74 protein-coding genes are annotated in these 85,209 nt (G+C 65.5%); 44 read left to right on the top strand and 30 right to left on the bottom strand.

Annotated features, from left to right (window positions below; translation table 11 throughout):
• Positions 1–359 precede the first annotated feature (359 nt).
• Positions 360–1,388, bottom strand: a complete 1,029-nt coding sequence (locus B2527_RS14280; RefSeq protein ID WP_414717099.1) for a lipid A deacylase LpxR family protein — start codon at positions 1,386–1,388, stop codon at positions 360–362.
• 325 nt (positions 1,389–1,713) lie between these two features.
• Between B2527_RS14280 and B2527_RS14275 the strand changes: the two genes are divergently transcribed.
• From B2527_RS14275 to folK, 14 genes are all read left to right on the top strand, one after another.
• The gene (locus B2527_RS14275; protein WP_293714601.1) at positions 1,714–1,869 is read left to right on the top strand and encodes a hypothetical protein; all 156 of its coding nucleotides are present in this window, start codon (positions 1,714–1,716) and stop codon (positions 1,867–1,869) included.
• Positions 1,870–1,881: 12 nt separating this feature from the next.
• Complete coding sequence (locus B2527_RS14270) at positions 1,882–2,892, top strand: CsgG/HfaB family protein (RefSeq protein WP_293714600.1); 1,011 nt, start codon at positions 1,882–1,884, stop codon at positions 2,890–2,892.
• Between the two features lie 261 nt (positions 2,893–3,153).
• Entirely contained in the window at positions 3,154–4,131 is a 978-nt protein-coding gene (locus B2527_RS14265; protein WP_293714598.1) for a CsgG/HfaB family protein, read from the top strand.
• A 301-nt stretch (positions 4,132–4,432) separates the two neighbouring features.
• Positions 4,433–4,711 (top strand): DUF493 family protein, encoded by a 279-nt coding sequence (locus B2527_RS14260; RefSeq protein ID WP_293714596.1) that lies wholly within the window; start codon positions 4,433–4,435, stop codon positions 4,709–4,711.
• Positions 4,699–5,406, top strand: a complete 708-nt coding sequence (gene lipB, locus B2527_RS14255; RefSeq protein ID WP_293714594.1) for a lipoyl(octanoyl) transferase LipB — start codon at positions 4,699–4,701, stop codon at positions 5,404–5,406. The genes B2527_RS14260 and lipB overlap by 13 nt, the downstream gene beginning before the upstream one ends.
• A gap of 16 nt (positions 5,407–5,422) precedes the next feature.
• A complete protein-coding gene (gene lipA, locus B2527_RS14250) occupies positions 5,423–6,433 on the top strand; it encodes a lipoyl synthase (RefSeq protein WP_293714592.1) in 1,011 nt (336 codons plus the stop codon).
• A 207-nt stretch (positions 6,434–6,640) separates the two neighbouring features.
• Positions 6,641–8,815, top strand: a complete 2,175-nt coding sequence (locus tag B2527_RS14245; protein WP_293714590.1) for a carboxy terminal-processing peptidase — start codon at positions 6,641–6,643, stop codon at positions 8,813–8,815.
• Positions 8,816–8,910: 95 nt separating this feature from the next.
• Complete coding sequence (locus B2527_RS14240; RefSeq protein ID WP_293714588.1) at positions 8,911–9,462, top strand: DUF2242 domain-containing protein; 552 nt, start codon at positions 8,911–8,913, stop codon at positions 9,460–9,462.
• Positions 9,463–9,500: 38 nt separating this feature from the next.
• Positions 9,501–10,739 carry a hypothetical protein gene (locus B2527_RS14235; protein ID WP_293714586.1) on the top strand — a complete coding sequence of 413 codons (1,239 nt, stop codon included), beginning with the start codon at positions 9,501–9,503 and terminating at the stop codon, positions 10,737–10,739.
• Complete coding sequence (gene gnd / locus B2527_RS14230) at positions 10,730–11,641, top strand: phosphogluconate dehydrogenase (NAD(+)-dependent, decarboxylating) (protein WP_293714584.1); 912 nt, start codon at positions 10,730–10,732, stop codon at positions 11,639–11,641. Before B2527_RS14235 ends, gnd begins: the two co-directional genes overlap by 10 nt.
• Positions 11,642–11,811: 170 nt before the next feature.
• Positions 11,812–13,626 carry an ATP-binding protein gene (locus tag B2527_RS14225; RefSeq protein ID WP_293714582.1) on the top strand — a complete coding sequence of 605 codons (1,815 nt, stop codon included), beginning with the start codon at positions 11,812–11,814 and terminating at the stop codon, positions 13,624–13,626.
• Positions 13,623–14,063 carry a response regulator gene (locus B2527_RS14220; RefSeq protein WP_293714580.1) on the top strand — a complete coding sequence of 147 codons (441 nt, stop codon included), beginning with the start codon at positions 13,623–13,625 and terminating at the stop codon, positions 14,061–14,063. Before B2527_RS14225 ends, B2527_RS14220 begins: the two co-directional genes overlap by 4 nt.
• 4 nt (positions 14,064–14,067) lie before the next feature.
• Positions 14,068–15,588 carry a response regulator gene (locus B2527_RS14215; protein WP_293714579.1) on the top strand — a complete coding sequence of 507 codons (1,521 nt, stop codon included), beginning with the start codon at positions 14,068–14,070 and terminating at the stop codon, positions 15,586–15,588.
• 94 nt (positions 15,589–15,682) lie between these two features.
• Positions 15,683–16,171, top strand: a complete 489-nt coding sequence (gene folK / locus B2527_RS14210) for a 2-amino-4-hydroxy-6-hydroxymethyldihydropteridine diphosphokinase (protein WP_293714578.1) — start codon at positions 15,683–15,685, stop codon at positions 16,169–16,171.
• An 82-nt stretch (positions 16,172–16,253) separates the two neighbouring features.
• Here folK and B2527_RS14205 read toward each other — a convergent pair whose 3' ends face one another.
• Positions 16,254–16,991 carry a pteridine reductase gene (locus B2527_RS14205; protein ID WP_293714576.1) on the bottom strand — a complete coding sequence of 246 codons (738 nt, stop codon included), beginning with the start codon at positions 16,989–16,991 and terminating at the stop codon, positions 16,254–16,256.
• Between the two features lie 54 nt (positions 16,992–17,045).
• Between B2527_RS14205 and B2527_RS14200 the strand changes: the two genes are divergently transcribed.
• Positions 17,046–18,230, top strand: coding sequence for a class I SAM-dependent methyltransferase (locus B2527_RS14200; protein WP_293714574.1), 1,185 nt, complete (start codon positions 17,046–17,048; stop codon positions 18,228–18,230).
• Positions 18,218–18,613, top strand: coding sequence for a VanZ family protein (locus tag B2527_RS14195; protein ID WP_293714937.1), 396 nt, complete (start codon positions 18,218–18,220; stop codon positions 18,611–18,613). Before B2527_RS14200 ends, B2527_RS14195 begins: the two co-directional genes overlap by 13 nt.
• A 203-nt stretch (positions 18,614–18,816) precedes the next feature.
• On the opposite strand, the gene B2527_RS14190 is transcribed toward B2527_RS14195, so the two are convergent.
• The 3 genes from B2527_RS14190 to B2527_RS14180 all read right to left on the bottom strand — a co-directional run bounded on the left by B2527_RS14190 (position 18,817) and on the right by B2527_RS14180 (position 25,702).
• Complete coding sequence (locus B2527_RS14190) at positions 18,817–21,171, bottom strand: beta-N-acetylhexosaminidase (protein ID WP_414717095.1); 2,355 nt, start codon at positions 21,169–21,171, stop codon at positions 18,817–18,819.
• Complete coding sequence (locus B2527_RS14185) at positions 21,168–22,730, bottom strand: PQQ-binding-like beta-propeller repeat protein (protein ID WP_293714570.1); 1,563 nt, start codon at positions 22,728–22,730, stop codon at positions 21,168–21,170. The genes B2527_RS14190 and B2527_RS14185 overlap by 4 nt, the downstream gene beginning before the upstream one ends.
• 149 nt (positions 22,731–22,879) lie before the next feature.
• Positions 22,880–25,702, bottom strand: a complete 2,823-nt coding sequence (locus B2527_RS14180; protein WP_293714569.1) for a TonB-dependent receptor — start codon at positions 25,700–25,702, stop codon at positions 22,880–22,882.
• Between the two features lie 292 nt (positions 25,703–25,994).
• Between B2527_RS14180 and B2527_RS14175 the strand changes: the two genes are divergently transcribed.
• Positions 25,995–26,561, top strand: coding sequence for a hypothetical protein (locus B2527_RS14175; protein ID WP_293714567.1), 567 nt, complete (start codon positions 25,995–25,997; stop codon positions 26,559–26,561).
• Here the strand turns inward: B2527_RS14175 and B2527_RS14170 are convergent.
• The 5 genes from B2527_RS14170 to B2527_RS14150 all read right to left on the bottom strand — a co-directional run bounded on the left by B2527_RS14170 (position 26,558) and on the right by B2527_RS14150 (position 37,593).
• Entirely contained in the window at positions 26,558–29,359 is a 2,802-nt protein-coding gene (locus tag B2527_RS14170; RefSeq protein ID WP_293714565.1) for a TonB-dependent receptor, read from the bottom strand. The two genes, B2527_RS14175 and B2527_RS14170, sit on opposite strands and share 4 nt — an antisense overlap.
• 14 nt (positions 29,360–29,373) lie before the next feature.
• Positions 29,374–30,498 carry a glucokinase family protein gene (locus tag B2527_RS14165; protein ID WP_293714564.1) on the bottom strand — a complete coding sequence of 375 codons (1,125 nt, stop codon included), beginning with the start codon at positions 30,496–30,498 and terminating at the stop codon, positions 29,374–29,376.
• Positions 30,499–31,017: 519 nt separating this feature from the next.
• Positions 31,018–33,327 (bottom strand): beta-N-acetylhexosaminidase, encoded by a 2,310-nt coding sequence (locus B2527_RS14160; RefSeq protein WP_293714562.1) that lies wholly within the window; start codon positions 33,325–33,327, stop codon positions 31,018–31,020.
• A gap of 491 nt (positions 33,328–33,818) precedes the next feature.
• Positions 33,819–36,482 carry a TonB-dependent receptor gene (locus B2527_RS14155; protein WP_293714560.1) on the bottom strand — a complete coding sequence of 888 codons (2,664 nt, stop codon included), beginning with the start codon at positions 36,480–36,482 and terminating at the stop codon, positions 33,819–33,821.
• A 91-nt stretch (positions 36,483–36,573) separates the two neighbouring features.
• The gene (locus tag B2527_RS14150) at positions 36,574–37,593 is read right to left on the bottom strand and encodes a glucokinase family protein (RefSeq protein ID WP_293714558.1); all 1,020 of its coding nucleotides are present in this window, start codon (positions 37,591–37,593) and stop codon (positions 36,574–36,576) included.
• A gap of 366 nt (positions 37,594–37,959) precedes the next feature.
• On the opposite strand from B2527_RS14150, the gene B2527_RS14145 reads away from it, so the two are divergent.
• The 5 genes from B2527_RS14145 to B2527_RS14125 are packed head-to-tail and all read left to right on the top strand — an operon-like array spanning position 37,960 to position 43,624.
• Positions 37,960–39,249: a sugar MFS transporter gene (locus B2527_RS14145; RefSeq protein WP_293714557.1), complete on the top strand. Its 1,290-nt coding sequence runs from the start codon at positions 37,960–37,962 to the stop codon at positions 39,247–39,249.
• A gap of 43 nt (positions 39,250–39,292) precedes the next feature.
• A complete protein-coding gene (locus tag B2527_RS14140) occupies positions 39,293–40,369 on the top strand; it encodes a LacI family DNA-binding transcriptional regulator (protein WP_293714555.1) in 1,077 nt (358 codons plus the stop codon).
• Between the two features lie 6 nt (positions 40,370–40,375).
• A complete protein-coding gene (locus B2527_RS14135; protein WP_293714553.1) occupies positions 40,376–41,404 on the top strand; it encodes an SIS domain-containing protein in 1,029 nt (342 codons plus the stop codon).
• Positions 41,404–42,546 (top strand): N-acetylglucosamine-6-phosphate deacetylase, encoded by a 1,143-nt coding sequence (gene nagA, locus B2527_RS14130; RefSeq protein ID WP_293714551.1) that lies wholly within the window; start codon positions 41,404–41,406, stop codon positions 42,544–42,546. The genes B2527_RS14135 and nagA overlap by 1 nt, the downstream gene beginning before the upstream one ends.
• A gap of 10 nt (positions 42,547–42,556) precedes the next feature.
• The gene (locus tag B2527_RS14125; protein WP_293714549.1) at positions 42,557–43,624 is read left to right on the top strand and encodes an acyltransferase family protein; all 1,068 of its coding nucleotides are present in this window, start codon (positions 42,557–42,559) and stop codon (positions 43,622–43,624) included.
• A 158-nt stretch (positions 43,625–43,782) separates the two neighbouring features.
• On the opposite strand, the gene B2527_RS14120 is transcribed toward B2527_RS14125, so the two are convergent.
• A complete protein-coding gene (locus B2527_RS14120; RefSeq protein ID WP_293714547.1) occupies positions 43,783–45,003 on the bottom strand; it encodes a multifunctional CCA addition/repair protein in 1,221 nt (406 codons plus the stop codon).
• A gap of 202 nt (positions 45,004–45,205) precedes the next feature.
• Positions 45,206–47,152, bottom strand: a complete 1,947-nt coding sequence (locus B2527_RS14115; protein WP_293714545.1) for a transglycosylase SLT domain-containing protein — start codon at positions 47,150–47,152, stop codon at positions 45,206–45,208.
• 183 nt (positions 47,153–47,335) lie between these two features.
• Between B2527_RS14115 and B2527_RS14110 the strand changes: the two genes are divergently transcribed.
• A complete protein-coding gene (locus tag B2527_RS14110) occupies positions 47,336–47,746 on the top strand; it encodes an ExbD/TolR family protein (protein ID WP_293714543.1) in 411 nt (136 codons plus the stop codon).
• Between the two features lie 116 nt (positions 47,747–47,862).
• Positions 47,863–48,732 (top strand): EamA family transporter, encoded by an 870-nt coding sequence (locus B2527_RS14105; protein WP_293714541.1) that lies wholly within the window; start codon positions 47,863–47,865, stop codon positions 48,730–48,732.
• Between the two features lie 8 nt (positions 48,733–48,740).
• Here the strand turns inward: B2527_RS14105 and B2527_RS14100 are convergent, their stop codons facing one another.
• The 4 genes from B2527_RS14100 to B2527_RS14085 form a co-directional block, all read right to left on the bottom strand.
• Positions 48,741–49,478, bottom strand: a complete 738-nt coding sequence (locus tag B2527_RS14100; protein ID WP_293714934.1) for an endonuclease/exonuclease/phosphatase family protein — start codon at positions 49,476–49,478, stop codon at positions 48,741–48,743.
• 71 nt (positions 49,479–49,549) lie between these two features.
• On the bottom strand, positions 49,550–50,356 hold the full coding sequence (locus B2527_RS14095) for a thiol:disulfide interchange protein DsbA/DsbL (protein ID WP_293714539.1): 807 nt from the start codon (positions 50,354–50,356) through the stop codon (positions 49,550–49,552).
• Between the two features lie 116 nt (positions 50,357–50,472).
• Complete coding sequence (locus B2527_RS14090; RefSeq protein ID WP_293714537.1) at positions 50,473–51,117, bottom strand: thiol:disulfide interchange protein DsbA/DsbL; 645 nt, start codon at positions 51,115–51,117, stop codon at positions 50,473–50,475.
• Positions 51,118–51,210: 93 nt separating this feature from the next.
• On the bottom strand, positions 51,211–51,996 hold the full coding sequence (locus tag B2527_RS14085) for a c-type cytochrome (RefSeq protein WP_293714535.1): 786 nt from the start codon (positions 51,994–51,996) through the stop codon (positions 51,211–51,213).
• 162 nt (positions 51,997–52,158) lie between these two features.
• On the opposite strand from B2527_RS14085, the gene yihA reads away from it, so the two are divergent.
• Positions 52,159–52,809, top strand: a complete 651-nt coding sequence (gene yihA, locus B2527_RS14080; RefSeq protein ID WP_293714533.1) for a ribosome biogenesis GTP-binding protein YihA/YsxC — start codon at positions 52,159–52,161, stop codon at positions 52,807–52,809.
• A 264-nt stretch (positions 52,810–53,073) separates the two neighbouring features.
• On the opposite strand, the gene B2527_RS14075 is transcribed toward yihA, so the two are convergent.
• From B2527_RS14075 to B2527_RS14065, 3 genes are all read right to left on the bottom strand, one after another.
• A complete protein-coding gene (locus tag B2527_RS14075; protein WP_293714531.1) occupies positions 53,074–54,051 on the bottom strand; it encodes an MBL fold metallo-hydrolase in 978 nt (325 codons plus the stop codon).
• 102 nt (positions 54,052–54,153) lie between these two features.
• Positions 54,154–54,987 carry a helix-turn-helix domain-containing protein gene (locus B2527_RS14070; RefSeq protein ID WP_293714529.1) on the bottom strand — a complete coding sequence of 278 codons (834 nt, stop codon included), beginning with the start codon at positions 54,985–54,987 and terminating at the stop codon, positions 54,154–54,156.
• Between the two features lie 3 nt (positions 54,988–54,990).
• Entirely contained in the window at positions 54,991–55,689 is a 699-nt protein-coding gene (locus tag B2527_RS14065; protein WP_293714527.1) for a VIT1/CCC1 transporter family protein, read from the bottom strand.
• A 203-nt stretch (positions 55,690–55,892) separates the two neighbouring features.
• Here B2527_RS14065 and B2527_RS14060 point away from each other — a divergent pair, with 203 nt between their 5' ends.
• From B2527_RS14060 to B2527_RS14015, 10 genes are all read left to right on the top strand, one after another.
• Entirely contained in the window at positions 55,893–57,257 is a 1,365-nt protein-coding gene (locus tag B2527_RS14060) for a glutamate--cysteine ligase (protein WP_293714525.1), read from the top strand.
• 131 nt (positions 57,258–57,388) lie between these two features.
• Positions 57,389–58,027, top strand: a complete 639-nt coding sequence (locus B2527_RS14055) for a glutathione S-transferase family protein (protein ID WP_293714523.1) — start codon at positions 57,389–57,391, stop codon at positions 58,025–58,027.
• A gap of 11 nt (positions 58,028–58,038) precedes the next feature.
• Positions 58,039–58,491, top strand: coding sequence for a DUF6265 family protein (locus B2527_RS14050; RefSeq protein WP_293714521.1), 453 nt, complete (start codon positions 58,039–58,041; stop codon positions 58,489–58,491).
• 46 nt (positions 58,492–58,537) lie between these two features.
• Positions 58,538–60,133, top strand: coding sequence for an AAA family ATPase (locus tag B2527_RS14045; protein ID WP_293714519.1), 1,596 nt, complete (start codon positions 58,538–58,540; stop codon positions 60,131–60,133).
• A 1-nt stretch (position 60,134) separates the two neighbouring features.
• Positions 60,135–61,127 carry a hypothetical protein gene (locus tag B2527_RS14040; RefSeq protein WP_293714517.1) on the top strand — a complete coding sequence of 331 codons (993 nt, stop codon included), beginning with the start codon at positions 60,135–60,137 and terminating at the stop codon, positions 61,125–61,127.
• Positions 61,124–62,905 carry a hypothetical protein gene (locus B2527_RS14035; RefSeq protein WP_293714515.1) on the top strand — a complete coding sequence of 594 codons (1,782 nt, stop codon included), beginning with the start codon at positions 61,124–61,126 and terminating at the stop codon, positions 62,903–62,905. Before B2527_RS14040 ends, B2527_RS14035 begins: the two co-directional genes overlap by 4 nt.
• Before the next feature lie 22 nt (positions 62,906–62,927).
• The gene (locus tag B2527_RS14030) at positions 62,928–63,509 is read left to right on the top strand and encodes a hypothetical protein (protein WP_293714514.1); all 582 of its coding nucleotides are present in this window, start codon (positions 62,928–62,930) and stop codon (positions 63,507–63,509) included.
• Positions 63,510–63,529: 20 nt separating this feature from the next.
• Positions 63,530–64,879 (top strand): AMP-binding protein, encoded by a 1,350-nt coding sequence (locus B2527_RS14025; protein WP_293714512.1) that lies wholly within the window; start codon positions 63,530–63,532, stop codon positions 64,877–64,879.
• Positions 64,876–65,445 (top strand): nicotinamide riboside transporter PnuC, encoded by a 570-nt coding sequence (gene pnuC, locus B2527_RS14020; RefSeq protein ID WP_293714510.1) that lies wholly within the window; start codon positions 64,876–64,878, stop codon positions 65,443–65,445. The genes B2527_RS14025 and pnuC overlap by 4 nt, the downstream gene beginning before the upstream one ends.
• Positions 65,442–66,527, top strand: coding sequence for an AAA family ATPase (locus B2527_RS14015; protein WP_293714509.1), 1,086 nt, complete (start codon positions 65,442–65,444; stop codon positions 66,525–66,527). The genes pnuC and B2527_RS14015 overlap by 4 nt, the downstream gene beginning before the upstream one ends.
• Here B2527_RS14015 and B2527_RS14010 read toward each other — a convergent pair.
• Both B2527_RS14010 and B2527_RS14005 read right to left on the bottom strand, forming a co-directional pair.
• Positions 66,521–66,934 (bottom strand): tetratricopeptide repeat protein, encoded by a 414-nt coding sequence (locus B2527_RS14010; RefSeq protein ID WP_293714507.1) that lies wholly within the window; start codon positions 66,932–66,934, stop codon positions 66,521–66,523. The genes B2527_RS14015 and B2527_RS14010 overlap by 7 nt on opposite strands.
• 72 nt (positions 66,935–67,006) lie before the next feature.
• A complete protein-coding gene (locus tag B2527_RS14005) occupies positions 67,007–68,155 on the bottom strand; it encodes a hypothetical protein (protein ID WP_293714505.1) in 1,149 nt (382 codons plus the stop codon).
• Positions 68,156–68,505: 350 nt separating this feature from the next.
• Between B2527_RS14005 and bla the strand changes: the two genes are divergently transcribed.
• Both bla and B2527_RS13995 read left to right on the top strand, forming a co-directional pair.
• Entirely contained in the window at positions 68,506–69,384 is an 879-nt protein-coding gene (gene bla / locus B2527_RS14000; RefSeq protein ID WP_293714503.1) for a subclass B3 metallo-beta-lactamase, read from the top strand.
• Between the two features lie 97 nt (positions 69,385–69,481).
• Positions 69,482–70,483: an alpha/beta hydrolase gene (locus B2527_RS13995; protein ID WP_293714501.1), complete on the top strand. Its 1,002-nt coding sequence runs from the start codon at positions 69,482–69,484 to the stop codon at positions 70,481–70,483.
• A 39-nt stretch (positions 70,484–70,522) separates the two neighbouring features.
• Here B2527_RS13995 and B2527_RS13990 read toward each other — a convergent pair whose 3' ends face one another.
• Entirely contained in the window at positions 70,523–71,350 is an 828-nt protein-coding gene (locus B2527_RS13990; protein ID WP_293714499.1) for a hypothetical protein, read from the bottom strand.
• A 202-nt stretch (positions 71,351–71,552) separates the two neighbouring features.
• Here B2527_RS13990 and B2527_RS13985 point away from each other — a divergent pair, with 202 nt between their 5' ends.
• From B2527_RS13985 to B2527_RS13970, 4 genes are all read left to right on the top strand, one after another.
• Positions 71,553–71,828: a metal/formaldehyde-sensitive transcriptional repressor gene (locus tag B2527_RS13985; protein ID WP_282268719.1), complete on the top strand. Its 276-nt coding sequence runs from the start codon at positions 71,553–71,555 to the stop codon at positions 71,826–71,828.
• 51 nt (positions 71,829–71,879) lie between these two features.
• Positions 71,880–72,989, top strand: coding sequence for an S-(hydroxymethyl)glutathione dehydrogenase/class III alcohol dehydrogenase (locus tag B2527_RS13980; RefSeq protein ID WP_293714494.1), 1,110 nt, complete (start codon positions 71,880–71,882; stop codon positions 72,987–72,989).
• A gap of 77 nt (positions 72,990–73,066) precedes the next feature.
• Positions 73,067–73,894 (top strand): S-formylglutathione hydrolase, encoded by an 828-nt coding sequence (gene fghA / locus B2527_RS13975; RefSeq protein WP_293714492.1) that lies wholly within the window; start codon positions 73,067–73,069, stop codon positions 73,892–73,894.
• 199 nt (positions 73,895–74,093) lie between these two features.
• The gene (locus tag B2527_RS13970; RefSeq protein ID WP_293714490.1) at positions 74,094–75,545 is read left to right on the top strand and encodes a GGDEF domain-containing protein; all 1,452 of its coding nucleotides are present in this window, start codon (positions 74,094–74,096) and stop codon (positions 75,543–75,545) included.
• Between the two features lie 86 nt (positions 75,546–75,631).
• Here the strand turns inward: B2527_RS13970 and B2527_RS13965 are convergent, their stop codons facing one another.
• The 3 genes from B2527_RS13965 to B2527_RS13955 all read right to left on the bottom strand — a co-directional run bounded on the left by B2527_RS13965 (position 75,632) and on the right by B2527_RS13955 (position 77,673).
• Positions 75,632–76,318, bottom strand: coding sequence for an adenine nucleotide alpha hydrolase (locus tag B2527_RS13965; protein WP_293714488.1), 687 nt, complete (start codon positions 76,316–76,318; stop codon positions 75,632–75,634).
• A 3-nt stretch (positions 76,319–76,321) separates the two neighbouring features.
• Positions 76,322–76,660: a hypothetical protein gene (locus B2527_RS13960; RefSeq protein ID WP_293714486.1), complete on the bottom strand. Its 339-nt coding sequence runs from the start codon at positions 76,658–76,660 to the stop codon at positions 76,322–76,324.
• Positions 76,661–76,731: 71 nt separating this feature from the next.
• Positions 76,732–77,673, bottom strand: coding sequence for a DegV family protein (locus B2527_RS13955; RefSeq protein WP_293714484.1), 942 nt, complete (start codon positions 77,671–77,673; stop codon positions 76,732–76,734).
• A gap of 249 nt (positions 77,674–77,922) precedes the next feature.
• Between B2527_RS13955 and B2527_RS13950 the strand changes: the two genes are divergently transcribed.
• Positions 77,923–78,462: a DUF924 family protein gene (locus tag B2527_RS13950; protein ID WP_293714482.1), complete on the top strand. Its 540-nt coding sequence runs from the start codon at positions 77,923–77,925 to the stop codon at positions 78,460–78,462.
• Between the two features lie 314 nt (positions 78,463–78,776).
• On the opposite strand, the gene grxD is transcribed toward B2527_RS13950, so the two are convergent.
• Positions 78,777–79,703, bottom strand: coding sequence for a Grx4 family monothiol glutaredoxin (gene grxD / locus B2527_RS13945; RefSeq protein WP_293714481.1), 927 nt, complete (start codon positions 79,701–79,703; stop codon positions 78,777–78,779).
• A 61-nt stretch (positions 79,704–79,764) separates the two neighbouring features.
• Between grxD and B2527_RS13940 the strand changes: the two genes are divergently transcribed.
• Positions 79,765–80,544 (top strand): polysaccharide deacetylase family protein, encoded by a 780-nt coding sequence (locus tag B2527_RS13940; RefSeq protein WP_293714479.1) that lies wholly within the window; start codon positions 79,765–79,767, stop codon positions 80,542–80,544.
• 41 nt (positions 80,545–80,585) lie between these two features.
• Positions 80,586–81,848: a DEAD/DEAH box helicase gene (locus B2527_RS13935; RefSeq protein WP_293714477.1), complete on the top strand. Its 1,263-nt coding sequence runs from the start codon at positions 80,586–80,588 to the stop codon at positions 81,846–81,848.
• A gap of 134 nt (positions 81,849–81,982) precedes the next feature.
• Here the strand turns inward: B2527_RS13935 and B2527_RS13930 are convergent, their stop codons facing one another.
• The 4 genes from B2527_RS13930 to B2527_RS13915 form a co-directional block, all read right to left on the bottom strand.
• A complete protein-coding gene (locus tag B2527_RS13930) occupies positions 81,983–82,312 on the bottom strand; it encodes a DUF6172 family protein (protein WP_293714475.1) in 330 nt (109 codons plus the stop codon).
• Between the two features lie 79 nt (positions 82,313–82,391).
• Positions 82,392–83,063 (bottom strand): class I SAM-dependent methyltransferase, encoded by a 672-nt coding sequence (locus B2527_RS13925; protein ID WP_293714931.1) that lies wholly within the window; start codon positions 83,061–83,063, stop codon positions 82,392–82,394.
• Positions 83,064–83,086: 23 nt separating this feature from the next.
• Positions 83,087–83,728: an SGNH/GDSL hydrolase family protein gene (locus tag B2527_RS13920; protein WP_293714473.1), complete on the bottom strand. Its 642-nt coding sequence runs from the start codon at positions 83,726–83,728 to the stop codon at positions 83,087–83,089.
• Positions 83,729–83,737: 9 nt separating this feature from the next.
• The gene (locus B2527_RS13915) at positions 83,738–85,009 is read right to left on the bottom strand and encodes a pyridoxal phosphate-dependent aminotransferase (RefSeq protein ID WP_293714471.1); all 1,272 of its coding nucleotides are present in this window, start codon (positions 85,007–85,009) and stop codon (positions 83,738–83,740) included.
• Positions 85,010–85,209 lie beyond the last annotated feature (200 nt).

The raw sequence follows: 85,209 nt of genomic DNA, 5'->3' as shown, positions 1-85,209 counted from the left end.
AGCCAAAGCCGAAGCCGAAGCCGAAGCCGAAGCCGAAGCCGAAGCCAAAGCCGACGCCAAAGCCGACGCCGAAGCCGACGCCGAAGCCGAAGCCGAAGCCGAAGCCGTGGAGTAGAAGTGCTGTCCCCCCAACCCCTCTCCCGCACGCGGGAGAGGGGTTGGTTCGCTCGTGGTTGATACGTCTTGGCTGCCGTCCTGCATGCAGTTGCAGGATGTAGTGCCCTGGCAGGACCAGTGCACCGGCCGCCGACGCATTGCAAGCCCCTCTCCCGCCTGCGGGAGAGGGGTTGGGGTGAGGGCGCTCTTGCGCTTTTCTCTTTCTACAAGGCGTAGTAACTGGGCTGCGCCAGCAGCTGCAATCAAAGCGTACGGCTGACGGTGAAGCTGCCGAACACCGGGGTTTCCTTCTGTCCGTCGAACTCGCGCGTGCGGTGGTAGCGGGCAAGGGCGAATTTCCATTTGCCGCGCATCACCGCAACGCCATAACCGATGTCGCCGACCAGGGCGCGCTTGTCGACACTGTGGCTGTTGCGGAAGGTGTTGCCGTCCAGGGTGATGTCACGCAGCACCCAGCGGGCATCGCTGGTGACGAATACATGACTGGACCAGCCCTCGCTGCGGCCACGGCGCGTTGGCGCGGTGTTCTCGCCTGCTGGCCGCATCGGCGAGCTGCCGAAGTCGTCCGGCAGCTTCCAGCCGAAACGGACCTCGCCGCCGGCATTGGCATAGGTGGCCAGGTTGCCGATGGCACCGCCCCAATGACTGATCGCGTCCCAACCCCAGCCGCTGGCATTGCCCTCGGCGGGCCAGCGCTGCATGCGTTCGTGCAGCAGTTTGAAAACCGGTTCGTCGTGCAGCTGGTTGTTCCAGCCCATGAATTTCTCGTCACCCAGTACGCTATGCACCGCATCCTGTACCTGTTTGCCCTGGGCCGAGGGGCCGATCATGCCCAGCGCCAGCTGGGTGGTACGCAGACGGTTGTCATTGCGCGCGTTGTAACCGAAGTTGACCATCAACACCGCCGCATAGGGGCGGTCGTCCTCGATCAGGTCGCGGCGGGTGTTGTCGGTGGGCGTATACAGCCCCTGGCCGAAACTGAAGATCATGTTCTGCTGTTCGAACTCACCGGGGTGCAGGCGTTCCAGGTGACGATTGGTCCAGCGGGCCAGACGCGGCAGGCAGGGGTCGCCGGTGAAGTCGTGCAGGTTGGGCGAGACCAGGGTGAACATGGCGCCGTTGGTATAGCCCTGGTCCTGTTTGTGACCGCCCAACAGGTCATTGTCGACACGGAAGTTGATTGCCGGCGGGTGATCCTTCAACGCGCTCTGCGGGCACTGCTCCGTGGCAATGGCCGTCTGTGCGAGGACTGCGGTGCCGACCAGCAGCATGTACGCGCCCAACCGGGTTTTCATGTGCGCTCCTTCCTTATGCCATTCAAATGCTGCGCAAAGCTTAGAGGCAGCTCTGGCCGGGATATATCGCTACAAAGCGGACAGTTTGTTGTGGTGCGCGGGGTGGTTCTTCACCGCAGTTGGCTGGCAATGCAGTCATAAGAGTTGCAGGTTGATGAGTTTGTACGGCTGCGCGGCTGCAGGGCTGCAGATAACCTGCGTATTCATGGTAGTGATTATGGCGTGAAATAAGCGCCGTTTATTTCGTTCACCAACCAGGAACCAGATCGCTACCAGCACGGAAGCGTTACAGGGGGAAAACATGATCCATCCGAACTCACGGCCCGCGCTGTGGGCCGCGGCGGTATTGGCTGCTGCTGCATTGGCCTACGCCGGACCCAGCCACGCATTCATCAATCTGACCAATCTTCTTGGCAATAAATGCGGCAACAATGCCGGCTCGTTGCGCATCGTCTAGCCTGATGACGGTATGGGTGCGTGGGCCAGTTACGGTCTGCCGGCACCGACCCGCATGCTGGGAGTGATGGTCAATGAGTCCAGGTGTTTCACTGTGCTGGACCGGGGCGTGGGTTTCGCCGCTGCGCAGGCCGAGCGTGATCTTGCTCTCGATGGTCACCTGCAGGCAGGCCAGAACCTGGGCGGCGGGCAGATGTGGGGCGCCGACTATGTACTGATCCCGGACATTGTTTCGCAGAATGCCAATGCCGGTGGCATGAATATCGGTGGCGGCGCCTCTACACCGCAGAAGCGTGGCTTGATGGCTGGTGTCCTCAATGTCGCCACGCCGGGTGTGTCGGGCAAGTTGTCCACCCAGAAGCAGACCGCCGAAGTGGTGTTGACGCTGGTGGACGTGCGTACCCCCGAGCAGCTGATCAGCGTGGGTGGCGAAGCCAAGATCACCGACAAGGCCTGGGCTGCGGCGGTGGCGGCTTCCAACGTGCAGGGCAGTGCGCGGGTAAACGCAGGCAGTTGGGAGAACACCGAGATCGGTCAGGTGATCAAGGAGGCCTACGAAGAGGCGCTCTCCCGCATGGTCTCCCAGATCAATCGCAAACGTGGCGAAATCCAGACCCAGCCGGCGCCGCAGGCGGTGTTTGCCGGTGCTGCCCCGGTGCCGATGGCAGCGCCGCAGCCGGTGGTCCCGGCGGCTGTGCCTGCGGTGGCGCCGCTGGCCGTGGCAGCGCCGGTGGTAACGGAGGCCGATGCGTCGGCATACGAGCCGGCACCGATGCCTGCAGTGGCAGCGCCGCAGGCGCTGGCGGCAGCAGGTGCGGCGCAGCTTGCCCGCGCCGGCACCCTGGTGCTGCGGCGCATGGCGCGGCTGCTGACCGGTGCCAGCAACCAGTCCGAGGCCATCGCCGAGCTGAAGACCGGCATGTTGTTGTTCCCCACCGGCACCATCGAGGGCAGCATGCTTGAGGTGGAGGATGAAACGGGCAACAAGGGCTGGGTCCCCGCAGCCGCCGTCGAATCGGCATAAAAAGGGGGCGGATCGCCGTCTCAATGGGACGGCGATCTGGTTTTAAGGTTTCAGCTGAGGTCGTCGTAGGTATTCCCCGTATGTGACATAGGGATTTCCCTCACAAAAACCTGAAGATTCCTTGGGGCCATGTGCGGTAGCATGCACAGTGGACCGGCCCGCGCTTTGCCTGCTCGGTGTCATCGTGGACAGGATTGCCGCCAGGTCTCTAGCCAATGGAACGCACCTCGGAAGGTGCAGGTAATGGGGATAAACCTAGATATGCGCACTATCTTTTCGCCGCTGTCCGCAGCGGCTCTCACGGTGGCTATTGCCGCAATCACGGCCAGCGCGCCGGCGCACGCCGCGTTCAAGAACCGTGGCACCCAGGCACAGGAACAACGCAAGGAAGCTGCCGCGCAGATCCCGGTCTGCCAGCGTCCAATCGGCACTTTGTCGGTGATCGAGCCGGAAGACGCCACGCATTGGTGGACGGGCCAGCAGCTGCCGGCGCCGTCGCGGCTGATCAAGGCCTTCGTCAACCGCTCGCGCTGCTTCACTCTCGTTGACCGTGGCGCCGGCATGGCAGCAGGCCAGTTCGAGCGTGAACTGGCTGCCAGCGGCGACCTGCGTGGTCGCTCCAACGTTGGCAAGGGCCAGATCCGTGCCGCCGACTACGTGATGATCCCGGACCTTATTTCGCAGAACAGCAATGCCGGTGGCAATGCTCTGGGCGGGCTGCTGGGTGGCCTGATCGGCGGTCGCGCCGGTGCAGTGGTGGGTGGCCTGAACTTCACCAGCAAGACGGCCGACGTGGTGTTGACCGTCACCGACGTGCGCTCCTCCGAGCAGGTAGCCATTTCCGAAGGGTCGGCGCGCAAGAGCGACATGGGCTTCGGCGCCAGTGCCGGCCTGTTTGGCGGTAGCGGCCTGGGGGCTGCCGGTGTCGGCGGTTACGCCAATACCGAGATCGGCCAGGTGATCACCATGGCCTACCTGCAGGCCTACACCGACATCATCGCCCAGTTGGGTGGCCTGCCGGACAACGCTTCGGCCGCCAACGCCCAGCAGGCCGTGACTGTCACCCGTGCCGGCCGCCTGCTGGCCAATGCCCGCGGCACCGGTGCGCCCGTGCGCAGCCTGGACCCGGGCATGATGCTGTACCCCACCGGCACCAAGGAAGGCGTGATGTGGGAAGTGGAAGATGAACTGGGCAACCGTGGCTGGGTCTCCTCGACTCTGCTGGAACTGTCCAAGTAAGCCGGGATTCATCCCGCCGAAGGGCCGCGCAAGCGGCCCTTCTCGTTTGTAGCGTGGTGCCGGGCCGGGCCGGCGCGGCAGGGCTTGCCCGATTGCCAGATAGTGCCGAGCCGCGCTCGGCGGGGGGGGCTCGCCGGATTGCCAGGCAGTGCCAAGCCATGCTCGGCAGGGGCTTGCCCGGGATCCTTCTGCCGAGCATGGCTCGGCACTACCCGTGTCGAGAGCAGGGCCTGCGCTGATGGAAGGCTGTGGATCGGCCATGGCCTTGGGTTTGCGGGCTTCCGCCCCGATAATGGCGGGCATGGAAATCAAGTCCGACAACCCTGAACACGGCTTCCAGTTCCCCGGTACCTTTGAGCTCAGCGCCATGGGCGCGGCCAATATCGGGCTGGAACGCGAACTGCCGCAGCTGTTGCAGAGCGCCGGCGTGGAAGTGCTCAACGAGCGCATCGCCTGGAAGCATTCCTCCAATGGCAAATACGTCTCGGTGCGCATCGCCTTCAAGGCCGAAAACCGCGAGCAGTACGATGCCGCCCATGCGGCGCTGCGCGACCACCCGGAAGTGAAGTGGACGCTGTAAACAGCTGCGAGGCAAAGGCCGCGACCGCGCGCGCTACGCCGCGCCCGGCGCTGCTGCGTGACCTTGGCCGGCAGGGCTATGAGCCGGTATGGCACGCCATGCAGCAGTTCACCGATGCCCGCACCGATACCAGCACCGACGAGCTGTGGGTGGTCGAGCACGACCCGGTGTTCACCCTGGGCCAGGCCGGCAAGGACGAGCATGTGCTGGCGCCAGGCGACATCCCGGTGCTGCATGTGGACCGTGGCGGTCAGGTGACCTACCACGGCCCCGGCCAGATCGTGGTCTACCCGCTGCTGGACCTGCGCCGGCTCGGCATCGGCGTGCGCGACTACGTGTGTCGTATCGAACAGGCCATCATCGACACCCTGGACGAATGGAACATCGGGGCCGAACGCCTGGACGGCGCGCCCGGTGTCTATGTGGGCGGGGCCAAGATCGCCGCGCTCGGCATCCGCGTGCGCCGTGGCTGCAGTTTCCACGGGCTGGCGTTCAACGTGTCGCTGGACCTGGAGCCTTTCCACCGCATCAACCCCTGCGGCTACGCCGGGATGCAGGTGACCTCGGTGCTAGACTTGGGCGGTCCTTCGGGCATCGAAGCGGTCAAGTCGGTGCTGCTGTCCCATCTGGCCCAGCAGTTCGGCCTGGCCTTGCAGCCGACGCCCGAACTGCCCGATCTGACTACGCGGCTCTGAGACCGCTGATAACGCCATGACTGAATCCACCACGCGCTCCATTCCCCTGCAGGTCCTGCAGGGCGACGCCCCGTCCGCGCCGCTGCAGGCCGGTGTCAAACAGCTCGGCGGTGACAAGATCAACCGCTCGCCGGTGCAGTTCGCCGATGCGCCGGTGCTGCGCAAGCCCTCGTGGATCCGCGTGCGCATTCCCTCGGGCAATGCCGTGGCCAACCTCAAGGCCAAGCTGCGTGAGAACCGCCTGGTCACCGTGTGCGAGGAGGCCAGCTGCCCGAACATCCACGAATGCTTCGGCCATGGCACCGCCACCTTCATGATCCTGGGCGAGGTCTGCACCCGCCGCTGCTCGTTCTGCGACGTGGCCCACGGCCGGCCCAAGCCGCCGGACGCCAACGAGCCGGCCAGCCTGGGCCAGACCGTGGCCGACATGGGCCTGAAGTACGTGGTGGTGACCAGCGTCGACCGCGATGACCTGCGCGACGGCGGTGCCCAGCACTTCGTCGATTGCATCACCGCCATCCGCGAAAAGTCGCCGGGCACCCGCATCGAGGTGCTGACCCCGGACTTCCGCGGCAAGGGCCGCATGGAGCGCGCCCTGGAAATCCTGGCGCAGAACCCGCCAGACGTGTTCAACCACAACATCGAGACCGTGCCGGACCTGTACCGCAACGTACGCCCGGGCGCGGACTACCAGTGGTCGCTGACCCTGTTGAAGAACTTCAAGGCACAGCACCCGAACGTGCCGACCAAGTCCGGCATCATGCTCGGCCTGGGCGAAACCTTCGAGCAGGTGCAGGCCACCCTGCGTGACCTGCGCGCGCACGATGTGGAAATGGTGACCATTGGCCAGTACCTGCAGCCGACCGCCCATCACCACCCGGTGCTGCGTTACTGGACGCCGGAGGAATACAAGGCGTTCGAGGATTACGGCTACGAACTGGGCTTCACCCACGTTGCCTCCGGCCCGATGGTGCGTTCGTCCTACCATGCCGACCAGCAGGCGGCCGGTGCCGGCGTCGCTGTCTGACCCCGGCCTTTCATGCACGCCCCGGGCTTGCTCCGGTGGCGTGCCCGCGGCGGCGGCCGCAGCCCTGCATGGGCGATTCACACTCTGCTACAGCACTGCGGCTAGTCTGGCCGTGGGCCGGATGACAATTGCCGAAACTTTCGGCACTGTCGGCATGTCTGACCTGCCCGCAGTCTTCCCCCAACGTTCGGTGCCACGAGTACTTTGATGAACTACCGAGTTCCCGCTTTTCTGCTGGCCTTCGCGCTGACCGTGCCGACCGCGCTGCTGGCGCGTGCCGACGCCCCGACGCTGGGCTCCGGACCCACGGTTGACCAAGCCACGGCCTCCAAGCTGGTGTACGGGGTGCTGTCCGACAGCCGCTATGCCTACCGGCCGCGGCCGCTGGACGCGGCCACCTCGGCCGATGTCTTCAAGCGCTACCTGGAGTCGCTGGACGGCGGCAAGCAGTTCTTCACCAAGGCCGACGTCGACGGCTTCGCGCCGCTGGCCGCACGCACGGGCGATGCAATCCGCTCCGGTGAGCTGGATCCTGCCTTCCAGGTGTTCGCGGTGTACCGCCAGCGCGTGACCGAGCGCATCAACTACGCGCGCGGCCTGCTGCGCCAGGAGCCGGACTTCACCCGCGAAGAGCGTTTCGAGTACGACCGCAAGGACGTGCCGTGGGGTACCAATGCCGAGCTGGACGAACTGTGGCGCAAGTCGGTCAAGAACGATTGGCTGCGGCTGAAGCTGGCTGGCAAGTCGGCCGCCGACATCCGCAAGACCCTGGACAAGCGTTACGAGACCCAGCTCAAGGGCATCAACGAGTGGAAGAACGAGGACGTGTTCTCGATCTACCTCAATGCCTACACCCGGGCGGTGGATCCGCACACCGACTACTTCACCCCACGCACCGCGGAGAACTTCAACCAGGCCATGTCGCTGTCGCTGGAGGGCATTGGTGCCCAGCTGCAGCGCCAGGACGACGTGGTGGTGATCCGCGAAGTGGTGCCCGGTGGCCCGCTGGCGCTGGATGGCACGCTCAAGGCCGGTGACCGCATCGTCGGTGTCGGCCAGGGCCGCTCCGGCCCGGTCGAGGACGTGATCGGCTGGCGCATCGACGACGTAGTGGCCAAGATCCGCGGTGCCAAGGACACCCAGGTGCGCCTGGAATACATCCCGGCCGCCGAAGGTGTGGATGGCAAACACCGCATGGTGACCCTGACCCGGCAGAAGATCCGCCTGTCCGAGCAGGCTGCCAAGGGTGAGACGATGACCATCCCTGCGGCCGCCGGCGTGCCCGAGCGCCGTATCGGCGTGGTCAAGCTGCCGACCTTCTACCAGGATTTCGAAGGCCGCCGCCGCAATGCCGCCGACTATGCCTCGGCCACCCGCGACGTGGCCAAGCTGCTCGCCGGCTTCAAGGCCGACAAGCTCGACGGCGTGGTGCTGGACCTGCGCAACAACGGTGGCGGATCGCTGGACGAAGCCATTGAACTGACCGGCCTGTTCATCGAACAGGGCCCGGTGGTGCAGGTGCGCGAGTCCGGCGGCCGTGTCACCGTCAACAGTGACCGCAACCCGGCAGTGGCCTGGGATGGCCCGCTGGCGGTGCTGATCAACCGTGGTTCGGCCTCGGCCTCGGAAATTTTTGCCGGTGCCATCCAGGACTATGGTCGCGGCCTGGTGATCGGTGAAACCACCTTCGGCAAGGGCACCGTGCAGAACGTGGTGCCGCTGGACCGCTGGCCGGCCAGCGAGAAGGAGCGCTTTGGCCAGGTCAAGCTGACCATCGCCCAGTTCTTCCGTGTCAGTGGCTCCAGTACCCAGCACAAGGGCGTGGTGCCGGACCTGGCCTTCCCGGCCAGCGTCGATGCCAGCGAGTTCGGTGAAAGCACCTATGACAATGCCTTGCCGTGGACCCGTATCGCCGCTGTGCCGCATACCCAGTACGGCAACTTCGCGCCGATCGTGCCGCGCCTGGACGGCCTGCACAGCCAGCGCATCCGCAACGACCGCGAGTTCCAGTGGTGGGAGGAAGACGTGCAGCAGTTCCGCACCGAGGCCGCCAAGAAGTACGTGTCGCTCAACGAGGCCGAACGCCGCGCCGAGCGCGACAAGCAGGAAAACCAGCGCAAGCAGCGCCAGCAGATCCGCAAGGAGCTGGGCCTGCCGCTGGATCCGCTGGCCGAGGACAGCAGCGACGACGGCCTGACCGGCAACGAGCGCGACATCGTCAAGGATGCCGCACGCGAGAAGGCCGCCGAAAAGCGCCCGGACCCGCTGCTGCGTGAATCGGCCGCCATCCTGGCCGATGCGGTCAACCTGCTGGAAAAGGACCGTCCGCTGTCGGCACAGGTATTGCCGCAGTCCACCGCACCCGGACGCTGGGCTGACTGAGCCGCGGCCAAACACGCGGTGGCAGGGCCCGACGCCGTCAATGTCCCATGACGTTGGCGGCGTTATGCTGAGGGCCTTCTCCACTGGGAGTGCCCATGCGCAGTCTTCGCCCGCATGTGCCGGCCGCGCTGGCCCTGCTGATGCTGGCCGGTTGTGGCGGCAAGCCCGCCAACAGCACCTTGCTGCGTGAGTCCTTCGACTCCGGCGACACCTACACCCGCAATATCGACAGCACCCCGGCGCAGGCCTGCGAGGCCGCCCGTCGCGCGCTGCTGGGGCAGGGCTATGCCATTGCCCGCGCCGATGCCGGCAATGTGGAGGCCAACAAGAATTTCCAGCCCAAGGACGAGGTGCACGAGCAGTTGGTGCTGCGGGTTTCCTGTGCCCCCCGCGCCGACGGCAAGGCGCAGGTGTTTGTCAGTGCGGTGCAGGATCGCTATGCCTTGAAGAAGTCACCGACCTCGGCCAGTGTCGGGGTGGGTGCGCTGGGCTCGGTGTCGCTGCCGTTTGGCAGCAATGACGATTCATTGGTGCGGGTGGCCAGCAGTACGGTGCAGGATGCGCAGTTCTATCGCAACTTCTTCCAGCGCCTGCAGCAGTATGTGAGCGAACTAGCGCCAACCGCAGGCGTGGATGGCACGCAGTGAGGCAGCCGCGGCGCGTGCGGGCAACGGTAGGTCGCGGTATGTCCTGGTTGTGCGCGGTGCTTGGCCTGCAGGTGGGCAGTGCGGTTGCCGGCTGCAATGTCGAGTTGCTGCGTGAGCTGGGTTGGCAGGTGCAGGTGAGCGATGCCGCGCAGGCCGAGGTGAGCGCCGGTACGCCCTGCCAACGGGGCAGCCTGGCCCAGGCACACGCGCAGGGTGAGCTGCAGCTGTGGTTTTCCGCTGCCCAGGACGATGCACAGCGCGAGCAGCTGGCGGCCGGTTTGCTGCAGCAGCCTGCCAGCCGGTGCGCATTCGCCTTCAAGCTGGGGGCGGCGGCACGCCAGGCCAGCGCTCGATTGCAGGACAACCCCGGCTATCGCTTTTCCGCCTTGCAGTTGGGCTGGATCGGCTTTGGCGCGCGCGGCGCGAAGCACCAGGGCTGGCAGCGCTTTCGTAGTTTCGGCCGGGGCTATGTGCCGGTGGCAGGCAATGCACGGGCACTGGAAGCGTTCTACTCGGGGCGGGTGCGCAGTGAGTGTGGGGTGGGCAGGCAGGTAGCACAGCTGGCCACCTTGCGTGAGCTGTTTGGCGATGCTGCCTTCGATACCGCGTTCACTCCCGGCGAGCTGTCCATCGGCACCTTCCTCACCCTGCACGGCACCCAAAGCATCCTGCTGGGCAGCAGCGCCGGTGATCTCTTTGCCGATGGCAAGGCGGTGCGCACTGCGGCGATGGGCCGGCAGGCGTTCATGGGCGTGCCGGGTTTCATCGTGCATGTGTTCGACCGGAAGTACCTGGACGACATCAACAACCAGGCCGAGAACTTCATCATCACCGATATCAGCGATGCGGCCGCGCAGGCCCTGGCGCAGCACGGTGGGCTGGCCTGGTACGACGCGCAGAACCGAAGGATCTGGGAGCTGGCGCGGCAATTGCCAGCACAGGGCCGGCGGGGCTTCGAGCGGCTGCTGTTCGAGCATGATCCGAGCTTGCGCCAGGCATTGCCGGCGCCGCAACGCGCGTTGGTGGCGCAGATCGACAGCCTTTTGTCCGATCCGGTCTACCAGCAGGTGATGATCTATGTGCACCGCAAGGGGGTGAGGCCGCTGGGCTACCACGTGGTACGGCTGCTGGACCGCAATCCACGCACGCCGTTTGCCATTGACCTGGCCCTGCACAACCTGCACACCACCATTTACCAGCGCTGGCTTGGCAGTCGCCTGCAGGCCTGCGCGGCTGCTACCGCTTCCACCATCAAACGAGGTGAACCATGGAACTAGGGATGATCGGGCTGGGCCGCATGGGGGCCAACATGGCCCAACGGCTGCATCAAGGCGGGGTGGATGTCACCGGTTATGACCCGGGCGAGCAGGCGCGCGCGCAACTGCAGGCGCAGGGCATCGCTGCCGTGGCTGAGCTGGAGGCGCTGGTGCAGGCCCTGCCGGCGCCGCGCGTGCTGTGGCTGATGGTGCCGTCCAAGGTGGTCGATGCCAGCCTGGACAGCCTGTTGCCGCTGCTGTCGGCTGGCGACGTGGTGGTGGATGGCGGCAACTCCTGGTACCGGCAGTCGCAGCAACGCGCCGCGCGTTGCGCCGAGCAGGGCGTGGGTTTTGTTGATTGCGGCACCAGCGGTGGCGTATGGGGTCTGCAGGAAGGCTATTGCCTGATGATCGGTGGTGAGCAGGCCACCGTGCAGCGGCTGGCACCGTTGTTCCAGGCGCTGGCACCGGCGGCAGACCGCGGTTGGGCGCATGTGGGCCCGGTCGGCGCGGGGCACTTCAGCAAGATGGTCCACAACGGCATCGAGTACGGAATGATGCAGGCCTATGCCGAAGGCTTCGCGCTGATGGCAAAGAAGTCCGAGTTCGAACTGGACCTTGCACAGGTGGCCGAGGTGTGGCGGCACGGCAGCGTGGTGCGTTCGTGGCTGTTGGACCTCAGTGCCGATGCACTGCAGCGCAACCCGGCGCTGGACGGCATCGCACCGTACGTGGAGGACTCCGGCGAGGGCCGCTGGACCGTGGCCGAGGCCATCGAGCTGGATGTGCCGGCACCGGTGATCACCCTGTCGCTGCTCGAACGCCTGCGCTCGCGCGAGGACAACTCGTTCACCGACCGCATGTTGGCGGCCATGCGCAATGAATTCGGTGGGCATGCGATCAAGCGCAGCGAGGGCGGCTGAGATTGTCAGCGGGTTTCCCCGCGTAGTGCCACAGGCGTGGCATTGGCGACTGCATTCATGCAATCCTTGGCCGATGGGTCAGCACTGCTGACCATCCGCGCGGTGGCGTCAGGGTGTGCCGCCGCGGACCGGCCGGCCGCTGCGCTGGGCAAGCCTGTGAAGGGGAAACGATGACATCACGATTCAGCGATGAGGATTGGAGCCGCTGGCGCCTGATGGGACTGGGCCTGGCGGCGCTGCTGATCATCATCGTGCCGGCGATCATGCTGCGGCACCTGGCGCGTGAGAGCGTCAATGCCGCCAACTGGGTGGCACATACCCAGGCCGTGGGCGCGCGCCTGTACAACCTGCAGGCTGATATCCGTGACGTCGAGTCGGCGGCCCTCACCTTGTCCAAGGGCATCGATTCGCAGGCGCTGCAGCAGCGCCTGCGCCAGGCCGACCGGGTCTCGGTGAACCTGCATGAGCTGTCCAAGCTGGTCAACGACAGCCCCGAGCAGCTGGTACGCATCGGCAAGATGGAGTTGATGCTTGAGCGGCGCATGGCGCTGGCCAAGGAGATCGCCGCCAGCACGGATTCTCCGCGCCAGCGCGAGCTGATCGAGGAGATGACCTTCCAGTTCCCGATCCGCGAACTGGTGGGGGAACTGCAGCAGCACGAAGAGCAATTGCTGGTCGAGCGCGTGCTGCGCGCCAAGCGCCAGCAGCAGCAGGCCTCGGTGGTGACCTGGTCGGCGCTGGTGGTGCAGCTGCTGTTGCTGGCGCTGGTGCTGTGGTTGCTGCAACGGCAGATCGGCAGCCGCGCCGAGGCCGAGAAGCGCCTGAGCAAGGCCAGTGCCCGCGCCAACGCGGTGCTGCAGACGGTGCGTGAGCCGATCGTGCTGCTGGACGGCAAACTGCGCATCGTGCTGCACAACACTGCCTTTGCCGAGTTGTATGGGGCCGATGAGCAGGACAACAACCTGCGCCCGTTGCAGGACATCGGCGAGGGCGCCTGGGACGACCCGCTGATCGGGCAACGGCTTGCCGACGTCCTGCTGCGCGGCCGTGAGCTGTGGGACTTCGAGCACCAGCAGCGCGGCGTGGATGGCCTGGTACGGACCATGCTGATCAACGCCAGGCGCATGTCGCTGCCGGACGTGGATGACGAAGTGGTGCTGATGACGGTCAGCGACATCACTTTGCAGCGTGCGGTGCAGGTGCGGGTGGAGGAGCTCAACCGGCAGTTGGAAGGCAAGGTGGAGCAGATGGCAGACGTCAACCGTGAGCTGGAGGCATTCAGCTACTCGGTTTCGCATGACCTGCGCGCGCCGCTGCGGCATGTGGCCGGCTTCTCCGACAAGCTGAGCCGGCACCTGGGCGAGGCGGCTGACGACAAGACCAAGCACTACCTGCAGGTGATCAGCAGTTCGGCGCAGCGCATGGCCGCGCTGATCGATGACCTGCTGGTGTACTCTCGGTTGGGGCGCGGTGCCATGCGCCTGCAGCCGGTGGACATGCAGTCGATGGTGGCCGATACCCGCGCGCTGCTGGATTCCAACCTGAAGGCAGAAGCTGCCGACGGTGCCGTGCGCGAGGTGGAATGGCATATCGGCAACCTGCCAACCGTGGTTGCCGACGAGAACATGATGCGGCAGGTGTGGCTGAACCTGCTGGGCAATGCGGTCAAGTACACCGGCGGCCGCGACAAGGCGGTGATCGAGGTCAGCGCTCGCCAGTTGCCCGACGGCAGCCAGCAGTTCACCGTGGCCGACAACGGCGCCGGCTTTGACATGCAGTACGCCTCCAAATTGTTCGGTGTGTTCCAGCGCCTGCACAAGGCCTCGGAGTACGCCGGTACCGGCATCGGCCTGGCCAGCGTGCGGCGCGTGCTGACCCGCCACGGCGGCCGCATCTGGGCCGATGCCCAGATCGACAAGGGCGCCACTTTCAGCTTCATCATTCCCACTTCCACCGACGCGTCCTACAAGGAACCCCTGGCATGAGCCCCCTACGTACCATCCTGCTGGCCGAAGACAGCGCCGCCGACGCCGAAATGGCCATCGATGCCTTGCGGGACGCGCGCCTGGCCAACCCCATCGTGCATGTCGAGGACGGCGTGGAAGCACTGGATTTCCTGTTGCGCCGCGGCAGTTTCGCGCAGCGTGAGGAAGGTTTGCCGGCGGTGCTGCTGCTGGATATCAAGATGCCGCGCATGGACGGGCTGGAAGTGCTGCAGCGCATCCGTGCCGAGGAGGAGCTCAAGCGCCTGCCGGTGGTGATCCTGTCCTCCTCGCGCGAGGAAAGCGACCTGGCCCGCAGCTGGGACCTGGGGGTGAACGCCTATGTGGTCAAGCCGGTGGACATTGACCAGTTCTTCACGGCGGTCAAAACCATTGGTACCTTCTGGGCCGTGATCAACCAGGCTCCGGACGCCGAGTAAGCCAATGCCGAACAAGGGTGCACCTTTGGGCCCCGTGCGCATCCTGCTGGTGGAGGATTCGCCGGAAGACGCCGAACTGCTGAGTGACCAGCTGCTGGAGGCCGGCCTGCAGGCCGGCTTCGAGCGGGTGGACAGCGAGGTGGCGCTGCGCCGGGTGCTGGCCGACTGGACGCCGGACATCGTGCTGTCGGACCTGAGCATGCCCGGGTTTTCGGGCTATCAGGCGCTGCAGATCCTGCGCGAGCTGCACCCGCGGGTGCCTTTCATCTTCGTCTCCGGCACGATGGGTGAGGAGACGGCGGTGGAAGCCCTGCACAAGGGCGCCAACGACTACATCATCAAGCACCAGACGGTGCGCCTGCCGTCGGCAGTGGCGCGCGCCATCCGTGAATCGCGCAGCGAGGTCGAGCGGCAGCGGGTCGAGGATGAACTGATGCGCGCCCAGCGGCTGGAAAGCCTGGCTCTGCTGGCGGCCGGCCTCAGCCATGACCTGCGCAACATCCTGCAGCCGCTGCTGATCGTGCCGGACCTGATCCGCGACCGCAGCGACGACCCCAAGATCATCCGCCTGGCCGATGTCATCGCCGAGTGCGGGCGGCGCGGCCATGAGATGGTCGAGTCGATGCTGTCCTTCGTGCGTGGCTCGCGCCAGCCCAGTGAGCGCATCGTGCTGCAGCGCCTGTTCCAGGCGGTGGGCATGCTGCTCAAGAGCAGCCTGCCGCGCAATGTCGACCTGCAACTGGAAGTTGCCGATGACCGCATGGCGATCGAGGCCAACTACACCGAGCTGCAGCAGGTGCTGCTGAACCTGGCGCTCAATGCCATCCAGGCCATGCCCGATGGCGGCCGCCTGAGCCTGGTGGCCGACCGTGCCGGCAGCGAGTCGGGTGGGCAGGTCCGTATCCGTGTCAGCGACCAGGGCGTGGGCATGGACCAGGCAACCCTGGACCGCCTGTTCAGCCCGTTCTTCACCACCAAGGCCAATGGCACCGGTCTGGGCCTGGTGTCCTGCCACCGTATCGTCGACAGCATTGGTGGGCAGATCAAGGTGAGCAGCACGCTGGGCGAGGGCACCTGCTTCGACCTGCTGCTGCCGCTGCAGGATGCCGCCCTTGGTGAAGGCGAGGACGAGCAACCGCTGGTACGCCCGGGGCGGGGTGAACGCCTGCTGGTGGTCGATGACGAGGCCACGCGCCTGTCCCTGCTGGGCAATGCGCTGTCCAGCCAGGGCTACCGCATGCGCCTGGCCAGCGATGGTGCGGTGGCCATGCGCCACCTGCAGGAGGCCGGGCTGCCGGACGTGGTGCTGGTGGACAGTGGCATTCCGCTGTTGTCGGCGGGGCAGTTGCTGGCCGAGATGCAGGCCATGGGCTATCGCGGCCCGGCGATCGTGCTGGAGGACAGCCATGCCCCGGCCTTTGCCGATGGCCAGACGCCGGCAGGCATCAGTGTGCATGTGCTGCCCAAGCCACTGGAGATGCAGCGGGTGTTCCGCGCGGTGGCCGATGCACTGGGTGTGGACTGACCGGCCTGCCGGATTCATCATGTGCGCCCCCTCCCACGATGCAGCGTCCTGAACACCCCGTGGGGTGGGCGCGGCCTGCGGACAAGCCGATCCCATGACCACCGTGCTTCTGAGCCTGGGCAGCAACCTTGAACCCCGGCGTTACCTGCAGGCGGCCGTCGCCGTGCTGCGCCAGCGTTTTGGTGAGATCCGCGTATCGCCCGCCTACCTGACCCCGGCCGTGGGGTTCGAAGGCCCGGACTTCCTCAACAATGCGGTGCAGCTGGAAACCGACATGCCGTTGCTGGAGCTCAACGACTGGCTGCACGCTGTGGAAGACGCGCATGGCCGCGACCGTTCCGGCCCGCGTTTCAGCGACCGTACCCTGGATATCGACGTGGTCTATTACGGCGACCTGGTGATGGAAGGGCCCAAGCACCTGCGTATTCCGCGCCCCGAGCTCAAGCATGCCTTCGTGCTCAAGCCGCTGGCCGATATCGCCCCGGCGTTCATCGACCCGGTGCAGCAGCGCAGCCTGGCACAGCTGTGGCGGGATCACCCGCAGTACGGCCAGGCCTTCGAAACCGTCGACCTCGCCCCGTAGGCGCGGCGCGAGCGCCACGCCATGGGTATCCGGGCGGGCAGCAAACCCGGAGGATGATTGCCGCCGCGCCTGCGGCGGCGGATCAGGTCAGGGTGCGGCCGCCGTCCAGGCGCAGCACCTGGCCGGTGAGATACCCGGCATCGTCCAGCAGCCAGCGCACCGCCGCGGCGATCTCGTGCGGGGTGCCCAGGCGTGCCATCGGCGTGCGTTCCATCAGCTTCTGCTTGGCCGCCTCGCTCTTGCCCTGCTCCGGCCACAGGATGGCGCCGGGCGCCACCGCGTTGACCCGCACATGCGGGGCCATCTCCAGCGCCAGCGAGCGGGTCACCATCTCCAGCGCGGCCTTGGCCGAGCTGTACACCGGGTGCTCGCGCAGCGGCTGGGTGGCATGCAGGTCGGTCAGGTTGACGATGGCACCACGCTGACGCACCAGATGCGGGGCCGCAGCCTGGGCCAGGAACAGTGGCGCACGCGCATTCACCGCGAACAGATCGTCCCATTGTTCGGGGGTGATCTGGCCCAGCGGGGTGGGGTAGAAGTTGGAGGCGTTGTTCACCAGCGCGTCCAGGCGGCCGAAATGGCTGACCACCTGTTCCACCATGTCGGGCAGCTCGGACAGGTCGCGCAGGTCGGCCTGTACCGCCAGCACGCTGCCGGCGCGCTCGCTTTCCAGGTCGAAAGCCAGCGACTGCAGCTCTTCCAGCGACTGGTTGGCATGCACGGCGACGCGGTAGCCATGGGCATGCAGGTGGCGGGCAATGCCGGCGCCGATGCGGCGCGCGCTGCCGGTGACCAAGGCCACCTTTTGGGTTTCTGTCATCTGCGGTTTCCTCACTCGGCTATCCTGTGCATTGTCCCTGCAAAACGCCGTGCCATGCATTCCGATCTGCCCACCCCCGATACCGACGCGCTGGCCCACAGCGATCAACTGGCCGCCCACCTGCGTGCGGACATCTGTGCCCAGGGCGGTGCGGTGCCGTTCTCGCGCTTCATGGAGCTGGCGCTGTATGCACCGGGCTGGGGCTATTACAGCGCCGGTGCCAGCAAGTTCGGCGCCGCCGGTGACTTCGTCACCGCGCCGGAGATGGGGCCGCTGTTTGCCGCAACCACCGCCAACGTGGTGGCACCGGTACTGCAGCAGCTGGGCCCGCAGGCGCGCATGCTGGAACTGGGCGGCGGCAGCGGTGCCTTCGCCGAGATCCTGCTCAAGCGCCTGCTGGAGCTGGATGCCCTGCCGGAACGCTACGCCATCCTCGAGCCCAGCGCCGACCTGCGTGAGCGCCAACGCGAACGCCTGCAGCAGGCCTTGATCCCGCCGGTGTTCGCGCTGGTGGAATGGCTGGACCGGCCGTTCGATGACGATTGGGACGGGGTGCTGTTTGCCAACGAAGTGATCGACGCGCTGCCGACGCCGCGCTTTGTCTGCGACGAGGGCGAGATCTACGAGGAAACCGTGGAGCTGGATGGCGAGGGCCGCTTCGTGCGCGGTGCGCAGCCGGCCGACCCGCTGTTGATGGGCGCGGTGCGCCACCTGGAGCGCTACCTGGAGCGCCCGTTCGCGCACGGTTACCGCTCCGAGGTGCTGCCGCAGCTGCCGTACTGGATCCAGGCGGTGGCCGGTGGCATGAAGCGCGGCGCGATGCTGTTCATCGACTACGGCTACCCGCGCGCCGAGTTCTACCAGCATGAGCGCGATGACGGCACCCTGCGAGCCTTCTACCGCCACCACGTGCACAACGACGTCTTCCTGTGGCCGGGCCTGCAGGACATCACCGCCTCGGTGGATTTCACCGCGCTGGCCGAAGCCGGCACCAATGCCGGCTTCGATCTGGCCGGTTACTGCAACCAGACCAACTACCTGCTCGGCAACGGCATCACCCAGTTGCTGGAAGCGGCCGAGGAGCGTACCGACGAGGTCGGGCGTATGCGTTTGCGCAACCAGCTCAAGCAACTGACCTTGCCGACCGAAATGGGCGAGCGCTTCCAGGTGATGGCATTCAGCCGTGATGTCGACATGTCGGCCTCGTTCCTGCTGGGCGACCTGACCTGGCGGCTGTGAGCGCGCTGCTCAAACCGTTGCGGCGGGCGCGGTTCTGGCTGGCGCTGTGGTGCGCGGCGGTGTTGGCGGTGATCGTGGTCTGCCTGATCCCGCCGCCGCCGCTGGCACTGCCGCAGAACAGCGACAAGGTTGAACACTTCCTGGCCTACTTTCTGCTGGCCGGCAGCGCGGTGCAGTTGTTCGCGCAACGTCGCGCGCTGTGGCTGGCGGGAGCGGGGCTGGTGCTGATGGGCATCGGCATCGAGTGGGCGCAGGGTGCATTGACCGCAACCCGCATGGCCGATCCGATGGATGCGCTGGCCAATACCACCGGCGTGCTGGCCGGGTTGCTGCTGGTGTTCACGCCGCTGCGCGATCTGTTGCTGCGCTTGCAGCCGCGCTGAATGCGCGGCGCTTTCCATTGCAACCGTTTAGTTTCAAAAGTGCCTTGTTTCAAGGCATGAACGGCACTTCCATCGGCTGGAATTGACTGCTACGTTCTGCACCACTGCAAGGTCGTGGACACCTGGCAGGTTTGCAAAAAAGGAGGCGCGGTGCGGGCCGGGGGGTGGAGAGGACCCCACGTACCGCACCGCGCCTTCCTGTACTACTTCTTCGGTTGCAGCTGCACCTGGTTCAGTACCCACATCTGCGGCCGTGTATCACCACTGAAGGTCATGCACAGGTCGCTGATCTGTTCCGGCCCGGCACGCAGAGGTGCTTCCAGTTCGATGAAGCCATCGGCCCCGGCCTGCGCCGGCAACGGCACGCTGGCCAGCACGCGACCCTCGCAGCCGGCGCGCACTTCGAATTCGCCATGGCGCGCCACTGGCTTGCGGTAGCCACGCTTGGCTTCTTCTTCGCGCAACAGGCCGAAGTTGTAGGGGATGCGACCGGCGCGCACCTTGATCGAGGCGATGTCCTGCAGCTGCGCGTCTTCCCACAGCCAGCAGGGATTGAAGATGGTCACGTCGAAGTTCTCGCGCGGCCCTTCAAGCGGGTTGTCATCGATCAGGCGCAGCAGCAGGCGGCCACCGGTCGGGCACTGCGCCAGGGTCTTGTCATTGCGGCTGAGCAGCGATGCCGCATCGAAGTTCCACTGGCTGGGCTTGTCGGCCAGCGGCTTGCCGTTGAAGAAGGCCTGCGCCTTCAACGTGGTCGGCACCGGCAGGGTCAATGCACCCGGATAGGCCGGTGACTGTGCGGTGGGCGTGCTGCCATCGGTGGTGTAACGGATGTCGCGGTAGCTCAGCGGATTGGACAACTCCACCGTGACCTTGTTGCCGGCACGGTCATCCTGGCGCTTCATCGCCACCGACAGCGCGGTCTGGCCATAGGCGATGCCCAGCGCCTTGTAGCGCTGCAGCTGCGCCGGCAGACGGGCCAGGAAGTCGTCGTAGCTCTTGTTCCGCAGCGGCGTCCAGGCGATTTCCGACAGTGCGGCCAGGCGCGGGAACACGTTGTGCTTGAGGTGCTCCTCGCTGCGGGTGTGCTCGGTCCACATATTGGCCTGCACGCCGATCACGTGCTTGCGCTGCGCGGCGGTCAGCTCGCTGGGCACCGGATCGAAAGCGTAGACGCGCTGCATCGAGGTGAACTTGGGACGACCAGGCGGCTCATCCGGCAGGTTGGTCTGCAGGAAATCCAGGTACAGGGTATTGCCCGGTGCCATCACCACGTCGTGGCCGTGGGTGGCGGCCTCGATGCCACCCTGGATGCCGCGCCAGGACATCACCGTGGCCTGCGGCGGCAAGCCGCCTTCGATGATCTCGTCCCAGCCGATCAGTTTGCGGCCGTGGTCTTCCAGGTATTTTTCCAGGCGCTTGAGCATGTGCGACTGCAGTGCTTCTTCATCCTTCAGGCCCAGTTCGCGGATGTAGGCCTGTACCTGCGGCGATGCTTCCCACTGGTATTTGACTGCCTCGTCGCCGCCGATATGGATGTACTGGCCGGGGAACATCTCCAGTACTTCGGCCAGGATGTTCTCCAGGAACTGCAGGGTTTCATCGCGCGGGTTGAACAGGTAGGGGTTCACGCCCCAGTTGGCCGAGGGCAGGGTGGGGCCATCAACCACGCCGTGTTCGGGGTAGGCGGCGACAGCGGCCTGCGCGTGGCCGGGCACGTCCACCTCCGGCACCACGGTGATGTGGCGCGCGGCGGCATAGGCCACCACATCGCGGATCTGCTCCTGGGTGTAATAGCCGCAGTACAGGTGCGGCTTGCCGTCCGCGCCAACCCCGGCTTCACCGGCAGCGGCGCGGCAGGCGCCTACTTCAGTGAGCTTGGGATAGCGCTTGATCTCCATGCGCCAGCCCTGGTCGTCGGTGAGGTGCCAGTGGAAGGTGTTGAGCTTGTGCGTGGCCATCGCATCGAGGATCAGCTTGATGTCATCGATGTTCTGGAAGTGCCGCGCCGAGTCGAGCATGAAGCCGCGCCAGGCAAACCGCGGTGCATCCTGCACCTGCATGGCTGGCAGGGTGGCGCTGGCTGCCGGCGTGGCCGACAGCAGCTGCCACAGTGACATCGCGCCGTAGAACAGGCCGCGCGTATCGGCGGCCTCGACCACGACGCCATTGCCATCGATGCGCAACGCATAGGCTTCGGACGCATCGGTGCTGGCATTCCGGTTGAGGCGGAACTGGATCGCGCCCTTGCTGGTGCCGGCGGGGCTGACCTGCAGCTGCAGCGGGGTGGTGCGTGCCAGCAACTGGGTGAACTGCGCGGCGACCTCCTCGCTGCCATCGGCGGCAATCACCCGCGTGCCTGCATCCACCACGAAATGGCCGTTGCCCGGCTGCACCGATACCGGGCGCGGGATGATGCTGGCGCCGGTCACTTCGACAGGCAGCAACTGGACGCTGGCATCGCTGCTGGCGGCAGCTGCCTGGCCGCTGGCGATGCCCAAGGCAAGCAGCAGGGCCGCGGACAGTGCATGGGTGGTGAGTCGGTGTCGGCGCATCATGGATCCTCGTTGTTGACGGCGGGCTCTGTGCCCGTCGCTGTTGCGTTTACGGTTGATGTTGCGAGTGCTGCAATCCGCACGGGAGGGGGAGGCGGAACATCGGGTGTAGCGCTGTGTGCTGTGCCGGCCTGGATCATTGCATCAAGTGCGAAGCCCATCAGCACGCCTTCGATATCTGCAGCAACAAGCACATCCGCATTGTGTGCAAGGCTGCCGGCGATGCCCCATTGGAAGCCGCGGCCGGCCGGTAATGCATAGGCGGAAAGCAGGCGGCCATCGCGGCGATCCAGCACGCCGATACCTGCACCGTGTTCGAGAAAGTAGGGGTAACCTGCCGCCATGCCGACCAGCAGCTGATCACCGGCGATCAGTGGCGTGCCCCAGCTCCAGCCGCCAACGTCGGTACGCCACAGCACGCGGCCGCTGATGATGTCGATGGCGCTGACCTTGCGCAGGTCCGAGGAGCCGATGTACAGCGTATTGCCGTCGAACGAGGGCTCCGATTCGATCCACGAGGTCCAGAACTGGGTCTGCCACAGCGCCTGGCCATTGCGTGCACTGACCGCGTGCAGCTGTCCGCTGCGGTCGTTGCAGAATACCCGGCCACGGTGGACCACCGGTGCGGCGCCAGGGCGCGTGGTCATGCGGTACTGCCATGCCGGGTTGCCTGTGCGCGCATTGAGTGCCTGCAGCAGGCCGCTTTCGGTGACCAGATAGACGTGTTGGTCGTCGCCTGTGGGGCCGTGCTGGATGCGCCCAGGCAGCTGCCGCTTCCAGCGGCTTGCGCCACTGCGCATATCCAGTGCGTGTACGCTGCCGTCGTTGCCACCGATGTACAGCACACCATTGGCAAGCAGCGGACGTGGGCCCTGCCATTCCCACGCAGAGGAATTCGGTTGTGGCGCTTCGCGGCTGCTGCGTGCGTCCTGGATGGAAGAGCGCCATTGCTCGCGGCCGGTGTCGCGGTCGAGCCGATGCAGGTAGCCGCCATCGCTGCTGACGAAGATGGCATCGTCGGTCACCAGCGCGGTGGCATGGATGGGATAGCCGAGCGCGCTGCCCCAGCGCACGCGGCCATCGGCAAGGTCAACAGCGTACAGGCTGCCGCTGGTGGTGCCGATGTAGGCGATGTCGTTGTCGACAACAGGGGATGCGTAGATCTGTCCGCCCAGCCTGGTTGTCCAGCGGGGCCCCGGCAAGGTGGACAGCGGCGTGGCAGCTGCGGTGTTGGCAGGTAACTGGGCGCGGACGCCGCGCTGCAGGCGCAGGCGTTCGCCGCTGCCCAGCAGGGTGCCGACCAGTTGCTGATCCTGCAGCCGTGCTGCCATGTGCAGGGCGCGGTGGGTCAGTGCGCCGCTGGCATCCTGGTCGGCCTTGCCATGCAGGGGCAGGGCGCGCAGGTGGGCGATCGGCAGGTCCAGTTGCATGTCGTAGCGGCCATTGGCATCGGCCTGCAGGTTCAGTCCAATGCTGACCTTCTCGCGGGCGCTGCCAATCTCGCCCAGCCAGTAGCCGGAAAGATCGGTGGTGGCATGGGCAGGGCCGATCAACCATGGCAACAGGCACGCCACCATGACCAGAAGCGGGACAGCGCGGGGAAGCAGATTGGCTGATGCATGTTTCATGCGCGGATGACCATTGCGTGCTGGATGGCTGGCGGAACCTGGCGGGGCGTTGGGCGCCCCGCCAGGTGGTGTTGCGTTACCGCTTAGAAAGCAAAGCGCAGCGACGCCATGTAGCGGCGGCCGCTCTTGTAGGCACCATTGAGCAGCTTTTCGTTGCCGAAGTAGCTGTGGTACTGCTCATCGAGCAGATTCATGCCCTCAAGGCCCACGCTCAGGTAGTCGTTGACCTTGTAGGTCACCGATGCGTCCAGGGAGTGGTAGTCCATCGTCCACAGATCCTGGCTGCCGCTGACACGGGTGAAGTACTTGTCGCGCCAGTTGTAGGTGATGCGTGCAGCCAGACGGTCATTCTCGAAGTACGGGCTGATGTTGAACTGGCTCTTCGAGTTGAACGGAAGCGGGCGGCCACCGCTGGCTTCGCCATCGGAGTAGGTGTAGTTGGCGATGATGCCGAAGCCTGCCCCGAAGTTCTGCTGCCATGCCAGCGACAGCCCCTTGATCCTGGCGTCGCCGCCATTGATCGGACGGTCCACGCGATACACCGCATCGTCGCGCTGGTTGTCGTTCCAGTGGGTTTCATCCTGTGCCACGTTGACGATGTAGTCGGCGACATCACGGTAGAACAGCGAGCCCGCCAGGATCGCATCGGGCGAGAAGTACCATTCGGCCGAGAAGTCCAGGTTGGTAGAGCGGTACGGCTTCAGGCCGGGATTGCCCGCTGCACCGGTCAGGGTCTGGTCGGACAGCCACATGTAGCTGGACAGGTCCGAATAGCCCGGGCGTGCCATGGTCTTGGCCGCGGACAGGCGCAGTACCAGGTCATCGCTGGCCTCGTAGACGAGGTTGAGGTTGGGCAGGACGCTGTTGTACTTGTTCCTGCGGGTGACGTACTCGAACGATGCGGCGATGCGTTCCGGGCTCCACTCGCGCTCGGTGCAGCTCTTCAGGCCGGTATTGCACTCATAGGCACTGGAGGCCGACTCGGTGCGGACGTAGCGTACGCCGATGTTGCCGCGCAGGCGGTCGAAACTGAAGTCGGCCTGCACGTAGGCGGCCTTGATGTCCTCCTCGATGGTCCAGGTGTTGCGGACGAACTCCAGGTTGCCCAGCGTGGTGGATACCGGCTTGCTCTGCCAGGGCGCAAGCCAGTCGCTGCCGTTGATGTAGTCAGCCAGCTTCCAGCCATCGATGGTGAAGCGGTTGCCAAGGTCGCCATAGCCGCTGAAGCCATCGAGGTAGTTGCCAGGCAGCTTGCGCGGATCGAACATGTCGGCGGTGGCATCGCCATAGCCGGTGATGGAGTCAAGCACGACGCCGCGCTGGATCTGGCCGGTTTCATGTGAGCGCTGCTTGTAGCCGGCGCGTACCAGGTAGATCGGCGAATCCAGCTTGAAGCCGAAGTCGACCTGGCCGTAGGTTTCCTTGTCCAGGGTCGGCTTTTCGATGAGATTGCCGCCCCAACCACTGCGCCAGTTGGTCTGCGACGGCGGGTCGGTATGCCAGGGGCTGGCATATCCCCCATCCATGCGGAACAGGCTTGGGTCGGTGAACGGGTTCTGGCCGATGATCTTCAGGGTTGCCGGCGTACCCGGACCATTGGCGATGGACCACTCGTAGTCTGCCGGTGCCAGGAAGCTGGCATAGACCTGCTCGGGCCCGCCTTCAGCCTTGGTGTGGCCGACATGGGTCGAGGCGAACCAGCGCTCGCCGTTCCAGTCAACCTTGAGGTCGTAGGTTTCCGATTCGATCTTGGCGCGACGGTTCTGCAGGTCGAACACCATGCGGCCCCCCTTGTGTTTGCCGCCGGTGATGATGCCGTCCTCGATGGTGACATCGGTCAGCGTCATCAGGCTGCCGTAGGTATTGCCCGGCCAGGCGAACATCGACTGCGCCATGTGATCGAAGTTGGCGTCGATCTTCAGGCCGTTGAGCTCGATGTTCAGCTGCTCGACCGGCTTGAACTGCAGCGACGCCGAGTAGGTGTTGCGCTTGCGCTCCTGCTCGAAGAAGTGCGCGCTTATGCTGCTTGGGCCGATGGCTTCGGGGTTGGCATTGAGTGCCTGTTCGCAGGCGCCCTGGCAGGTGCCCGGCTTCTGCGGCTGGGAGCCATCGGGCAGTGCCGGCACCGACCAGTCGTCGCCGGTGTTGTTGACCGAGCCGGCCGCGCCATCCAGGCCGTCGCGGTAGTTCTTGGCACGCACCGTGTTGTACGACTCGATGCCGTCACGACGGATGCTCTCGTTGCTGGACTGCGCGGAGAGGATGAAGCCGAAGGTGTCTGCGGCATTCTTCCAGCCAAACGCAGCCGAGGCGCTGGGGTCGGTCTTCTCGACGCGGTCGTTGCGTGCATAGCTGAGCCGGCCGGTGATGCTCACCTGCTCGGGCATGTCCAGCGGCTTGCGCGTGGACACGTTCACCGTGCCACCGATGGAGCCTTCGTCCATGCGTGCTTCCGGCGACTTGAACACCTCCACCTTGCCGACCAGCTCCGGTGCCAGCAGCGAGTAGTTGAAGGTGCGTGTTGGGAAGTCGGACATGTTCCAGTCGCCGGAGGCGATGGACTGGCCGTTGAGCAGGGTGCGGTTCAGTGCCGGGTCCACACCCAGGATGCTGACCCGCTCGCCCTGGCCGTAGGCGCGGTCGATGGTGACGCCGGGAATGATGGTCATCGCTTCGGCCACGTTGGTGGCGGGGAATTTGCCCACGTCCTCGGCGGTGATCACGTCGACGATGCTGTCGGCATTGCGCTTGGATTCCAGCGACTGCTGCAGGCTGGCGCGGATGCCGGTGACGACGACACGATCAAGCTCGGTTGCCTCCGGTGGTGCGTCCTGTGCCTGGGCGCTGAAGCTGATTGCCAGGCAGCTGATGATGGCGGCGGTTAACGGCGACTTGCGGTGGTTCAAAGGTCTCTCTCCCTTTGCTGAAGGATGGCCGGCAGGTGCTGCCAGCCAGTGGTTCCCGCATCCCGTCGGGCGTGCGGAGAATCGTCGCGGTCACCGTGGTGGCCAACCGCGGGCAACGCGGTCAGTCGGACGTGGTGGTGGGGTAGGCCTGCCTGACGCGGCTGGGCTGCGCTTGCAGCACGGCGGCGTTGTATTTGTTGCGGGTGTGATGCGGGCCTTGCTTGTCCACGTCTTGCCTCCATGCGGCGGGTGGGTGCGTGACTACCGGCGTTCAGCTCGGGGTGGAGTGTGCGTGCATTTGTTTTTATTTTGCAAAAATAATTTTCACGAAAAACGGAACTTCATTTTATTGATTTTCACGCGAATTTGGCTTGTTTGGCGGGACATTCTTCATGAAAAAGAATATCCGTTCATTTCAATTGAAACCCATTGGAAATGTGAATGCGCATATATGAAAATTATGTTCATTGCATATTCATTGGTAATTGAAGTTTCAGTTGTTGCAGTGCAAGGGCAGCGCTTGCTGCCGATATGCATCACTGTTTCTGTTCGCTTTCGGCCTGTGTTCTGTCATGCGCGTCCGCAGCCAGCAAAGGTGGTGCGGATACGTGCCCTGCAGGGGCGTGCCGCATGCCGGCACACGTGGCTGGCAGGCGGCTGCGCCATGCCCGTGGTCGGCGAGCGACGGCTTGCTGCGGTGCCTGGCGGCGATGCGTTGGTAGGCGCCTCCTGCCACGTGCCTGCCGGCTGCCTTGGCCTGGCCACCGCGGCAGGCAAAAAAAAGCGGACCTGGAAAACCCAGGTCCGCTGGAGGAGAAAAAACAACGGTGAAACGGTGGTGCTGGCGTTGCCCGCTTAGAAGGCGAAGCGCAGCGAAGCGTTGTAACGACGGCCACTCAGGTAGGCGCCGCGAGTCAGCTGTTCGACACCAGAGTAGGAGTGGTACTTCTCGTCAAGAAGGTTCATTGCATCCAGGCCGACGGAGAGGTTGTCGGTGATCTTGAATGCAAGCGAGGCGTCCAGCGAGGCGTAGTCCATGGTCCACAGTTCACGGCCGGCGCTTACCTGGGTGAAGTACTTGTCGCGCCAGCCGTAGGTGACGCGGGCAGTCCAGGTGTCATTCTCAAAGAACGGGCTGATGTTGAACTGGTTCTTCGAGTTGAACGGCAGCGGGCGACCGTTGGTGGCTTCGCCGTCGGAGTAGGTGTAGTTGGCGATGATGCCAAAGCCCATGCCGAAGTTCTGCTGCCACGCCAGCGATATACCCTTGATCTTCGCATCGCCGGCGTTGCGCGGACGATCAACGAGATAAGTGTCGTTCTTGTTCTGGCTCTGGTTCCAATGCGACTCGGAGTTCGACTCGGTGAGAATGTAGTCGGCTACGTCGCGGTAGAAGATCGAGCCCGCAGCGATGGCGTTCTCGGCGAAGTACCACTCCGCCGAGAAGTCCAGGTTGGTGGACTTGTACGGCGTCAGGTTCGGGTTGCCGCCGCCGCCCGTGAGTGCCGTATCGGACAGCCACAGGTAGGAGGACACGTCCGTGTAGTTCGGGCGTGCGATAGTCTTGGCCGCCGAGAAACGCAGCACCAGCGAGTCGGTGGCGTCGTAGACCAGGTTCAGGTTGGGCAGGACATTGCTGTACTTGTTCTTGTTGACCACCGGGTCGTAGGAGGCGGCCAGTCGTTCTGCGCTCCAGCCCGCTTGGGTGCAGCCCGACAGGCCGGTGTTGCAGGCATAGCTGCCTGATTCCAGGTCGGTACGGACGTAGCGCACGCCGATGTTGCCGCGCAGGCGATCAAAGCTGAAGTCGGCCTGCACGTAGGCGGCACCAATATCCTCATTGATCGACCAGTTGTTGCGGGCGAATTCTTCGGCACTGAAGGGCGAGACCACCGGCATGGTCTGCCACGGTGCCAGCCAGCTGCCGCTGCTGATGTAGTCAGCCAGCTTCCAGCCATCAATGGTGAAACGGTCGCCCAGATCGCCGTAGCCGCTGAGCCCGTTCAGGTAGTTGCCTGGCAGCTTGCGCGGGTCGAAATCCGATGCCTGTGCATCGCCGTAGCCTGCAACGGAAGCCAGGCCGATGCCCTGCTGGATCTGGCTGGTTTCATGCTTGCGCTGCTTGTAACCGGCACGGATCAGGTAGACGGGGGAATCAAGCTTGATGCCAAAGTCCACCTGGCCGTAGGTTTCCTTGTCGAGCGTCGGCTTCTCGACGAGATTGCCGCCCCAGCCGGTATTCCAGGTGGATTGGTTCGGGTCCGAGCCCCAGCCGCCATCCATCTGGAACTGGTCCGGATTGAGGAACGGATTCTCACCGGTGAAGGTCACCTTGCCTGGCTTGCCCGGCGCGTCTTCGATCGACCAAGTGTAATCGGTGCGGGCCAGGAACTCGCCGAATACCTGCTTCGGGCCGCCTTCGGCCTTGGTGCGGCCCAGGTGGGTGGAGGCGAACCAGCGTTCGTCATTCCAATCCAGCTTGACGTCGTAGGTCTCTGAATCGACCTGAGCGCGGCGGTTCTGCATGTCGAACACGACCAGGCCATTCTTGTGACTGGCGCTGGTGATCAGGCCGTCCTTGACGGTGAGGTCGCTCAGGGTCTTGAGGCTGTTCCAGGTATTGCCCTGGTGGGTGAACATGGCTTGCGACATGTGATCGAAATTCGCGTCGATCTTCAATGCGTTCAGCTCAATGTTCATCTGCTCCACCGGCTTGAACTGCAATGCCAGCGAATAGGTCTTGCGCTCGCGCTTCTGCTCGAAGAAGTGGGCGCTGGTGGAGTTGGGGCCGACGGCATCGGGGTTGGCGTATACCGTCTCGGCGCAGCTGCCTGTACAGGTCGGCGGCGAGGTCGGCTGCGAGCCGTCCGGGTTGGGGGCTACCGACCAGTCAGTGGGCAGGTTCGTGATCGAGCCGTTCGAGCCGCCCACGCCACCGATGTAGTCCTTGGCCTTGACGATGCCATAGGACTCGATGCCATCGCGGCGGATGCTTTCGTTCGAGGCCTGTGCCGACACGATGACGCCGAAGTTCTCGGCTTCGTTCTTCCAGGCAAATGCGCCCGAGGCACTGGGATCGGTCTTGCCGACGCGGTCATTGCGGCCATAGCTGACACGCCCCGAGACGCTGACCTTTTCCGGCATATCCAGCGGCTTGCGGGTGGAGACGATCACGGTGCCGCCGATCGAGCCTTCGTCGATGCGGGCTTCCGGCGACTTGAATACCTCCACCTTGCCGACCAGTTCCGGCGCCAGCAGCGAATAGTTGAACGTACGGGTGGGGAAGTCGGACATGTTCCAGTCGCCGGAGGCGATGGCCTGGCCATTGAGCAGGGTGCGGTTCAGTGCCGGGTCGGTGCCCAGAATGGATACCTTCTCACCCTGGCCATATGCGCGGTCGATGGTGACGCCCGGAATGATGGTCATCGCTTCGGCCACGTTGGTGGCCGGGAACTTGCCTACGTCCTCGGCAGTGATCACGTCGACGATGGCATCGGCGTTGCGCTTGGTTTCCAGCGACTGCTGCAGGCTGGCGCGGATGCCGGTGACGACCACGCGGTCAAGGTCGACTGCATTCTTGTCTGCTTCCTGCGCGTGCGCCGAGAAGCTCAGGCAGGTGACGATTGCGGCGGATAGTACGGACTTGCGGTACCTCATGATGTCTCTCCTCATCATTGATGGATGCCGGCCGACTGGCCGGTGGTTGCTTGACTTGAACCCGCGCAGGGGAGGTGGTGCCCCGGCACCTGCGTTACTGCCGGTTGCGACGCGACGGATTCGGTTTCCCTGCGTCCCAGATACCAACTGGCGGCGCCGATGACGCCCAGTTGCCCGTGCTCTACCAGCTTCACGGGGATGCCTTGCAGCGCTTTGCGCATGGGCCCCTTGTTGAGGAAGCGCTCCACAAAACTGCTGTTCAGAAGGAACTGGCTGAGCTTGGGCAGGATGCCGCCAGCCAGGTAGATGCCGCCCTGCACGCCGTAGAGCAGGGCCATGTCGCCGATGGTGGAGCCGAGGATGCCGCAGAACAGCTCCAGGGTTTCCTCGGCCGTTGCGTCGCCGCCACTGCAGGCAGCGGCGGTGACCGCATCGGGCGTGGCGTGGGGTGCGGCAACGCCGCGCACCACGCACAGCGCGTTGTAAAGATTGAGCAGGCCGGGGCCTGACAGTGCGTGCTCGATGGTGACGTGGCTGCGCTCGCGCAGCATCTGCTGCAGCACTGCGATTTCCAGCGCATTGTTGGCCGCCAGCGACGCTTGCCCGGCCTCGGTGGCCAGTACCACGGCGTTCCGTCCCTGCGGGATCCACACCGCAGCGCCCAGTCCGGTACCGGGGCCGACGATGAGGATGGGGCCGGTGGCCGCCTGCTCGGGGCCGGTGATCTGCAGCACCTTGCTGGCTTCCATGTGGGCAGCAGCGTGAGCGACGGCTTCGAAATCGTTGACCAGGTGCACCGCATCCAGCCCCAGCTGGTCACGGATCTGCGCGCATGACAGCGGCCAGCGCAGGTTGGCGGAGATGACGGTGCCGTCGGCGAGCGCATAGCCGGCGCTGGCGATGGTGCATTCGCGCACAGGGCGGCGATCGGCAAGGAAGGTGGCCAGGATGCTGCCGAGGTCCGGATAGTCCGCGCAGCGGTATTGCTGGTAGTCGAGCATTTCCAGTGCCGCCGACGGGCCGTGACCGGCCTGGACCAGGCCGACACGCACATGCGTGCCACCCACGTCTGCGGCCAGCAGCGGTGAAGCCGGTGCGGCGGAACTCAGCTTGGCAGCTGCTGGCGAACTGACGACCACGTACATCCCCTGGAAGTGGGCGCAAGGCCTGTTGGCGTTGCGGCAAGCGGAGTGTCCGTGGTTCGTGACAACGATGTCAAGGTCGATTGCAAAAAATTTTCAAAGCGGTGCAGGACTCTCAATCGCTTGTATCACGATGATTTTAATTGAAATGTTTGCCTTTATTGGTTTTGTTTTCACGTTACGCCCTCTTTTTGGTTGAAAAAAAATTGTCCCGTGAAATTTTTTGGCACGGCTCGGATGGCGGCGTGCCATTGTCGCGGCCAGCGGGTGAGGGTGTGGGCGACGGCGTGGTTGGGGGCGTTCTTCGGCTTCATCCGCCCGCGCAACCGGCGCGCAGTGCCGTCACGGCCACCCGCAGCGGACTACACCGTGATCGGGGACGCTGCGCGGTTCATCCCAAGCGGCCCGCGCTCGGGGAGCAAAGAAATTGCCTGGGCGGCTGCCCCGCGCCTCTCGGCTCAGGTGGAAAAAAGGCCATCGCGTGCGATGGCCTTTGGGAGGGTACCTGTAGCGGGATCAGTTGCCGGGCTGCAGCTTGATCCAGTCCAGCGTCCACATGTTGGGGCGGGTGTCGCCGGTGAAACGCACGCACAGGTCGCCACGGTTGGCCGGCGCGCTGATCGGGGCATCCAGTTCCAGGAAGCCGTCGGCGCCCGGTTCGGCCGGCAACGGGATCGAGGCCAGCGGCTTGCCTTCGCAGTTGGCCAGGATCTCCATTTCACCGTGGGCGGTACGCGCCGGCGCAAACTTGCGCGAGGGCTCGTCGTGGGCCAGCTGGAAGTTGTAGGGGATGCGACCGGCACGCACCTTGATGCTGGTGATACCGGACAGGTCGACGTCACTCCACAACCAGCAGGGGTTGAAGATATTGACGTTGAAGATTTCGCGCTCGCCTTCGGCCGGGCCGTCATCTTCAAGGCGTAGCAGCAGCTTGCCACCGTTCGGGCACAGGCCGAGCTGGGTGTCCTCACGGACCAGCAGCGAGGCCGCATCCAGCTGGAAGCGGCTGGCCGCGGCCAACGGCTTGCCATCAAAGAAGGCCGCGGCCTGTACCCGCACCGGCACCTTCAGCTGCAGCGGCTGTGCGTACAGCGGCGAGCTGGCGGTAACGGCACTGCCGTCAACGGTGTAGTGCACCGGGTAGCCCAGCGGATTGTTGAGGCTCACCTGCACCGCACCGGTGCGGTGCTCGCCCTTGTCCTGCATGTCCACCTGGAACGGCGTCTTTGCATAGGCGATGTTCATTGCCTGGTAGCGCTGCAGCTGGCGCGGCAGGCGCTGCAGGAAGTTGCTGAAGCTGCGCTTGTCCTGCGGGCTCCAGCCGGTCTCGGCGACCGCAGCCAGGCGCGGGAACAGGTTGTGCTCCAGGTTCTGGTTGTTGCGGGTGTGCTCGTTGAACATGTTGGCCTGCAGGCCAAGGATGTGCGAACGCTTGTCCGCGGCAAGGTCGGCCGGTACCGGCTCGAACTCATAGGCCTTCTGCAGGGGGATCGTGGTCGGTCGGCCCGGCGGCTCGTTCGGCGACTCGGTCTGCAGGTAGTCCATGTACATGTGCGTGACCGGCGACATCACCACGTCGTGGCCTTCGCTGGCGACCTTGAGCCCACCTTCGGTGCCGCGCCAGGACATCACCGTGGCCTCCGGCGGCAGGCCACCTTCGAGGATCTCGTCCCAGCCGATCAGGCGGCGGTCGTGCTGCTCCAGGAACTTCTCCAGGCGCTTGATGATATGGCTCTGCATTTCCATTTCATCCTTCGCGCCGAGTTCACGCATGCGTTCCTGCACGCGCTTGGAGGCGATCCATTGGTCCTTGACCGCTTCGTCGCCACCGACGTGCACGTATTTGGACGGGAACATTTCAATCACTTCTTCCAGCACGTTTTCCAGGAACTGGAAGGTGCTTTCCTCGGTGTTGAACAGGTTGGGGAACACGCCCCACTGGTTGTCGATGACCAGCTTCTGGTCAGTGGTGCCCAGTTCCGGGTAGGCGACGATGGCGGCGGTGGCGTGGCCGGGCACGTCGATTTCCGGGATGACCTGGATGTGGCGTTCGGCCGCGTAGGCGATGATTTCGCGGATCTGTTCCTGGGTGTAGTAACCGCAGTACTGGCGGGCTTCGCCGGTGGCGGCATTGCGGCCGGCATCACCCAGCGGCACGCGACAGCTGCCGACTTCGGTCAGTTTCGGGTAGCGCTTGATCTCCATGCGCCAGCCCTGGTCATCGGTCAGGTGCCAGTGGAAAGTGTTGAGCTTGTGCTGCGCCATCGCATCGAGCAGCTTCTTGATCTCGTCCATGCTCTGGAAGTGGCGCGCCGAATCGAGCATGAAGCCACGCCACGGGAAGCGCGGGGTGTCGTTGATGGTGGCGGCGGCGACGTGGCCGGGCGTGTTGCCGGTCAGCAGCTGGGCGGCGGTGACCGCGCCGTAGAACAGGCCGACATCATCACCTGCGCTGATGTCGATGCCGGTGTTGGATACCTTCAGCGAGTAGCCTTCAGCGGTGTTGGTGGCCGAGGGGTCCAGGCGGAAGCGGATCTGCGCCTTGCTGGCGCTGTCGGCGATGGCCAGGGTTGGGCCGCCGTTCTGCTTGAGCAGGGTTACAAACTGCGCGGCGGCGCGGCGTGCGGCCTCGTCGTTGCCGCCGACGCGTGCGGAATTCTGCAGTACGAAGTCCTTGCCGCCGTCGGCCTGGTAGCTGGCCGGCAGGGGGATGAGCGTAGGGGCGGAGGTGGAGTCGGCGGCCTGCACCTGCAGGGCGGACATGCCCAGCAATACGCAACTGCTGAGCCACGGCGCGCGGCTGCGCTTGTGGAAGGACTTCGTCATGGGCGGAGCTCCTGTCTGTTTTTGCATGGGCGGCAGTGTGTCCTGCCGCATGGATCTTGTGTAGTGCCGAGCCATGCCCGGCAAGGTGTTGCTGTTGCTTCTGTTGTTGTAGTGCCGAGCCATGCTCGGCAGGGTGTTGCTGTTGCTTCTGTTGTTGTAGTGCCGAGCCATGCTCGGCAGGGGCTTGGCTCGACAATGCGTGCGTTGCCGAGCATGGCTCGGCACTACATGAAGCAGGGCAATGCCGAGCATGGCTCGGCACTACATGAAGCAGGGCAATGCCGAGCATGGCTCGGCACTACATGAAGCGGGGCAATGCCGAGCATGGCTCGGCACTACATGAAGCAGGGCAATGCCGAGCATGGCCCGGCACTACATGAAGCGGGGCAATGCCGAGCATGAGCCGACACGACCTGCAAAAAAAAGCCGGGCCCGGAATGATCCAGGCCCGGCGGGTCACGCTAACCGGCAATGTTGCCTGCCGGCATGGATCAGAACTTGAAGCGCAGGTTGGCCATGTAGCGGCGGCCGGTGAAGTATTCCGCAGCCAGTGCCTCTTCCTGGGCAACGTACTGGCGGTACTTCTCGTTGAGCAGGTTCATCGCATCCAGCGACAGGCTCAGGTTGTCGGTGAAGTTCCAGCCCAGGCTTGCGCTCAGGTCGGCATACGCGGCGGTGGTGGCTGCCGGTGCACCGGCAACATAGCCAACGCCTTCGTACTTGCTGCGCCAGTTGTAGTTGACACGGGCGCTGAACTGCTCGTTCTCAAAGTACGGGCTGACGCTGACGGTGCTGCGCGACAGGTAGGGCATGTTGTTGCCGGCATCGGTATCGCCGGTTGCGTAGGTGTAGTTCGCGATCAAGCCCAGGCCGGTGTCGCCGAAGGCCTGCTGGTAGTTGACGTTGAAGCCGCGGACACTGGCACCACCGGCATTGCGCGGGCGGGTGACGCTGTAGTCGCAGAAGCCATCAGCGGTACAGCCGTGCGAACCCACCGTGGTCAACCAGGTGGTCGGGTTGCTGTCACGCATCGAGTTGTAACGGCGCTCCGTGCCCGGGGTCTGCAGCACGTAATTCTGGGTCTGCTTCAGGAACACCGAGCCTGCCAGCACCGACTGCGGAGCGAAGTACCACTCGGCCGAGAAGTTGAAGTTGTAGGCCTTGTACGGATCCAGGTCCGGGTTGCCGCCCGAGCCGGTCATCATGGTGTCGTTGAGGAACAGGTTGTTCGACATCAGGTTGTACGGAGCCCAGGCGATAACCTTGGCAGCCGAGGCACGCAGCACCACGTCGCCGCCATTGTCATAGACGAGGTTGACGGACGGCAGCATGTTGCTCTTCTTGCTCTTGCTGGTCTGCCACCACTCGGCCGGTGCCGGCAACACTGGCTGGTTGTCGCCGTACACATAGGCGCTGCTGTCGGTCTTGGTCTGGACCCAACGCAGGCCGACGTTGCCGCGCAGGGCGCCGGTGGAGAAGTTCAGCTGCGTATAGGCGGCCGTGGTCTTCTGCTCCAGCTCCCAGGTGTTGTTCAGCAGGCTGGAAGCATCGGAGCGCGAATAGTCCACCGGGCTGCCATGGACCCAATCGATCACGTTGCCCTGGCCGACCTGCGGATGCTGGCTGGTATTGCCGAAGATGCCGCCCAGGCTGCCGAGCAGGTTGGTGTTGCCGATGGTGCCAACGTCGGCGAGCGTGCCGGTACGAACGCCGCCATACACGCCCAGACCGTAGTTTTCGGTGTGCTCGGTGCGACGCACGCCGACCAGCAACTGGTTGAAGATGCTGTCGAAGTTCTTGCTGAAGTCCAGCTGCGCGTACTTGTCCTTGGCTTCGGAACTGAACACGCCGTTGTTGCCGAAGATGTTGCCCCAGTTGGCCGGATCGTAGTAATCCGCCTGGTCATCGGCCTGGAAGCCCTTGCGGTAGTCCCAGGTGTAGGCGCCGCTGTACACGGGTTCGATCAGGTACTGGCTGATGTTCGGGTTCTCGGACTTGCTGGTACCGAGCTTGCCGCCCAGCTTCCAGCCATCACCGCGGTACTGCAGGTCCAGGTCCACGCCCTTGGTGGTCACTTCCGAGAAGCGCACCTGGTTGTCGTAGATGATGCCGGTGCCGCTGCCGGGGTTGGCATTGGTGTGACCGCCGGTGACGAAGCCGCCCGGGCCGGTCGGGTTGAAGTAGTCGACGGCCTGCATGGACGAATTGTTCTGCGTCATGAAGTTGTACATCGACTGGTTGTAGCTGTCGAAGTTCTCCTTGATGTACAGGCCGCTCAAGGTGCCCTCGAACTGGTCGTTGGGCTTGAACTGCAGGTTCACCAGGGCGCTGTCACGCTTGCGCTCCTGCTGGAAGTAGGCAACGTTGATTTCCTGCGCAACGCGGTCGGTCGGGCGCAGCTCACCCTTGGCGATCTGTGCGGCGACGTTCGGGTTGACGGCGGCAAAGTCGGCAACGGTGCTGTAACCGAAGATCTCGATACCCTGGCGATCCACCTTTTCTTCATGGCGCTGGGCGGCGACGTTGACGCCCCAGGTGGAGTCGTCGTTCTTCCAGCTGTAGAGCACCGAGATGTTCGGGCTGCCCTTCTCGGCCTGGTCGTTGTAGCTGTAGCCGACCGAACCGCTGACCGAATTGGCGTCCATGTCCAGCGGCTTGCGCGAATGCATCATCACGGTGCCGCCGAGGCTGCCTTCCGGCAGGCGGGCTTCGGAGGACTTGATGATTTCCAGGCGGCCCAGCACTTCCGGGGCCAGCATGGTGTAGTCGAAGCCACGGTTCGGCGACTCGCCGTACAGCCAGATGGCCTGTGCAACCGGGTGGCCGTCGATGAAGCTCAGGTTGAGGCTGGGGTCGGTGCCGTCGATGCTGACGCGCTCACCCTGGCCGAAGCGACGGTCGATGGTGACACCCGGGATCAGCGCCATCGCTTCGGCGGCGTTGGTGTTCGGGAACTTGCCGATGTCTTCGGCAGTGATCGACTCGGATACCGTATCGTTGTTGCGCTTGGTGTCCAGTGACTTCTCAAGGCTGGCGCGTATGCCGGTCACAACCACGGTGTCCAGGTCGGTTGCGTTCGGGGTTGCTTCCTGCGCGTGTGCACTGAAAGCAAGGCAGCTGACGATGGCTGCAGAAAGCAGGGTCTTGCGATGCATGTTGTCTCTCCTCAACATCTTGATGGTTGGCACGAGGTGCCGCGTAACTACGGGTCCTGCTGGTACATCTGTTGCTTATGCTGCTGAAGGCTTACGTGGCCGACTTTTCCAGATACCAACTGGCGGCGCCGATGACGCCCAGTTGCCCGTGCTCTACCAGCTTCACGGGGATGCTTTGCAGCGCCTTGCCCATCGGCCCCTTGTTGAGGAACCGTTCGACAAAGCTGCTGTTCAAAAGAAATTGACTGATCTTCGGCAGGATGCCGCCCGCCAGATAGATGCCGCCCTGCGTGCCGTACAGCAGGGCCATGTCGCCGATGGTGGAGCCGAGGATGCCGCAGAACAGCTGCAGGGTTTCCACGGCCAGCGGGTCGCTGCCATCGCAGGCGGCGGCACTGACGGCGTCCGGGGTGGTGTGCACCGGCGTGGCGCCGCGCACCGCGCACAGCGCGTTGTACAGGTTGAGCAGGCCCGGGCCGGACAGGGCCTGTTCAATGGATACATGCGGGCGGTCGCGCTGCATCTGCTGCAGTACCGCCATTTCCAGCTCGGTGGTCGCTGCCAGTGACGCCTGGCCGGCTTCGGTGGCCAGTACCACGGAGCGATCCGCCAGCGGGATCCACACCGCAGCGCCCAGACCGGTGCCCGGGCCCACCACCAGGGTGGGGCCGCGTTCGACGGTGGCCGGGCCGGTCAGTTGCAGTACCTGGCTGGCGTTGATGTGGGCTGCGGCGTGGGCAACCGCTTCGAAGTCGTTGACCAGATGCACGGCTTCGAAGCCGAGGTCCTCGCGGATGCGGGTGGACGAAAGCGGCCAGGGCAGGTTGGCGGAAATGACGGTGCCATCGGGCAGTGCATAGCCGGCGGTGGCAATCACGCATTCGCTCACCGGCGGTTGGCTGGCGGCAAAGTCGGCCAGGATCGCGTCCAGGCCCGGGTAGTCGGCATTGCGGTACTTGCGGTAGGACTGCACTTCGATGGCCGGGCCAGTACCGCTGCCGGCCTGGATCAAGCCGACGCGGACATGGGTGCCGCCCACATCCGCAGCAAAGAACGGCCGGGGGGCGGGGTGCTGGCGGGTGGTCTGCAGTGGGGGGACGACAGCGGTCACTCGGGTTCCCTATGGCGGTGGGGGAGCGCCCTTGAGGACGCCATTCGGGGGCCGAGTCTGTAATCGTTCTGACAACGATGTCAACGAATAATTGCAGCTTTCGATGTTGCGCTGCAGCGCAGTTGCGCGAACCCGCTGTCCGTTGCCTTCGCGGCAGCTGTCGTCGATAGCAAGGAAATTCCTAGGGGTTTGTCCTACAAAGCGTTCAGATGCCTACGTTGCAGGCACTTGGTTGCTGTTGCGACCATTGCTTATGTGCTTACGCATTGTTGACAAACCTGTCCGATGCAAACAGAGAATGTGACAACGTTGTTCCCACGTTCTCGCCAGGCGGCCACGCCCGTCTTCCGCATCGCAGGAGCCCTCATGTCTGCTGTCCCCGTCTCCACGCCGCGCACCAGCATGGCGTCTTCCATCGCCATCGTCGGCGTTCTGTTTTTCATCCTCGGCTTCTTCACCTGGCTCAACGGTCCGTTGATCACCTTCGTGCAGTTGGCCTTCCAGGTAACCGAGATCTCGGCCTTCCTCGTGCTGATGGTGTTCTACCTGTCCTATTTCTTCCTTGCGATCCCGGCATCCTGGATCCTGCGCCGCACAGGCATGAAGAAGGGTTTGGCGTTGAGCCTGGCGGTGATGGCCATCGGCGCGGCGGCCTTTGGCCAGTTCGCCACCTGGCGCATTTTCCCGGGCGCACTTGCAAGCCTGTTCGTGCTTGGAGGCGGCATGGCGCTGTTGCAGACTTCGGTCAATCCCTATATTTCAATCCTTGGCCCGATTGAAACCGCGGCGCGTCGCATTGCGCTGATGGGCATCTGCAACAAGATCGCGGGCATCCTTGCACCGTTGCTGCTTGGGTCGCTGGTACTGCAAGGCGTGGGCGATCTCGCGGCCGAGGTAGCCAAGGCCGACCCGGTTACGCGCGAGGCACTGCTTTCCGGATTTGCCGGTGGCATCCGTGGCTTCTATCTGGTGATGTTCGGCATTCTGGTTGTCGCGGCGGTTGCGGTGTTGATGTCGCCGTTGCCGGAGATCAGCGCCGAAAGCGCCAACTCGGCGCCGGGCGCAGCCAGCGATGACCGCAAGAGCATTTTCCAGTTTCCGCACCTGTGGCTGGGCGTCATCTGCCTGTTTCTGTACGTTGGCGTGGAGGTGATGGCAGGTGACGCCATTGGTACCTACGGCCACGCCTTTGGTCTGCCGCTGGACCAGACCAAGTTTTTCACTTCCTTCACCCTGTTCGCGATGCTGGTGGGCTATGTGATTGGCTTGCTGCTGATTCCGCGCTTCATCTCCCAGGAGAAGTACCTGGCGGTGTCGGCGGTACTGGGCGTGGTCTTCACCTTGGGTGCGTTCTTCACCAAGGGCTACGTTTCGGTGGGCTTTGTCGCCGCACTGGGTTTTGCCAACGCCATGATGTGGCCGGCGATCTTCCCGCTGGCGATCCGCGGCCTGGGGCGCTTCACCCAGACCGGTTCGGCCCTGCTGGTGATGGGTATCGCAGGCGGCGCGATCGTGCCGCAGGCCTTTGCCCTGTTCAAACATGCCTACCCGGAACACTTCCAGCTGGGTTTTGCCGCACTGATGGTTCCCTGCTACCTGTACATCCTGTACTTCGGCACGGTTGGCCATAACGCGGGCAAGGCACGTGGCGCCTGAATCAAGCATCATGGCGTCAATCGAGCCAACGCGGGAACCGGTAATGCGTAGACCCACCATCAAGGATGTCGCCGAGCGGGCCAAGGTCTCTTTGAAGACCGTCTCGCGGGTGATCAACAACGAGCCATCGGTGATGCAGGCCACCCGCGCCCGCGTGCTGCGGGCGGTGGCCGAGCTGGACTACGAGCCGGATCCGTCCGCCCGCAACCTGCGCAGCAACACCACCTTCGTGATCGGGCTGGTCTACGACAACCCCAATCCGTACCACATCATCGGGGTACAGAACGGCGTGCTGTCGGCCTGCCGCGAAACCGGCTTCGGCCTGCAGATCCATCCCTGCGACTCGACCTCGCCGATGCTGGCCGAGGAACTGGCCGATTGGGTACAGCGCTCGCGCCTGGCCGGGCTGGTGCTGACCGCGCCGATGTCCGAGCGCCCGGAGCTGGTGGCTGCACTGAATGCACGCGGCATCAAGACCGTGCGCATCATCGCCGCCACCGAAGACCCGGGGGATGGCGCCTGCGTGTTCGTCGATGACCGTGACGCCGCCTATGAAATCACCGAGCACCTGATCCAGCTGGGCCACCAGCGCATCGGCTTCCTGTGGGGCGGTACCTCGCACCGCTCCAGTGGCGAGCGTTATGCCGGCTACGAGGCGGCCTTGAAGGATTACGGGATCAACCTGGACAAGCACCTGGTGATTCCGGGTGACTACACCTTCGACGATGGCTTCCGTGGTGCGCGCCGCCTGCTGGCGCTGCGTGAGCCGCCAACCGCGATCTTCGGCTCCAACGACGAAATCGCCGCCGGCGTGCTGGCGGCGGCCAATTCGGCCGGCTTGAACGTGCCGTATGACCTGTCCATTGCCGGCTTCGAGGACAGCCCGTTCTCGCGCCAGTCGTGGCCGGCACTGACCACCGCCAAGCAGGCCACCGGCGATATCGCCCGCCATGCCGCGCGGCTGCTGATCAGCCAGCTGCGTACCGACGCCTACGAAGACAGCCCGGCCCAATTGCAGAACCAGGGCTTCGTACCGCAGCTGGTGGTACGTGGCTCCACCGCGCCGCTGCGCCAGCAGGCGTCGCGACCTCCCTCATCTCCCCCCGACCTTTCCGAGTAATGATCCATGGCACTGCCCAGTGAAACCGAAACCCTGATGTTCAACGAGGCGGCACAAAGCGCCTCTGTCATCGCCGCCCAGTTCGCACGCAACCGCGACGTGGTGCAGGCCCTGGCCGCAGACCTGCGCCAGAACCCGCCACCGTTCGTTGTCACCTGCGCACGCGGCAGTTCCGATCACGCGGCAACCTATGCCAAGTATCTGTTCGAGACCCAGCTCGGCCTGGTGACCGCTTCGGCGTCGCCGTCGGTGGGCTCGGTCTATGAAGCGCCGCTGCAGTTGCGCGGCGCGCTGTACATCGTCATCTCGCAGTCGGGCAAGAGCCCGGACCTGCTGCGCAATGCCGAAGCTGCCAAGGCTGCCGGCGCGCGCGTGGTGGCGCTGGTCAACGTCGAGGATTCGCCGCTGGCCCTGCTGGCCGAAACCGTGATCCCGCTGGGCGCCGGTGCCGAGCGCAGCGTCGCCGCGACCAAGAGCTACCTGGCCTCGCTGGCGGCCATCCTGCAGCTGGGTGCCTACTGGAAGAATGATGCGACCCTGATCGCCGCCCTGGACGCATTGCCGGCGGCGATGAGCAAGGCCTGGGAGTGCGACTGGAGCGCAGTCACCAACGGCCTGGTCGATGCCCACAACCTGTTCGTGCTCGGCCGTGGCCCGGGCCTGGCGGCAGCGCAGGAAGCGGCGCTGAAGTTCAAGGAAACCTGCGGCCTGCATGCCGAAGGCTACAGCTCGGCCGAAGTGAAGCATGGCCCGATGGCGCTGGTCGGCAAGGACTTCCCGGTGCTGGCCTTTGCCCAACCTGATGAAACCGGCGCCGGCACCCGTGCCGTGGCCGAGGAGTTCGCCGCCCGCGGCGCGCAGGTGTGGCTGACCGGCGCGGGTGGCAACCTGCCGACCGCCGAGACACCGCACCCGCTGTGCGCACCGCTGTTGACCATCCAGAGCTTCTACCGCGCGATCAACGCGCTGGCGCTGCGCCGTGGCAACAACCCGGACCTGCCGCCGCACCTCAACAAGGTGACGGAAACCGTCTGATGAAAACCGCGCTGCGCAATGGCCGGGTACTTGCCGGCGAGAACTTCCGTGACGATGTCGCGGTACTGATCGAGGACGGCCGCATCAGCGCGGTCGTCGCCAGCGATGACCCGGCGGTTGCCGCGGCCGACGCGCAGGTGGACCTGGGCGGCGGCTGGCTGCTGCCCGGCTTCATCGATGCCCAGGTCAACGGTGGCGGCGGCGCGCTGTTCAACAACCAGACCGACGTTGACGCCCTGCGCACGATGGTGGCCGGGCATCGCCGCTACGGCACCACCGGCATGCTGCCGACCCTGATCAGCGACGATGCCGAGGTGATGGCGCGCGCGGTGCAGGCCACCCGCGAGGCGATTGCCGCCAAGGTGCCGGGCGTGCTCGGCATCCACCTGGAAGGCCCGTACATCGCGCCGGCACGCAAGGGCACGCACGATGCGGGCAAGTTCCGCGTGCCGGATGCCGACGAAGTACGCATGGCCACCGCGCTGGACAACGGCGTCACCCTGATCACGCTGGCGCCGGAGCGCGTACCGCGGGAAACCATCCAGCAGATGGTCGCCAACGGCGCCATCGTTGCTGCCGGTCATACCGCCGGTACCTACGACGAGATCCGTGTGGGTCTGGATGCGGGCATCACCGGTTTCACCCATCTGTACAACGCGATGTCGCCGTTGCAGGGACGTGATCCCGGCGCGGTGGGTGCGGCGCTGGAAGATGCCGACAGCTGGTGCGGCGTCATCGTCGATGGCGTGCACGTGCATCCGGCCAGCCTGCGCGTGGCGCTGGCGGCCAAGCCACGTGGCAAGGTGTTCCTGGTCACCGATGCGATGCCGATGGTGGGTTCGGACAATCCGGCCTTCGAGCTGTATGGCGAAACCATCACCGCCGTTGGTGGCGTGGTCCGCAACGCCGCGGGTGCCTTGGCGGGTTCGGCACTGGACATGATCACTGCCGTGCGCAACACGGTTGGCCTGTTGGGTCTTTCGTTGGCTGAAGCCTCGCGCATGGCATCGACGTATCCGGCGCAGTTCCTGGGCCTGGATGATCGTTACGGGCAGATTGCAGCCGGCTACCAGGCTGATTTCGTCCTGCTGGACAGCGACCTGCAGGTGCAGGCCACCTGGATCGCCGGGCAGCGCGACTGAGTTCCAGGGTATGAACAAAACCATCCGTTATGCCTCGGTGGATGCCCTGCGTGGCATCACCGTGGCGGCCATGCTGCTGGTCAACAATCCAGGCAGCTGGAGCCACGTGTATGCACCGCTGTTGCATTCGGAGTGGCATGGCTGCACGCCGACCGATCTGGTGTTCCCGTTCTTCCTGGTGATCGTTGGCGTGTCCATCGCGCTGGGCGTGGTGCCACGGGTGGAGCAGGGTGCTGACCGTACTGCGTTGACACGCACGGTATTGATCCGTGCCGCACGCATCCTGGGTCTGGGGCTGCTGCTGCACTTCCTGGCCTGGTGGTGGCTGGATCTGCCGCACTACCGGCCCTGGGGGGTGTTGCAACGCATTGGGCTGTGTTTTGCGTTTGTCGGCATGGCTGCCATCTGGCTGAAGCCGAAGGCGCAGGCCTTGTGCCTTGGCGTGCTGGTGGTGGGGTATGCGGCACTACTGGCTGCTGGCGGTTCGATCGAGCCCTGGCTCAATGTCGCCAGCCGCGTGGATACCCGGCTGTTTGGCGCGCTGCTCTACCAATACGATCCGGCAACCGGCCATGGCCATGATCCGGAAGGCTTGGTGTCCACTTTGGGCGCACTGGCCTCGACCTTGCTGGGCCTGCGCGCGGGTGCCTTGTTGCGGCAACGGCCGTGGCGATTGCTGCCGGTGGCGGTGCTGTTGCTGCTGGTGGGGGGTATCTGGGCGCAGTGGCTGCCCTTGAACAAGAACCTGTGGACGCCATCCTATGTGCTGTGGACCGGCGGCTGGGCATTTGCTGGCCTTTGGATGGCACACATCCTGATCGATTGCCGGCAATGGCCGGCGCTGGGCCGCCGCTTTGGTGTCAACGCGATCACTGCCTATGCCGGCTCCTCGGCGATGGTGCTGGCGATGATGGCCACCGGCAGTTGGGGCTGGCTGTGGGAACACCTGTTCAATCGCTGGCTGAGCCCGCTGGCGGGCGGACAGTTCGCCTCGCTGGTGATGGCGCTGAGCTTCGTTGCGCTGTGGTGGTTGCCGATGGCGTGGATGGATCGCCGCAAGATCTACCTCAAGATCTGAGGTGACCGGTTGTAGGAGCGGCGTAAGCCGCGAAGCTGGAAATCCCAAAGCCCGCGGCAGATTGTGCAATTGCATGCGGCGGGTGTAGCTGTTGCATTGCCAGCTTCGCGGCTTACGCCACTCCCACAACATCCAACGGCTGCAACAGCGGCGGGCAATCACCGCGCGGCGCTGATTGCCTTGATACGTGCCTTCTTCAAGGCCTCGCCAATGGCAGGCCCCTGCAGGCCTTCGGTGGCGATATCGCGGGCATTGATCGCCAGCGCAGCCGTATGCAGGCGCAGCAGGGTGCTCCGCTGCGGGTAGTCACTGTCCTCGAAGCCCAGGCGACCGCGCTTGTCGCATTCGCAGACCAGTGCCATCTGTGCAATGCGCTCGGGACGGCGGAAGCCATCGCAGCGCTGGATCAGCTCCAGCACGGTGGCATCGCGCAGCTCATCGATGCGGTGCACGTTGAGGTGCTCGCGGCAGACCGCTTCGGCCAACAGCCGGTGGTCGAGCGGAATCTTCAAGCGGTCGCAGAGCGTGGTCAGAGGCTTCAGGCCGCGCTGCTCATGCATGATGTGGCGGGGCAGTTCAGCGGCCGGCGTCAGTGCCTTGCCAAGATCGTGGGTGAGGGCAGCGAAGCCGATCAGGTCATCGCCTGGCGCCAGTTGTGCGGCCATGTCGCTGACCATTTCCTGGTGCACGCCGGTATCCACTTCCGGGTGAAACTCGGCGCGTTGCGGTATGCCATAGAGCGCGTTGACTTCCGGCAGGATTGCCGCCAGTGCGCCGGTATCGTGCAGGCTGCGCAGGAACGCCGAGGGTTTTTTCATCGTCAGGCTGCGCCGCAGTTCCTGCCAGATGCGCTCGGGCACCAACGCATCCAGTTCGCCGCTGGCGGCCATCTCGCGCATCAGCGCTGCGGTTTCTGGCGCCAGGGTAAAACCCAGGGGCGCAAAGCGGGCCAGGAAACGCGCCGCACGCAGTACACGCAGCGGATCTTCAACAAAGGCCGGGCCGACATGGCGCAGCACACGCTGCTCGATATCGCGCACGCCGCCCCAGGGGTCGACCAGTGCGCCGGTTTGCTCGTCACGGGCAATGGCATTGATGGTGAAGTCGCGGCGCTGCAGGTCTTCTTCCAACGTCACAGAAGGATCGGCATCGACCACGAAGCCGCGGTAGCCACGGCCGGATTTGCGCTCGGTGCGCGCCAGTGCATGTTCCTCACCGGTATGTGGATGCAGGAACACCGGGAAATCCTTGCCTACGGCCTTGAAGCCATCGGCTTCCATCTGCGCCTGGGTAGCGCCCACCACCACCCAGTCACGGTCACCGGGTTGCAGGCCAAGCAGGGAATCGCGGACAGCGCCGCCGACGAGATAGGTTTTCATGCAGGCATGATAAGTCGGATGGGGTAGGGCACATGTAGTGCCGAGCCATGCTCGGCAGGGGCTTTCCCAGCGAAGAGCTGCCCTCACCCCAACCCCTCTCCCGCTGCGCAGGAGAGGGGCTAAGGCGGTAGTGCCGAGCCATGCTCGGCAGGGGGGCACTACCGTTGACGCCTCAGCCGAGCATGGCTCGGCGCTACAGGTGCTATTGCGCTTGCTGGCAGCTGAAGGCCTTGCGCGCGCCTTGGGTCTTGCCAACCATGCGGTCGCTCAGGGTCAGCGCGTTGCCGTTGAGGCGCCAGTCGTAGATCACACTGAAGGCCAGCACGCGGGCCACGTACTCGCGGGTTTCCTTGTAGCTGATGGTCTCGATCCAGAAATCCGGATCGTAGTTCGGACGCTGCGCCTGCCAGCGGGCAGTCGGCGTTGGGCCGGCGTTGTAGGCGGCGATGGTGACGTAGGGCAGGCCGTTGTACTTGTCCATCAACTGGCGCAGGTAGGCGGTGCCAATGGCGATGTTGGTGTCCGAGTCGTACAGGCTGGCGGCACCGCCATAGCCGCTCAGGCCGATGCTCTTGGCCACGCTGGCGCCGGTGGTCGGCAGCACCTGCATCAGGCCCATGGCGTTGGCCGGCGAGCGGGCATTGGGATTGAAGATGCTCTCGGCGCGGATTTCGGCCGCGATCCAGGCCGGGTCCAGCGCATTGCGCGTGGCTTCGCGGCGGATCGTGTCGTCGTGGTGCAGCGGGAAGCGCAGGTTGTACAGGCGCATCTCCTGCGGGCCCTTCAAGGCAAACACGGCACGATCGAACCAGCCGTTGTTGCTGGCAACCTCGACGGCGAGGCGGCGCTGGCTGTCGTCGAAACGGGTCAGGGCATCGGCCCATTCGCGCGCGGCCCAGCTCGGACGCTCGATCTTGAACAGCTCGATGGCACGTACCAGCGTCGGGTCGCGGGCGACGCTGGCCTTGGCCGCAGCGCTGTCGCCGGGGTTCCACGGGCACAAGGTGTAGGCCTGCTTGAGCTTGTCCGCGGCCAGGAAGCCATGGAAGGTGGGTTCGGTGGCCGCAGCGCGGTAGAGCGCGGTGGCCTCGGCGGCTCTGCCGGTCTTTTCCAGCAGGCGCCCTTCGAACCAGCGCCAGCGTGAATCGTTGCGTTGGCTGGCCGGCATCTTGCGGATGGCGCTCAGTGCTGCCGGCCAGTCACCGCGCGCCATCGCTTCGCGGGTGCGCCATTCGTGCAGGCGTTCGTCATAGGCCGACTCGGGCACGGCGGCCAGGCGCCGCGCGGAATCGGGCAGGTAGGAGGCCACCGTCCACAGTGCGATTTCGTACAGCACCTGGCCCTGCTGCGTCGGGCTCAGGGCCAGTGCCTGGGTGTATTGCGGCAGCTGCAGTTCGGCAGCACCCGGGTCGGCCTTGGCCAGTTTCTGCAGGCCATCGACGGCAATGCGGCGGCTGCGATCATTCTTCGGCCAGTTCAGGGCGCGCGCATCGGGCTTGTCGACGAAGGCGGCGTAGTCGTTGGCCTGGGCCAACTCCGCCGCCGGCAGTCCGCGCGCGGCCGCGCGCATCACCGCGGCCTGTTGGGCGTCGGCGGCAGCGTCGATGCGCTCCCAGCGCAGTGCCGGCGACAGGCCGCCACGGCTGGCCAGTACCGCGAACACCGGGTCGCAGCCATCGGGCAGGGATTTGCCGGCGCTGCGCCACAGGGCCTGTGCGTCGCTGGTCCATTGCGCATCGGCCTTGCCGGTGGCCTGGCGTGCGTTGAGTTCGGCGCACTTCAGCCCGGCATCGGCGCCTGGCTTGTAATTGGCCAGCAGGGTCGGCCAGTCCTGGCGGCGGGCCAGGGCGGGCAACCAGGTGGCACGGAAGGTCTCGGCCACGGCCTGGCCCTGGTAGCGCTTGAGGAAGTCCTGCGCCTGGGCGGTGGGCAAGGTGTCGATGTTGCGGCGCAGGGCGCTGAACTCCAGCCAGCCATACAGGGGATGGTTGCGCAGTGCGGTGGCGGCGTTGGCATCGAACTGACCACGCTCGGCATTGTCGATGGCAGTACGCATCGCGGTGCGCTGCGCGTCCAGGTTCTGGGCGCAGGCGCTGGCGCTGAGCAGCGCGGCAGCGGCGGCCAATGGCAGCAGGAGAAATTTGTTCATGGCCGAAGGATAACGGCCATGGCGTCAACGGCCGAGCGGCAGCCCAACCCGCACATGAACAGACACGTGCCGGGGTAGAGTATCAACGACAGCTGAACGTGCCCGACCGGCGGGGCTGGAAAGCGGGCAGGTCAGGCGTAGCGTCGGCAGCGAGGCAAGCGGCCTCATCCTGGGGGAACTGGAATGGCATTCAGTGCAGCAGGAAACAGCGGACGTCCCTTGGCCGATATCAACGTCACACCGCTGGTGGATGTGATGCTGGTGTTGTTGATCATCTTCATCGTTACCGCGCCGATGGTCGCGGTGCCGATACCGGTGGACCTGCCCCAGCGCAGCGAGAAGGTGCTGCCCCGAGTCGAGCCGCCACCACCGATCACGCTGCGGGTGGATGCGGCCGACCAGCTCTACTGGAATGGCGAGGTGCTGGCGATAGCTGATCTGCAGGCACGCTTGCAGGCCCAGGCTGAGCTGCATGCCGGCAACCAGCCCGAGCTGCGCATCGATGCGTCCCCCGATGCGCAATACCAGGTGATGGCCAAGGTGCTGGCCGCCGCCAACAACGCCAGGATGCAGCGGATCGCCTTCATCCAGTAAGGCGTGCATGCGCCGGTATCAGCCCCTCGCGATGGGGCTGATACCGGGGCAGAGGCTGAGCACTTGGCGTGCTGCCGGTGCGGGCGTTGGCCTGCTTGGCCGAATACACTAGCGCCATGCAAAACTCCCGATTCGCATCGCTGCTGCCGGTGCTGGCGGTGCTCGGCTCGGTGACGTCTTTGTCGATCGGCACTTCCTATGCCAAAAACCTGTTCCCGCTGATTGGGGCGCAAGGCACCAGCGCACTGCGCGTGGGCTTTTCGGCCCTGTTCCTGCTGCTGTTGTGGCGGCCCTGGCGCTGGCATACCAGCCGTGCCGACGGCGCGGCGATCCTGCGCTACGGCCTGACGCTGGGGCTGATGAACCTGCTGTTCTACATGGCGTTGCGCACGATCCCGTTCGGTATCGCAGTGGCCATCGAGTTCACCGGTCCGTTGGCAGTGGCGATGTTCTCCTCGCGGCGGCCGATCGATTTTGTCTGGGTAGGCTGCGCGCTGACCGGACTGGTGCTGCTGTTGCCGCTTGATGGCGGCCAGGCGCTGGACCCGGTGGGAGTGCTCTACGCACTGGGCGCCGCGCTGTGCTGGGCGTTGTACATCATCTTCGGCAAGCGTGCCGGGCATCTGCATGCCGGGCACAGTGTCTCGCTGGGCCTGCTGGCGGCGTCGCTGGTGGTGGTGCCGGTGGGCGTGGTCCATGCCGGTGCGGCACCGCTGGAGCCGAAGATCCTGTTGGCAGGCTTCATGGTGGCGGTGGTGTCCAGCGCCCTCCCGATGTCGCTGGAGATGATGGCGCTCAAGCGCCTGCCCAAGGAAACCTTCGGCATCCTGATCAGCATGGAGCCAGCCGTGGCGGCGTTATGGGCGCTGCTGTTGCTGCATGAGCATCTGAGTGGCCTGCAGTGGCTGGCCATCGGCTGTACGGTGGTGGCATCGGTGGGCAGCACCCTCACTGCACGGCGGCGACCGCCACCGGCTGCCGGCTGAAGCGGCGCTCAGCGCAGGCTGTTGGCCGGCACCTGTACTTCCATTTCCACCGCCAGATGGTCCGAATGCGCAGCGGCGACGGCGCGCGTATCCAGCATTTTCATGGTGTCGGAAATCAGGATGTGGTCGATGGCGCGGTCCGGGCCCCAGCTGGGAAAGGTCGGCACCAGGCAACTGGGCGGCTGCAGCCGGGTCTTGTGGTACAGCACGCGCATCTCAGGGCGATCTGCCTTGCAGTTGAAGTCGCCCATCAAGACTGCATTGGGGTAGTCGGCCAGCACATCGGAGATGAAGTCCAGCTGTGACAGACGCGAGCCGGTGCCCAGCGACAGATGGGCAACGGCCACCGTCAGGCCTTCCTTGCCATCGCCATAGCGGGCTACCAGCAGGCCACGGCCACCAATACGGCCGGGCAGGGCGTGGTCCTGCACCTCTACCGGTTCCAGGCGGCTGAGCAGGCCATTGGCACTGGAGGCCACCCCGCCCATGCGGCGGTTGGGCTGGTGGGCCCAGTAATTGAAGCCGGCGCGTTCGGCCAGGTAATGGGTCTGGTTGGTGAAGCCCGAGCGCAGGCTGCCCGGGTCGGCTTCCTGCAGGCCGACAATGTCGCGGCCGCTGGCCAACTTGGCAATGGCATCCAGGCTGGAGCGCTTCTGCCCGGCGGGCAGCGCGTGCGACCAGCTACGGGTGACGTAGTCGCTGTAGCGGCGGGTGCTGGAGCCGGCCTGGATGTTGGCGGTCAGCAGACGCAGGGTTTGGCTGTGCGATTTCACGGCGGGTCAAACTCAAGGGCCTCGTTACCGAGGCCCTTGATACCTCACTTGGCGTTTGCGGCGCGTTCGCGCGCGATCAGATGGTCGGCAATGCGCAGCATGTCGTCATAGCTCTGGCCCTTGACCAGGTACTTGCCATTGACGATCAGCGACGGCGTGCCGGTGATCTTGCTGCGCTGGGCGAACTGCTTGGCGCGGTTGACCTTGGCGGCCACGGCGAAGCTGCCCATGGTGTCGGCGAAGGTCTTGCCGTTGACGCCGTGCTTGGCGTAGAAGCCGGCGATGTCGTCCACCGAATCCTGGCCACGCTCGCCCTTCAGGGTCTGCTCGATGTGGATGGCTGCGTACAGCGCGTCGTGGGTCTTTTCCTGCACGCCGAGGGTTTCTGCGGCATAGAAGGCGCGGGCGTAGTTGTCCCAGACGCCGCCGAACACGGCCGGCACGTAGACGAAGTTCACGTCAGCCGGCAGGCCGGCCTTCCACGAGCTGACCTGCGGCTGGAAGCGGGCGCAGGCCGGGCAGACATAGCCGAAGATTTCGGCCACTTCCACCTTGCCGGTGGCCGGCTGGAACGGCTGGCCGCCGTCGATGGCGATGTAGTCCGTGCCGGCGACCGGTTCCGGGCCGACCAGGCGGGCCTGGGCCGGGACCGGGGTGCTGGCGGCGGCATCGGCCGCCGCAGCGGTCGATTCAGCCGGGGTGGTGGCCGGTGCAGCAGCTTCCGGTGCGGCGGCAGGTTCGGTTGTGGCCGGTGCTGCCGGGGCAACGGTGTCAGCCGTGCCGTCCTGGGCCTTGCAAGCAACCATCAAGGGCAGCAGGGCAGCCAGGGCAAAGGCGAGGCGGATCTTCATCGGGTGGGGTCTCCAGCGGGATTGTGTTGATGCATCAGCCGCGGCACCGCGACCGGCGTGCGCATGATGCCATTATCGGGCGCGGCGGCTGAACGGGTGGTTCGCCGCCGCTGGGGTCACTTGCGTGCGGCAGCGCGCTCAGCTGCGACCAGCGCACTGGTGATGCGCAGGGTGTCGTCGAAGGTACGGCCCTTGACCAGGTATTTGCCATTGACGATCAGGGCGGGGGTGCCGGGCACCCGCACGCGCATGGCGAAGGCGCGGGCGTTCTTGACCTTGTCGTCCACCGCCTGGCTGCGCAGGGCCTGCTCGAACTGGGCCGGCTGCACGCCGTAGCTGCTGTAGAAGGTAGCCAGTTCGGCCGGGGTGACGTTCTGCACCGGCAGGCTGCGATCTTCATGCAGCGCCTTGAACACGTTGGCGTGGCTGCGGCCGAGTACGCCGGTCTGCTCTGCGGCATAGAAGGCACGGGCGTAGGAATCCCAGTAACCACCGAAGGCCGCCGGTACCGCGGTGAAGCGTACATCCGCCGGCTGCTTGCTCACCCACTCCTTCAACTGCGGCTCGAAATGGGCACAGTGCGGGCAGGTGTAGCCAAATACTTCCACCACCTCGATCTTGCCGGCCAACGGCGCGAACGGGCCCGGGTTGGCTACCAGGTCATAGTCCTGGCCTTCAACGGGGGCGGCACTGGGAGCCGAGCAGGCGCTCAGCGGGGCCAATGCCAGCAACAGCAGCAGGATGCGGGGGAACAGCTTCATTTCGGGTAGATCTCCGGTGGAAAAGCAAGACGCCGGCCCAGCGGCCGGCGTGCCTGTGGACAAAACAGCTGGCCGCCGCAGCGGCCTGCAGGATCAGGGCTGTGCCGCGCTGGCGACCGCCTGGGCGTCGTCGGCGCGATCATGCAGGCCCTGCACGTAGCTGGCCAGTGCCTGGATCTCCTGTTCGCTCAAGGCCTGGCTGACCTGGGCCATGATCTTGAACTGGGAGGCATCGGTTTCGCCAGTCTGCCCGGCCTTGTACCGCTGCAGGCGCTGGGCCACATAGCCGGAGTGCTGGCCACCAATATGCGGGTAGGCGGGGCCCGGGTTGCCGGCACCGGCCGGGCCATGGCAGGCCATGCAGGCCGGGATGCCACGGCTGGCGTCGCCGCCGCGGTAGAGCTTCTGGCCTACCTCGAAGAACTTCATGCCTGCGTAAGGGCCTTCGGCTACCGCGGTATCGTCGGCAACACCTGCGCCCGCCTTCTGGGTGGCGAAGAAGGCGCCGATATCGCGCATGTCCTGCGGGGTCAGCCCCTGTACGAAGGGCAGCATGGCCACCACCGCGCCTTCATTGCGCTGGCCATTGGCGATCAGGGCCATTTCCTTGGCGATATAGCGCTCGCTCTGGCCGGCCAGGCGCGGGTAGATCTCGACCGGCGAGTTGCCGTCGGCACCATGGCAGGCGGCACAGGTCGAAGCCTTGGCCTGGCCTGCTTCCGGGTCACCGGGCTTGGTCTTGCTGAAATCCACCTCCAGCGAGGCGGTCTGTACCGGCGCATTGTCCGGCACGGGGGTGACCGAACTCTGGGCAAAGGCAACGGCGGCGATTACGGGAACTACCAATGCTGCAACGGCAAGAACACGAGCATGGCGCATGCTGAAGCTCCGTGTGGACCGGGCCGGGCGGCGCGTTCCGCCGGCATCGCCCGGATTATCAACGGCGTTTTGCGGCACGGTCAACGAAGCAGCGCAGCATTTTTGCCGACCCGGCTGGCTGCGGGCTCGGCGCGCGGCGGCGCAACATGCGATCCTATGCCCATGTCATTGCTCATCGAACGCGCCCGATACCTGCTTTCCGCCCACAACGCTCGGCAATTGCCGCCGGACCTGGGGGCCGAAGTGGCTTTCGCTGGTCGCTCCAACGCCGGCAAGTCCAGTGCGCTCAACGCGCTGACCCGCCAGAACGCCCTGGCCCGTGTCTCCAAGACCCCGGGCCGCACCCAGCAGCTGGTGTTTTTCCAGGTGACCCCCGAGGCCAGCCTGGTCGACCTGCCGGGGTATGGCTATGCCAAGGTGCCCCTGGACCTGCAGGCCCATTGGCAGGCCTTCATCGACCAGTATTTCCGTACCCGCAACGCGCTCAAGGGCCTGGTGGTGGTGATGGACATCCGCCATCCGCTCAAGGACTACGACCGGCAGATGCTGGGCTATGCGGTGCAGCGCGGCCTGCCTGCGCACGCCCTGCTGACCAAGGCCGACAAGCTGGGCCGTGGCCAGCAGATGCAGACCTTGCAGAAGGTGCGCAAGGAGTTGCATTCGATCTTTGGTGACACGGTGAGCGTGCAGACCTTCTCCGGCGAATCGCGCCAGGGCGTGGATGAAGCCCGCGCCATCATCGGCGGCTGGCTGGGCCTGAACCCACCGGCAGCCGAGGGCGCAGGGGATGCCGGTCCGGTAGGCGCGGCCTGAGCCGCGAAGCTGGCGGTCTGCCGGCTTCCATCGCAATGCGAACGCCGCCTTGTCAGGGCGGCGTTTTTTTTGTGGCTTTGGTGGGGCAAGAATGGAAGCCAAAGCCAAAGCCAAAGCCAAAGCCAAAGCCACGGCACCGCTCCCAAACCCTCCCCTTCGCTGCGCGAAAGGGAGGGGTTCAGAGGTGCTTCCGTTCGGTGAGTGGGCTGTTTGCCCCTCTCCCTTCGGGAGAGGGGGTGGGGTGAGGTCAGGGCGCAGCCCTGCTCAGCGCCGCAGCGGCGCGAACTCCCCCGGCACCCAGGCGAAGGCCTGGTCCTGGCGGCGTACATGGCCCAAGCCGGGGAAGGGCAGGTGCGCGCCTGCCACCCACCAGCCCTGGTCGGCGGCCTCCGCCATCAGTTGGCGGCGGCTGGTGATGGCCGCGCTGCGGTCACTGTCGGCCTCGTAGGCGGCGTCGGGACGGGCGAACTGCACGGCATGGAAATGCACGATATCGCCCCACACCAGCAGCTGCTGACTGTTGCCGCCGTCCAGCAGATAAGACACATGGCCGGGGGTATGGCCATGGCTGTCGATGGCCTGGATGCCGCCCGGCAGCGCCTCGCCGGCGGCAAACCGGTGCAGCTTGCCCGCGGCGGCATAGGGCGCCACCGCCGTGCGCGCCAGGCCAAAGGCAAAGCGCAGCGGCTCCGGCGCGCTGGCTTCGCTGGCCGGGTCCAGCCAATAGGCCGCATCGGCCTGCGACAGCCATACCGTGGCCTGGGGGAAGGCCATGGTGCCGTTGGCATCGAGCAGCCCACACATATGGTCCGGGTGGGCGTGGGTCAGCAGCACTTCATCGACCTCGGCCGGGTCATGGCCGGCGGCGCGCAGATTGGCCAGCACCTGGCCCAAGCCCGGGCCAAAGCATTGCGCTGTGCCGGTGTCGATCAGGCTCAGGTGGTCGCCGCGCTGTACCAGATAGGCATTGACCGCGGTCTGCAGGCCCTTGGCGTCTTCGGGCACGTAGCGGTGATCGACCAGGCGGGTGACCGTGGCCGGGTCCACCCCGACCAGCGCCTGCCGGCCCAGTGCCACGGTGCCGTCGAACAGGGCGGTGACGTGCAACTGCCCGATCTGCTGGTGGTAGACGCCGGCAACCTGCTGTTGCGGCGCGGGCTGGGCGCTGCGGGCCGGGGCGTTGCCGGCGATAGCCAGGCCCAGGACGGCCAGCGCGATTGCATGGGATAGACGGATGGACATGAAGGTTCCTGCGAAGGCGGCCACGCCGCGAGGACTTCATGCTGCGCCGGGACGGCGCTGCGTTTCGCTCACAATGCGCCGCGAAACGCTCGCGCTGGACGATCAGCTGTTGCCGATGGCAGCGGGCTCCAGCCCATAGCGCGCGCTGAAGCGCTTGTTGAAACTGCCCAACGAGCGATAGCCCGCGCGGGCGGCCACGGTCTTCAGCGGCAGTCGGGTGGTGTAGAGCAGCTGCATGGCATGCGCCAGCCGCGCATCGGTGACCAGCTCGCGCACGCTCAGCTGTTCGCCGGCCAGGCGGCGGCGCAGGGTGGCACCGCTGATGCCCAGGTGGGATTCGAAATCACGGGATTGCCAATCACGTTCGGGCTGCGCCGCCACCAGCTCGCGGATGCGCTCGCCCAGGCTGGGCTCGGGCGCGATCAGCAGGCTGCCGTGGCCACGTCGGCAGAAGGCCACCGTCAGCGCCGCCAGCGCCAGCCGTGCCTCGGTGTAGTCGCCTTGCTGCAGTGATTGCCGCCATTGCAGCAGGGCTGCGCCATGATCAATCAGCGGCAGGCGTGCCAAGGCATTGCCGGGTTCGGGCAAGGCGCCGCTCCACAGCGTGCGGGCGGCACCCAGCACTTCGGCGCACAAGGGCACGATGGCGCTCAGGTACAGGCCGCTGTGCGGGTCGGGGATGTTGACCACATCGATGCGGCTGCGGCGGGTGATCAGGAACAGATCACCGGGGCCGAACTCCAGCGCCTGCTGGGCGGTACGTACCTGCTTGCGCCCCTGCAGCAGGATGGCGAACTGCGGCTGTGGGATATCCACCGAGCTGGCGCCGTGTTCGCGGCGGGCGGTGATGCAGGCATAGCCCTCGGCGCGCTGGCAGTCCACCAGCGAGGACAATTGCGCGAGCAGGGCGGTGGTGCTGTCGGCGGCCGCGCTCATCACTCAGACGCTGATCTGGAACAGGTGGCCGATCGCGGCCGCCGCAGCCATCGCCAATGCCCCCCAGAACACCACGCGCAGTGCGCCGCGCAGCGGCGACGCGCCGCCGGCCCGGGCCGCCAGCGCACCGGTGATGCACAGCCCAACCAGGGTGGCGGCGGTGGTTGTGGCGGCCACCCGCGCGGCCGGTGCAAGCAGGGCGGTGAGGACTGGCAAGGCAGCGCCCACGGTGAATGCGCTGGCCGAGGCCAATGCGGCCTGCAGTGGCCGCGCGCGCAGTTCCTCGGTGATGCCCAGCTCGTCGCGGGCATGGGCGGCCAGCGCATCATGGGCAGTGAGCTGTTCGGCCACCTGTTGGGCAAGTTCGGGGCTGAGCCCGCGCCGCCGGTAGATCCCGGCCAGTTCCTGCAGCTCGCTGTGCGGGTCTTCGTGCAGTTCGCGCTGCTCCAGCGCGAGGTCGGCGTGTTCGGCGTCGGCCTGTGACATCACCGAGACATATTCGCCGGCGGCCATCGACATGGCACCGGCCACGGTGCCGGCCACGCCGGTGGCCAGGATGGCCGACGGGCTGGCACCGCTGGCGGCCACGCCAACCACCAGCCCGGCGACCGAGACGATGCCGTCATTGGCCCCCAGTACGGCAGCGCGCAGCCAGCCGACGCGCTCGGAGCGATGGGTTTCAGTGTGGTGGGAACGGCTCATGCCGACAGTGTAGGCGGTGTGCCCGATCTGCCGCGGAATGACTCGCAGGCGCAGCTGGCGGACGGTCAAGTCTGCTTTTTTAGGACGCTGAAAACCGTCGCCGTGACATGATGGCAAGGATCGCCGCGATATAGTGCGCACCTTGCGTTGGTGGAGGCTGGCCCCCACCTTTGCGCCCAGCCCAGAATTCAGTGAGCCTGCCCTTGTCGAGCCCGAGCCACGTCGCCGATACCCCCATCACCCACCGCGACCAGCTGGTCCAGAGCATTGCCTCGGGTGAAAAGCCCAGGTCGCAATGGCGGATCGGCACCGAGCACGAGAAGTTCGGGTTTCGCCTGGATGACCTGCGTCCGCCCACCTTCGAGGGCGAGCGCGGCATCAATGCGCTGCTCAATGGCCTGACCCGCTTCGGCTGGGAGCCGGTGCAGGAGAACGGCAATACCATCGCCCTGTTGCGTGATGGTGCTTCGGTGACCTTGGAGCCGGCCGGTCAGCTGGAACTTTCCGGCGCGGCCCTGGAGACCCTGCACCAGACCTGCGTGGAAACCGGCAGCCACCTCAATGAAGTGGCGCAGGTGGCCGGCGAGCTGCAGTTGGGTTTCCTGGGCATGGGCTTCCAGCCCAAGTGGGCGCGTGCCGACATGCCGTGGATGCCCAAGGGCCGCTACCAGATCATGAAGAGTTACATGCCCAAGGTCGGTTCGCTCGGCCTGGACATGATGACCCGCACCTGCACGGTGCAGGTCAACCTGGATTACGCCAGCGAAGCGGACATGGTGAAGAAGTTCCGCGTGTCCTTGGCCCTGCAGCCGATTGCCACCGCGCTGTTCGCCGACTCGCCGTTCACCGAAGGCAAGCCCAACGGCTACCTGAGCTACCGCTCGCATATATGGACCGACACCGATCCGGACCGCACCGGCATGCTCGATTTCGTGTTCGAGGATGGCTTCGGCTACGAGCGTTACGTCGACTATCTGTTGGACGTGCCGATGTATTTCTCCTACCGCGACGGCATCTATCACGATGCCAGCGGGCAGAGCTTCCGCGATTTCCTGCAGGGCAGGTTGCCGGTACTGCCAGGTGCATTGCCGACCCTGCGTGACTGGTCGGACCACACCACCACCGCCTTCCCGGAAGTGCGTTTGAAGAAGTACCTGGAAATGCGCGGTGCCGACAGTGGCCCGTGGAGCCGCATCTGCGCGCTGCCGGCGTTCTGGGTGGGCCTGCTGTATGACGAAACGGCGTTGAACGCGGCCTGGGACCTGGTGAAGGACTTCAGCCTGGCCGAGCGCAACGTGCTGCGCGACGGCGTGCCGAAGCAGGCGATGAACCTGCCGTTCCGCAACGGCACGGTGCGCGACCTGGCGCGTGAGGCGCTGGCGATTTCGCGTGATGGCCTGCGTCGCCGTGCCGCGCTCAATACCGATGGTCAGGACGAGACGCGCTTCCTGGATGTGTTGCAGGAGATCGTGGACTCCGGCAAGACCGCCGCCGAGCGCAAGCTTGAACTGTTCCATGGCCGCTGGAATGGCAGCGTGGATCCTCTGTTCGGCGAATTTGCGTATTGATTGAAGCGGGCGACCGAGCCGAGGGTCTAGTCTTCGGGGTCGGACTTGCTTCACTGTCATTCCCGCCAATGCGGGAATGACAGTGCCGGCGTAATTGCTAGACTGCGGCCTTATCCCCTGGAGTCAGGCGCATGGGCAGCACAACAGAAGAAATCGTCTTCTATACCAACCCGATGTCGCGCGGCCGCATCGTGCGTTGGATGCTTGAGGAATTGGGCCAGCCGTATCGCACCGAGGTGCTGGAGTACGGCCAGAGCATGAAAGGCCCGGACTTCCTCGCCATCAACCCGATGGGCAAGGTGCCGACCCTCGTGCACCGTGGCGTGGTGGTGACCGAGGCTGCCGCGATCTGTGCCTATCTGGCCGATGCGTTTCCCGCTGCAGGGCTGGCGCCCGCCTTGGATGATCCGCTGCGTGGCAGTTACCTGCGCTGGCTGTTCTTCGCTGCCGGACCGGTGGAAGCCGCTGTCAGCGCCAAGGCGCTGGGCCTGCTTGCGCCCCTGGAGAAGGCTGGCACCGTGGGCTACGGCAGCTTCGAGCAGACCATCGATACCCTGGAGCAGCTGGCCGCATCGGCGTCGCCGTGGTTGCTTGGCCAGCGCTTCAGCGCGGCCGATGTCTACGTCGGCAGCCAGATCCTGTGGGGGCAGATGTTCAAGAACATGCCAGCGCGTGATGCGTTCGCTGCGTATGGCGAACGCCTGCGTGCCCGCCCGGCCTGGCAGCGGGCAAGCGCACTGGATGATGCGCTGATCCCGCCGCGCGGCTGATGCGCAGGTCCTTGCTCTGCTTGGTCCTGCTGGTCGGTGCAGCCAGTGCCGTGACCGCCGCTGCGGCGGAACTGGCGTCGCTGGACTGGCTGCTGGGCAACTGGCAGCGCACCGGCATGGCAGCAGGTACCAGCGGTGCTGAGCACTGGCGTCGCCAGGCGGATGTCCTGGAAGGCGAGGGCCGCAGCTATCGGCAAGGCGAACTGCGGTTCCAGGAACGTCTGCGCATCATCGATGACGGCGGGCAGCTGTACTACGTCGCCGATGTTGCAGGGAATCCCGCGCCGGTCAGGTTCGCGCTGGTGGCGCAGGGCGCGCAGTCAGTGGTGTTCGAGAACCTCCAACATGACTTCCCGCAACGGATCGCCTACCAGCGCAACGGCCGGCGGCTGACGGCCACTGTGTCCGCCGGCGAGCGCGTGCAGGTATTCGAGTTCGAGCAGGCCGCGCAACCGACTGACTGAGCGACGGCCGACGTCACGGCCCCCACGTTAGAATCCGGGTTCCGTGATGAAGGGACGCCCGGTGTCGCCATTCAACCTGTTCCAGCGCCTGTCGCAGGCGCCAACCAACCCGAAGGCCGAGCCGGTGGCGCGGACCTTCGATGTGGCCGAACTGTATGAAGGACCGGTGCAGCTGGCCGATGCCGCCGCTGCCGCGCCGCTGGCGCTGGACGAGAAGCTGCGGCAGGCCTACTTCTGGATCGTCAACAACGCCATCATCAGCCCGCATTACGACATCGAGTACCACGCCGGTCCCTCGGCCAGCTTCAATGTGGGCGATACCCGCCGCCAGCTGACCTTGCCCTCGGCGCAGAGCTATTCCAGTTACGTGCTGCTGCCGCTGCTGACGTTCGCCACCCGCCGCAAATGCCTGTTCGTCGGCGGCCCCGGGCGTGGCAAGACCGCCAGTGCGATCCTGATGGGCGTGCTTGCCGGTTACCCGGTGCGCGAGGTGCGGCGCGCCATGCAGCATGGTCACCCGCAGATGACCATCGCCGACCTGCTCGGCAATCCGCTGCCGGCCGATCTGGTCGCCGCGCAGGACATGTCGCAGATCCGCATCGCCTGGCGTAGCTGGTTGGGCATGCGGGTCAAGATCATCGACGAGTACAACCGCATCCCCACCCGTACCCAGAGCGCGCTGCTGACGGTGATGGGCGACAACTACGCCGAAGTGCTCAACCAGGTCTACGAATGCCCGGAGTCGGCGTGGTACCTCACTGCCAACGACGACCGTGGCGGCGGCACCTACCAGGTGATCGAGGCCCTGCGCGACCGCATCGACGTGGTGGTGCAGGCATTGGCCTTCAACCCGCGCTTCCTGGAAGACATGCTGCTGCGCATCGAGCAGAACATCCGTCCGGAAGAAGTGGTGCCGCGCGAGATCATCTTCAGCGAGGAAGAAGGCGACCTGATGCTGCAGCAGATCCGCGCGGTTGAAGTGCCGCAGGACGTGCGCAGGCGCATCGAGTTCTTCAGCAGCCAGTTCGAGTTGATGGAGACCGCAGGTGTGCAGTTCGAGTACCTGACCAAGGACACCGTGCGCCTGGCTGGTGTTGACTGGGCCCAGGCGATTGCCGCCGATTCCGGCCGTGATCGCATGAAGGACCTGGGCTGCCAGACCCGCAATGGTTTGTCGGTGCGCAACCTGATGACCTTGCTGATGTTCGCCAAGGCACTGGCGTGGTTCCGGGGCAATGCCGCGGTCGCGCTGGACGACGTGCGCCAGGTGTTGCCGTTCGTGCTCAACGACAAGCTGCAACCGGATCTGGACGCGCCGTTCTTCGCGCTGCCGGAGAACGCCGCTTACCGCAGCGACCGGCTCAGCTGGCTGCGCTGGTTGCTGGACAGCTCCAATGCCGAGTACGACCGCCTGGACCTGGACCGCAACGACCCGGTCGGCGAGCTGTCCGCGCAGTTCGCGCGCGGCCTGGATGGCGTCAGCGAGCGCGAGACGCGTGCGCGTCTCACGCGCATCGAACGGCTGGTGGAGGAACGGGTGAAGGGCCGCAAGCTCTACGGTCATCTGTACGACGACCTGCTCAAGCTCAAGTACCTGCACCAACGCTACACCAACTACCTGCATTGGCAGCAGGCGCGCTGAGATGCTGTCATCCGCACTGACCGGTCTGTTGGCTTCGCGCCGCAGCCTGCTCAACCAGCAGGTTGCCGAAGCAAGGCGACGCTGGCCCACTCTGGATACCGCGGCGTTTTCGGTCTTTGTCGCGCAGATGCTGGACCCTTTGTGCCTGGCGATTGCCGCAGTGGATGAAGCTGCGATGCCGGCGGCCACCGAGGTGGCCTTCGAGCTGGGGCTGGAACTGGTTGCACAGGGACTGGCGGGACCGGCAGCTCGCTTGCCGTGGGTAGATGCCGCGTGGCAGCAGCTGGTAGTGCCTGCCGCACCACTGATCGCAGCTGCACCGCTGGAGACGCTGGGGGCGCTCAGCAATGCGGTTGTACGCATGCACGAGGTGCCGGGCGTGCGCATTGACGCATGGCTGCAGCGCATGGCCGCATTGGCGCCGCGTTGTGACAGCACGGCGGCCTTGCGCAGCGTCGGCGCGCTGTGTGCGTGGCAGGCGGGCATGGCGCATCTGCGCGAGGCAGCGTTGGCGCAGGCCGATGGCCTGCCTGCTGCATTGGCGGCAGAGGCTTTGGGGGTCGACGAAGCTCAGTGGCCGTCGCTACGCAGCCAGCTTGGCAGCGAGCGCTGGTGGCACCCGCAGGGTGCAGCGGCAAGCGCGCAGGGACAGACGGTGGGCGGCTTCACCGGCTTTGGTGGCCCTTTCGCTGCGCCGCCGGAGCTGCGTGCCAGCGCGGAAGGCTTCATCGCACGTAGCGGCGACCGCCATTACCTGCTGATCGCCGATGCCTTCGGTGGCGTGGTGTTGCCGGCCAGCGCAGCGGAGTTTGCTGCCGCGCGGGTCACGCCGGCAACGCAGCTTTCAATCGACAGCCAGGGCGCGCGCATTGGCACGACCACCATCGCTTACGCCGCACCCGCTGATGGCCTTGTGGCAGTGGCTGGGCCGGCGGGTATCGCCCTGTATTCGCCATGGTCGCACCACGTGCGCCTGCTACCGGGCGCGGCATGAGCAGCACCGAACAGGAAAGCCTGCTGGCCAACTGGCGCGCCGCCTGGCCGCTGGCCTTGGCTGATTGGAGCCGTTTCACCCGGCTGCAGGATCCCCGGCTGTGCGATAGCAGCGTCGAGGCGGCGAAGGAAGGCCTGAGCGGCAGCTTCGCGATGATCCGCCTGGCCGACCAGCGGGTGGTGATCGATCTGCCGCAGGTGCAGCGTTTGGGGCTGCAGGATCACGCCCGCGAGATCCTCGCCCACGAGATCGGCCATCACGTGCTGGCACCTGCGACTGCAACGGATCACGCGCGGCTGCTGGCGCGTATCCGTCGCGCGCTACCGACATTGGAAGCGCACGCGCCGATGGTCGCCAACCTCTATACCGACCTGTTGATCAATGACCGCCTGCAACGCCAATGCGGCCTGCGCATGGCCGCGATCTACCAGCGTCTTGCGGCAGGTGCCAACGGCAGTTCACCGTTGTGGCAACTGTACATGGGCATCTATGAGCAGCTGTGGCAGCAGCCGGCCGGCAGCCTCGGCGGACCAGCGCTGGAAGCTGCAGGCCTGCGCGGCGATGCCTGGCTGGGCGCGCGGGTGATCCGCACCTATGCCGGCGAGTGGATGGAAGGTGCCAGCCGTTTCAGCGCCTTGCTGCTGCCGCACTTGCTGGAGACGATCAGTGACGCGCGCGTCGACGCGCTGATGGATACCCGCCATGCCGGGCGTGGCAGCCAGCCGGTGGGACTGGACCGGCTGGAAGATGACGAACTCGCACCGGTGCTGCATCCGGCATTGGATCCGCGCATCACCGGTGAGGACGAGGCTGGCATGGCAGACGTGGCGCCGGAGGACGCGTTGCCGACCAGCGCACCGGGACACGGCCAGACCCGCGAGCCGTTCGAGTACGGCGAGATACTGCGTGCGGCCGGGCTGGACATGGACCCGCAGCAATTCGCGGTGCGCTATTACCGCGAACGGGCGTTGCCGCACCTGATCCGCTTCCCGGTGAGCCCGCAACCGCAGGCACAGGAGCTCGAACTGGAAGGGCTGGAGCCCTGGGAACCAGGCGATCCGCTGGACGCGGTGGATTGGCTGCAGACCGTGATGCAGTCGCCCACCGTGGTGCCGGGCGTGACCACGGTGCAGCGGGTGATGGGGCCGGCGCCGGGCAACGAGCCTGCCAATGAACCGATTGATCTGGACCTGTACGTGGACAGCTCAGGCTCCATGCCCGATCCGCAGCAGGTCACCTCCTGGCTGACCCTGGCCGGTGCGGTGATCGCGTTGTCGGCGTTGCGCGCGGGTGCGCGCGTGCAGGCCACCTTGTGGAGCGGCAAACAGCAATGCCTGCACACCGATGGCTTCGTGCGCAGCGAGGACGACATCCTCAAGGTGCTGGTGGGTTACTTCGGTGGCGCAACGGCTTTTCCCATCCATCGCCTGCGCAGCACTTATGCGCAGCGGCCGGTGGCTGCGCGTGCCGTGCATATCCTGCATATCTCCGACGATGGCATCACCACCATGTTCGAGCAGGACGAACGCGGCAACAGCGGCTGGGATGTCGCCGCGCAGGCGCTGCGTGCAGCCCGGGCTGGCGGCACCATGGCGCTGAATCTTTACAGCCCGCTGCCAGCAAGCATGGCCGGCGCAAAGGGCTGGACCGCCGACCTGCTGCGCGCCCGCGAGCAGGGCTGGGATATCCATGTCGTGCGTGACATGGCCGATCTGCTGGTCTTCGCACGTGAGTTCAGCCAACGCCATTACCAGTCACCGGGCGTGGTCGGCCGATGAAAAAGACCTTACGGAACCACCCATGAGCAACAGCGCCCCGCTGGACGCCCTGCTGCGTCGCCTGATCGATACACCACCGGACTTCCTTGATCCGCCACGGCGCGGCCGCGAAGGACAGCTGCACGCCGCCGCCGTGGTCAATGACGTGCTGGCATTGCACGGCGTCGCCTTGCCTGCCGCATTGCAGGCCAGCCTGTCCGGCGACCTGGCCGCGGTCACCACCAACCAGCTGAGTCTATCCGCGGTGATGGCCTGGCTGCTCGCTGATGAGGCCTGGCACGTGCTGCGCTTCCCGCGTGAGGCGCTGCTGCCGGTAATTGCCGAGGCAGTGCCCGCGTTGGCAGCGGAGGCCGCAGTGAACCGCTATCTGCACGACCCGGACCGGCGCGAGGAACTGGTGCGTACAGCCATCGCGCGGCTGGGCCTGCTGCCTGCGGGTGAAACCGCCGCACAGGCAGCCGATCGCCTGGCCAGCGTCAGCAGCGTCGAGCGCCGTCGCCTGCTGGACGCCAGCCGCGCCGCTGAAGCGCGCGCGCGTGCGATCCGCGAGGCGCTGGCGCGCAAGGCCGCCGAGGAGTCGGCGGACAAGTGGACGCGCGAGTGAACGCGCTGGTGGACGTGCAAGTGAACCGGGACCCTCACGACGGCGAGCGCTATCCCACCCTGAGCGAAGCGGGCAGGGCGATGCTGCAGCGGATGCGCGAGCATCCGGCGGCACCGCGTTACCGCAACCAGAGTGGCAATCGACTGCTCGCCGAGGAAGTGCAACAAGTACGCGCGTACGAGCACGACATCCTCGGCGCTGGTTTCCAGTGGCAGCCGGGTTCACCGCCACCGTGGCTGCAGGGCTTTGTCGAGGATGTGGTGGCACAGGTGCCGTATTTCCGCGCGCGCGGGCATGTTGCATGCTTCGAGGACATCGCCACCACCCATCGCGGTGACTTGGCTGCCGACATCGCCCAGTTCGTTCCCGATCCGGTGCCGCTGCAGCGGATGATGAATTTCCGCACCACCGGCACTACCGGGCATCCGCTGGTGCTGCCCTCGCATCCGGTGGTGGCCGCACGCTACCTGGCCTATCACAAGCGCGCACTGGCCCGGTTTGGCGTGCAGCTGCGCAATGGCCAGGGGCAGATGGGGGTGATGCTGCTGGGCATGCAGCAACGCTGTTTCACCTATGTATCGGTGACGCCGAGCATGGGCGAATCCGGTCTGGCCAAGATCAACCTGCATCCGGACGATTGGCGGCATGCGGATGACCGTGCGCGCTATATCGATGCGCTGCAGCCGGAAGTGATCGCCGGCGATCCCATTTCCTTCGCCACCTTGCTTGAGCTGGCACCGCGCCACCGGCCGCGCGCCCTGCTGTCGGTGTCGATGGCCTTGTCGCCGGGTCTGCGCCAGGCCTTGCAGCAGCAGTTCGGTTGCCCGGTACTGGATATCTATTCGATGAACGAAGCCGGTCCGCTGGCGGTGCATGACGCCATTGCCGGTGGGCATGTGCTGCTGCAGCCGGGCATGTACGTGGAAGTGCTGGACGACGATGGCAATGCGCTACCCACGGGTGAAGTGGGCGAGATCACCCTGACCGGTGGCTTCAACTTCTGCCTGCCGCTGCTGCGTTACCGCACCGGCGACCGGGGAGCCCTGGCCATGCATGGGCGGCTGCCGATGATCGTCGACCTGCAGGGCAGGCGACCGGTACGCTATCGCACTCACAGCGGCCGCTGGATCAACAACATCGACCTGACCCATGCCCTGGCGGCGCTGCCGTTGTCGCGCTTTCGCGTGCACCAGCACCACGATGCTGCGGTGAGCCTGTATCTGCCGCTTGCCGAGATGGCGCATGCGCAACCGGCGCAGGCGGCGTTGCAACTTACCTTGGACGGCCTGCCGGTGCAGGTCGTGCCGATGCATGCGGAGGACAAAGTGCTGCAATACACCACCGATCTCGATGAAGGCCTGGCTGCATGACCGGGCTGGAAATCGCCGCCAACGCCTTCGCTACCGCGTCCATCCTGTGCGCCGCACGCAACAGCGTGCATACCTGGTGGACGGGCATCATCGGTTGCTCGCTGTTCGGCCTGTTGTTCTGGCATACCCAGTTGTATGCCGATGTGCTGCTGCAGGTGTTCTTCGTGGTGGCCAGCCTGTTTGGGTGGTGGAACTGGCATGCCAGTGCCAGTCATGCAGCCTTGCCGATCCAGCGCACGCCATTGCGCAGCTTCCTGCTGATGGGCGCCGGTGCGCTGCTGGCCGGTGCTGCTTACGGACTGGTGCTGCATCGCTTCACCGACGCTTACGCGCCGTTTGCCGACTCCTCGGTGCTGTGCCTGTCGGTGCTGGCGCAGTTGCTGCTGATGCGCCGGCGCATCGAAACCTGGCCGGTGTGGGTGCTGGTCAACACCATCGCGGTACCGCTGTACGCTTCGCGCGGGCTGACCCTGACCTCCGTGTTGTACGCGGCTTACTGGATCAATGCGTGGCTGGCCTGGCGGCACTGGCGGAAGTTGTGGCGCACGCAGGGCGCGCAGGCATGAGCATGCCGCGCACCGGCCTGGTGGTGGGCAAGTTCTGCCCGCTGCATCGCGGCCATCAGCTGCTGCTGGACCATGCGCAGGCCGCCTGCGCCCAGTTGATCGTGGTCAGCTATACCAAGCCCGAGTTCGCCGGAATGGAGCCGCAGCGGCGTGAGCAGTGGCTGCGCAGCCTGTACCCGGGTGCCCAGCACTGGGTGCTGGACGATGCGCGCCTGGCCGCGCACTGCCAGCGGCTGGGCCTGCCTAAGCGCGCTCTGCCGGACAACGACGCCAGCGACGCGGTGCACCGGTTGTTCATGGCCTGGTTGCTGCGTGAGGTGATCCGCCAGCAGGTGGACGTGGTGTTCAGCAGTGAGGACTACGGCCCCGGCTTTGCCGAAGTGCTGTCACAGCAACAGCAGTTGCATGGCGGTTGCGCGGTGGCGCATGTGGCGGTGGACCCGGCGCGGCGCACGGTGCCGATCTCGGGCACTGCGTTGCGTGCCGATCTGCATGCGCAGCGGCGGCAGTTGGCACCGCAGGTATACCGCCACTTCGTCAAGCGGGTGGTGTTGCTGGGGGGCGAGTCCACCGGCAAGTCCACGCTGGCGCGGCGTTTGGCCGAATGCTGTGGCAGCGTGCATGCCGCCGAGTACGGACGGGAGCTGTGGGAGGCGAATAATGGCCAACTGCAGGAGGCCGATCTGCTGCATATCGCCCAGACCCAGATCGCCCGCGAGGAGGCCCTGCTGGAAACCGCCAGCGCCTGGCTGGCCTGTGATACCTCGCCGCTGACCACCTTGATGTATGCGCAGGCCATGTTCGGGCGTGCCGATCCGCTGCTGCAGGCATTGTCGGCCCGTCATTACGACCTGGTATTGCTGTGCGCGCCGGATGTGCCTTTCGTGCAGGACGGTACGCGCCGTGATGCGGATTTCCGCCGTTGGCAGCATGGCTGGTACCTGCGCGCGCTTGAAGCGCGCCAGCTACCTTATCGCCAGCTGCGCGGCAGCTGGCAGCAGCGTGAGGCGACCGCCTTGGCGGCGATGGCCGAGCTGCAGCAGGCTGGCCATCAAACCACTGCGGCGCTGCCGGTTCAGTAACGCGCTGCAGTCAGTGGCGCATCGGCCCATTGCCAGGCGGCTGCCTGCTGGCGTTGGGTTTCGGCAGCCGCTTTTTTCTGTCCCAGTGCCTGCTGCGCCTGTGCCAGCCCCTGCAGGGACCAACCGTTGGCGGGATAGGCTTTCAGGTCCTGATCGAAGGCGGCGCTCGCACCCTTGGCATCGCCGGCTTCCAACAACGCGGCCCCCAGATAGGGGCGTACCGGCAAGGGCCAGTCGGCAGGCTCGTTGTAGGCCAGGGCGTCCTCGGCGCGCACCGCCTCGCGCAGCGCGGCCAGCGCCGCATCGTGCTTGCCCTGCGTGCGCAGCAGTTCGCCTTGCAACAGCGCGTCGGCTACCCGCAGCACACCATCCGCGTGGTTTATGTCGAAGAAGCTGATCTGTGCCATCGCCGGGTCGGCGGCGATCGAGTGCAGTGCGCTGGCCTCGGCAAGTGCCTGCTCCAGGTTGCCCTTGCGCGCCTACGCCATGCCGCGCGCAAAGTGGCGTATCGCAGCGGGGTAGGGCAGTTCCGCTGCGGCAGGCATGTCCGCGAGGATCGCGTCCCAATCGCCAAACCGCACCTGGGTGAGCAATGGGGTGACCAAGAACTGCTGCATGAACTGCATTGGCGCCTCGCCCATCACCTTGCGGTCGGCGCGCGCGGCGGTCTGCTGCGCGGCCTGCAGTGACAAGGTGCGCGAGCCGGTCAGGCCGGTGGTCATCGTCGCGAAATGCCAGTTGTGCGGCACGTAACCCAACGGATAGACGCCGTTGCTGCCGCGGCAGACTGCAAGGAAATCCTTGTCGGCGGTAGTGGCGGAAAGGTTGGTCATCGTTGCATCGTGGTAGCGGCCCACACGGATGTAGATATGCGCAGGCATATGCACCAGATGGCCGGATCCGGGTGCCAATGCCGCCAAGGCATCGGCATGCGGCTCGGCACGCTTGGGTTCGGGCGAGGATTCCATTGCGTGGATGTAGTAGTGCATTGCCCCGATATGGCGCGGGTTGCGCGCCAACACGCGCTCCAGTTCGCCCACCAGGGTGGGCGTGTATGCACGGGGCTTGCCGTCCTGCCAGTAGGCCCACGGCGAAAGGTCCATCAGCGCCTCGGCGTACAGCGTGGCTGCATCATCGTCCTGCGGGTACTGCGCCACGACCCTGGCCATTGCTTCGGCATAGCGGCGGTCCAGTGGCTGCCTGTCTTCCGGTGCAGGATCGGCATAGCGCTGCTGCAGCGCTGTGATCAGTGCCCGGTCCACCGGCCGCGCGGTGCTGGCCAGGCGGCTGGCACGTGCCGCCAGCGCGGCGGCGTCCCTGGCAACGGTCGGGTCCATCGGCATGTTGATGTTGGGGCCCAGCACCAAGGCCTGGCCCCAGATACAGATGGCGCAGGCCGGATCCAGCCGCGCGGCCTCGGCAAATGCACGCCCGGCCGCCTCGTGGTTGAAACCATAGGCCAGGCGCAGGCCTTGGTCGAAGTAGCGCTGTGCCAGTGGCACCTTGCTGCCGATGTCGCGGTGCAGGTCGCCGAAGGTTTCGAACAGCGGCAGCTCTGACGGCTTGGCTGCGGCTGTCGCCTCGGCTGCAGCTGGCGGCTTGCTGGAATCGCAGGCTGTCAGGAGCACGACGGCGATCAGGGATGGAAGCAGCAGGGACAAGGATCGGGTGACCATTGTGGCTTCTCCGGGCAGATGGGGGCGAAGATACTGCTGCCCGCAAGCGCGCGTCGACAGGGTTCACGCGCGAATGCCGTAAAAAAAGCAGTACCGGAAATCGCAATTACAGAGCGCTGCGAACGGCCCTGGTTCAACGCGGCCGATTGCGGCAGCGGTGCAGACAGGTTTCGCGCGTCCCGGCGGGCGTCTGCCGATCTCCCCAGGCCCAGAAAAAACTCATGGCTCGGCCCAGTTCTTCGCATTTGTGGCGTCGCCAATCCGCGCCCACAGTGGCAACCACTTCCAGAACAGGTGTAGCAATGAACGCAGGGCAGGGCAATGGTTGGCGCGCACGGGTGGCCGCGCTGGTGATCAGCGGATTGATGGCCAATACGGCATGGGCCGCTGATCCACCGGCATGGACGGCAGCGACCGAACCCTTCCAGATTGTCGACAACGTCTACTATGTCGGCAGCCAAGGGCTGGCGGCCTATCTGATCGTATCCAGGCAAGGCGCCATCCTGCTCGATGCGACCTTGGCGGAGAACGCCGGCCAGATTGAACGCAACATCGAAGCCGTCGGCGTTCCGTTGCGTGATGTCCGGCTGCTGATCAACAACCATGCCCACGCCCATCATGTCGGCGCACTGGCGCAGCTCCAGCGTGATACGGGCGCGCGCGTGCTCGCCAGCGCCGGCGACCGCTGGGCACTGGAGAACGGCCGCAACCAGGGCGACACCAACTATGGCGTACAGCCGTTTGCGCCGATCAGCGTGGATCAGGAAGTTGCCGATGGGCAGACGATCCAGCTGGGCGAGGTCGAGCTGACGGCGCATCTGACCCCGGGCCATACCCGTGGCTGCACCAGCTGGAGCATGACGGTGAATGATCGCGGCACGCCGCGCCCGCTGCTGTTCCTGTGCAGCATCACGGTTGCCGGCAATACCTTGGTCGGCAACAAGGGCTATCCGGCCATTGCCGGGGATTTCGAGGCGACATTCGCAAAGCTTGCGGGTATGAAGGCGGATATCGTGCTCAGCGGTCACCCGGAGATGACGGATGTATTTGGGCGCCAACAGCGCAGGCAGGCGGGTGACGCGGATGCCTTTGTTGATCCAACACTGCTGCCGACCCTGGTTCGCAACGCTCGCCTGCGCTTCGAGCAGCAGCTTGAGAAAGAGAGCGGTGTGGTTCGTTGAGCCCTCGCGGCTGCGGAATGGGGAGCGTATGCGGCTCTGGCAGGTGATTCCGGCGTCGGCAAAACTTTTGGTGCTTCAGAGAACAAAGGATTCGAATATGTCTTGCACAGCCTCCCTTCGTTTCATTTCACTGCTGTTGCTGGCTAGCGCATCGGGCAGCAGCGCTGCCGATGCCTTGGGGCAGCCCACGGTTGGCAAGTCCTCCGTCGATGCAGCAGAACAGCCGTCGCCTGCCATCGCCTACTCGCAGGAGGTGCCGCTGTGGCCCGAGGGCTCGCAGGTACTGCTCGACGGTATCAACGCGCTTGCCCCTGAACCCTGGGCCTGGACCCGGCCAAGCTATCTCGTGTACTCGCCCCGGCACAATTCGTCGCGGGCGGCGGTGCTGGTATTTCCCGGCGGCGGCTACAAGGCCTTGGCGATAGGGCCCAACAGCACGCTGGGGCTTCATGGCTCCGATGTCTGCAAGTGGCTGACCGATGCCGGCATCACCTGCATCCTGGTGAAGTACCGCGTGCCGAATACCGGTTGCAACTGGAACAGTGAGACCCGGCGGCATGAGCAGCCCGCGATTCCGATGGCGCTGCAGGATGCGCAAAGAGCGCTGTCGCTGGTCCGCTACAACGCGCAGGCATATGGGGTGGACCCGGACCGGATTGGGGTGATGGGGTTTTCCGCAGGGGGAAATCTTGCGGTGCTTTCGTCGACGGGTCTCAGGCAACGCACCTATGCGGCCATCGACGCGGTTGACCAGGTCAGTAGTCGCCCTGACTTCGCAATACCCGTGTATCCCGGCCACCTGACGATGGAGCACAAGAACAAGACGCCCAAAGCCGTCGCCGCACAGGAGCTGAACACCGATATCGAGGTGTCTGCCGCGGTGCCGCCCACGCTGCTCATCCATGCCAAGGATGACCCGGTCGATCCATCCTATTACTCGGAGGTGTATGCCAGGGCGTTGCAGCGGGCCGGCGGCAGTGTGGAGCTCAGGCTCTATGAAAGCGGCGGCCACGCCTTCGGTGTCAGGAAGCAGGGCAAGGACACGGATCGATGGACGGAGGATGCGCTGGCGTGGTTGCGCGGCATCCATGTCGTTTGAGTGCTGGTGCAGGAACGCAGATGGAGCAGGACCGGCACGTCAGTTGTTCGATCTCAATAGATCCAACTTGACCCGTGATTTTTCGTCTCCCAGCGCGACACCGCGTTCCAGTAGTGCCAACGCAGCGGCGCGGTCGCTTTTGCCGCTGCGTTCCAGTCGCATGATCGCGGCATTGTAGGCGGCTACCGCGTTTCCCATTTCGGCGGCATGTTCAAAACCGAGCAGCGCCTCATCAGGACACAGCAGGAAAATATCCTTGCCGGCGGCAGCGCGCATCTGCACGTAGGCGTCGCCCGGTGCGGCGTTCTCCGGCAATTGCGCAGGCCAGCCTGCGACCAGGGAGACCAGCAAGGGTTCACCCTCTGAAACGGAATAGGAACCGGCTCCTTCGCGTACGGTGAACGCCTGGCGGGTGGTGTGACGCGTGCCATCCTTGTTGAGCCACAGAAAGCCGGATTCACCGCTTACGGGAAAGCCACCCAGGGCATCGGAAAGTTGTGCGGCCAATGAGGGCACGCCGGGGCTGGGTGAGACAGCTGTCCAGGAAGCGATCAGTTCGATGCGGGTGACTTTGCCGTCAAGCCCGGAGCGAACGGAGCTGGCAAATTCTTCGATGGAGAGGATGCGCATCTCTGTGTCATAGAGATGCCATGGGCTGCTGTGAATGCCGATGGTGAGGACATCATCGCTGTCTGGTATCGCTTCCATATAGTGGCCCAGCAGTTCCCCCGCGTTGCGGCATTGGTCAGGCATCCGGTTGGGGAAGCAGGTAGGCACCATGACCGAACCGGAAAGACCCAATTGCGAGGCTTCGCAAGCCAGGACGGTGGGGCTGAGCAGGGAAAGTGCGATCAGGGCAGCTTTCATAGGGTGGTCCATGGCAGAGGGAGCATGTTTGCGTGAGCATGCAGGCCGTTGGTTGGCCGCGCAAGCTGGCAACCTCGGTCTTGTGCGCGGCCGTCCATCAAGGTGCGCTGGAGCATGATTGGGGGGCGCATTTGGCACTCTTGATGGCATTTGCGTCGGCTCCAAAATATACTATCCCCCAGTACAGGATATCGGGGCCGCCATGCCGCACTCGCCGGAAGAGAAAAAGAAGGTCCTGGCCCGGGTCAAGCGCATCCGTGGCCAGTGCGATGCGCTGGAGCGCGCATTGGAGGCCGGCGCGGACTGCAACCCGGTGCTGCAGCAGATCGCAGCCATCCGCGGGGCGGTCAACGGGCTGATGTCCGAGGTGATGGAGGCGCACCTGCGCGAGGAGTTTGGCCAGCCGGCGCGCTCGGACGCGCAGCGTGCCGCGCGTGTTGCCGAGATGTCCAGCCTGATCCGTTCCTATCTCAAATAATCCCGGGCGGCGCACTGCGCTGTCTTCCGTCATTCCCGCAGGAGAACAACCATGAAATCACGCGCCGCCGTTGCCTTTGGTCCGGGCCAGCCCTTGCAGATCGTCGAGATCGATGTCGCACCGCCGAAGGCGGGCGAGGTGCTGGTCAAGATCACCCATACCGGTGTCTGCCATACCGATGCTTTCACCCTGTCCGGTGATGATCCGGAAGGCCTGTTCCCCTGCGTGCTCGGCCATGAAGGCGCCGGCATCGTGGTCGAGGTGGGCGAGGGCGTCACCTCGGTGAAGCCGGGCGACCATGTGATTCCGCTGTACACCGCCGAGTGCGGCGAGTGCCTGTTCTGCAAGAGCGGCAAGACCAATCTGTGCACCTCGGTGCGCGCCACCCAGGGCAAGGGCGTGATGCCGGACGGCACCAGCCGTTTCTCCTATAACGGCGAGCCGATCTACCACTATATGGGCTGCTCCACGTTCTCCGAGTACACCGTGGTGGCCGAAGTCTCGCTGGCCAAGGTCAACCCGGAAGCCAACCCGGAGCATGTCTGCCTGCTGGGCTGTGGCGTCACCACCGGCATCGGCGCGGTGCACAACACCGCCAAGGTGGCCGAGGGCGACAGCGTGGCCGTGTTCGGGCTGGGCGGTATCGGCCTGGCGGTGATTCAGGGCGCGCGCCAGGCCAAGGCCGGCCGCATCATCGCCATCGACACCAACCCGTCCAAGTTCGAACTGGCCAAGCAGTTTGGTGCCACCGACTGCGTCAATCCGAAGGATCACGACAAGCCGATCCAGCAGGTCGTCGTTGAGATGACCGGTTGGGGCGTGGACCACAGCTTCGAGTGCATCGGCAATACCCATGTGATGCGTGCGGCGCTGGAATGCGCACACCGTGGTTGGGGCCAGAGCGTGATCATCGGCGTGGCCGGCGCTGGGCAGGAAATCTCCACCCGTCCGTTCCAGCTGGTGACTGGCCGCAAGTGGATGGGTACCGCATTCGGCGGCGTGAAGGGTCGCAGCCAGTTGCCGGGCATGGTCGAAGACGCGATGAAGGGCGATATTGAGCTGGCGCCGTTCGTCACCCACACGATGGAACTGGAGAAGATCAATGAAGCCTTCGACCTGATGCACGAAGGCAAGTCGATCCGCTCGGTCATCCATTACTGAGGCTGGCTTGTGGGATCGGCGTAAGCCGCCAAGCCCGTACTTCATCAATCGCAACCCAACACCCAAGGATTCAAACCATGCAACGACTAGAGCACCGTGCCTGCTTCGGCGGCTGGCAGGACGTGTACCGGCACGAATCCAAGGTGCTGGGGTGTGAGATGACCGTGGCCGTGTACCTGCCGCCGCAGGCCGCGCACGGCCGCTGCCCGGTGCTGTACTGGCTGAGCGGGCTCACCTGCACCGAGCAGAACTTCATCACCAAGGCCGGGGCGCAGCGCTATGCGGCCGAGCACGGCATCATTCTGGTGGCACCGGACACCAGCCCGCGTGGCGACAACGTCGCCGATGCCGAGGGATACGATCTGGGCAAGGGGGCGGGTTTCTATCTCAATGCCACGCGTGTGCCCTGGGCTGCGCATTACCGCATGTATGACTACATCGTCGATGAGCTGCCGGCGTGGGTGGAGGCCAACGTGCCGGCCAGCGACGTGCGCGCCATCAGTGGGCATTCGATGGGCGGGCATGGTGCGCTGACCATCGCGTTGAAGAATCCGGGCCGCTACCGCAGTGTGTCGGCGTTCTCGCCGATCGTGGCGCCGTCGCAGGTGCCGTGGGGGCAGAAGGCCTTCGCCGCCTATCTGGGCGACGATCGTGCGGCTTGGAAAGCCCATGATGCGACCGAACTGGTGGCGCAGGCGCAGGAAAAGCTGCCCTTGCTGGTGGACCAGGGCGGTGCGGATGAGTTCCTGGAGAACCAGCTGCGGCCACAGTTGCTGCAGGCAGCGTGTGACGCCGTAGGGCATCCGTTGCAGCTGCGCATGCAGCCGGGGTATGACCACAGCTACTACTTCATCAGCAGCTTCATCGGCGAGCATATCGCCCATCACGCCAAAGCGATGCGCTGAGCCGTTGCTGGCAGAGCCGAGCCATGCTTGGCTGAGGCTCTACCGGTAACGCCGCTGCCGAGCATGGCTCGGCACTACAGGCTGGTTGCCTTGGCGGGGCGTTGGCATGGGCTGGTGATGCCGTGGCGGGGCCTGGGTCACGTTGCGGGCCTCGTGGCCGGGTTATCGTGCAGGCAATGACCTGTCCGATGGGGGATGCATGCCGCTGCTGCTGGTCCTGCTGTTCCTGGTCTGCCATGGGCTGGTGCTCGCTGCAGGGGCAGGTACCGCTGGCACGGGCTCTTTCGGCTTTTTGATCGCGGCACCATTGCTGGCCGCCGGCTGCTGCCTGTGGCGTGCCCGGCGTAACGCCGCCGCCTTGGGGTGGGGGGCGATGGCAATGGCGATGCTGCTGTGGTCGGGTGGCATGGCCTTGAACCTGATCGATGCGCTGGCAGCGGGCCGCACCGATCTCACGCCGCGCGTCAGCATGCTGTTGTACGTGCTTTATGCCGTGCCCTTGGTGTTCATCCTTGCCCGCGCGCGCTCCGAGCGCACCAGCATCAGCCTGATAGACGCGACCCTGGCAGCCTTGCTGGGCGTACTGTTCTTCGTGCATACCGGGTTCTTTGCCGATCGTGTCGACGTCGACGATGCCGCGCTGGACAACATGCGCTACATGTTCGATATCCAGAACCTGTGCATAGCCGTTTTTGCCATCGTGCGCTGGCTGGCTGCGGATACTGCAGAGTGGCGCAGCCTGTTCCGGGCGTTGGCGCTGTATGCAGTGGGCTATCTGTTGGCAGCTGGCTACATCAATCATTTTTCTTCGGAAGATTCGTTCGGCGCCTACAACGATCTGTTGATCGATCTGCCCTTTCTGATACTGGCCTGGTTGGCGGTGAGGCCCGTGCGCGCTTCGAGCTTTGCGCCCAGCCCTCGCTTGTCACGCCTTGTGCAGGCGGGCGGGCCGATGATCCTGCCCTTGTTGCTGCTGGTGATTGGCACCCTGGTGGTCGACCATGCCCGGGCGCTGGCAGTGACCGGCTTCGTGGTGGCCACGCTGGGGTTTGGCCTGCGCAGCATGCTGTTGCAGATTGGTCTGCTGGAGCACCAGGCGGCCCTGGACCAGTTGGCAAGGCAGGACGGGCTGACCGGCGTGGCCAACCGCCGGCAGTTCGATGCGGTGCTGCAGAACGAGTGGAGCCGGGCGTGCCGCAGTGGCGGCAGACTGGGTTTGTTGCTGATGGATATCGACCATTTCAAGGCATTCAACGATGCACATGGACATCCGGCGGGCGACCGCTGCCTGCAGGTTGTTGCGGCTTGCCTGCAAGCCAACGTGCGGCGCGCCGGTGATTGCCTGGCGCGCTATGGCGGTGAAGAGTTCGCGGTGATCGTGCCCGGGGCTGCGCACGACGATATGGCCACCCTTGCCGAGACCCTGCGGCTTGCCGTTGCTGGACTGGCGCTGCAGGAAGGGCCGGTGAGCATCAGCATCGGGGTGGGGTTCCTGGAACCGTCAAGTACACGTGATACGCGGCAGCTGCTGGCTGATGCCGATGCCGCGTTGTATGCGGCCAAGCATGCCGGGCGTAATCGCGTATGCGTGGGAACCACACAGTTGCCGCAGCAGCCGGTCCATGCATCTCCCCCGGTAGGCACGGCATGAGCGGCAAAGCTCGCGCGGTGTTCCGACGGTATCCGCTCCGGGATCGAAGCATGTGTCTGGGGTTGTGGGACCGACTGCTTCGCGGCTCAGGCCGGCCCCACTGTGGTGATGAAGTCGGTGTAGGCGTAGCGGCCGTCGCGTAGCACGGTCTCGCCTTGCTGTAGTTGCAGCGGCCTGCGGAACATCGGCCCGGCGATGACGCAGGTGTGGAACTCGCCGTTTTCGCCACAGGGGTCTACATCAGCGGGCAGCGCATCCAGCAGGGCATGGTCAAATACGTGGCCGGCAAAACCGGCATCCAACTGCGCACTGTCCACGCAACATAGCTGTGCCTTGAGGCCTGCATCGATCATCTGCCGGGCCAGTGCCGCAGTGTCGCGGCCGAACAGGGGAAACAGCGCCTGCCAGCCGAATTCGGCGTACTGCTGCTCACGCCATTGGCGGATGTCGGCCAGCAGCAGGTCGCCGAAGGCAATGCGGGCGATGCCGGGCCAGCGCTGTTGCGCCTGCTGCAATGCTTCGTGCATCGCCGCCAGGTACAGCGCGTTGTCGCAGGCCTGGGGGATCCAGGCCTCCCGCAACGGGAGCCCGACGGCGTCGGCCTGTGCCTGCAGCACGGCATGACGCACGCCCTGCATGGACGAGCGCGCATGGCCTTCGGTCAGTGTGGTAAGCAGTGCGACCACCTGTACGTCATCGCGTTGCTGCAGTGCGTGCAGCGCCCAGGCGGCGTCCTTGCCGCCGCTCCAGGAAAGCAGAACCGGCGTACTCACGGCTCAGCGCACGTCGCGCAGTTCCCAGTTGTTACCGGCCAGCCAGCGCATGCGCTGCTTGAACAGGTCGCCGGACAAGGTGGTGCTGGCCACCAGGTTGATGCGCAGGTCGGCCTGCTCGCCTGTCACCGTGGCCTGCGGATCGGTGGCGCCCAGTCCCGGGTCCACGTCCTCTGGCTCATCTTGGGTGGCTTTCCAGCGCTCGAACAGCTCGGGCGTGCGCAGGGCGGCCTGCAGCTGCTCGGCAAAGGCATCGGCACCGCTGGCGGTGAACGACAGGCGCGGGTCGGTGCCGCGGGCCTTGGCCGGGTCAGGCAGCGAAATCGAGTAGTGCACGGTCATGTTGGAACTCCTTGTGGGTAAGCCAGCCTAGCGCGCCGCGTGTGGCGGCGTTGTCCACGGACGCGGGTCGTTCAGCCGAAGGTATGCGGGCCGTCGGCGAAGCCGATGGTGACCGCGCCCTTGCCGACATTGACCATGCCGGTCAGGCTCATCACTGCTTCCAGCAGTTGCACGCCTTGCTGCTGGCACGTATCGCGCAGCTGTTGGTAGCCGGGCAGGGCACGCAGCTCCTCCAACGGGCCGCCATAGCTCACGCAGACCACCGGGGTCATCAGACCGGCAGCGACGCGCTTGCCGACGAAGCCGAACAAGGTCTGCACCGCGTTGTCGAAGCCCTTGATCTTGGCCACCGGCTCGGTGTTGCCGCGGTAGCCGTGCAATACCGGCTTGATGTCCAGTGCACTGCCCAGTGCGGCGCTGAACAGCCCCACGCTGCGGTCGCCCTTGTGGCGGGCGCGGGCGCGCATGTAGTACAGGTCGCGGGTGACCATGTAGCCGTGCACATTGCCGGCCACCTGCTCCAGCCGCTCGCGCATCTGCGGCACGGTGGCACCGCTGTCGCGCAGGCGCACCGCTTCCACCGCGCTGACGGCCTGCGCCGCGAACAGGTTCTGGGTGTCGATCACGCGCAGGCTGAAAGGTGAGTTGTAGCCGGCCGCCTGGCGGATGGGCTTGTATTCGTTGAGGATCGCGTAGCTGGCCTGCACCGCATTGTCATGCAGCGGGCTGCGGGTGCGGGTGATGGTCATGCAGAACACCTGGTCATAATCGGTGACCAGCCGTTGCAGGAACAGGTCGCGGATCTGCGCGGCGCTGTAGGGGATGGTTTCCGCCTCCGCCCCCTGGGCAATCAGTGGGCCCTGCAGAAAGGCCAGGGTGGCCTGTTCGTCACGGTTGTCCGGCAACACGGTGTCGCCGATGCGCACGCTGATGGGTAGCAGCACCAGTTGGTGCGCATCCAGATAGCCATCGGGCAGGTCACAGGCCGAATCGACCACAATTCCTATACGCATGAAGTGCCCCCCTCAAGGCCCAACAGTTGTTCAAAGCTTGGAACCCTATCGCAGTTCTGCGTGCCGGGTGCTCGCATTGTGCGGCGATCATCGCAGAACAGTTGGACTTATTTCACACTTTGCTCATACCCAGCCGGGCGGTCGGCTATTAAGCTGGCTCCCAGGCAGGGGTGTGCAACGCCCATAATGTGAAGGCATTGGGTAGGGGATGTGACCGCCCGCAAATGGGGGGTTACCTGGGGAATGGCAATGGAAACGGAAAAATCGGTGGTGGAGTTCTGGCGCGCGGCGGGTCCGCAGCGCTGGTTCGAGCGCAATGAGGCGTTCGACGCCGAGTTCCGGCAGCGTTTTGAGGCACTGCATTACCAGGCTGCACGGCGCGGTTGCGAGGATTGGTTGCACACCGCCGAGGGGGCGTTGGGGCTGCAGATCCTGCTGGATCAGTTCCCGCGCAACTGTTTCCGTGGCACGGCCCATTCCTATGCCACCGATGGGCTGGCCCGGCACTACGCCATGCGCACCATCGAGGAAGGCCTGGACCGCGAGTTGGCGCCCTTGCTGCGTGCTTTCATCTACCTGCCGTTCGAGCATTCCGAAGACCCGCATGACCAGGACCGCTCAGTGGCCATGTTCGAGGTGCTGGGGGACCTGGAGTACCTGAAGTTCGCCGAGCTTCACCGCGACATCATCCGCCGGTTTGGCCGCTTTCCACACCGCAATGCCGTGCTGGGACGCATCCCCACGCCGGATGAGCTGCATTTCCTGGCCGAAGGTGGCTTTGCCGGTTGATCGTCGCTGGCGCCCGGAGCAAGGGCGAGCGCGGGTAGGAATGGCGACGGCGATGTCTTGCATCCGCTAGCGTTGGCTCCCTGATTGGGTGAAGGCAGCAACGCCAGCAGCCAATGACGTGCCCAGGAATGCACCGTGCTCCGGCTGGTTGGCAGCCGTTGGCAAATAGCAGCGGCTGCCTGTTCCCGGGGGCGCTGCGCTTACCCGGGCTATGCTGATGCTGTCTTGGGCGCCCGGAAAGCGGGCAGCCTGCCGGCGCGGACAGAAAAAAAACGCCGGCAATGCCGGCGTTCTTCTGGTGCTGGGCGCAGGGCTCAGTACTTGGCGATGCTGTTGTCCACTTCGTCGGCCCAGGCATCGATGCCGCCGGTGACGTTGAACACATTGCTGAAACCCAGTGCCAGGAACTGCGCGGCAGCCTGTGCACTGCGGCCGCCACGATGGCACAGGAAAGCCAGCGGGGTGTCCTTGGGCAGGGCTTCCAACTGTTCACGGTTGCCGGCATCAAAGGTTTGGTAGCTGCCGTTGATGGAGGCGATTGCGCGTTCTTCCGGCGGGCGCACGTCCACCAGGGTGATGGTGCCCGCACGCAGCTGGTCGTCGGCGCTGCGTACATCCAGTTCCTGCACCGGCTTGGGCGCGTTCGGGTTGTTGATGGCCAGGCCCTGGCCACGGATGTCGTCCACCCAGTCGATGGTGATGCCTTCGGCGCGACGCGCGCTGGAGGTATCGAACTGCACACGCAGGCCGTTGGATTCGGCGGCAATGGCGTTGGCGTCGAAAGGGGCCAGCTGGAAGTTCGGCTGGAAGCGGGCGTCGATGCTCAGCTGCAGCGCGGCACCCGGGGCGTCGGCCAGGGCGCCCTTGAGCATTTCCACGGCGGCCGGGGTGACGGTGATCGACGGCGGGGTGCGGTCCGGGGCGGCAACGCCGAGCAGGCTGCTCAGCTCACCGCTGTTGGCCATCTGCAGGATGATGTCGCTGCCGCCGATCAGTTCGCCGTCCACGTACAGCTGCGGAATGGTCGGCCAATCGCCGTACTGCTTGATGCCTTCGCGGATTTCCTGGTCGGCCAGCACGTTGATGTGGCCGAACTCCACGCCCAGGTCCTGCAGCGCGCCAACAGCCTTGGCCGAAAAGCCGCATTGGGGCATGGTCGGCTGGCCCTTCATGAACAGGACGACGCGGTTGGCGCCGAGGATGGATTCAATGCGCGAACGCAGGGCGGGGTCCAGAGACATCGTAAGCTCGTGTAAGTGGTCGTAGACGTGGGTAATTCTACGCTGCATGGCATCATGGGGAATGACTGCCCCGGAAACCCTGCATCGCATTCCTGTACACCCGTGGCGTTGGCTGCCCTGGCTGATTCTGTCGCAGTTGCTGGTGGCGCTGCTGTGGTGGCGGTTTGGCTGGGTGTGGGGGCTGCCATTGCTGCTGGCCAGCCATGCCCTGTTCGTGGTGCCGGTTTTCCTGCCCAACAGCGGTTTCTATGCGCCGGTGCTGAGCCGTCTGCCGGGTCAGACCGTCTGGCTGACCATCGACGACGGCCCCTCCGATGACACCCTGGCCATCCTTGATCTGCTGGACCGCTACGACGCCAAGGCCAGCTTTTTCATGGTGGGGGAACGTGCGGCAGCGCGGCCGGCATTGGTGCATGAGGTGCTGCAACGCGGGCACGGCCTGGGCAATCACAGCCATTCGCACCCGCAGGCGCGTTTCTGGGCGCTGGGGCCGGGCCAACTGGCCGCTGAGATCGGTCATTGCCAGCAGGTGCTGGGTGAGCTGGCTGGCAGTGCGCCACGCTGGTACCGCTCGGTGGTCGGCATGACCAACCCCTTCGTGGCCCCGGCGCTGAAGCGCCATGGGCTGACCCGGGTGGGCTGGAGCGCGCGCGGCTACGACGGCGTCAACTGCACACCAGAGAGCGTGCTGGCGCGGATTGTGCCGCATCTGGCCCCGGGGGCCATCGTGCTGCTGCATGAAGGTGCGGCGCACGGCCACAACCTGGCCATCATTGAAGCGGTGCTGCAGCAGCTGCAGGCGCGTGGTTTGCGTGCCCGCCTGCCGCAGACAACGGCGTAGACTCGCCTCCCCGCCATCCGGCGGCGTCCTGGACCCCCACCATGCCTTTTTCCCAACTCGGCCTGTCTCCCTATGTGCTGCCCGCCTTGCAGCAGGCCCTGCAGCAGGCCGGTTACCTGGCGCCGACGCCGATCCAGCAGCAGGCCGTGCCGCTGCTGCTCAAAGGCCGGGACGTGGTGGCGCTGGCACCTACCGGCTCGGGCAAGACTGCCGCCTACGTGCTGCCGGCGCTGCAGCGCTTCTTCATGGCAACGCCGCGCAAGCCGCGGGTGCTGGCGCAACTGATCCTGGTGCCGACCCGTGAGCTGGCGCTGCAGGTCAGCGATGTCTTCACCACCCTGGGGCGCGAGCTGCCGCGCCGGCCACACCTGGTCTGTGCGGTGGGTGGTGTGTCGATCAACCCGCAGATGATGGCGCTGCGTGGCGGCGCCGACGTGGTGGTGGCAACCCCCGGACGCCTGCTGGACCTGCTGGCGCACAACGCCCTTTCCCTGAAGCAGGTGCAATCGTTGGTGCTGGATGAGGCCGACCGCCTGCTGGAGCTGGGTTTTGGCGATGAGCTGCGGCAGATCCTGGCCGAGCTGCCGCAGCGCCGGCAGACCGCCTTGTTCTCGGCCACCTTCGCCGCCGATACCGAAGCCTTGGCGGCCGCGGGCCTGCAGGCACCCCAGCGGCTGGAAATTGCCGAGCAGTCGGTGCCGGACATCGAGCAGCGTGCAATCCACATTGATGGTGCGCGGCGTGCCGAGTTGCTGCTGTCCCTGCTGGAAGACCCGCAGTGGCAGCAGGTACTGGTATTTGTGGCCAGCATCCGTGATGGCGACCGTTTGGCCGCGCAGCTGCGCAAGGCCGACATCAATGCCCAGGCGCTGCATGGCGAGCTGTCGCAGGGCCGGCGTTTCCGCATGCTGCAGGATTTCAAGGACGGGCAGGTGCGGGTGCTGGTGGCGACCGACCTGGCCGCGCGCGGCATCGATATCACCCGCCTGCCGGTGGTGGTGAACTACGACCTGCCGCGAGCGCCAGCCGATTACCTGCACCGGATCGGCCGGACCGGCCGTGCCGGGCAGAAGGGGCTGGCGATCAGCTTCGTTGATTCAGCGGCGATGGCGCATTGGCGCCTGATCTGCAAACGCCATGGGCTGGCGAGTGCGACCGAGGTGCTGGAAGGGTTTGCCCCCAGCCAGGCGGCGCCGGCGGCAAGCGTGGTTGCCGACGACAACGGCGGCATCAAGGGCCGCAGGCCGAGCAAGAAGGACAAAGCGCGGGCGGCAGCGGCGGCGGCCGAGAAAGCCGGGTCCTGACAGGACTGCGGCAGATGTAGAGCCGAGCCATGCTCGGCTGGGCCATTGCTTGGGAAAGCCTCTGCCGAGCATGGCTCGGCACTACATGCATTGTCTGGGAGTGCCTCTGCCGAGCATGGCTCGGCACTACATGATCAGTCTTCGAAATCGGTCTCTGCGGCCGGGGCGGGCTCGGCGGCCGGGCGCGGGTTGCGCTTGACCGGCTTGCGCAGCACTTCGACGTAGAACTGGGTGTTGCCGGCGGCGACCAGTGCATCGATGGCACGGAACAGCTCGTCATAGCCGACCGGGCCGGCCGAGGCTTCGTCCACGCCCAGCTTGCTGTCGAAGCCCCAGGCATCGGCGCCGGCCGGCAGTGCCTTGCCGCGCTCGCGCTTGGTGTACTTGCGGATGTCGTGCTTGCTGGCTTCCAGCAGGCGATCAGGGTGCTTGCCTTCGAGGGCGAGGTGGTAGGTCTTCTTCACGGGAATCTCGTTGCTGCGCCAGCCTGGGGGGGCCGGCAGGGAATGCGGACATTATCCCCGCAATCGGCTTGATGGGGGCTCAATCGCGGTGCGCGACCAGCAGCCAGTTGTTGAACGGGGTGTTGCCATACAGCGGACTGAGGTTGACCCGCAGGCCACACTGCTGCAGCACGGCCCGCAGCGCGTCGGCGCTGGGGTAGTGACGGGGCCGGAACTGCATCCAGCCGATCAGGTTGGCGGCGCGGTCACCGATGCGCGAGATGCGGCCACGCCGGGTTTCATCGGCCAATGCCATGCGCATCACCAGCCGGCCGTCGCCGTCCAGCATTGCCGCGCTGGCCCGCAACAGGGATTGCTGGGCCGGTTCCGGCAGGTACTGCAGGACATCGAGGATGGCGACGCTGCCGCGATGGCTGGGCAGGGTGGTCGCCAGATCCATGAGCTCGAAACTGCTGCCCACAAGCCCCGCACGCTCGGCGACCTTGGTGGCCCGGCGGATCTTGGCTGCGTCGTTGTCCACGCCGCGATAGGCAAGGGTCTGCTGGTCGTGGCGCAGGGCGTGCGCGAGCAGACCCAGGCCGCAGCCCATGTCCAGCAGTGGCGCAGTACTGCCACGCAAGGCCTGCAGCACGCCTGGATAAAGCGGATCGCTGCGCAGTTTGCCCAGCGTGTAGTAGTAGTCCCAGCGGTTGCCCCAGGGCCGCCGTGGTGCGAAGGCGCGGGCGATGGCGCGTGCGTCCTCGCCGCTCAGTGCGTGGTGAGCGGTATCCACCGTCACGTCGTGGAGGCTGCCCGGAGCAGGCCGGCAGCCACCGGCAACGCAGCGTCGGCCCAGCGTTGGTACATCCGTGCCGAGGGATGCAGGCCGTCTTCGACCAGCATCGCGGCATCGTCGCCGCGGTCCCGGCTGATGCCGGTGATGTCGACGAAGGCTACGCCGTAGTCACCGCAGCAGGCCTGCTCGGCGGCGTTGAAGTCGTCGATCTCGCGCGCCACCTCGGCGGCATCGCGGCCGTGCTGCTGCGCGTACGGGGTAATGCCCCAATCCGGCGTGGACAGCACCAGCACCCGCCGCGGGTCTTCGCCGGCCAGGGCAATCGCGCGCTGCAGCAGCTGCTCGAACTGCTGCCGGTATTCGGCCAGCGGCCGGCCGCGGTATTGGTTGTTGACCCCGATCAGCAGGCTGACCAGGGCGTAGGGACCTTCGGGAGCCTGCGCGTCGATGGCGGCGGCCAGCTCGTCGGTGGTCCAGCCGGTGGTGGCGATCACCTGCGGATCGTCCAGCTGCAGGCCCTGCGCGCGCAGCGCAGCGGCCAACTGGAACGGCCAGGTGCCGGCGCTGGGGACACCTTCACCAATGGTGTAGGAGTCGCCCAAGGCCAGGTAACGGGTGCAGGTTGCGGTGCTTTCGCTCATCGCCAGTGATCAGCCCACCGCGCTGCGCGGCTTGAGCTGCACCACCTTGGTGACGGCTTCGGCACGGCGCGCAAGCAGCTTGTCGATGCGGCCAAATACCTCGCGCATCACGCCGGCTTCCGGCAGCAGGGTGACGCGGAAGTGGTTGCGGTAGGGCACGTTGAAGCTGGAACCCGGCACCACCAGCACGCCTTCTTCCTCCATCAGCTGCAGGGCGAAGTCGTGGTCGTCAAAGCCCTGCGCGGCGGGGCCCACCACCGCCGGGAACGCATACAGCGCGCCGGCCGGGGTAACCAGCGAGAGGTGTTCGCTGGCCGCGCAGGCCTCGATCACCGCACGGCGGGTTTCGTACAGGCGGCCGCCGGGGCTGCACAGCGCGGTGATGGTGTCCGGGCCATTGACCGCGGCTTCGATGGCGTACTGGCCCGGCACATTGGCGCACAGGCGCAGCGCGCTGAGCAGGTCCAGTGCGGCGCGGAACTCGCCCAGCTGTTCGCCGGCACCGGACAGCAGCATCCAGCCCACGCGCCAACCGCAGGCGCGGTGCACCTTGCTCAGGCCGCTGAATGTCAGGCAGGGATGGTCGCCGGCCAGCGGGGCCACCGGCTGGAACTGCGCGCCATCGTAGAGGATCTGGTCGTATATCTCGTCCACCAGCAGCAGCAGGTTGTGCTTGCGGGCGATGGCGACGATCTTTTCCAGCAGTTCACGTGGATAGCTGGCGCCGGCGGGGTTGTTGGGGTTGATCAGCACGATGGCACGGGTGCGCGAGGACACCAGCGTTTCCATCTCCACCGGGTCCGGCATGAAGCCATTCTCCGGGCGGCAGCGGTAATACACCGGGCGGCCATCGTTGAGGATGGTGGCAGCCGACCACAGCGGATAGTCCGGCGAGGGCACCAGCACTTCATCACCGGGGTTGAGCAGGGCGCGCAACGACAGGTCGATCAGCTCGGATACGCCATTGCCCAGGAACACGCGGTCGGCAATCGCATCGGGCGCACCACGACGCGCGTAGGCAGCGGCGATGGCTTCACGTGCCACCGGCAGGCCCTGCTGGTGGGTATAGGGGTCCGTGCGGCCCATGTCATCGGCGATGGCGTGCTGCAGGTGTTCCGGCGCACGGAAGCCGAAGTTGCCGGGGTTGCCGATGTTGAGCTTGATCAGCTTGCGGCCCTGGGCCTCCAGCTCACGCGCTCGCCGGGCCAGTTCACCACGGATTTCGTAGCGGACTTCTGACAGGCGTTCACGGGTGGCTAGCGGTTTGACAGGGCTTGACATTTTCTCAGGGCCATCAAGGGCGTGGAAACCGCATGGTAGCTGAATTGTTGCGCTGCGGGGCGGGGGTTTTGGCGCGGGGATCGGGGAATCGGGAGTGGCGATTGGTTACAGCTAAAAGCAAGGCAAAGGCAGCCCCCTCCCCGGCCCTCCCCTTGCCTGCGGCAAAGGGAGGGGGAAAGCCAGAGCACCCCTCCCCAACC

This window comes from Stenotrophomonas sp. UBA7606, assembly GCF_002477705.1.
In the GTDB taxonomy this organism is placed as follows: domain Bacteria; phylum Pseudomonadota; class Gammaproteobacteria; order Xanthomonadales; family Xanthomonadaceae; genus Stenotrophomonas.
The sequence above is the reverse complement of the archived record's forward strand: the minus strand, read 5'-3'. Positions and strand labels throughout refer to the sequence as shown.

Coding starts and splice junctions, on each gene's coding strand:
- B2527_RS13985 (WP_282268719.1), top strand. CDS start 71,553: ATGCCGCACTCGCCGGAAGAGAAAAAGAAGGTCCTGGCCCGGGTCAAG.
- B2527_RS14135 (WP_293714553.1), top strand. CDS start 40,376: ATGGCACTGCCCAGTGAAACCGAAACCCTGATGTTCAACGAGGCGGCA.
- B2527_RS13935 (WP_293714477.1), top strand. CDS start 80,586: ATGCCTTTTTCCCAACTCGGCCTGTCTCCCTATGTGCTGCCCGCCTTG.
- B2527_RS14205 (WP_293714576.1), bottom strand. CDS start 16,991: ATGACAGAAACCCAAAAGGTGGCCTTGGTCACCGGCAGCGCGCGCCGC.
- B2527_RS14260 (WP_293714596.1), top strand. CDS start 4,433: ATGGAAATCAAGTCCGACAACCCTGAACACGGCTTCCAGTTCCCCGGT.
- B2527_RS14245 (WP_293714590.1), top strand. CDS start 6,641: ATGAACTACCGAGTTCCCGCTTTTCTGCTGGCCTTCGCGCTGACCGTG.
- B2527_RS14225 (WP_293714582.1), top strand. CDS start 11,812: ATGACATCACGATTCAGCGATGAGGATTGGAGCCGCTGGCGCCTGATG.
- B2527_RS14275 (WP_293714601.1), top strand. CDS start 1,714: ATGATCCATCCGAACTCACGGCCCGCGCTGTGGGCCGCGGCGGTATTG.
- B2527_RS14105 (WP_293714541.1), top strand. CDS start 47,863: ATGCAAAACTCCCGATTCGCATCGCTGCTGCCGGTGCTGGCGGTGCTC.
- gnd (WP_293714584.1), top strand. CDS start 10,730: ATGGAACTAGGGATGATCGGGCTGGGCCGCATGGGGGCCAACATGGCC.
- B2527_RS14280 (WP_414717099.1), bottom strand. CDS start 1,388: ATGCTGCTGGTCGGCACCGCAGTCCTCGCACAGACGGCCATTGCCACG.
- B2527_RS14270 (WP_293714600.1), top strand. CDS start 1,882: ATGGGTGCGTGGGCCAGTTACGGTCTGCCGGCACCGACCCGCATGCTG.
- B2527_RS14075 (WP_293714531.1), bottom strand. CDS start 54,051: ATGTCCATCCGTCTATCCCATGCAATCGCGCTGGCCGTCCTGGGCCTG.
- B2527_RS14110 (WP_293714543.1), top strand. CDS start 47,336: ATGGCATTCAGTGCAGCAGGAAACAGCGGACGTCCCTTGGCCGATATC.
- B2527_RS14125 (WP_293714549.1), top strand. CDS start 42,557: ATGAACAAAACCATCCGTTATGCCTCGGTGGATGCCCTGCGTGGCATC.
- B2527_RS14265 (WP_293714598.1), top strand. CDS start 3,154: ATGCGCACTATCTTTTCGCCGCTGTCCGCAGCGGCTCTCACGGTGGCT.
- B2527_RS14200 (WP_293714574.1), top strand. CDS start 17,046: ATGCATTCCGATCTGCCCACCCCCGATACCGACGCGCTGGCCCACAGC.
- fghA (WP_293714492.1), top strand. CDS start 73,067: ATGCAACGACTAGAGCACCGTGCCTGCTTCGGCGGCTGGCAGGACGTG.
- B2527_RS14120 (WP_293714547.1), bottom strand. CDS start 45,003: ATGAAAACCTATCTCGTCGGCGGCGCTGTCCGCGATTCCCTGCTTGGC.
- B2527_RS13950 (WP_293714482.1), top strand. CDS start 77,923: ATGGAAACGGAAAAATCGGTGGTGGAGTTCTGGCGCGCGGCGGGTCCG.
- B2527_RS14090 (WP_293714537.1), bottom strand. CDS start 51,117: ATGAAGCTGTTCCCCCGCATCCTGCTGCTGTTGCTGGCATTGGCCCCG.
- B2527_RS13955 (WP_293714484.1), bottom strand. CDS start 77,673: ATGCGTATAGGAATTGTGGTCGATTCGGCCTGTGACCTGCCCGATGGC.
- B2527_RS14220 (WP_293714580.1), top strand. CDS start 13,623: ATGAGCCCCCTACGTACCATCCTGCTGGCCGAAGACAGCGCCGCCGAC.
- B2527_RS14045 (WP_293714519.1), top strand. CDS start 58,538: ATGAAGGGACGCCCGGTGTCGCCATTCAACCTGTTCCAGCGCCTGTCG.
- B2527_RS14160 (WP_293714562.1), bottom strand. CDS start 33,327: ATGACGAAGTCCTTCCACAAGCGCAGCCGCGCGCCGTGGCTCAGCAGT.
- B2527_RS14170 (WP_293714565.1), bottom strand. CDS start 29,359: ATGAGGTACCGCAAGTCCGTACTATCCGCCGCAATCGTCACCTGCCTG.
- B2527_RS13995 (WP_293714501.1), top strand. CDS start 69,482: ATGTCTTGCACAGCCTCCCTTCGTTTCATTTCACTGCTGTTGCTGGCT.
- B2527_RS14235 (WP_293714586.1), top strand. CDS start 9,501: ATGTCCTGGTTGTGCGCGGTGCTTGGCCTGCAGGTGGGCAGTGCGGTT.
- B2527_RS13940 (WP_293714479.1), top strand. CDS start 79,765: ATGACTGCCCCGGAAACCCTGCATCGCATTCCTGTACACCCGTGGCGT.
- B2527_RS13990 (WP_293714499.1), bottom strand. CDS start 71,350: ATGAAAGCTGCCCTGATCGCACTTTCCCTGCTCAGCCCCACCGTCCTG.
- folK (WP_293714578.1), top strand. CDS start 15,683: ATGACCACCGTGCTTCTGAGCCTGGGCAGCAACCTTGAACCCCGGCGT.
- yihA (WP_293714533.1), top strand. CDS start 52,159: ATGTCATTGCTCATCGAACGCGCCCGATACCTGCTTTCCGCCCACAAC.
- B2527_RS13960 (WP_293714486.1), bottom strand. CDS start 76,660: ATGACCGTGCACTACTCGATTTCGCTGCCTGACCCGGCCAAGGCCCGC.
- B2527_RS14140 (WP_293714555.1), top strand. CDS start 39,293: ATGCGTAGACCCACCATCAAGGATGTCGCCGAGCGGGCCAAGGTCTCT.
- nagA (WP_293714551.1), top strand. CDS start 41,404: ATGAAAACCGCGCTGCGCAATGGCCGGGTACTTGCCGGCGAGAACTTC.
- B2527_RS13980 (WP_293714494.1), top strand. CDS start 71,880: ATGAAATCACGCGCCGCCGTTGCCTTTGGTCCGGGCCAGCCCTTGCAG.
- pnuC (WP_293714510.1), top strand. CDS start 64,876: ATGACCGGGCTGGAAATCGCCGCCAACGCCTTCGCTACCGCGTCCATC.
- lipA (WP_293714592.1), top strand. CDS start 5,423: ATGACTGAATCCACCACGCGCTCCATTCCCCTGCAGGTCCTGCAGGGC.
- B2527_RS13915 (WP_293714471.1), bottom strand. CDS start 85,009: ATGTCAAGCCCTGTCAAACCGCTAGCCACCCGTGAACGCCTGTCAGAA.
- B2527_RS13920 (WP_293714473.1), bottom strand. CDS start 83,728: ATGAGCGAAAGCACCGCAACCTGCACCCGTTACCTGGCCTTGGGCGAC.
- bla (WP_293714503.1), top strand. CDS start 68,506: ATGAACGCAGGGCAGGGCAATGGTTGGCGCGCACGGGTGGCCGCGCTG.
- B2527_RS14040 (WP_293714517.1), top strand. CDS start 60,135: ATGCTGTCATCCGCACTGACCGGTCTGTTGGCTTCGCGCCGCAGCCTG.
- B2527_RS14145 (WP_293714557.1), top strand. CDS start 37,960: ATGTCTGCTGTCCCCGTCTCCACGCCGCGCACCAGCATGGCGTCTTCC.
- grxD (WP_293714481.1), bottom strand. CDS start 79,703: ATGTCTCTGGACCCCGCCCTGCGTTCGCGCATTGAATCCATCCTCGGC.
- B2527_RS14010 (WP_293714507.1), bottom strand. CDS start 66,934: ATGGCACAGATCAGCTTCTTCGACATAAACCACGCGGATGGTGTGCTG.
- B2527_RS14030 (WP_293714514.1), top strand. CDS start 62,928: ATGAGCAACAGCGCCCCGCTGGACGCCCTGCTGCGTCGCCTGATCGAT.
- B2527_RS14085 (WP_293714535.1), bottom strand. CDS start 51,996: ATGCGCCATGCTCGTGTTCTTGCCGTTGCAGCATTGGTAGTTCCCGTA.
- B2527_RS14035 (WP_293714515.1), top strand. CDS start 61,124: ATGAGCAGCACCGAACAGGAAAGCCTGCTGGCCAACTGGCGCGCCGCC.
- B2527_RS14190 (WP_414717095.1), bottom strand. CDS start 21,171: ATGATGCGCCGACACCGACTCACCACCCATGCACTGTCCGCGGCCCTG.
- B2527_RS14065 (WP_293714527.1), bottom strand. CDS start 55,689: ATGAGCCGTTCCCACCACACTGAAACCCATCGCTCCGAGCGCGTCGGC.
- B2527_RS14215 (WP_293714579.1), top strand. CDS start 14,068: ATGCCGAACAAGGGTGCACCTTTGGGCCCCGTGCGCATCCTGCTGGTG.
- B2527_RS14055 (WP_293714523.1), top strand. CDS start 57,389: ATGGGCAGCACAACAGAAGAAATCGTCTTCTATACCAACCCGATGTCG.
- B2527_RS14115 (WP_293714545.1), bottom strand. CDS start 47,152: ATGAACAAATTTCTCCTGCTGCCATTGGCCGCCGCTGCCGCGCTGCTC.
- B2527_RS14155 (WP_293714560.1), bottom strand. CDS start 36,482: ATGCATCGCAAGACCCTGCTTTCTGCAGCCATCGTCAGCTGCCTTGCT.
- B2527_RS14015 (WP_293714509.1), top strand. CDS start 65,442: ATGAGCATGCCGCGCACCGGCCTGGTGGTGGGCAAGTTCTGCCCGCTG.
- B2527_RS13970 (WP_293714490.1), top strand. CDS start 74,094: ATGCCGCTGCTGCTGGTCCTGCTGTTCCTGGTCTGCCATGGGCTGGTG.
- B2527_RS14095 (WP_293714539.1), bottom strand. CDS start 50,356: ATGAAGATCCGCCTCGCCTTTGCCCTGGCTGCCCTGCTGCCCTTGATG.
- B2527_RS14070 (WP_293714529.1), bottom strand. CDS start 54,987: ATGAGCGCGGCCGCCGACAGCACCACCGCCCTGCTCGCGCAATTGTCC.
- B2527_RS14240 (WP_293714588.1), top strand. CDS start 8,911: ATGCGCAGTCTTCGCCCGCATGTGCCGGCCGCGCTGGCCCTGCTGATG.